General features: G+C 64.5%; 103 protein-coding genes, 4 tRNA genes and 1 pseudogene (2 of these 108 running past the window's edge). 49 read left to right on the top strand and 59 right to left on the bottom strand.

The genetic code is table 11. The features are described from left to right. From HQN78_RS11980 to HQN78_RS11965, 4 genes are all read left to right on the top strand, one after another. A protein-coding gene (locus HQN78_RS11980; protein ID WP_107799981.1) for a 3',5'-nucleoside bisphosphate phosphatase crosses the window boundary here: on the top strand, positions 1 to 699 show its 3' portion. It extends 171 nt beyond the left edge of the window; 699 of the gene's 870 nt are visible here — the last part of the coding sequence; its start codon lies beyond the left edge, outside the window; its stop codon occupies positions 697 to 699. A 5-nt stretch (positions 700 to 704) separates the two neighbouring features. Next, complete coding sequence (locus HQN78_RS11975) at positions 705 to 1,325, top strand: L-threonylcarbamoyladenylate synthase (protein ID WP_107799980.1); 621 nt, start codon at positions 705 to 707, stop codon at positions 1,323 to 1,325. 47 nt (positions 1,326 to 1,372) lie between these two features. Then, positions 1,373 to 2,011 (top strand): site-2 protease family protein, encoded by a 639-nt coding sequence (locus HQN78_RS11970; protein ID WP_107799979.1) that lies wholly within the window; start codon positions 1,373 to 1,375, stop codon positions 2,009 to 2,011. Between the two features lie 175 nt (positions 2,012 to 2,186). After that, positions 2,187 to 3,383, top strand: coding sequence for a tryptophan--tRNA ligase (locus HQN78_RS11965; RefSeq protein WP_043641077.1), 1,197 nt, complete (start codon positions 2,187 to 2,189; stop codon positions 3,381 to 3,383). Here HQN78_RS11965 and HQN78_RS11960 read toward each other — a convergent pair. The 7 genes from HQN78_RS11960 to HQN78_RS11930 all read right to left on the bottom strand — a co-directional run bounded on the left by HQN78_RS11960 (position 3,355) and on the right by HQN78_RS11930 (position 11,158). Next, positions 3,355 to 4,863, bottom strand: a complete 1,509-nt coding sequence (locus HQN78_RS11960; RefSeq protein WP_235089660.1) for a DUF6396 domain-containing protein — start codon at positions 4,861 to 4,863, stop codon at positions 3,355 to 3,357. The genes HQN78_RS11965 and HQN78_RS11960 overlap by 29 nt on opposite strands. A gap of 12 nt (positions 4,864 to 4,875) precedes the next feature. Then, on the bottom strand, positions 4,876 to 6,153 hold the full coding sequence (locus tag HQN78_RS11955; RefSeq protein ID WP_235089658.1) for a DUF6396 domain-containing protein: 1,278 nt from the start codon (positions 6,151 to 6,153) through the stop codon (positions 4,876 to 4,878). Between the two features lie 67 nt (positions 6,154 to 6,220). Beyond that, positions 6,221 to 6,649, bottom strand: coding sequence for a phospholipase D-like domain-containing protein (locus HQN78_RS11950; protein WP_235089654.1), 429 nt, complete (start codon positions 6,647 to 6,649; stop codon positions 6,221 to 6,223). After that, positions 6,591 to 8,381, bottom strand: coding sequence for a hypothetical protein (locus HQN78_RS11945; protein WP_235089653.1), 1,791 nt, complete (start codon positions 8,379 to 8,381; stop codon positions 6,591 to 6,593). The genes HQN78_RS11950 and HQN78_RS11945 overlap by 59 nt, the downstream gene beginning before the upstream one ends. Before the next feature lie 495 nt (positions 8,382 to 8,876). Beyond that, positions 8,877 to 9,344 (bottom strand): YbaK/EbsC family protein, encoded by a 468-nt coding sequence (locus HQN78_RS11940; protein ID WP_107799977.1) that lies wholly within the window; start codon positions 9,342 to 9,344, stop codon positions 8,877 to 8,879. Positions 9,345 to 9,416: 72 nt separating this feature from the next. Then, positions 9,417 to 10,544 (bottom strand): methyl-accepting chemotaxis protein, encoded by a 1,128-nt coding sequence (locus tag HQN78_RS11935; RefSeq protein WP_235089652.1) that lies wholly within the window; start codon positions 10,542 to 10,544, stop codon positions 9,417 to 9,419. A 125-nt stretch (positions 10,545 to 10,669) separates the two neighbouring features. After that, complete coding sequence (locus HQN78_RS11930; RefSeq protein WP_107799975.1) at positions 10,670 to 11,158, bottom strand: winged helix-turn-helix transcriptional regulator; 489 nt, start codon at positions 11,156 to 11,158, stop codon at positions 10,670 to 10,672. A 136-nt stretch (positions 11,159 to 11,294) separates the two neighbouring features. On the opposite strand from HQN78_RS11930, the gene HQN78_RS11925 reads away from it, so the two are divergent. From HQN78_RS11925 to HQN78_RS11910, 4 genes are all read left to right on the top strand, one after another. Further along, positions 11,295 to 12,602, top strand: coding sequence for a D-amino acid dehydrogenase (locus tag HQN78_RS11925; protein ID WP_107799974.1), 1,308 nt, complete (start codon positions 11,295 to 11,297; stop codon positions 12,600 to 12,602). Positions 12,603 to 12,604: 2 nt separating this feature from the next. Next, on the top strand, positions 12,605 to 13,672 hold the full coding sequence (gene alr / locus HQN78_RS11920; protein WP_235089650.1) for an alanine racemase: 1,068 nt from the start codon (positions 12,605 to 12,607) through the stop codon (positions 13,670 to 13,672). A 268-nt stretch (positions 13,673 to 13,940) separates the two neighbouring features. Next, on the top strand, positions 13,941 to 15,605 hold the full coding sequence (locus HQN78_RS11915; RefSeq protein ID WP_235089649.1) for a ShlB/FhaC/HecB family hemolysin secretion/activation protein: 1,665 nt from the start codon (positions 13,941 to 13,943) through the stop codon (positions 15,603 to 15,605). 246 nt (positions 15,606 to 15,851) lie between these two features. Next, complete coding sequence (locus HQN78_RS11910) at positions 15,852 to 20,786, top strand: hemagglutinin repeat-containing protein (protein ID WP_235089648.1); 4,935 nt, start codon at positions 15,852 to 15,854, stop codon at positions 20,784 to 20,786. A gap of 68 nt (positions 20,787 to 20,854) precedes the next feature. Here the strand turns inward: HQN78_RS11910 and HQN78_RS11905 are convergent, their stop codons facing one another. From HQN78_RS11905 to HQN78_RS11875, 7 genes are all read right to left on the bottom strand, one after another. Then, complete coding sequence (locus tag HQN78_RS11905) at positions 20,855 to 21,715, bottom strand: pirin family protein (protein WP_235089647.1); 861 nt, start codon at positions 21,713 to 21,715, stop codon at positions 20,855 to 20,857. 26 nt (positions 21,716 to 21,741) lie between these two features. After that, positions 21,742 to 22,590 carry a pirin family protein gene (locus tag HQN78_RS11900; protein ID WP_235089646.1) on the bottom strand — a complete coding sequence of 283 codons (849 nt, stop codon included), beginning with the start codon at positions 22,588 to 22,590 and terminating at the stop codon, positions 21,742 to 21,744. A 130-nt stretch (positions 22,591 to 22,720) separates the two neighbouring features. Then, positions 22,721 to 23,404 (bottom strand): GntR family transcriptional regulator, encoded by a 684-nt coding sequence (locus HQN78_RS11895; RefSeq protein ID WP_107799968.1) that lies wholly within the window; start codon positions 23,402 to 23,404, stop codon positions 22,721 to 22,723. A 145-nt stretch (positions 23,405 to 23,549) separates the two neighbouring features. After that, positions 23,550 to 23,625, bottom strand: a tRNA-His gene (locus HQN78_RS11890). Between the two features lie 48 nt (positions 23,626 to 23,673). Further along, positions 23,674 to 23,749 (bottom strand) — tRNA-His (locus HQN78_RS11885). Between the two features lie 37 nt (positions 23,750 to 23,786). Then, a tRNA-Arg gene (locus HQN78_RS11880) sits at positions 23,787 to 23,863 on the bottom strand. A gap of 23 nt (positions 23,864 to 23,886) precedes the next feature. Beyond that, a tRNA-Pro gene (locus HQN78_RS11875) sits at positions 23,887 to 23,963 on the bottom strand. Positions 23,964 to 24,192: 229 nt separating this feature from the next. Between HQN78_RS11875 and folD the strand changes: the two genes are divergently transcribed. From folD to HQN78_RS11860, 3 genes are all read left to right on the top strand, one after another. Next, positions 24,193 to 25,044, top strand: coding sequence for a bifunctional methylenetetrahydrofolate dehydrogenase/methenyltetrahydrofolate cyclohydrolase FolD (folD, locus tag HQN78_RS11870; RefSeq protein WP_235089645.1), 852 nt, complete (start codon positions 24,193 to 24,195; stop codon positions 25,042 to 25,044). A 162-nt stretch (positions 25,045 to 25,206) separates the two neighbouring features. Beyond that, the gene (gene purU / locus HQN78_RS11865) at positions 25,207 to 26,070 is read left to right on the top strand and encodes a formyltetrahydrofolate deformylase (RefSeq protein WP_048410466.1); all 864 of its coding nucleotides are present in this window, start codon (positions 25,207 to 25,209) and stop codon (positions 26,068 to 26,070) included. An 8-nt stretch (positions 26,071 to 26,078) separates the two neighbouring features. Further along, a complete protein-coding gene (locus HQN78_RS11860; protein ID WP_107799966.1) occupies positions 26,079 to 26,660 on the top strand; it encodes a hypothetical protein in 582 nt (193 codons plus the stop codon). A 79-nt stretch (positions 26,661 to 26,739) separates the two neighbouring features. Here the strand turns inward: HQN78_RS11860 and HQN78_RS11855 are convergent, their stop codons facing one another. The 3 genes from HQN78_RS11855 to HQN78_RS11845 form a co-directional block, all read right to left on the bottom strand. Further along, the gene (locus tag HQN78_RS11855) at positions 26,740 to 27,210 is read right to left on the bottom strand and encodes an NUDIX hydrolase (protein WP_048414591.1); all 471 of its coding nucleotides are present in this window, start codon (positions 27,208 to 27,210) and stop codon (positions 26,740 to 26,742) included. Between the two features lie 172 nt (positions 27,211 to 27,382). Continuing rightward, positions 27,383 to 28,204: an undecaprenyl-diphosphate phosphatase gene (locus tag HQN78_RS11850; protein ID WP_235089644.1), complete on the bottom strand. Its 822-nt coding sequence runs from the start codon at positions 28,202 to 28,204 to the stop codon at positions 27,383 to 27,385. 77 nt (positions 28,205 to 28,281) lie between these two features. After that, positions 28,282 to 28,899 (bottom strand): UPF0149 family protein, encoded by a 618-nt coding sequence (locus HQN78_RS11845; RefSeq protein WP_107799964.1) that lies wholly within the window; start codon positions 28,897 to 28,899, stop codon positions 28,282 to 28,284. 153 nt (positions 28,900 to 29,052) lie between these two features. Between HQN78_RS11845 and cysS the strand changes: the two genes are divergently transcribed. The 4 genes from cysS (at position 29,053) to HQN78_RS11825 (ending at position 33,589) form a co-directional block, all read left to right on the top strand. Beyond that, complete coding sequence (gene cysS / locus HQN78_RS11840; protein ID WP_235089642.1) at positions 29,053 to 30,426, top strand: cysteine--tRNA ligase; 1,374 nt, start codon at positions 29,053 to 29,055, stop codon at positions 30,424 to 30,426. A 122-nt stretch (positions 30,427 to 30,548) separates the two neighbouring features. Continuing rightward, on the top strand, positions 30,549 to 30,764 hold the full coding sequence (gene rpmE, locus HQN78_RS11835) for a 50S ribosomal protein L31 (RefSeq protein ID WP_043593861.1): 216 nt from the start codon (positions 30,549 to 30,551) through the stop codon (positions 30,762 to 30,764). A 133-nt stretch (positions 30,765 to 30,897) separates the two neighbouring features. Further along, the gene (locus tag HQN78_RS11830) at positions 30,898 to 31,824 is read left to right on the top strand and encodes a hypothetical protein (RefSeq protein WP_235089640.1); all 927 of its coding nucleotides are present in this window, start codon (positions 30,898 to 30,900) and stop codon (positions 31,822 to 31,824) included. Positions 31,825 to 31,933: 109 nt separating this feature from the next. After that, positions 31,934 to 33,589, top strand: coding sequence for a glycosyltransferase family 39 protein (locus HQN78_RS11825; RefSeq protein ID WP_107799961.1), 1,656 nt, complete (start codon positions 31,934 to 31,936; stop codon positions 33,587 to 33,589). Positions 33,590 to 33,721: 132 nt separating this feature from the next. Here the strand turns inward: HQN78_RS11825 and HQN78_RS11820 are convergent, their stop codons facing one another. The 7 genes from HQN78_RS11820 to HQN78_RS11790 form a co-directional block, all read right to left on the bottom strand. Further along, positions 33,722 to 35,680, bottom strand: coding sequence for an acetoacetate--CoA ligase (locus HQN78_RS11820; protein ID WP_235089638.1), 1,959 nt, complete (start codon positions 35,678 to 35,680; stop codon positions 33,722 to 33,724). A 53-nt stretch (positions 35,681 to 35,733) separates the two neighbouring features. Next, positions 35,734 to 36,645, bottom strand: coding sequence for a hydroxymethylglutaryl-CoA lyase (locus HQN78_RS11815; protein ID WP_235089635.1), 912 nt, complete (start codon positions 36,643 to 36,645; stop codon positions 35,734 to 35,736). Positions 36,646 to 36,657: 12 nt separating this feature from the next. Beyond that, a complete protein-coding gene (locus HQN78_RS11810) occupies positions 36,658 to 37,170 on the bottom strand; it encodes a GyrI-like domain-containing protein (RefSeq protein ID WP_235089633.1) in 513 nt (170 codons plus the stop codon). Between the two features lie 5 nt (positions 37,171 to 37,175). Continuing rightward, positions 37,176 to 39,143: an acetyl/propionyl/methylcrotonyl-CoA carboxylase subunit alpha gene (locus HQN78_RS11805; protein ID WP_235089632.1), complete on the bottom strand. Its 1,968-nt coding sequence runs from the start codon at positions 39,141 to 39,143 to the stop codon at positions 37,176 to 37,178. A gap of 103 nt (positions 39,144 to 39,246) precedes the next feature. Continuing rightward, entirely contained in the window at positions 39,247 to 40,032 is a 786-nt protein-coding gene (locus HQN78_RS11800; RefSeq protein ID WP_235089631.1) for an enoyl-CoA hydratase/isomerase family protein, read from the bottom strand. A gap of 18 nt (positions 40,033 to 40,050) precedes the next feature. Further along, entirely contained in the window at positions 40,051 to 41,649 is a 1,599-nt protein-coding gene (locus HQN78_RS11795) for a carboxyl transferase domain-containing protein (RefSeq protein ID WP_235089628.1), read from the bottom strand. A 109-nt stretch (positions 41,650 to 41,758) separates the two neighbouring features. After that, positions 41,759 to 42,928, bottom strand: coding sequence for an isovaleryl-CoA dehydrogenase (locus HQN78_RS11790; RefSeq protein WP_081547845.1), 1,170 nt, complete (start codon positions 42,926 to 42,928; stop codon positions 41,759 to 41,761). A gap of 140 nt (positions 42,929 to 43,068) precedes the next feature. Between HQN78_RS11790 and HQN78_RS11785 the strand changes: the two genes are divergently transcribed. Beyond that, positions 43,069 to 43,518, top strand: coding sequence for a YaiI/YqxD family protein (locus HQN78_RS11785; protein WP_043593836.1), 450 nt, complete (start codon positions 43,069 to 43,071; stop codon positions 43,516 to 43,518). 145 nt (positions 43,519 to 43,663) lie between these two features. Here HQN78_RS11785 and HQN78_RS11780 read toward each other — a convergent pair whose 3' ends face one another. The 5 genes from HQN78_RS11780 to HQN78_RS11760 all read right to left on the bottom strand — a co-directional run bounded on the left by HQN78_RS11780 (position 43,664) and on the right by HQN78_RS11760 (position 49,640). Next, entirely contained in the window at positions 43,664 to 44,185 is a 522-nt protein-coding gene (locus HQN78_RS11780) for a hypothetical protein (protein WP_235089627.1), read from the bottom strand. 834 nt (positions 44,186 to 45,019) lie between these two features. After that, positions 45,020 to 46,234: an MFS transporter gene (locus HQN78_RS11775; protein ID WP_235089626.1), complete on the bottom strand. Its 1,215-nt coding sequence runs from the start codon at positions 46,232 to 46,234 to the stop codon at positions 45,020 to 45,022. A 396-nt stretch (positions 46,235 to 46,630) separates the two neighbouring features. After that, complete coding sequence (locus tag HQN78_RS11770) at positions 46,631 to 47,359, bottom strand: LytTR family DNA-binding domain-containing protein (RefSeq protein WP_048410449.1); 729 nt, start codon at positions 47,357 to 47,359, stop codon at positions 46,631 to 46,633. Next, on the bottom strand, positions 47,353 to 49,023 hold the full coding sequence (locus HQN78_RS11765) for a sensor histidine kinase (protein ID WP_235089625.1): 1,671 nt from the start codon (positions 49,021 to 49,023) through the stop codon (positions 47,353 to 47,355). Before HQN78_RS11765 ends, HQN78_RS11770 begins: the two co-directional genes overlap by 7 nt. Before the next feature lie 104 nt (positions 49,024 to 49,127). Further along, complete coding sequence (locus HQN78_RS11760; RefSeq protein ID WP_227107354.1) at positions 49,128 to 49,640, bottom strand: MarR family winged helix-turn-helix transcriptional regulator; 513 nt, start codon at positions 49,638 to 49,640, stop codon at positions 49,128 to 49,130. 129 nt (positions 49,641 to 49,769) lie between these two features. Here HQN78_RS11760 and HQN78_RS11755 point away from each other — a divergent pair, with 129 nt between their 5' ends. Together HQN78_RS11755 and HQN78_RS11750 are read left to right on the top strand one after the other, a co-directional pair. Then, entirely contained in the window at positions 49,770 to 50,672 is a 903-nt protein-coding gene (locus tag HQN78_RS11755; RefSeq protein ID WP_235089792.1) for an EamA family transporter, read from the top strand. A 45-nt stretch (positions 50,673 to 50,717) separates the two neighbouring features. Further along, positions 50,718 to 51,335 carry a nitroreductase family protein gene (locus tag HQN78_RS11750; RefSeq protein WP_235089624.1) on the top strand — a complete coding sequence of 206 codons (618 nt, stop codon included), beginning with the start codon at positions 50,718 to 50,720 and terminating at the stop codon, positions 51,333 to 51,335. Positions 51,336 to 51,454: 119 nt separating this feature from the next. On the opposite strand, the gene HQN78_RS11745 is transcribed toward HQN78_RS11750, so the two are convergent. Further along, positions 51,455 to 51,853: a MerR family DNA-binding transcriptional regulator gene (locus tag HQN78_RS11745; RefSeq protein WP_107799948.1), complete on the bottom strand. Its 399-nt coding sequence runs from the start codon at positions 51,851 to 51,853 to the stop codon at positions 51,455 to 51,457. 147 nt (positions 51,854 to 52,000) lie between these two features. Here HQN78_RS11745 and HQN78_RS11740 point away from each other — a divergent pair, with 147 nt between their 5' ends. Beyond that, positions 52,001 to 53,689, top strand: coding sequence for an AMP-binding protein (locus HQN78_RS11740; protein WP_235089622.1), 1,689 nt, complete (start codon positions 52,001 to 52,003; stop codon positions 53,687 to 53,689). Positions 53,690 to 53,782: 93 nt separating this feature from the next. Then, complete coding sequence (locus HQN78_RS11735; RefSeq protein ID WP_146176675.1) at positions 53,783 to 54,454, top strand: UPF0149 family protein; 672 nt, start codon at positions 53,783 to 53,785, stop codon at positions 54,452 to 54,454. Positions 54,455 to 54,544: 90 nt separating this feature from the next. Here the strand turns inward: HQN78_RS11735 and HQN78_RS11730 are convergent, their stop codons facing one another. From HQN78_RS11730 to HQN78_RS11715, 4 genes are all read right to left on the bottom strand, one after another. After that, positions 54,545 to 54,967, bottom strand: coding sequence for a hypothetical protein (locus tag HQN78_RS11730; RefSeq protein ID WP_146176674.1), 423 nt, complete (start codon positions 54,965 to 54,967; stop codon positions 54,545 to 54,547). Positions 54,968 to 55,402: 435 nt separating this feature from the next. After that, complete coding sequence (nemA, locus tag HQN78_RS11725; protein ID WP_107799944.1) at positions 55,403 to 56,503, bottom strand: N-ethylmaleimide reductase; 1,101 nt, start codon at positions 56,501 to 56,503, stop codon at positions 55,403 to 55,405. A 48-nt stretch (positions 56,504 to 56,551) separates the two neighbouring features. Then, positions 56,552 to 57,292 carry an NADPH-dependent oxidoreductase gene (locus tag HQN78_RS11720; protein ID WP_227107361.1) on the bottom strand — a complete coding sequence of 247 codons (741 nt, stop codon included), beginning with the start codon at positions 57,290 to 57,292 and terminating at the stop codon, positions 56,552 to 56,554. Between the two features lie 91 nt (positions 57,293 to 57,383). Then, entirely contained in the window at positions 57,384 to 57,980 is a 597-nt protein-coding gene (locus HQN78_RS11715) for a TetR/AcrR family transcriptional regulator (RefSeq protein WP_107799942.1), read from the bottom strand. A gap of 345 nt (positions 57,981 to 58,325) precedes the next feature. Here HQN78_RS11715 and HQN78_RS11710 point away from each other — a divergent pair, with 345 nt between their 5' ends. The 9 genes from HQN78_RS11710 to HQN78_RS11675 all read left to right on the top strand — a co-directional run bounded on the left by HQN78_RS11710 (position 58,326) and on the right by HQN78_RS11675 (position 67,571). Beyond that, on the top strand, positions 58,326 to 59,168 hold the full coding sequence (locus HQN78_RS11710) for a ChaN family lipoprotein (RefSeq protein ID WP_235089620.1): 843 nt from the start codon (positions 58,326 to 58,328) through the stop codon (positions 59,166 to 59,168). Positions 59,169 to 59,259: 91 nt separating this feature from the next. Then, on the top strand, positions 59,260 to 59,913 hold the full coding sequence (locus tag HQN78_RS11705) for a MotA/TolQ/ExbB proton channel family protein (RefSeq protein ID WP_235089617.1): 654 nt from the start codon (positions 59,260 to 59,262) through the stop codon (positions 59,911 to 59,913). Continuing rightward, complete coding sequence (locus HQN78_RS25565; RefSeq protein ID WP_255701236.1) at positions 59,907 to 60,029, top strand: hypothetical protein; 123 nt, start codon at positions 59,907 to 59,909, stop codon at positions 60,027 to 60,029. The genes HQN78_RS11705 and HQN78_RS25565 overlap by 7 nt, the downstream gene beginning before the upstream one ends. Further along, positions 60,030 to 60,449, top strand: coding sequence for a TonB system transport protein ExbD (exbD, locus tag HQN78_RS11700; protein WP_235089616.1), 420 nt, complete (start codon positions 60,030 to 60,032; stop codon positions 60,447 to 60,449). Between the two features lies 1 nt (position 60,450). Continuing rightward, complete coding sequence (locus HQN78_RS11695; protein WP_235089615.1) at positions 60,451 to 61,215, top strand: energy transducer TonB; 765 nt, start codon at positions 60,451 to 60,453, stop codon at positions 61,213 to 61,215. Between the two features lie 86 nt (positions 61,216 to 61,301). Then, complete coding sequence (locus tag HQN78_RS11690) at positions 61,302 to 63,437, top strand: S9 family peptidase (protein WP_235089614.1); 2,136 nt, start codon at positions 61,302 to 61,304, stop codon at positions 63,435 to 63,437. A 159-nt stretch (positions 63,438 to 63,596) separates the two neighbouring features. Beyond that, positions 63,597 to 65,852, top strand: a complete 2,256-nt coding sequence (locus tag HQN78_RS11685; protein ID WP_235089613.1) for a TonB-dependent receptor domain-containing protein — start codon at positions 63,597 to 63,599, stop codon at positions 65,850 to 65,852. A 170-nt stretch (positions 65,853 to 66,022) separates the two neighbouring features. Next, positions 66,023 to 66,871 carry a 5'-nucleotidase, lipoprotein e(P4) family gene (locus tag HQN78_RS11680; protein WP_107799937.1) on the top strand — a complete coding sequence of 283 codons (849 nt, stop codon included), beginning with the start codon at positions 66,023 to 66,025 and terminating at the stop codon, positions 66,869 to 66,871. 136 nt (positions 66,872 to 67,007) lie between these two features. Beyond that, entirely contained in the window at positions 67,008 to 67,571 is a 564-nt protein-coding gene (locus tag HQN78_RS11675) for a MarR family winged helix-turn-helix transcriptional regulator (RefSeq protein WP_107799936.1), read from the top strand. 10 nt (positions 67,572 to 67,581) lie between these two features. On the opposite strand, the gene HQN78_RS11670 is transcribed toward HQN78_RS11675, so the two are convergent. Further along, on the bottom strand, positions 67,582 to 68,061 hold the full coding sequence (locus HQN78_RS11670) for a VOC family protein (RefSeq protein ID WP_227107373.1): 480 nt from the start codon (positions 68,059 to 68,061) through the stop codon (positions 67,582 to 67,584). Between the two features lie 297 nt (positions 68,062 to 68,358). Here HQN78_RS11670 and pgaA point away from each other — a divergent pair, with 297 nt between their 5' ends. The 5 genes from pgaA (at position 68,359) to pgaD (ending at position 74,524) form a co-directional block, all read left to right on the top strand. Continuing rightward, positions 68,359 to 70,782, top strand: coding sequence for a poly-beta-1,6 N-acetyl-D-glucosamine export porin PgaA (gene pgaA / locus HQN78_RS11665; RefSeq protein WP_235089611.1), 2,424 nt, complete (start codon positions 68,359 to 68,361; stop codon positions 70,780 to 70,782). Continuing rightward, positions 70,782 to 71,525, top strand: coding sequence for a polysaccharide deacetylase family protein (locus tag HQN78_RS11660; protein WP_235089610.1), 744 nt, complete (start codon positions 70,782 to 70,784; stop codon positions 71,523 to 71,525). Before pgaA ends, HQN78_RS11660 begins: the two co-directional genes overlap by 1 nt. Continuing rightward, positions 71,462 to 72,739, top strand: coding sequence for a poly-beta-1,6-N-acetyl-D-glucosamine N-deacetylase PgaB (gene pgaB / locus HQN78_RS11655; protein WP_235089609.1), 1,278 nt, complete (start codon positions 71,462 to 71,464; stop codon positions 72,737 to 72,739). Before HQN78_RS11660 ends, pgaB begins: the two co-directional genes overlap by 64 nt. 67 nt (positions 72,740 to 72,806) lie before the next feature. Then, positions 72,807 to 74,054, top strand: coding sequence for a poly-beta-1,6-N-acetyl-D-glucosamine synthase (pgaC, locus tag HQN78_RS11650; RefSeq protein WP_227107376.1), 1,248 nt, complete (start codon positions 72,807 to 72,809; stop codon positions 74,052 to 74,054). Continuing rightward, a complete protein-coding gene (gene pgaD, locus HQN78_RS11645; RefSeq protein WP_107799932.1) occupies positions 74,051 to 74,524 on the top strand; it encodes a poly-beta-1,6-N-acetyl-D-glucosamine biosynthesis protein PgaD in 474 nt (157 codons plus the stop codon). The genes pgaC and pgaD overlap by 4 nt, the downstream gene beginning before the upstream one ends. Before the next feature lies 1 nt (position 74,525). Here the strand turns inward: pgaD and HQN78_RS11640 are convergent, their stop codons facing one another. Continuing rightward, entirely contained in the window at positions 74,526 to 75,101 is a 576-nt protein-coding gene (locus HQN78_RS11640) for a YIP1 family protein (RefSeq protein ID WP_235089608.1), read from the bottom strand. Between the two features lie 82 nt (positions 75,102 to 75,183). Here HQN78_RS11640 and HQN78_RS11635 point away from each other — a divergent pair, with 82 nt between their 5' ends. Further along, the gene (locus HQN78_RS11635) at positions 75,184 to 75,606 is read left to right on the top strand and encodes a MarR family winged helix-turn-helix transcriptional regulator (RefSeq protein WP_107799930.1); all 423 of its coding nucleotides are present in this window, start codon (positions 75,184 to 75,186) and stop codon (positions 75,604 to 75,606) included. Positions 75,607 to 75,844: 238 nt separating this feature from the next. Here HQN78_RS11635 and HQN78_RS11630 read toward each other — a convergent pair whose 3' ends face one another. Then, positions 75,845 to 76,597 carry an ABC transporter substrate-binding protein gene (locus tag HQN78_RS11630; protein WP_235089607.1) on the bottom strand — a complete coding sequence of 251 codons (753 nt, stop codon included), beginning with the start codon at positions 76,595 to 76,597 and terminating at the stop codon, positions 75,845 to 75,847. Between the two features lie 80 nt (positions 76,598 to 76,677). Continuing rightward, positions 76,678 to 77,283: a LysE family transporter gene (locus HQN78_RS11625; protein ID WP_235089605.1), complete on the bottom strand. Its 606-nt coding sequence runs from the start codon at positions 77,281 to 77,283 to the stop codon at positions 76,678 to 76,680. Positions 77,284 to 77,383: 100 nt separating this feature from the next. Here HQN78_RS11625 and HQN78_RS11620 point away from each other — a divergent pair, with 100 nt between their 5' ends. Then, positions 77,384 to 78,256, top strand: a complete 873-nt coding sequence (locus tag HQN78_RS11620) for a LysR substrate-binding domain-containing protein (RefSeq protein ID WP_235089603.1) — start codon at positions 77,384 to 77,386, stop codon at positions 78,254 to 78,256. Between the two features lie 142 nt (positions 78,257 to 78,398). Here HQN78_RS11620 and HQN78_RS11615 read toward each other — a convergent pair whose 3' ends face one another. The 4 genes from HQN78_RS11615 to rtcR form a co-directional block, all read right to left on the bottom strand. Next, positions 78,399 to 78,803 (bottom strand): hemerythrin domain-containing protein, encoded by a 405-nt coding sequence (locus HQN78_RS11615; RefSeq protein WP_227107383.1) that lies wholly within the window; start codon positions 78,801 to 78,803, stop codon positions 78,399 to 78,401. Further along, the gene (locus HQN78_RS11610) at positions 78,800 to 79,891 is read right to left on the bottom strand and encodes a hypothetical protein (RefSeq protein WP_235089601.1); all 1,092 of its coding nucleotides are present in this window, start codon (positions 79,889 to 79,891) and stop codon (positions 78,800 to 78,802) included. Before HQN78_RS11610 ends, HQN78_RS11615 begins: the two co-directional genes overlap by 4 nt. Continuing rightward, complete coding sequence (locus HQN78_RS11605) at positions 79,888 to 80,220, bottom strand: metal-sulfur cluster assembly factor (protein WP_107799924.1); 333 nt, start codon at positions 80,218 to 80,220, stop codon at positions 79,888 to 79,890. The genes HQN78_RS11610 and HQN78_RS11605 overlap by 4 nt, the downstream gene beginning before the upstream one ends. A gap of 78 nt (positions 80,221 to 80,298) precedes the next feature. Next, a complete protein-coding gene (rtcR, locus tag HQN78_RS11600) occupies positions 80,299 to 81,903 on the bottom strand; it encodes an RNA repair transcriptional activator RtcR (RefSeq protein ID WP_235089598.1) in 1,605 nt (534 codons plus the stop codon). 548 nt (positions 81,904 to 82,451) lie between these two features. Between rtcR and HQN78_RS11595 the strand changes: the two genes are divergently transcribed. The 4 genes from HQN78_RS11595 (at position 82,452) to HQN78_RS25710 (ending at position 86,882) form a co-directional block, all read left to right on the top strand. Beyond that, complete coding sequence (locus HQN78_RS11595) at positions 82,452 to 83,678, top strand: RtcB family protein (protein ID WP_235089596.1); 1,227 nt, start codon at positions 82,452 to 82,454, stop codon at positions 83,676 to 83,678. A gap of 144 nt (positions 83,679 to 83,822) precedes the next feature. Then, positions 83,823 to 84,647, top strand: coding sequence for a nucleotidyltransferase domain-containing protein (locus HQN78_RS11590; RefSeq protein WP_235089592.1), 825 nt, complete (start codon positions 83,823 to 83,825; stop codon positions 84,645 to 84,647). Between the two features lie 104 nt (positions 84,648 to 84,751). After that, positions 84,752 to 85,384, top strand: a complete 633-nt coding sequence (locus HQN78_RS11585; protein ID WP_235089590.1) for a lytic polysaccharide monooxygenase auxiliary activity family 9 protein — start codon at positions 84,752 to 84,754, stop codon at positions 85,382 to 85,384. A 67-nt stretch (positions 85,385 to 85,451) separates the two neighbouring features. Next, positions 85,452 to 86,882 carry a glycosyl hydrolase family 18 protein gene (locus HQN78_RS25710; RefSeq protein WP_304502856.1) on the top strand — a complete coding sequence of 477 codons (1,431 nt, stop codon included), beginning with the start codon at positions 85,452 to 85,454 and terminating at the stop codon, positions 86,880 to 86,882. A gap of 66 nt (positions 86,883 to 86,948) precedes the next feature. On the opposite strand, the gene HQN78_RS11570 is transcribed toward HQN78_RS25710, so the two are convergent. Then, positions 86,949 to 87,983: an ABC transporter substrate-binding protein gene (locus tag HQN78_RS11570; RefSeq protein WP_235089588.1), complete on the bottom strand. Its 1,035-nt coding sequence runs from the start codon at positions 87,981 to 87,983 to the stop codon at positions 86,949 to 86,951. Positions 87,984 to 88,378: 395 nt separating this feature from the next. Then, entirely contained in the window at positions 88,379 to 88,963 is a 585-nt protein-coding gene (locus tag HQN78_RS11565) for a cupin domain-containing protein (protein ID WP_235089585.1), read from the bottom strand. Positions 88,964 to 89,101: 138 nt separating this feature from the next. On the opposite strand from HQN78_RS11565, the gene HQN78_RS11560 reads away from it, so the two are divergent. Further along, complete coding sequence (locus HQN78_RS11560; RefSeq protein WP_235089583.1) at positions 89,102 to 91,057, top strand: FAD-dependent oxidoreductase; 1,956 nt, start codon at positions 89,102 to 89,104, stop codon at positions 91,055 to 91,057. A gap of 26 nt (positions 91,058 to 91,083) precedes the next feature. Here the strand turns inward: HQN78_RS11560 and HQN78_RS11555 are convergent. Both HQN78_RS11555 and HQN78_RS25835 read right to left on the bottom strand, forming a co-directional pair. Beyond that, positions 91,084 to 91,608, bottom strand: a pseudogene (locus HQN78_RS11555) (NAD(P)H-dependent oxidoreductase); the annotation flags it as partial. A gap of 152 nt (positions 91,609 to 91,760) precedes the next feature. After that, positions 91,761 to 91,832 carry an NAD(P)H-dependent oxidoreductase gene (locus tag HQN78_RS25835; RefSeq protein ID WP_370646608.1) on the bottom strand — a complete coding sequence of 24 codons (72 nt, stop codon included), beginning with the start codon at positions 91,830 to 91,832 and terminating at the stop codon, positions 91,761 to 91,763. A gap of 209 nt (positions 91,833 to 92,041) precedes the next feature. Here HQN78_RS25835 and HQN78_RS11545 point away from each other — a divergent pair, with 209 nt between their 5' ends. Then, on the top strand, positions 92,042 to 92,977 hold the full coding sequence (locus tag HQN78_RS11545) for a LysR family transcriptional regulator (RefSeq protein WP_107799912.1): 936 nt from the start codon (positions 92,042 to 92,044) through the stop codon (positions 92,975 to 92,977). 725 nt (positions 92,978 to 93,702) lie between these two features. Next, on the top strand, positions 93,703 to 94,224 hold the full coding sequence (locus HQN78_RS11540) for a hypothetical protein (protein ID WP_235089582.1): 522 nt from the start codon (positions 93,703 to 93,705) through the stop codon (positions 94,222 to 94,224). Between the two features lie 118 nt (positions 94,225 to 94,342). Here the strand turns inward: HQN78_RS11540 and HQN78_RS11535 are convergent, their stop codons facing one another. Beyond that, entirely contained in the window at positions 94,343 to 95,086 is a 744-nt protein-coding gene (locus HQN78_RS11535; protein WP_235089581.1) for an HNH endonuclease signature motif containing protein, read from the bottom strand. A 446-nt stretch (positions 95,087 to 95,532) separates the two neighbouring features. Here HQN78_RS11535 and HQN78_RS11530 point away from each other — a divergent pair, with 446 nt between their 5' ends. The 4 genes from HQN78_RS11530 to HQN78_RS11515 all read left to right on the top strand — a co-directional run bounded on the left by HQN78_RS11530 (position 95,533) and on the right by HQN78_RS11515 (position 97,491). Further along, on the top strand, positions 95,533 to 96,009 hold the full coding sequence (locus HQN78_RS11530; RefSeq protein ID WP_235089579.1) for a peptidylprolyl isomerase: 477 nt from the start codon (positions 95,533 to 95,535) through the stop codon (positions 96,007 to 96,009). A 515-nt stretch (positions 96,010 to 96,524) separates the two neighbouring features. Further along, complete coding sequence (locus tag HQN78_RS11525; RefSeq protein WP_235089578.1) at positions 96,525 to 96,788, top strand: type II toxin-antitoxin system Phd/YefM family antitoxin; 264 nt, start codon at positions 96,525 to 96,527, stop codon at positions 96,786 to 96,788. Beyond that, positions 96,788 to 97,042 carry a Txe/YoeB family addiction module toxin gene (locus tag HQN78_RS11520; protein WP_081575981.1) on the top strand — a complete coding sequence of 85 codons (255 nt, stop codon included), beginning with the start codon at positions 96,788 to 96,790 and terminating at the stop codon, positions 97,040 to 97,042. The genes HQN78_RS11525 and HQN78_RS11520 overlap by 1 nt, the downstream gene beginning before the upstream one ends. 251 nt (positions 97,043 to 97,293) lie before the next feature. After that, the gene (locus HQN78_RS11515) at positions 97,294 to 97,491 is read left to right on the top strand and encodes a peptidylprolyl isomerase (RefSeq protein WP_235089577.1); all 198 of its coding nucleotides are present in this window, start codon (positions 97,294 to 97,296) and stop codon (positions 97,489 to 97,491) included. Between the two features lie 239 nt (positions 97,492 to 97,730). Here the strand turns inward: HQN78_RS11515 and HQN78_RS11510 are convergent, their stop codons facing one another. The 12 genes from HQN78_RS11510 to HQN78_RS11460 form a co-directional block, all read right to left on the bottom strand. Next, positions 97,731 to 99,242 (bottom strand): hypothetical protein, encoded by a 1,512-nt coding sequence (locus HQN78_RS11510; protein ID WP_235089576.1) that lies wholly within the window; start codon positions 99,240 to 99,242, stop codon positions 97,731 to 97,733. Positions 99,243 to 99,331: 89 nt separating this feature from the next. Next, positions 99,332 to 99,637, bottom strand: coding sequence for an AAA family ATPase (locus HQN78_RS25830; protein ID WP_370646595.1), 306 nt, complete (start codon positions 99,635 to 99,637; stop codon positions 99,332 to 99,334). After that, positions 99,597 to 100,124, bottom strand: coding sequence for an ABC-three component system middle component 5 (locus HQN78_RS11505; RefSeq protein ID WP_235089575.1), 528 nt, complete (start codon positions 100,122 to 100,124; stop codon positions 99,597 to 99,599). Before HQN78_RS11505 ends, HQN78_RS25830 begins: the two co-directional genes overlap by 41 nt. Then, on the bottom strand, positions 100,118 to 100,675 hold the full coding sequence (locus HQN78_RS11500; RefSeq protein ID WP_235089574.1) for an ABC-three component system protein: 558 nt from the start codon (positions 100,673 to 100,675) through the stop codon (positions 100,118 to 100,120). Before HQN78_RS11500 ends, HQN78_RS11505 begins: the two co-directional genes overlap by 7 nt. 634 nt (positions 100,676 to 101,309) lie before the next feature. Then, entirely contained in the window at positions 101,310 to 102,023 is a 714-nt protein-coding gene (locus tag HQN78_RS11495) for a hypothetical protein (RefSeq protein WP_235089573.1), read from the bottom strand. 41 nt (positions 102,024 to 102,064) lie between these two features. After that, entirely contained in the window at positions 102,065 to 102,739 is a 675-nt protein-coding gene (locus HQN78_RS11490) for a hypothetical protein (RefSeq protein ID WP_235089572.1), read from the bottom strand. A 133-nt stretch (positions 102,740 to 102,872) separates the two neighbouring features. Beyond that, a complete protein-coding gene (locus HQN78_RS11485; RefSeq protein WP_107799905.1) occupies positions 102,873 to 104,468 on the bottom strand; it encodes a 5-guanidino-2-oxopentanoate decarboxylase in 1,596 nt (531 codons plus the stop codon). After that, positions 104,465 to 105,667, bottom strand: coding sequence for a pyridoxal phosphate-dependent aminotransferase (locus HQN78_RS11480; RefSeq protein ID WP_235089571.1), 1,203 nt, complete (start codon positions 105,665 to 105,667; stop codon positions 104,465 to 104,467). Before HQN78_RS11480 ends, HQN78_RS11485 begins: the two co-directional genes overlap by 4 nt. Before the next feature lie 33 nt (positions 105,668 to 105,700). Next, positions 105,701 to 106,396: an ABC transporter permease gene (locus HQN78_RS11475; RefSeq protein WP_235089569.1), complete on the bottom strand. Its 696-nt coding sequence runs from the start codon at positions 106,394 to 106,396 to the stop codon at positions 105,701 to 105,703. A gap of 13 nt (positions 106,397 to 106,409) precedes the next feature. After that, positions 106,410 to 107,123: an ABC transporter permease gene (locus tag HQN78_RS11470; RefSeq protein WP_205465673.1), complete on the bottom strand. Its 714-nt coding sequence runs from the start codon at positions 107,121 to 107,123 to the stop codon at positions 106,410 to 106,412. A gap of 40 nt (positions 107,124 to 107,163) precedes the next feature. After that, complete coding sequence (locus tag HQN78_RS11465) at positions 107,164 to 107,934, bottom strand: transporter substrate-binding domain-containing protein (RefSeq protein WP_235089568.1); 771 nt, start codon at positions 107,932 to 107,934, stop codon at positions 107,164 to 107,166. An 18-nt stretch (positions 107,935 to 107,952) separates the two neighbouring features. Continuing rightward, positions 107,953 to 108,744: an ABC transporter ATP-binding protein gene (locus HQN78_RS11460; protein ID WP_235089566.1), complete on the bottom strand. Its 792-nt coding sequence runs from the start codon at positions 108,742 to 108,744 to the stop codon at positions 107,953 to 107,955. A gap of 454 nt (positions 108,745 to 109,198) precedes the next feature. On the opposite strand from HQN78_RS11460, the gene HQN78_RS11455 reads away from it, so the two are divergent. Both HQN78_RS11455 and HQN78_RS11450 read left to right on the top strand, forming a co-directional pair. Then, positions 109,199 to 110,617 (top strand): sigma-54-dependent Fis family transcriptional regulator, encoded by a 1,419-nt coding sequence (locus tag HQN78_RS11455; RefSeq protein WP_235089565.1) that lies wholly within the window; start codon positions 109,199 to 109,201, stop codon positions 110,615 to 110,617. Positions 110,618 to 110,900: 283 nt separating this feature from the next. Continuing rightward, on the top strand, positions 110,901 to 110,936 hold the 5' portion of the coding sequence (locus HQN78_RS11450; RefSeq protein ID WP_235089564.1) for a type II toxin-antitoxin system HicA family toxin. 147 nt of this gene lie beyond the right edge of the window; the window shows 36 of its 183 coding nt (coding positions 1-36); its start codon is at positions 110,901 to 110,903; its stop codon lies beyond the right edge, outside the window.

The raw sequence follows: 110,936 nt of genomic DNA, 5'->3' as shown, positions 1-110,936 counted from the left end.
GCCTTCCTCAACGGCGTCGAAGTCTCGGTCACCTGGGGCAAGCACACCGTGCACATCGTCGGCCTGGGCATAGACCCGGACCAGCCGACCTTGGCCGCCGGCCTGCAATCCATCCGCGACGGGCGCGTCAACCGCGCGCGGCAGATGTCGGACGAACTGGTCAAGGTGGGCATTCAGGGCGCGTTCGACGGAGCGATGGCCTTGTGCGACAACCCGGAAATGATAGGCCGCACCCACTTCGCCCGCTTCCTGGTCAATAGCGGCCAGGTCAAGGACGTGCGCACCGTGTTCCGCAAATTCCTGACGCCGGGCAAGCCCGGCTACGTGGCGCACGAATGGGCCGGCCTGGAAGACGCGGTGGGCTGGATTCTGGCCGGCGGCGGCGAGGCGGTGATCGCCCATCCCGGCCGCTACGATATGGGCCGCACCCTGATCGAGCGGCTGATCAACGATTTCAAGCAGGCCGGCGGCCGCGGCATCGAAGTGGCCAGCGGCAGCCACAGCCTGGACGATATGCACAAGTTCGCCTTGCTGGCGGACCGCCACGAACTGTACTCCAGCGCCGGCAGCGATTTTCACGCCCCAGGCGAGGGCGGCCGCGACGTCGGCCGCACCGACGACCTGCCGCCGATCTGCAAACCCATCTGGGACGCGCTGGCCGTGCGCATCATCCGGCCGGCGGACCCGGCACAAGGCTGACCCACATGGCACAGTTTTTCATGATCCATCCGGACAATCCGCAAGCGCGGCTGGTGCGCGAAGCGGTGAAAATCCTGCGCGAGGGCGGGGTGGTGGTCTATCCCACCGACTCCTGTTACGCCTTGGGCTGCATGCTGGGCGACAAGCCGGCGATGGAGCGCATCCTGGAGATCCGCCAGCTGGACCTGCGTCACCACCTGACCCTGGTCTGCCACAATCTGTCGGAGCTGGCCAATTACGCCAAGGTGGACAACAGCCAGTTCCGCATGTTGAAGGCCGCCACCCCCGGCAGCTACACCTTCATCCTGCAAGCCACCCGCGAAGTGCCGCGCCGCACCCTGCACCCCAAGCGCTCCACCATCGGGCTGCGGGTGCCGGACCACAAGGTGGCGCTGGCCCTGCTGGAAGAGCTGGGCGAACCCATTCTGTCCTGTACCCTGATGCTGCCCGGCGACGAGGAACCGCTGACCGACCCGTATGAAATCCGCGAGCGGCTGGAGCACGCGGTGGACGCGGTGATAGACGGCGGCTGGTGCGGCACCGAGCCCACCACCGTGATCGACATGACCGAGGGCGTGGAGCTGCTGCGTCGCGGCAAGGGCGACCCGTCGCCGTTTGGTCTATAAACTCCGCTTTTGCCTCCCGACACCGTTTTCAACCCACAAGAGACATCATGGGCGACATTAACCTGATCCAGAAAATCACCATTTACGCGCTGCCGGTGCTGTTCGCCATCACCCTGCACGAGGCCGCCCACGCTTACGCCGCGCGCCGTTTCGGCGACAGCACCGCCTATATGATGGGGCGGATGACGCTGAACCCGCTCAAGCACATCGACCCGATCGGCACCGTGCTGCTGCCCTTGCTGTCGGTGACGCTGGGCGGCTTCATCTTTGGCTGGGCCAAGCCAGTACCGGTCAACTTCGGCGCGCTGCGCAAGCCGCGCGAGCACGGCCGCCTGGTGGCCGCCGCCGGGCCCGCCTCCAATCTGCTGATGATGCTGATGTGGGTGCTGCTGTTCAAACTGGCCATCGGCATGGATACCAGCTACAGCGAGCCGCTGGCGCTGATGAGCCAGGCCGGCATCGGCATCAATATCTCGCTGATGCTGCTCAATCTGCTGCCCATCCTGCCGCTGGACGGCGGCCGCATCGTGGAGAGCTTTCTGCCGCCCGGCATGGCCTGGAAGTACGCCAAGCTGGAGCCTTACGGCATGTGGGTGCTGCTGGCCTTGATCTTCACCGGCCTGCTGACCACCATTTTGCGGCCGTTCTACGGCCTGATGTACGGCCTGGTGCGCGCCCTGATTTAAGAGTGTGTTTACGATCTTGCGAGCTAGAGCGAGACAAGGCGTACTCCCCGTGTAACGCTCCACGACGCGCAGCAGATCGTAAACCGACTCTCAAGCGCCCGGCTCACCCCAATCCTGACGCGCCGGACTTCGTTTCCGGCGCGGTCGCGCTTATTTTCTGAAACGGAATTCAAACATGTTCGCCAACCGCATTCTCTCCGGCATGCGCCCCACCGGCAGCCTGCACCTTGGCCACTACCACGGCGTGATCAAGAACTGGGTGCAGCTGCAAAGCACTCACGACTGCTACTTCATGGTGGCGGACTGGCATGCGCTGACCACCAATTACGACGACGTCTCCATCATCGGCAAGAGCGTGTGGGACATGGTGATAGACTGGCTGGCCGCCGGCGTGGACCCGGAACAGGCCACCGTCTTCATCCAGTCCAAAGTGCCGCAGCACGCGGAACTGCACCTGGCGCTGTCCATGGTGACCCCGCTGTCCTGGCTGGAGCGCGTGCCCACCTACAAGGACCAGATCGAAAAACTGTCCACCAAGGACCTGGGCACTTACGGCTTCCTCGGCTACCCGCTGCTGCAGGCCGCCGACATCCTGATCTACAAGGCCGGCCTGGTGCCGGTGGGCGAAGACCAGGTGCCGCACATCGAACTGACCCGCGAAGTGGCGCGCCGCTTCAACAACCTGTTTGGCCGCGAACCCAACTTCGAAGAACTGGCCCGCGCCGCGGTGAAGAAGATAGGCAAGGCCGGCAAGGAGTTCGACCGCCTGCGCACCGCCTATCTGCAAGACGGCAACGCCGAAGCCTTGGCCGGCGCGCGCGAAATCCTGGCCGCCAGCCAGAATCTGGGCGCGGCGGACCGCGAGCGGCTGTTTGGCTGGCTGGAGAACAAGGGCAAGAGCATTCTGGCCGAATGCGAGGCGATGCTGACCGAGGCGTCCAAGATGCCGGGCCTGGACGGTCAGAAGATGTCCAAGTCCTACGGCAACACCATCACCATGCGCGAAGACCCGGCCACCGTCACCAAAAAAGTGCGGGCGATGCCGACCGATCCGGCCCGCGTGCGCCGCACCGATCCGGGCAGCCCGGACAAATGCCCGGTATGGCAGCTGCACCAGGTGTACAGCGACGCCGATACCCGCGAATGGGTGAAGCAGGGCTGTACCAGCGCCGGCATCGGTTGCCTGGACTGCAAGCAACCGGTGATAGACGGCGTACTCCGCGAACAGCAGCCGATGTTTGAACGCGCCGAGCAGTATCTGAGCAATCCCAACTTGGTCAAGGAAGTGGTGGCCGCCGGCAACGCCAAGGCCGAGCAAGTGGCGCGCGCCACCATGCAGGACGTCAAGGAAGCGATGGGGTTGGGCTACTGAGCGCCTTTGTCTGGATGGATGTGAAACGCCCGGCTTGCCGGGCGTTTTTACGACCCGCTCTGAGCCTATCAAGCGTTGAGACCTGGCGGTTTTGATAACGCACCAGCTCCCACTCCACCTCGGTGGGCCGGTAGACCTTCCATTCCTTGCTCAGCCATTGCTGCCACCATGGCAGCGGGAAGGCGACGTCGAGCAAGGGCAGCGGCTGGCCGGCGGTGCAGTAGCGGGTTGGATGGGGGCTGCCCCAGGGCACGCAGCCCTTGGGCGGCCGAGGCCGCCAGTGGGCGTCGACATTGGGCACGTCGCCGCTGCGGCGCAGCGCGCCGATGGGCAGCGCGCCGGCGAAGGGCGGGGTCAGCTCGGCCCGTTTGCGGGCGGCTTTGGCCTCGGCTTCGGCGGCGGCCTTGCGCTTGGGGTCGAACAGGCCGGTGGCGGGGTCGAGCTGCTTGGCTTCGGCCAGTTGCTGGATCAGTTCTTCGCTGGGCTGAGCCGGCCCCGGCCCGCGCCAGGCTTTCAGCCAGCGGAAGCCGCCGTCCCAGGGCGGCAAGGGGGCCGGAGGCAGCGGCACGATCTGGTCGACTTCTTCTACTGTGGGTTGCAGGTAAGAGTAGTCGTAGAGGAATTTGCCGATTTGCTGGTAGCGGCGTTTACGTTCAGGGTCTTTAGCGAGTCCCAAGTAATTTAATCTGCTATTGGGAAGAGGGTCATTGAAGCCTTCTTTTAAAAAGCTGGCTGAGAGGTAGCTGCCTGCTTTGACGCCGAGTTGGAATGCTTCAACGGCCTCAGCGTAGCGCTTATTCATGGCCAGATCATTGCCCAGCCCGCTTGCCGCTTTGCCATGACCCTGTTCTGCCGCACAGCGATACATCTGCCGTGAAATCTCGGGGGCCTTGTCATAGGGGTTCAGCAACTCGGCGACATAGAACTGCGCCTCGGGATTACCCAGATCGGCGGCCTTGCGGAAATAGCGCAGCGCCAGCTCGCGGTCGCGCTTGATATTGCCGTAGCCGCGGCTGGTGTAGTAGCCGAGCTTGTAATAGCCGGGGGCGAGGTCGCGGTCGAGCAATTGCTGGTTCAGGTCCAGCACTTCGCGGAAGCCGCCGGCGAAGTCGCCGTCGGTCAGGCCATTCTGCAAATTGATATTGGCTTTGACATGGCCATGGGCGGCGGCGATGCGGTAGAGCCGCTGCACTTGCCGCGTGATGTCGGGCTGGCGCTTGAGCAGATTGTGCTTTTGCAGATGGCGGGCGTAGAGGAAGAGCTGATCCGCTTCCGGCGTCGGCGCCGGCAATTGCTGGTGGACGCAGCGGAAGGCCAGCGTCTCCTGTTGCTTGAGGCTGAGGGTGCTCATGCGGGGCTCCTGGGCCAGGGCCGGGGCGGTGATGCACACGGCTAAAGCCGTCAGCCACAAGGTCACGGCCGCCTGCTGGATCAGCGGGCGGTTTGCCGGGTTCTGGCGCGTGCTGGCGTGGCTGAACATCGGGGGCTCCTTTCAAGCCTCGGGCGGCAGTTGATAGCGCACCAGCTCCCATTCCACCTCGGTGGCGCGGTAGACCTTCCATTCCTTGCTCAGCCATTGCTGCCACCACGGCAGCGGGAAGGCGACATCGAGTAAGGGCAGCGGCTGGCCGGCGGTGCAGTAGCGGGTGGGATGGGTGCTGCCCCAGGGCACGCAGCCCTTGGGCGGCCGCGGCCGCCAGTGGGCGTTGACATTGGGCACGTCGCCGCTGCGGCGCAGCGCGCCGATGGGCAGCGCGCCGGCGAAGGGCGGGGTCAGCTCGGCCCGTTCGCGGGCGGCTTTGGCCTCGGCTTCGGCGGCGGCCTTGCGCTTGGGATCGAACAGGCCGGTGGCGGGGTCGAGCTGCTTGGCTTCGGCCAGCTGCTGGATCAGCTCTTCGCTGGGCTGAGCCGGCCCCGGCCCGCGCCAGGCTTTCAACCATTGGAAGCCGCCATCCCAGGGCGGCAAGGGGGCTGGCGGCAGCGGTACGATCTGGTCGACTTCTTCTACGGTGGGTCGCAGGTAGGAGTGTGAGGACAGGAATTGCCGGATTTGCTGGTAACGGCGACTGCGCTCGGGGTCTAGTTTCAGCGCCATGTAATACATGCCGTCGTCGGGAGGCGGGGTTTTGAAGCCATTTTCTAAAAAGCTGGCGGAAGAAGAGTCCCCTCCTTTTACTCCAAGTTGAAATGCTTCTACGGCTCCGGTGTAAAGTTTCTCGACTGCCAGATCGTTTCCTAATTCATTTGCTGCTTTGCCATGTCCTTGTTCTGCAGCGCAACGATACATCTGCCTCGCAATCCCAGGCGCTTTGCTACGCGGCGCTAGCTGCTCCGCCACATAGTATTGCGCCTCTGGGTTGCCCAGATCGGCGGCCTTGCGGAAATAGCGCAGCGCCAGCTCGCGGTCGCGCTTGATATTGCCGTAGCCACGGCTGGTGTAATAGGCGAGGTTGTAATAGCCGGGGGCGGGGCTCAAGTCCATCAGCTTGTCATTCAGCGCCAGCACTTCGCGGAAGCCGCCGGCGAAGTCGCCGTCGGTCAGGCCATTCTGCAAATTGATATTGGCCTTGACGTGGCCATGGGCGGCGGCGATGCGGTAGAGCCGCTGCACTTGCCGCGTGACGTCGGGCTGGCGCCGCAACAGATTGTTCTTTTGCAGATGGCGGGCGTAGAGGAAGAGCTGATCCGCGTCCGGCGTCGGCGCCGGCAATTGCTGGTGGACGCAGCGGAAGGCCAAGGCCTCTTGCTGTTTGGGGCTGAGGGTGCTCATGCGGGGCTCCTGGGCGGCGGTAGCCGCTGAGGTGAGGAGGGCGATCAAGAATAGGGCGCGCATCGGCTTAATCCAGATTCGACAGCTTGGCGCTGTCGCGACGGAATTCGATTAGGGAGGCGATTGGAGGCAGCTCCTTACGTTTTTGAGTTTTATTTCTCTGCAAAATATCTGTCCATTTATCAAAAGCATCCACCATCTGCTCATCAAACGGCAGATTGGTGTTCTCCAGCCCCATCGCTTTCCCGGTCCGCGTATTACGGGTGTGCAAGGACCACAGCTCGCGGCGCAGGCTGCCGCTGATGTCGCCGCGTTCGTGGCAGATGTTCAGCTCGCTGTCGACGCGCATGCTGCGGGTGTTGATATTGGCTGAGCCCTGGGTCATGAACACGTCGTTGATGATCATCAGCTTGCTGTGGATGTAGACAAAGGGCCAGTCATAGCCCTGGCCGGCGGCGGCGGGGCGGTCGGCCTCGCGCTGGTTGCGGCGCAGCATGGCTTCCCAGCCGGCGGCGTCCAGCGCGTCGGGCGCCACCAGCGTGCAGACGTGGATGCGCAGGCCGGGGATGTCGCGCGGGCGGATCGGGTTGCGCGATTCCGGATCGGCGGGGTCGGCCTGTTCGCGCCGCGCCTGGTTCAGGCGTTCGCGCAGTTCGTCGTAGCTTTGTCCCGGCGGCGGGGTCTGGCCGGCGCGCTCGGCGGCGGCGGCGCTCGCAGGCGCGCTCCAGCTGCTGGATTTCCTGGCTGTCGCTTACTTCGTCGATCTTGGCCTGGCGGGCTTCTTCCAGTTGCGCGGCCAGGTCGGCGGCGCTCTGGCCGGGCGGCAGGGTCTGTCCGGTGCGTTCGGCCTGGCGGGCGGCTTCCAGCCGTTGTTCCAGCTGCTCCAGCTGCTTGGTGCGGGCGACGGCGGGCAGGGTGTCGGCGCGGCCGAGCGCGTCCAGCATGCGGTAGGTGTTGACGCCGCCGCGGCCCATGCCGTCGTCGCTGGCGTTGGTGACCACGAACAGGTGCAGCTGGCCGTGCTGGGTGCAGTCGCGGCCGCACTCGGTCTGGGTCCGCACATTTTTGAGGATGCGCTCGGCCAGCACCGGCCAGCGGAAGTACTGGTTCTCGATATAGATGTATTGGGTGGCGTTGCCGACGGTGTGCAGATACAGCGTTTCGATGTCCTGGGTGTTTTCCTGGGGCTGGGTGCGCAGGATCTGGGCCATCACGCTGTTGGCGGTGGGCAGCTTTTGTTGGCGGAAGACGCGCTCCAGGCACTCGCCGACGGTTTGGGCGTCGCGCTCGCCGAGCAAATCCTCGCCGGTTTCCTTCTGCCAGGCCTGGGCGAAGTTGAGATGCAGGTATTCGAGGATGGGGCCGCTGAGCTGGCAGGAGAGGTCCTGCATCGGATAGGCCCCGTTGCGGCCGCGGTTATGGGGCTGGCGCTGCCGGCTGTGGGCGTCGTTGTCCCAGTAGCCGTCCAGCATATTGTGGCCCATGACGAAGCCGATGGCGGCGGTGTCGTCCTCATAGTCGACCAGCACCATTTTTTGGTGGTGGGACGGGACGCCGGCCATGACGAGGCGGCTGCTGAGGCCGAGGTCGCGGTCCAGGGTGTTGCTATCGTCGTCCAGCGCCTTGAGGTCGGCGCGGCTGACGTTCTTGAAGATCTTGATGCGGTCCTTGAGGCTGAAGCCGCGGCCGACGAAGCGCAGCGGCAGCGCGGGCTGCTTGCGGTCGTAGGCGCGGAACCAGGCGCGGTCGGTCTGGAGCTGGGCGTCGTACTCTTGCTGCGCCTGTCTTTGCTCATCGGGATCGAGTTCGGTGCTTTGGCGGCGGTCCATGATGGCGATGGGGTTCTTGCCGGGCATATTGGCTTCGCCGACGGCGCCGGTGACGCTGATGCCGAAGGGTTCGAGGGTCCATCCCAGCACGCGGACCTGAACGCCGGCGCGGGCTTTTTGTTCGAGCAGGGCGCCGATGGCGGGCGCGCTGCCGACGCGGACGAAGTGCATGGAGGGCTGGAAGCCCCAGCAAACGATGTCGACGGAGCGTTGCGCGTTGGCGATGGCCTGGTGTACGGCGGCGAAGGCGCGCTCGCCGTTGACGAGCGGGGTGTAGTTGGCGAAGTCAGGCGGGTATTCGGTGTCGCAGATGAACCAGCTGGCGTGGGCCTGCACGGTGCGGCCGTCCTTGAATCGCATCGGGATGGTGTCCACCGGGGGGGTATAGGTGGTGCTCATGTCGGGTCCCCCTTGCCTGGGGCGGCGGAGCCACCGCTCAGGGTGTGGTAATGGTCGCGGAAGTTTTGCGTGGCGCGGCTGATGGCGGAGTTAGAGCTGAGGCTGGCGACGACTCCTAAGGCGACGTCTGATTGAGGCTTTCTTGGGCGGGAGAGGATTTGCGGCGGCATGACGCGGCTCCATGCGTGCAACATAAAGTGCATACATTAAGCAGATGGGTGAAAAATACGCTATAGGAATATTCCTAAAATGCCTTTGCATGCCGGTGCGGCTTGTTCTTGTGGGGGCAAAAAGGGGCTTAAGCATGCTGGTCTGGCGCGGCAAGGCTAAGCCGGGCCGCCCCGGCGGTGGGAAAGTTTGAGCCGTTGTTTGGCGCCAAACAACGGCTTTTGGCATGGGCTCAAAGCCTGTAGGCGATCCTGCGAGCTGAGGCGAGGCAAAAAACGCTGAGAACCTGTTCAAAGTCTGCTGCGCTTCGTGACGCGCGGCGGCTTCCTAGGCAAAAGCCTGGCACACATCCACCCAGTCGGCCTGGGTGATGTGGTGCAGCTGCTGCGGCGACAAGCGCACCGCGCTGTGGACGGCGCCGGCGGCCGGCAGCACTTCGTCGTAGGCTTGCAGCGACACATCCAGATAGACGGGCAGCTCGGTGGCGAGGCCAAACGGGCAGACGCCGCCCACCGGGTGGCCGGTGATGGCCTCCACCTCGTCCGGCGGCAGCATCTTGCCCTTGCCGAAGGCGTCCTTGAACTTGCGGTTGTCGATGCGGGCGTCGCCGCGCGCCACCAGGATCACGTCGCGGCCGTCGTTCAGGCGGAAGGCCAGGGTCTTGGCGATGCGGCCGGGCTCCACGTCGTGGGCGGCGGCGGCTTCCGCCACGGTGGCGGTGCTGACTTCCAGTTCTATGATGGGGATGTCCAGCTGACGGGCGGCGAAAAACGCCTGGACGGACGCTAAGCTCATGTCTGGCCTCGAAGCGAAGGGTGGAGCGTTTCATTATTCCGCCCCATCCTTTGCTTGTGAAGCGTTTTTACTTCAGTCCTGCCGGGTGATGTCGCTGAGCTTATCGGCGATATCCTGCGAGGTGGCGGCCTGTTCTTCCGAGGCGTTGGCGATTTCCACCACGAAATTGCGCATGGTGTTGATCTCGCCGACGATGGTTTGCAGGGCGCCCTCGGCGCGCTGGAAATCGTTTTCCGTGGTTTGCACCTGTTCGCGGCCCTGTTCGATGGCGCGCACATTGTGCTGCACCTCGCCCTGGATCGCGCGGATCATGTCGCCGATTTCCTGCGTGGCCTTGGTGGTGCGTTCGGCCAGCTTGCGCACTTCGTCCGCCACCACGGCGAAGCCGCGGCCCATCTCGCCGGCGCGCGCCGCCTCGATCGCCGCGTTCAAGGCCAGGAGGTTGGTCTGATCGGCGATGTCCTTGATCACGTTGACGATGTGGCCGATGGCTTCCGAGCGCTGGCCCAGCGAGACCAGGCTGTCCGCGGTCTGGCGCACCATGGCGCCCACCTGCTGCATGCCCTGATTGGTGTCGCTGACGATGGCCATGCTTTTCTTGGCCTCGCCCAGCATCAGCTCTGAGGATTCGGAGGCGGCGGCGGTTTGCACCGCCACGTTCTGGATGGTGGCGCTCATCGCCTGCATGTTTTCGGACAACTCGTTGATGCGGACCTCCAGGAAGTCGCGGCGCTGATTGCCCTGGTCCTGCAATTGCTGGGCGAGCATTTCGGCGGAGACGTCCTGGAAGCTGGCCATGAAGCACAGCAGTTGATCGGGGTGGGCGGAGTCCCAGATCGGAAACACCTTGGTCTTGAACATGACTTCGCCCACCGGAATCATCGCGATATGCTGGTCTATCTTGCGGCTGGCCAGGTCGGCCAGGATGCGGCGGTTGTACTCCGGATCGCGGTGGAATTGGTGGATGCTGTGGCCGTGGGCGTGGTTGACGTCGACGCCGGCGCGGAATTTCTGGTTCATCATTTCTCGATGCCGGCTCAGGATGTCGCGCGCGGTCTTGTTCATATAGAAGATCGCGTTGTCGCGGCTGGTGTCGCACAGCATGATCAGATTGTCCGCGTGGTCCAGCACGCTTTCCAGTTGGCGCACCTGCCGCGCCGCGTCCGCGGTCTTGTCGACCGCCTTCATGAAGCCGAACATCCTCATCTCCCGCCTAGGTAGTTTTACGCTAGCAACAGCTGCTTGTGGTTTGGCTGAGGCGGGAGGGGAATGCAAGCCTTTTTTGATTTAAATCAAAGGCAAGAGTGTGATTTTAAACGGCTAATTTATTCTCCCAGCGGCAGAAGCAAGGTCTCCTTGACCTCTTCCATCACCACATAGCTTTTGGACTCCTTGGCCGAGGGCAGTTGCAGCAGGATGTCGCCCAGCAGCTTGCGGTACATCGACATGTCCGGGATGCGGGCCTTGATCAGGTAGTCGAATTCGCCGGAGACCAGGTGGCATTCCAGTATTTCCGGGATGCGCATGATTTCGCGGCGGAAGGCGTCGAAGATATTGCCGGATTTGGCTTCCAGCTTGATTTCCACGAACACCAGCAGCGCCGCGCCCATCGCGTGCGGATTGAGCCGGGCGTAATAGCCTTCGATGATGCCGTCGCGCTCCATCCGCCGCACCCGCTCGGTGCACGGCGTGGTGGAAAGTCCCACCTTTTCAGAGAGTTCCGTCATCGAGATGCGGCCGTTTTTCTGCAACAGGCGCAGGATTTTCAGATCGGTTTTATCCAGCGCTTTGTCGCCGCTTGAACTTTTCTTCATGTTTTCACTATGTCTATGAAAGTTTGCAGTTTAAAAATCTGTAGTCTGACGCTACTTTGGTGAAAAAACCCAGTGTTTCATTAATATACTACGCAAAATCACTATAGCCATGTAGTGCTGCAAACGGAGAGAGAAAATGAAGGTGATCGTGCTGGGCGGCGGTGTTCTGGGCGTGTCCACGGCTTGGTATCTGGCCAAGGCGGGCTGCGATGTGACGGTGCTGGAGCGCCAGGAAGGCGTGGCCTTGGAAACCAGTTTCGGCAACGCCGGCCAGATTTCCCCCGGATATTCCACGCCCTGGGCCGCGCCGGGCATTCCGCTGAAGGCGGCCAAATGGCTGTTCCAGCGCCACGCGCCGCTGGCGGTGAAGCCGGACGGCAGCCTGTACCAGCTGCAGTGGATCGCCAAGATGCTGGCCAACTGCAATGAAGACGCTTACGCGGTGAACAAGAGCCGGATGATGCGTCTGGCCGAATACAGCCGCGACAAGATGAAAGAGCTGCGCGCCGAAACCGGCATCGGCTACGAGGCGCGCCAGGGCGGCACGCTGCAGCTGTTCCGCAGCCAGGCCCAGGTGGACGGCGTCAGCAAGGATATCGCCGTGCTCAAGGAGTGCGGCGTGGATTTCAAAGTGCTGGACCGGGACGGCTGCGCCGAGGTGGAGCCGGCGCTGGCCAGCGTCAAGCACAAGCTGACCGGCGGCCTGCAACTGCCCAACGACGAAACCGGCGATTGCAATCTGTTCACCGCCCGCCTGGCCGAGATGGCGCGCGCCAAGGGCGTTGAGTTCCGCTTCGGCGTAAGCGTGGACGGCATCGAGAGCGACGGCAAGCGCATCACCGGCGTCCGCGTCGGCGACGATCTGCTGACCGCCGACCATTATGTGGTGGCGATGGGCAGCTTCTCCCGCGACATGGTCAAGACGCTGGGCATTGATATTCCGGTTTACCCGGTCAAGGGCTATTCGCTGACCGTGCCGATCACCAATCCGGCCGGCGCGCCGGTGTCCACGGTGCTGGACGAAACTTACAAGGTGGCGATCACCCGCTTCGACGACCGCATCCGCGTCGGCGGCATGGCCGAGTTGTCAGGCTACGATCTGTCGCTGAACCCGCGCCGCCGCGAAACGCTGGAAATGGTGGTGGGCGATCTGTACCCGAACGGCGGCGACATCCCGGCCGCCAGCTTCTGGACCGGTCTGCGGCCGATGACGCCGGACGGCACGCCCATCGTCGGCGGCACCCGCTTCGCCAATCTGTCGCTGAACACCGGCCACGGCACCTTGGGCTGGACCATGGGCGCCGGCTCCGGCAAGGTGCTGGCCGACATCATCACCGGCGCCAAGCCGGAGATCAGCCTGGACGGCCTGTCCATGCAGCGCTACGCCAAACAGGGCGAAACCCTGGTGGTGCCGGCCGCCCGGCCGGCCGTGGCGGGCGCCTGAGCATGCGGCCGCTGATCGCCACCATCCGCACCCAATACCTGCGCGACAACTATCTGCTGGCCAAGCGCCAGCACGGCGGGCGGGTATTGGCGGTGCTGAAGGCCAACGGCTACGGCCACGACGCGGCGCGTTGCGCTCAGGCGCTGGCTGATGTCGCCGACGGTTTCGCCGTCGCCTGTCTTGAGGAGGCGCTGCACCTGCGCGCCGCCGGCGTGAGCGCGCCCATCCTGCTGCTGGAAGGCGTGTTCGAGGCGGCCGAGCTGGCCGAAGTCGAGCGCCACCGGCTGTGGCTGGTGGTGCAGAGCGAAGAACAGCTGCGCATGCTGGAAGAGGCCCAGCCGGCCGCGCCGTTCCGCGTCTGGCTGATGCTGGACAGCGGCATGCACCGCGAGGGCTTTTTGCCGCGGCATTACCGCGCGGCCTGGGAGCGCTTGCAGGCCAGCGGCAAGGCGGAGAGCATCGTCAAGATGACCCACTTCGCCCGCGCCGACGAGCCGACGGTGCCGATGACCCTGGCGCAGATCGAAAGCTTCGACGCCGCCACCGCCGGCCTGCCGGGGGAGGAGAGCGTGGCCAATTCCGCCGGCATCCTGTGTCACCCGCGTTCGCGGCGCGACTGGGGCCGCGCCGGCATCCTGCTTTACGGCGCCAGCCCGCTGCCGGCGGGCTTCCCGCAGGGCGATGAGCTGAAACCGGTGATGCGGCTGAGCAGCCGCATCTTCGGCGTGCGCGAGCTGGCCGCCGGCGAGCCTATCGGCTACGGCAACAACTTCGTTACCGAACGGCCGACCCGGGTGGGCCTGATCGCCGGCGGCTACGCCGACGGCTATCCGCGGCTGGCGTCCAGCGGCAGCCCGGTGGCGGTGGACGGCCGCCGTTCGCGCATCATCGGCCGGGTGTCCATGGATATGATCACCGTGGACCTGAGCGACTTGCCCGCCGCCGGCATCGGCAGCGAGGTGGAGTTGTGGGGCGACGCGGTGTCGGTCAACGAGGTGGCCGCCGCCGCCGGCAGCATCGCCTATGAATTGCTGTGCAATATCAAGCGCGCCCGCTTTGTGTTCGAATAAGTTTTTTCTGATCTTCTGAAAGATATTTCAGAATCAAACGACTAAGCGGAAAGCCCGGCCATTGGCCGGGTTTTTTTATTCGTATTGAATTTTATGTTGCGCTAAGGCCGCAAGGCTGGCATCAAGTCTGGGTAATAGTGTCATTATTTGATAATTATTCTCATTAGTCTGGACGCGTCATGGAATTTCTGTTTTCCTTTATTTAAAAATAGTTACGAATCCGATGATGATTAAATATAAAAAACCATCTCCAGCTCGGCTCTGGCGGATGGCGGGGATCGTTTGTTGGGGCGTGGCGGCGCAGGCCGCGGAAGTGCCCGGCATGTCTGGCAGCATGCATCAGCAAATGGAAAACGATTCGCGGCGCCTGTTGCAGGACAACAGCCGCCGTTTCGACGCCATCATTCAGCAGCAGCGGCTGCGGCAGATGCAGCCGGACAGCAATATGATGCGGAGGCCGCAAGCGGCCGATATGAGCGAGCTGGACTGCCTGCGCGTCAAGGGCGTGCGTCTGGCCGGCATCAAGCTGTTGAGCCGCAAGGAAGTGGCCTCGCTGGGCGAACTGGCCAGCGACTGCCTGAACAATGAAGAGTTGAACCGCTTCAGCCGCGGCTTGACCCAGCTCTATCTGAAGAAGGGCTATATCGCCGCGCGCGTGGCGGCCGAAGGGCCGGACGAGCAGGGCGTGCTGACCTTGCGCGTGCACGAAGGGCGGGTGGAGAAGATCGTCAGCGACGACCGGCGCAGCAATCCGGCCACCTTGTTTCCCGGCGTGGTCGGCCGGCCGCTGAACATCCACGACGCCGATCAGGGCCTGGACCAGGCCAACCGCCTGCCGTCCAGCAAGGCGACGCTGGACATCCTGCCCGGCGAAACCGTGGGCGGCTCCATTCTGAGCCTGCGCAACAATAAGGACGCGCCCTGGCGCTTGAACTTCAACGCCGACAACACCGGCCGCGACAGCACCGGCCGGGTGCAGGCCGGCGTGGGCCTGTCCTGGGACAGCCCGCTGGGCTTGTCCGATTTCGTCAGCGTGTCGGCGCAACGCACCAGTAACGACAACGCGGTGAGGCACAGCCGCAGCGAATCGCTGTTTTACTCCCTGCCTTACGGCTATTGGACTTTCAGCGCCTTCGCCAGCCGCGCCGATTATCTGAACCCGCTGCAATTGCAGCACAACGCGGTGAATTTGTCCGGCCGCACCGCCCAGAGCGGCCTGCGCGTGGACCGGGTGGTGAGCCGCGGCCAGAACCAGACCACCTCGCTGACGGCGCAACTGACGCATAAACGGGTGCGCAATTACTTTCTCGACAGCGAGATCGAGATCACCAGCCCCACGCTGAGCGTGGCCGAGCTGGGCCTGTCCCGGCTGCAATTGCTCAGCGGCGGCGTGTTGATCGCGGACGCCGGCGTGCAGCGCGGCACGCGCTGGCTGGGTGCCAGCGCGCCGGACCCGCGCGCGCCGGACGGACCCAATCCGCAGTTCACCAAGTGGAAGGCTTCGCTGAACTGGTTTCAAAGCCTGGGCCTGCCCGGCGGACCGTATCAGCTCAATAGCGCGCTGACCGGCCAGACCAGCCGCGATTATCTGCCCGGCGTCGAGCAGATGGACGTGTCCGACGCCAGCGCGGTGCGCGGTTTCCGCCGCAACACCCTGGCTGGGGAAACCGCCTGGTCCTGGCGCAATACCTTGTCGCGCCGCTTTGAGCTGGCCGGCGTCGGCGTGACGCCGCGTATCGGTTTGGACGGTGGCCGGGTGCTGCCGCATCGCTCGGTCCAGCAATGGCAGAGCATTGTCGGCGCCAGCCTGGGCCTGGCTTTCAGCTACCGCAAGGCCAGCCTGGACCTGGAATACAGCCGGCCCTTGTACAAGCCCGCCGGCTGGCAGCAGGAAGGCCATCAGCTGTTCGCCAAGCTGGCGCTGTCCTGGTGATGCTTTTGGCATTTATTTTTTGTCGTGAATATTTTTTGAAAGAAATTAGCTGCGAAAGCGACTAAGCGATATTGGCAGTATTTCATTTGAATTGATTTAAAAAGAGACGTAGATTCGAAATCAAACGTATGTTTCATTGTGGGCGGATCCGGCTGGCAGGCTGGAGAGGCCCACGGAACATGGGGCGTTTGGATAGACGGTTTTGGACCGGATCTGCTTGTTCTCTGAATGAACGGGACTCAAATCATGAAGGAAAAAATAAATTTCGGCTTATCGGTAACGGGGAAAGTGGCCGCGGCGCTGACTCTGGCGTTTTGGGCGGTGGAAGCCGCGATGGCGGCCGGCATCGTCGCCGGCGGCAACGGCGCGCAGCCGCAGGTGAGCAACGCCGCCAACGGCGCGGCGGTGGTCAATATCGTGGCGCCCAGCGCCGCGGGCCTGTCGCATAACCAGTACCAGGATTTCAACGTCGGCAAGCCCGGCGCGGTGTTCAACAACTCCGCCGCCGGCGGCCAATCGCAGCTGGCCGGCCAGTTGGGCGCCAACGCCTTGTTGGGCGGGCGCGAAGCCAGCGTGATCTTGAACGAAGTGATCAGCCGCAACCCGTCCTTGCTGTTGGGCAAGCAGGAAGTGTTCGGCAAGGCCGCCGACTATGTGCTGGCCAACCCCAACGGCATCACCTGCAGCGGCTGCGGCTTCATCAACACGCCGCGCGCTTCGCTGCTGGTGGGCAACGCCAATATCGAAAACGGCGCCATCGCCTCCTTGCAGGCGGCGATGAACGGCAACGCGCTCAGCGTCAACGGCGCCGGTCTGAGCGGCGTCAACGTGCTGGACCTGATCGCGCCGCGCATCGATGTGCGCGGCAATGTCGCCGCGCGCGAGCAACTCAATGTCCGCGCCGGCTTCAACCTGGTGGATTACCAGGGTCAGGACGCCAAGGTGTTGCGCAGCGATAAGGCGCCGGAAGGCGTGGGCTCGCTGGACAGCGTGTTCCTGGGCGCGATGCAGGCCGGCCGCATCAATATCATCAGCACCGCCGACGGCGCCGGCGTCAATGTGGGCGGCAGCCTGAACGGCGCGCAGGAAGTGTCGGTGGACGCGCGCCAGGGCAAACTGGCGCTGGAAGGCGCGCAGATCCGCGCCAGCGAAGGCAAGGTGGCCCTGGCCGCGCGCCAGATCGACAGCCGCGGCCGGGCGGAAACCTCCACCACCCAAGACAGCGGCCACGATGAGAGCTGGTTCATCTGGAAAACCGGTGAAACCAATACCGCCAGCAATGGCAGCGATACCCGCATCAAGCGCAGCGTCATCAGCGCGCGCGACGATGTGAGCCTCAGCGCCGGCGACACGGCGACCTTGGCCGCCACCGACATCAGCGGCCGCAATGTGGCGCTCAGCGGCAAGGATTTGACGCTGGACAGCCAAGTGGCGGACAGCGCGTCCAGCAACAGCAATCACGCCTGGAAAAACTCCTGGGCCTATAACCGCGACCAAAGCGAAACCAGCCAGCGTCAGGAAGGCGTGCGCATCCGCGCCGAGCAGGACGCCACACTGACCGCGGCGGCGGCGGCGGCGGACAACCAGGCGGTGGACGGCGCGCAGCCGCGCGGCCAGATCGCCATCCGCGGCGGCAGCGTCAGCGCCGGCCAGGACATCCGCTTGCAGGCCGACGGCGGCGTGAAGCTGAGCGGCGTGACGGAAACCGATACCCGCAGCGATAGGGGCAATCGCAAGAACGACGGCGCCAGCCTGGAAACCGGCTCTTGGGACCATGCTTCCAGCGAGCAACGCCTGGCGCAAAGCCAGCTGCGCGCCGGCCGCGATCTGGATATCCGCGCCAGCGGCGACATCGACGCCAAGGCGGCCAAGCTGGCCGCCGGCCGCGACGCTTCCCTGGACGCGGGCGGCGCGCTCGGCCTGGGCGTGCAGCAGACGACAAACCAGAACAGCCAGCGCAACGACCAGGTGTACTGGGGCGGCATCGGCGGCGGCGGCAACCGCGACAACGGCAAGACCGACACCGTCAACACCGGCAGCGATCTGACCGCCGGCGGCAAGCTGACGCTGCGCGGCGACAGCGTGGCCATCGCCGGCAGCCGCGCCCGCGGCGAGCAGGACGCGGTGGCGATCAGCCGCAACGGCGACATCAGCATCGACAGCGTGGTCAACCAATCGCAAACCCGCACCGATCAGCGCAGCGGCACCGCCTTCAACATCACCAAGAGCAGCAGCAAGGGCAACGCCAGCCAGCAGCAGGCGGTCAACGCCGAGCTGAAGTCCGACACCAATCTGAGCATCCAGTCAGCCAAGGACGTGGCGATCAGCGGCAGCCAGGTGCGCGCCGGCGGCGAATTGAACGTGGCCGCCAACGGCGACATCAAGGTGGCGGCGTCGCAGACCCGCGACACGGTGAAGAGCAAGGACACCGAGCTGGCGCTGCGCGGCGTCGGCGACATCACCGGCGACAAGCAGTACCGCGGCGGCGTGCGCATCGAGCACCGCAGCAGCAGCGTGGACCGCGACGCGACCCAGAACCAGGCGGCGACGCTGTCCGGCGACAAGGTGGCGCTCAATGCTCAGGGCGATCTGACGGTGACCGGCTCCAAGCTGAACGCCGGCGCCGGCGGCGCGGCCCTCAGCGGCCAGAACGTCAGCCTGAACGCGGCGCAGGATACGGTGAAGGAAAGCAAGAGCAGCAGCGTCACCGGCGGCGGCCTCTATATCGACGCCGGCCTGGACAAGACCGGGGTGGCGCTGGGCGTGGACCAGAAGAACAGCCGCAGCCAGTCCGACAGCAGCACGGCTCAGGTCAGCGCGATCAATTCCAAGGGCGGGGTCAGCATCGTGGCCGGCAACGGCGACGGCGACATCCGCAACCAGGGCGCCCAGGTCAAGGCCGATGGCGACATCAAGCTGGCCGGCGGCCGCATCGACAACCAGGCGGCCAACAGCAGCCAGAAAACCACCTCCGACAGCAGTCATTGGGGCGTGGAAGTGGGCGTCAACGCCGATTACAGCGGCGTGACCCGTCCGCTGGTGGCGGCCGGCGAAAAAGTGGTCAAGGGCGATGTGATCGGCGCGGCCGGCGCCGCCGGCGATCTGGGCGCGGCCAATCTGGGCGTGGATGTCGGCGTCAAGGCCGGCGTCGGCTCGGAGACCCGCCAATCCCGCACCGCGCAGGCCAGCAGCCTGAACGGCGGCAATATCAAGGTGGACGCCAAGGCCGGGCTCAGCGATCAAGGCACCCAGTATCAGGCCGGCAACACGGTGGAGATCAAGGCGGACAGCCATCAGTTCAGCGCCGTGGCCAATACCCAGAGCCAGAGCGGCAGCAAGACCGAGGCGGATGTCGGCGTGCGCGTCTACACCACCACCGGCGAGGATGTGAACGTCAAGGCGGCCGGCAGCGGCAGCACGGTGACCAGCGCCTCGTCCAGCTCCACCGCGGTCACCGGCGGCATCCGCGCCGGCAACGGCGTCAAGGTGGACGTGGACAACAACGCCGCTTACCAGGGCGTGGCCATCGCCGGCGGCAAGGGCGCGGCCAGCGTCAACGCCGGCGGCGACCTGAGCTTCAGCCAGGCCAGCAGCAGCAGCAGCGAGCAGCGCACCGTGGGCGGCAAGGCCAATCTGGCCATTACCACCAGCCCGATCGAGGGCGGCGGCAAGAATGTCGGCGGCAGCGGCGGGGTGGCGGTGAACGTGGACAAGCAGCAAGCCAAGTCCAGCACCGCCGTGACCGGCGGCGTGGACGCCGACGCCGGCGTGAGCTTGACTGCCGGCGGCAAGCTGGGTCTGCAGGGCGATAAGATCGCCAGCCGCGGCGACGTGACGCTGCAGGGCGACAAGGTGGAGTTCAAGGCCGCCGAATCCAGCGCCGACAAGTCCGGCAGCCAGTGGGGCTTCGATCTCAAGGCCGGCGGCAGCCAGAGCAATGGCCAGGAGAAGGCGAGCAAGGGCTTCAATGTGGGCGCCGGCGGCAATTACGCCAGCACCGACGAGTCCAGCCGCAGCCAGACCGGCGGCAGCGTGGTCAGCGGCGGCAAGGCCAGCATAGCGGCCGGCAGCGGCGGCATCCGCCTGAGCGGCACCCAGGTGCAGGGCGACAGCGCCAAGCTGGACAGCCAGGGCGATATCCGCCTGGAGTCGGCGCAGTCCAGCAGCCAACGCAACAACTGGAGCGTGGCCGGCAATATCGGCGGCGGCAACAAGGCCAGCAGCGACAAGGAAAACGGCCAGATCAAGCCTGACAGCACCAAGAACGTGCATGACATCAAGGCCGGCCTGGAGGTGAAGGTGGATCAGCAGGACAAGCTGAGCAACGCCAACGCCGCCGTGACCGCCAAGCAGCAAGTGGAACTGAACGCCGAAGGCAACGCCACTCTGGCCGGCGCCAATGTCAGCGGCAAGACCGTCACTGGCCAGGTGGGCGGCAAGCTGGCGCTGGAAAGCCGTCAGGATCGCGATAACAGCGTGAAGGTGGACGTGGCGCTGGGCGTCAACAGCTCCAACGGCAAGGAGGCCAGCCTGGTTGATCAGGCCGCCGACAAGGCCGGCCCGCTGAAGGACAAGGTGAAGGAGAAGGGCACCGAGCTGGTCAACGCCGCGTCCGACAAGGTGAAGGAGAAGTACGACAGCCTGGCCTTCAACAAGGGCCTGAAGGAAGACACCACCAATGCGGTGAGCTTCAACGCCAACAGTGAAACCGTCACCCTGCCCGAGCAGCCGACTTCCGGCCCGGCCAAGTCCGGCACGCTGGACACGCTGGCGCGCAAAGGCGGCAACACGTTGAAGGACAAGCTGCTGAACGCCCAGGACAAGGGTACCGAGCTGAAGGCCGACGTGGACGTCAGCGTTAAGCGCGACAACTCGGTGGGCGTCGTTACCGGCATCGCCGGCGCCGACGGCGTGACCCTGCAAGTGGGCGGCAAGACCCAGCTGACCGGCGCGACCGTGTCGTCCGCCAACGGCAAGGTGGACCTGGGCGATTCCAAGGTGGAAACCGCCGACATCGCCACCGAGCGCTACAAGGGCGGCGGCGGGGTCAAGCTGAACAGCACCCCGTCCGGCATCCTGAAGCAGGCGGTCAGCGATGTGACTTCCGGCAAGGCGCCGCTGATCCGCGCCGAGCATGAGAATACGCCGACCGTGGTGAAAGGCAGTATCCAGGGCAAGTAAGACGCTTGGTCAAAAGCGAAAACCCCCGCCGGGCAACTGGCGGGGGTTTTGTTTTGGAGTGGCTGTTATTACAGGGGAATGAACTCGGTCTCGCCCGGCACCATCGGGAAACGCTGGGCGATCCAGTCCGCGCGCGCCTGGGCCAGCCGCTCGCGGCGGCTGGACACGAAGTTCCAGTCCAGATAGCGCGGGCTGGCCGGCGGCGTGCCGCCCAGCAGCATCACCCGGCTGTCGCGCCGCGCGATCAGTTCGCCGCCCTGGCCGGTTTGCAGCAGGCCCAATTCGTTGGCGTTCAGCACAGCGCCGTCCACGTCCAGTTCGCCGGCGGCGACATAGGCGGCCAGTTCGTCCACGCCTTCCGGCAGCGCCAGCCGCGCGCCGGCCGGCATGGCGGCGCTGGCGTAGAACACCGGCAGCGGATAGGCGACCGGCGAGCGACGGCTCCAGCCTTCGCCCATCAGCAGGTTCAGTTCCACCCCGTCTTGGTTCCAGCGCGGCAAGTCCTCGGCCGGGTAATGGGCGAAGGCCGGCTCGCATTCCTCCAGTTCATCCGGCAGCGCCAGCCACAGCTGCATGCCTTCCACCGCCACGCCTTGCTGGCGGATGTCGGCCGGCACCCGCTCGGAGTGGGTGATGCCGCTGCCGGCGGTCATCAGGTTGACCGCGCCGGGCGCGATGCGCTGCACCGTGCCCAGGCTGTCGCGATGCATCATCGCGCCGGAGAACAGATAGGTGACGGTGGCCAGGCCGATGTGAGGATGCGGCCGCACATCGCCGGCGCTGCCTTCGGCGGCGAAACGGGCCGGGCCCATGTGATCGAGAAACACGAAGGGGCCGACGCGGCGCGCCTGGCGAGTGGGTAGCAGCCGGCGCACCGGAAAGCCGATGTCGCGGTCCAGGCTGGCGATGGTTTGGGTAAGCAGCGGCATGGCGGCTCCAGCTTAGGGTTTGAGGGTCAGAAGCGGCCGTCGCGAAAATCGGCTATGGCTTCTTCCACTTGTTCGCGCGTATTCATCACAAACGGGCCCCATTGCGCGATGGGTTCGCCCAGGGGCTTGCCGGCAATCAGCAGCAAGCGGCTGTCGGCCGCGGCGCGGAGGCTGACGCCGTCGCTGTCAGCGCGGTTGTCCAGCACCGCCATCTGCCTTGCCTTGACGCCGCGCTGTTGCGCGCCAACGGCGATCTCGCCCTGATAAACATAGAGGAAGGCGTTGTGGCCGGCGGGGATTTCCAGCGTCTCTTCGCTGCCGGCGTCCAGACGCAGGTCCAGGTACAGCGGTTCGGTGGCTTCGCGTTCCACCGCGCCGGCCTGGCCGCGCCAGTGGCCGGCGATCAGGCGGGCCTCGCCTTGGGCCGGCGCAGACGGAATCTCGGCGGCGGGGATGTCGCGATACCACGGCGCGCACAGCTTGCGCTCCGCTGGCAGGTTCAGCCACAGCTGGAAGCCGTGCATCAGGCCATCCTCTTGTTCCGGCAGTTCGGAATGCACGATGCCGCTGCCGGCGGTCATCCATTGCACGCCGCCGGGGCCGAGCAGGCCTTCCTGGCCGGTATTGTCGCGGTGGCGCATGCGGCCGGCCAGCATATAGGTGATGGTTTCGAAGCCGCGGTGCGGATGGCTGGGAAAGCCGGCGATGTAGTCGTCGGGATTGTCGGAACGGAATTCGTCCAGCATCAGGAAAGGGTCCAGCCGCCTTTGCAGATCGGAGCCGAGCACGCGCAGCAGGCGCACGCCTGCGCCGTCCGACACCGCCTGGCCGTTGACCAGGCCTTCCGCTTCCCGGCTGATGAATGGGTGTTGCATGGCCATGTCTCCCTGTGGGGCCGGACTGGCGTCCGGCGGTTTACATGGCCGGATTATTGCGCGCCGCCGACGCGCTTGATAGCGCAAAGAATTGCGCGTCAGATTCAAAAAATCTGAACGCGCAGCGGCCTCAACTCAGGGCGGCTTGCTGGCTCTGTCCGCGCAGATAGTCTTCCAGCGCGTGGCCGGCGGACAGGATGTGGAAGCGGATGAATTCCGCCGCCTCGTCGGCCTTGCCCTGGCGGGACAGTTCCAGCAGCTTGCTGTGCTCCTCGTGCGCCCGCTCCATGGTGCGGGTGAACAGGATCTGCATCCGGGTGTAGCGGTCGGTCTTGTTGTGCAGCTGCTCGATCAGCGCCAGCGTGTTGGGCCGCTTGGCGGCGCGGTACAAGGCCAGGTGGAAGCGGGAGTTCAATTCCCCCCAGTGGCGCACGTCGTTGTTGCGCAGCGCTTGTTCGAATTCGCGCAGGGTTTGCTGGGCCAGATCGTGATCGGCCTTGGTGTGACAGGGGATGGCGGCTTTGAGCACCGAACCTTCCAGCATCGCGCGGATTTCCAGCAGCTCCAGCACGTCTTCCAGCGACAGCTTGGACACCAGCGCGCCCTTGTGGTCGATGATCTGGATCAGGCCTTCGGCTTCCAGCTGGCGCAGCGCCTCGCGCACCGGCACCCGGCTGACGCCGTATTCATTGGACAGCGCCTCTTGGCGCAGTTGTTGGCCATCGGCGAACTCCCCGGAGAGAATGCGCTGGCGCAGGGATTCGGTTACGGCACTGGTGAGCGTCTGGCGCTTGATCGGCTGCATGGTGGTCATGGTGGTGGGTGTCGTCGTCAGTCAAGCGGTGTCATGCAAATGTATTCGATTATACGGAGCTTGAACTGTCAGACAAGGCCCAAAACTGACCTTATGAGTCGCTAAAATGAAAAAACCCGGCGTTTGGCCGGGTTTTTTTAAGATTTGGGGTGGATGATGGGGCTCGAACCCACGACAACAGGAATCACAATCCTGGACTCTACCAACTGAGCTACATCCACCGCCGAAAGCGGTGAGCCGACGCCCTGAGGCGGCAACTTGAAATAGGGTGGGGTGGATGATGGGGCTCGAACCCACGACAACAGGAATCACAATCCTGGACTCTACCAACTGAGCTACATCCACCACTGAAAAACAAGCACTGCATTGTACCACAATTACTTGGCGCGCCCGACAGGACTCGAACCTGTAACCCCCGGCTTAGAAGGCCGGTGCTCTATCCGGTTGAGCTACGGGCGCTCGGTCGGGCTTCGCCTTACTGCTGGTCGGGGCGGCGGGATTCGAACTCGCGACCCCCTGATCCCAAATCAGGTGCGCTACCAGGCTGCGCTACGCCCCGACGACAGAGACCGCAACTATACGGATGGCGATTTGGGCTGTCAACACCTGTTTGTAATTAAATTGCGGCCGGCCAGGGGCGCGATATTGGCCGGGCGGCGGGCTGGGCGGCACTTCCCTTTATTTATCTTGATCTTAAGTAAGTTTTGTTGCGCAGCGGCATTTCGGAGGCCGCCGAAAAATGCGAGAATATGCGCCTTCTTTTTCAGCCTCTATTATGGAACCGGCCCATGGCAGCACAACTGATTGACGGCAAAGCGGTAGCGGAAAAACTGATCGCCAAGGTGGGCGAGGGCGTGCAGGCGCGCCTGGCCGCGGGCAAGCGCGCCCCGGCGTTGGCGGTGATCCTGGTGGGCGAGGACCCGGCGTCCGCGGTCTACGTGGGCAGCAAGAAGCGCTCCTGCGAGAAAGCCGGCATCCGTTCGCTGGCCTATGATCTGCCGGCCGATACCAGCCAACAGGCGCTGCTGGACATCATCGATCGCTTGAACGTGGACGCTGAGGTGGACGGCATCCTGGTGCAGCTGCCGCTGCCCAAGCAGATCGACCCGCAGGCGGTGATCGAGCGCATCGACCCGAAAAAGGATGTCGACGGCTTCCATCCCTATAATATGGGCCGGCTGGCGATCAAGATGCCGTTGCTGCGTCCCTGCACCCCGCGCGGCGTGATGACGCTGCTGGAAGAATACGGCATCGATCCCAAAGGCAAGAAAGCGGTGATCGTCGGCGCGTCCAATATCGTCGGCCGTCCGCAGGCGCTGGAAATGCTGCTGGCGCGCGCCACGGTGACGGTGTGCCACAGCGCCACCGCCGATCTGGCCGCCGAAGTGGCCGCCGCCGACATCGTGGTGGCCGCGGTGGGCATCCCCAACTTCGTCAAGGGCGAGTGGATCAAGCCGGGCGCGGTGGTGATCGACGTGGGCATCAACCGTCTGGACAGCGGCAAGCTGTGCGGCGACGTGGAGTTCGCCGCGGCGGCCGAGCGCGCCGGCTTCATCACCCCGGTGCCGGGCGGCGTCGGCCCGATGACGGTGGCCACCTTGCTGCAGAACACTCTGGACTCCGCCAATATGCACGCTTGAACGGCGCGCCGTTCAGCCCAAAACGCCATCGCCGCTTCCGCGGCGGCGGCGTTTTTGTTTTATCGGCGCGCGATAGGGCGGGCGCTTGCAAACAAAGCGAGACGCTGGCGGCCCGGCTATCGTAAAATCGACGGTTTTAGTTCGCAGTAAGCAAATCCGATCATGAGTCAAGACAAGCAATCGGCCACGCTGTTGATCAGCGCGCCGGACAAGAAGGGCCTGGTGGCGGCCATCGCCAACTTCCTGATGACCTACAACGCCAACATCATGCACGCGGACCAGCATCAGGACACCAGCGAAAACCTGTTCCTGATGCGGGTGCAGTGGGATGTGGACGGCTTCACCCTGCCGATGGAGAACTTCGCCGCCGCCTTCCAGCCGATTGCCGACGAACACGCGATGAACTGGAAGGTGTCGCTGTCCACCCGCAAGCCGCGGATGGCCATCTTCGTGTCCCAGTACGAGCACTGCCTGGTGGACCTGATGCACCGCTGGCGCATCGGCGAGCTGGACTGCGAGATCCCGCTGGTGATTTCCAATCACGAAACCTGCCGCCGGCTGGTGGAGTTCAACGGCATTCCCTTCCATGTGATCAAGGTCACCAAGGACAATAAGGAAGAGGCCGAGGCCGAGCAGTTCCGCCTGCTGGAAGAGGCCGGCGTGGACTTCATCGTGCTGGCCCGCTATATGCAGATCCTGTCCCAGGGTTTCGTCGAGCGCTATCCGGACCGGGTGATCAACATCCATCACAGCTTCCTGCCGGCATTCGACGGCGCCAAGCCTTATCACCGCGCGTTTGCGCGCGGGGTGAAGCTGATCGGCGCCACCAGCCACTACGTGACCGAGGATCTGGACGAGGGCCCGATCATCGAGCAGGAAGTCACCCGCATTTCTCACCGCGACGAAGTGGACGACCTGATCCAGAAAGGCCGCGACCTGGAAAAAGTGGTGTTGTCGCGCGCCGTGCGCTGGCATATGGACAACCGCGTGCTGTCCTATAACAACAAGACGGTAGTCTTTGACTGAGAGCGGACATGCGCCTGCTGATTGACGATGTGGTGGATTTGCTGCGCTTCCGGGTCAAGCCCCTGGGCGAGTATCAGTATCCGCGCTGGCAGACCCTGCTGTTTCTGATCGCGCTGGGTCTGGTGGCCAGCGCCGACACCGCAGAGCTGGGCAACAACCTGACCGGCCGCATGCTGTTCATGGTGCTGTTCACGCTGGCGGAAACCCTGTGTTTCGCCGGCTTCATCGGCCTATGGCTGCGTTTTGCCAAGTGGGACGGCCATGGTTCGCTGTTCGGCCTGGTGGCGGTGGCCAGCGGCCTGCAGTTCGTGGAACCGCTGACCAGCTGGCTGCCGGACGACGCGGCGCTGGCGGTCAACGGGGTGTTGTCCATCTTCGGCATTCTGGTGTTGGTCAACGCGCTGGCCGTGGTGTCGGGCATTCACCGGCTGCGGGTGGCGCTGGGAGTGTTGTTGTTCGCGCCGGTGGCCATGGTCTTGCTGGCCGGGGCCTTGTCGCTGGGTTCGGCGGCGGGCTGGGTGGATTTGCCCGCCGGCGTGGCCGACGCCGCGCGCGGAGCGGAGAGCTCGGCGCCCGCAAGCGGCATCTGAGCCGCGGGCTGAAAAAAGAACAGGACATGCCAAGGCATGTCCTGTTTTGCATGGAGGGCGCGTGAACGGGCCGGCGCGCTCAATCCACCTTGGCGATGTAGCGGGCCAGGCCCAGCAGCGCGCGCAGCGCGTCGCCCTTGGCGGTGACTTCGCCGCGCAGCCGCGCGTAGCGGCGCAGGATGGCGCGGCCCTCTATGAACAGGTCCATGTCGGTGTCCGGCGAGGACACCAAGGCGATGCGTTCGATTTCCCCCTGCGGGCGCGGCTGGCCCTGCGCGATGCACAGGTAGACCTTGTGCGCGTTGAAGGGGGTGATGTGATCGAACAGATACAGCATGGAGTTGATGCGCAAGCCGGTTTCTTCCCGCACTTCGCGGATCAGCGCCTGGGAGCGCAGTTCGCCGCGGGCGGCCTTGCCGCCGGGAAGATTGTAGCGGCCGCCTTTGGCCGCGGTGACCAGCACGCCGTCGGGCAGTTCGATAATAGCGGTTGCGCGCCTGGCCAGGTCCGCCGGCAGGCGCTCGTTTCTTTTTTCTTCCAAAACACTCATTCTTCAAAAATTAGTTAGGGCCACCGGCGAGAGTGGCCCTGGATATTATTTTTCCATTCTAAAGCACTAGACCGATCAGTCCAATAAGCTGTGCTCAAAATTTACTCATATATCTGATTTGAATGAGATAAATCGCGCCGCCATTCAAATTGAAACCATGCAGTTTCCGCGCTCAAAGTAGTTTGGCCAATAAACCGCCCAGACCCACCAGCAGGCAGTAGTAGCCAAACGGGCGCAGCGACTCGATTTCGCTTTTCTTGAAGTAGCGCATCAGGAAGGCGGTGCTGGCGTAAGCGCAGGCGCCGGACAGCAGGCCGCAGGCCAGCAGCAGTCCTGCGGAAACCTGGCTGTGCGCCAGCTTGGGCACTTCCAGCACGCCGGCGGCGGCGATGATGGGAGTGGCCAGCAGGAAGGAGAAGCGCGCGGACGAGGCGTAGTCCAGGCCATGGGCGAGGCCGGTCACCAGGGTGGCGCCGGAGCGGGAGAAGCCGGGCAGCAGGGCCAGGGCCTGGCCCGCGCCTATTTTGATCGCGCCGGAGAAGCTGAGCCGCTCCAGGTCCAGATGGGCTTGCTTCCGTTTCAGGCGGTCGCCCCACAGCAGGAGCAAGCCGTTCAGGCTGAGGAAGATCAGCACCGCGGTGGTGCTGGTGAACAGCGCGCGCAGCTGTTTTTCCAGCAGCAGGCCCAGCAAGCCGGCGGGGATGGTGCCGGCGATCAGCAGCCACATCAGCCGGGCGTCCGGATTGGAGGCCTTGCCGCCGGCCTTGAGGAAGCCGCCTATCAGTTGTAGCCAGTCGCGGCGGAAGTACAGCAGCAGCGCGGCGGCGGTGCCCAGGTGCAGCACCACCATGAAGGGCAGGAAATCCGGGCTCATGCGGTTGATGGACCAATGCAGCCAGTCCGGTATCAGCACGCCGTGGCCCAGGCTGCTGACGGGAAAGAGTTCGCTGACGCCCTGGATGACGGCGAACAGCAGGGCTTCGATAGGGTTCATGGCGGGTCCTGTGGCGGTGGGAGGCGGCTTGCGCCGGCCTGCTTATCAACGCCGCCGCCGCGGACCGGTTGACCGGCTCAGTTGCGCTGCCGGCGTTCCAGCGCTTGTTCCTCCTCTTCCAGCCGCCGGCGAATGGCGGAGAAGAAGCGGTGGATGCCGTGCACGGATTCGGACAGCTCGGCCAGGCATTGTTGGCGCCGCTCGGGCGTCAGCGCGGGCATTTGCACTTCCGGGTCCGGATTGCGCTCGAAAGCCAGGGTCAGGATGGGCTCCAGCAGCGGCGCCTGCTCCGGATCGTCGAACAGCAGGCCCCAGTCCTCGTTCAGCAATTGCATGCCTTCGGAAAAGCCTTCGGCCCAGTCGTTGCCTCGGATCTCGCCGGCGGCGTCCGCTTCCAGCCAGGGTTGGAAGGCGTCGTCCTCGCGCAGCGCGGCGGAGACGTCCAGCCAATGCCCCATCAACAGTTTGGCGAACTGTTCCAGCGCCTTGTCGCTGGGAAAGGCGGCATCGTCGTCGAAGGCGTCGCCGATGATGGCGGGCAGGCATTCTGTCGGCTTGATCGGTTCCGGGCCGCAGAGCAGGGCGGCGAAGAAGCCGTCCAGATGTTCCAGATTCATGCCTTGCTGCGGCAGGAAGCGGTTCAGGGTGGCGGCCAGGCGTTGGTAGTCGGCGTCGGAAAGCGGGGTATGGCTCATGGCGGACCAGGGCTAGGGAGAAAAGCCCATTATCCGCCATCTGGCGGCCCAGCGCACCGCCGGCCGCGCGGCGCGTCGCAATCACGATGCGGAGGGCTTGACGGCTCTGTTACAATCGTTCTTTTTTGACCCAACCTCCAATAGGTTTCCATCATGTTGACCGTGTATAACACCCTGACCCGCCAGAAAGAAGAGTTCAAACCCATCGAGCCCGGCAAGGTGTGTATGTACGTGTGCGGCATAACGGTCTACGACCTCTGTCATATCGGACACGCGCGCATGCTGACGGCCTTCGACGTGATCTATCGCTGGCTGGACGCGTCCGGCTACGACGTCACCTATGTGCGCAACATCACCGATATCGAGGACAAGATCATCAAGCGCGCCGCCGAGCGCGGCATTCCGCCGCAGCAGCTGGTGGAAGAGACCACCGCCGACATGCGCCAGGACGCCGCCGCGCTGAGCCTGTTGCCGCCGACGTTCGAGCCGCGCGCCACCCAGCATGTGCCGGGCATGGTGGCCTTGATCGAAAAGCTGATCGCCAACGGCAAGGCCTACGCCGCGGACAATGGCGATGTGTATTACGCGGTGCGCGAGTTCGAGGGCTACGGCAAATTGTCCGGCCGAACCCTGGACAAGCTGCGCGCCGGCGAACGGGTGGAAGTGGACCCGCACAAGCGCGATCCGCTGGACTTCGTGCTGTGGAAAGCGGCCAAGCCGGGCGAGCCGTCCTGGGACAGCCCGTGGGGCGCGGGGCGTCCGGGCTGGCATATCGAGTGCTCGGTGATGAGCTGTCATCATCTGGGCGAGCATTTCGACATCCACGGCGGCGGCGAAGATCTGCAATTCCCGCACCATGAGAACGAAATCGCCCAGTCCGAGGGCGCCCATGGCCACCAGTACGTCAATTACTGGCTGCACAACGGCTTCATCAATGTAGACGGCGAGAAAATGTCCAAATCGCTGGGCAATTTCTTCACCATCCGCGACGTGCTGGGCCATTTCGACGGCGAGGTGATCCGCTTCTTCATCGTGCGCAGTCATTACCGCAGCCCGGTGAACTACACCGACAGTATCCTGGTCGACGCCAAGCACGGCCTGACCCGGCTCTATACCGCCTTGCGCGGCCTGGAGCTGCCGGCCTCCGCCGGCATAGACTGGAAGGACCCGTTCGCCGCGCGCTTCCAGACCGCGATGAACGACGACTTCAATTCTTCGGAAGCGGTGGCGGTGTTGTTCGAGCTGGCCGGCGAAGTCAATAAGAGTCGCGATCCGCGTCAGGCGCGCCTGCTGAAGGACCTGGGCGGCGTGCTGGGCCTGCTGCAGCGCGACCCGGAAGACTTCCTCAAGGGCGGCGCCGGCGACGAGGAGTTGTCGGCCGAGGCGGTGGAAGCCTTGATTCAGGCGCGCAAGGATGCGCGCGCCGGCAAGAACTGGGCGGAGTCCGACCGCATTCGCGATGAGTTGACCGCCAAGGGCATCGTGCTGGAAGACAGCGCCCAGGGCACGGTCTGGCGCCGCGCCTGAGCCGCAGGGGCCGCCGTTGACAGTGGATTTGGCACTTGTCAAGCGGCGGCAAAGCGCGGATAATCGATAGTTTCGCAAGCAGTACAGGCAAATCCCCTGTACCCGATTTGAAAGGAAGACACATGAAAACCGATATTCACCCGACTTACAAAGACCTGACCGTTACCTGCTCCTGCGGTAGCCAGTTCGTGACCAAGTCCACCATGTCCAAGGACGCGTTCGGCATTGAAGTTTGCTCCAACTGCCACCCGTTCTACACCGGCAAGCAAAAGATCGTCGACACCGCCGGTCGCGTTGACAAGTTCAACCAAAAGTTCGGCGGCTTCTTCAAGCGCTAAGCGCCGAGGATACGTTGGACACCCAGAAAAAGGCAGCTCAGGCTGCCTTTTTTCTATGATTCCGGCGCGGCGGCGGCAGGGTTTGGCAGATTCCGGCCGGCGGCGCGCGTACCTATTCTGCAAGGTTGAGGCCATGGCGATCCACATCGTTTACCTGTCCCACGGCGGCAAGAAATACTACGACCAGACCCGCTTTTCCGTGTTGAGCCTGTTGCATTTGCTGCTGAAGCAGCAGCGGCAGGACGTGAAGATCATGGTGTACACCGACGCGCCGGACAGCGTGCCCGCGCATCCCCTGGTCCGCACCGAGACCCTGAGCCGGGCGCAGTTGCAGGCGTATCGCGGCCAGTTCGACTATGTGCACCGCATCAAGCTGGAAGTGATGCTGAAGGCGGCGCGCGAACTGGGCACCGCCGTCTTGTACGTGGACTGCGACACCCGTTGGCTGCGGGTGCCGGACGAGCTGTTCGCCCGGCTGGAAGCAGGCAACGCCAGCTGCATGCACGTCAACGAAGGCGTGTTCGGCCCCGGCTTCTTCCCGGACTATCTGGCCGCGGTGGACAAGCACGGCGCCGAGCTGCGCAAGATGGGCGTGGCCGACGTCCAGGGCCTGGCGATGTGGAACGCCGGCGTGGTCGGCGCTTCCGCCGGCATGGTGCCCTTCTTTGAAACCGCCTTGCGCATCAACGACTTCCTGCTGCCGCGCGTGGAAGCGCGCAACTGGACCGAGCAGCTGGCCTGGTCGCTGGTGGCCTGCGACGGCCGTCAGCCGCTGGCGCTGGGGGATGCGCTGCATCATTACTGGAACTACAGTTACGAGGCGCCGCTCTACCTGGCTGAAGTGTTCGCCGGCATGGCGCCGGACTGGGACGTGGCGCGCCAGGCCCAGTACTGCGGCGAATTCGCCTGGGACGAGGCGAGGCTGAAGACGATACAGGCCGATCCCGATCACAAGCGCCAGCGCCGCCGCAACAAGTTGCGCAACTCCATCGCCAAGCGCAAGGTGGATTGGCGCATTCTGATCGCTCGCTTGCGCGGCGCTTTGCCGTCGGCTGATTGAAAGGGGCCTCGAACAATCGTCGCGAGCGGTTCGAGAGCAAGGCGCGCCGCAGCGCTCGGGCCGCGCGGTAGATCTTTCGAGCTCCCCTGAAACTGTTTGAACGAGACTCATGCTCACTTATTCGGAACAATCCCAAACCCTGGCCAAGCCCACGGAAAAACCGTGGATTCTGCTGCTGCTGTGCTTTGTCTGGCTGTGGCCGGGCATCTTGGGCCACGATCCGTGGAAGCCGGACGAGCCCTTCGTGCTGGCGGCGGTGCAGGGCATGCTGGACACCGGCAACTGGCTGCTGCCCACGGTGCAAGGCGCGCCCTATCTGGATAGTCCGCCGCTGTATTACTGGGTGGCGGCCTTCATGGTCAAGCTGCTGTCTCCCTGGCTGCTGGCGGCGCACGACGCCGCGCGGCTGGCCACGCCCTTGTTCATGGCGCTGGCCTTGCTGCTGGCCGGCATGGCCGGCCGCGATCTGATCGGCCGTCGTCACGGCCGCAGCGTGGTGATGGTGCTGATAGGCTGCGTCGGCCTGGTGGAAACCGGCCATCAGCTGACCTCGGTGGTGGCCGGTTTCGCCGGCTTCGCCGCCGCTTTCTACGCCTTGTCGCTGACCCTGCGTTCGCCCGGTCTGGCCGGCGCCTTGCTGGGCGCGGCCAGCGCGGCCATCTTCCTCAGCGCCAGCCTGATGGAGCTCTTGCTGCTGTGGATGGTGGTCTTGCTGCTGCCGGCCTTCTCCGCCTGGCGCAGCAAGCAATACGCGATCACCGTGCTGCTGGCCTTGCTGATCGCCGCGCCCACCTCCCTGGTGTGGCCGCTGGCGCTGGCCAAGAGCCATCCGGACGCGTTCAATCTGTGGTGGAACGAGTACTCGCTGGGCCAGCTCAACGGTTTTGGCCGGGTGCAGCTGTTCCACGACTTCGGCTACTACAGCCTGAACGCCCTGTGGTTTGCCTTCCCGGCCTGGCCGTTGGCCGGCTGGACCTTGTACCGCAACCGGGAACGGCTGGACCAGGCGCGCTTGCAACTGCCGCTGATGTTCTTCGCCGTGGTGTTGATCCTGCTGACCTTGTCCAGCCGTCCCAATATGACTTACGCGATGCCGCTGCTGCTGCCGCTGTCCTTGCTGGCGGCGGTGGAGCTGGACAATCTCAAGCGCGGCGCGGCGGCCTTCCTCAACTGGTTCGGCCTGATGACCTTCGGCTTCTTCGCTATCCTGGTGTGGGCCGGCTGGGCGGCGATGAACTTCGGCTGGCCGCGGGGCCTGGCCGGGCGCGCCCAGTATTTCAGCCCGTATTATCAGGAGCACGTGTCCAGCCTGGCCGCGGTGTGCGCGGTGATCGCCACCCTGGTGTGGCTGTGGGCGCTGACGCGCAAGCATTTGCGCGGCCGCCAGGCCATCAGCAACTGGGCGGCGGGCCTGACCCTGCTGTGGGGTTTGGGCATGACCTTGTGGCTGCCGTGGTTCGACGCCGCCAAGAGCTACCGTCCGGTGGTGGAGCGGATGATGAAGGCGCTGCCGGCCAACGCCGCCTGCGTGGCGACCGAGAGCCGCAATCAGCTGGCGCTGATCAGCTGGCGCTATTACGCAGGCCTGGACCTGGTGTCCTATCCGGCGGGCAACGCCTCGCCCTGCGACTACCAGCTGGTGGTGCGCTCGGAGGATGAGGGCATCGCCGAGCCGGGCTGGGAAGTGCTGTGGTACGGCTCCCGGCCGCGCGAGCAGAACATGATGTTCGCGCTATTGCGGCGCATTCATCCGCATGAGCAATAAGAGCGGCGAGCAAACCCCCTGACGCTGCGTGGCGCGCCTTGCCCCAGCGGTAAAACCGGGTTTTGTTAAGCAGGCTAAAAACCCCCGCATTCATCAATCAATGCGGGGGTTTTTCATGGGCAGCGCGTGGGTTCAGCTTTGCAGTTCGTCCAGGTTCTCGAACAGCTTCAGCGCTTCCGGATTGGCCAGCGCGGTGAGGTTGCTGACCGGCTGGCCGTGGATCACGTTCTTCACCGCCAGCTCGACGATCTTGCCGCTGATGGTCTTGGGGATGTCGGCGACGGCGATGATCTTGGCCGGCACGTGGCGGGGGCTGGCGCCGGTCTTGATCTGCGCCTTGATCCGCTGCTGCAGGTCTTCGTCCAGCCGCGCGCCGGCGCGCAGGCGCACGAACAGCAGCACGCGCTCGTCGTCCTGCCACTGCTGGCCGACGGCGATGCTTTCCAGCACCTCGTCGAAAGCCTCCACCTGGCGATAGATCTCCGCGGTGCCGATGCGCACGCCGCCGGGATTGAGCACCGCGTCGGAACGGCCGTAGATGATCATGCCGTCGTGGGCGGTGAGTTCGGCGTAGTCGCCGTGGCACCAGATATTGTCGAAACGGCCGAAATAGGCCTGGCGGTACTTGCCGCCGTCGGGATCGTTCCAGAAGCCCACCGGCATCGACGGGAAGGGGCGGGTGCACACCAGCTCGCCTTTTTCGCCGCGCACCGGCCGGCCGTACTCGTTGTAGATGTCCACCGCCATGCCCAGGCCGCGGCATTGCAGCTCGCCGCGGTAGACCGGCAGGCTGGCGCAACCCAGGGCGAAGCAGGACACGATGTCGGTGCCGCCGGACACCGAGGCCAGATTGATGTCGGCCTTGATGTTGGCGTAGACCCAGTCAAAGCTTTCCGCCACCAGCGGCGAACCGGTGGAGAACACCGCGCGCAGCGAATCCAGCTTCCATTCCCGGACCGGCGCGATGCCGCTCTTGCGCAGGCCGTCTATGTATTTGGCCGAGGTGCCGAAATGAGTGAAGCGCTGCCGCTCGGCGTAGTCCCACAGCGTGCGGCCTTCGCCGACAAAGGGCGAGCCGTCGAACAGCATCAGCGCCGCGCCGGACGCCAGGCCGGACACCAGCCAGTTCCACATCATCCAGCCGCAGGTGGTGAAGTAGAACAGGCGGTCGCCGTGATGGACGTCGCCGTGCAGCTGCTGTTCCTTCAGATGCTGCAGCAAGGTGCCGCCGGCGCCGTGGACGATGCACTTGGGCTTGCCGGTGGTGCCGCTGGAATACAGGATGAACAGCGGGTGCCGGAAGGGCAGCCGTTCAAAGCTCAGCGCTTGCGCTTGATACGCGGCGGTGAAGTCCGTCAGGGTGATGGCCTTGGGCACGTTTTCCGCGAACACGCCGGTTTCACCCAGATAGGGCACCACGATGATTTGCCGCACCGAGGGCAGCGCCTCGGCCAGCGCCGCCATCTTGGCGCGGATGTCCACCGCCTTGCCGGCGTACCAATAGCCGTCCGGGCAGAACAGCAGCTTGGGCTCGGTCTGGCCGAAGCGCTCCACCGCGCCGTCCGCGCCGAAGTCCGGCGAACAGCTGGTCCATACCGCGCCCAGGCTGTTGGCGGCCAGCATCGCGGCGATGGTTTCCGGCATATTGGGCATGAAGCCCGCCACGCGGTCGCCGGCCTGAATGCCGGCGCCGCGCATCGCTTGTTGCAGCAGCGACACCTGGGCGCGCAGCTCGCGCCAGCTCCAGCGCCGCTGCAGCTTGTCCTCGCCCCAGAACACCAGCGCGTCGCTGTCGTCGTCGCGGCGCAGCAGGTTTTCGGCATAGCTCAGCCGCGCCTCCGGGAAGAAGCGGGCGGCCAGCATATTGTCGCCGTCGCTCAGCGCGGTGGCGCCCTTGTCGCCGATCACGCCGCAGTAATCCCAGACCAAGGACCAGAAGCGGGCCGGGTCGGCCACGCTGGCGCGCCACAGTTCGGCGTAGCCGTTTAGTTTGCGGTCGTAGGACAGTTCGGCCAGCTTGGCGAAGGCGGTCAGGTGGGCGCCGGCCAGGCGGCCGGCGGAGGGGGTCCAGATGGGCGTGTCGGGGGTCATGCTTTCTCCTGATATTTTCTCCGCGCGCCGGCCCATGGACGGGCGGCGGCTTGTTATTGCTCCGGCCTGGCGCGGCGCTTGTCGCCGACGGCGTGCGCCAGCTTGGAGGCCGGCCGCTTGCCCAGCGCGCCGGCGATGAACCAGGCCGTGTCCACCAGCGCGGCCAGGTCGACGCCGGTGTCGAAGCCTTCGCCCTGCAGCAGATAGACCACGTCCTCGGTGGCGACGTTGCCGGAAGCTCCCTGAGCATAAGGGCAGCCGCCCAGACCGGCAACCGAAGAATCGAATGTCATCATTCCTGCGCGCAAACACGCATGAATATTGCTGATGGCCATGCCGTAAGTGTCGTGAAAGTGGCCGGCCAGCTGCGACATTGGCACAGTCTTGCTCACTGCTTCCAGCATCGCCAGCACGCTGGACGGCGTGCCCACGCCTATGGTGTCGCCCAGAGAAATCTCGTAGCAGCCCATGTCCAGCAGCCGCGCGGCCACCTCCGCCACCTTGGCCGGCGCGATGCGGCCCTCGTAGGGACAGCCCGCCACGCAGGACACATAGCCGCGCACCGGCACGCCGGCCGCCTGCGCGCGCGCCATCACCGGCGCGAAGCGCTGCAGGCTTTCGGCGATGCTGGCGTTGATATTGCGTTGGCTGAAGCTTTCGCTGGCGGCGCTGAACACGGCGATTTCGCGCGCGCCGGCCGCCAGCGCCGCGTCCAGTCCCTGCTCATTGGGCACCAGTACCGGGTGGGACACCGGCCCGGCCAGGTCCAGGCCGGCCAGCACCTCGGCGCTGCCGGCCATCTGCGGCACCCATTTGGGCGAGACGAAAGCGCCGGCTTCTATGGTGCGCAGGCCGCTGGCGGCCAGGCGGCGGATCAGCTCCAGCTTGACGGCGGTGCTCACCGGCTGTTTTTCGTTTTGCAGCCCGTCGCGCGGACCCACTTCCACTATCTTCACTTGCGGCACTTCGGCTCTCCGTTAGCGGCGGCGCGGCTGCACCGGGATGTAAATGTCCATCTGGCGTTGCGGCAGCCCCGGCGCGCAGCGGCCGTCGTAACGCTCGAAGGAGCCCAGCGGCGCTTGCTCCCATTGCTTGGAGGCCGGCAGCCAGTCCTGCATGATGTAGCGCCAGGCCGCCTGGATCGCCTGGCCGAACTCGGCGTCGCTGCCGGCCGGCTGGGTGGTGAACACCGCGCACTTGGCCGGCGACGTGCTGAGCCGCGCGCAGCCGGGCGGCAGCGGCAAGGGCTGCGCGCACTCCATCCCTATCATATAGCCGAAGCGGCCGCTGCCCGGGTCGAAGTCGTGGATCAGCCCGTATTCCGCGGCGTCGGCGCGGCCCAGCGCCGCCAGCAGCGGCTGGCGCAGCGTGGCCGCGTATTCGCCCCAGAATTCGGGAATCTGGCGCAGATTGTCGCCGTTCTCCATCTGGGTGGCGATGCTGTAGCCGGCCAGATTCAGGCCGGGATGATTGATGATGATGGGGTCCATAGGTGTCACTCCGCTTCGAAGTCGACCAACTCGTCGCCGTCGTTGACCTGCTCGCCGGTGCCGAAATAGAAAGCCTTGACCACGCCGTCCGCCGGCGCGGGGATGGTGTGCTCCATCTTCATCGCCTCCAGGATCAGCAGCGGGTCGCCCTTGTTGAGTTTGACGCCGGTGGCGGCCAGCAGGGCGACGATGCGGCCCGGCATCGGCGCTTTCAAATGGGTTTCGCCGTGAACCTCCTCGGCGGCCACCGCCAGCGGGTCCAGCCACTGCGCTTCCAGCCGGCGGCCGGCGGCGAACAGCACCCGTTGCGGGCCGCTGCGGGCGACGACGGCTTCCCGTTGTTGATCGCCCAGCCGCGCGCGCAGCGTTCCGCCGTCCAGGCGGCCGCTGGCGGAGAACAGCCTGCCGGCGGCGGCGATCTCGCAGCCGTCGCCCAGATGGCGCAGCGTCACCGGATAGTCCTGGCCGGCGATGTGGAACACGAGCTTGCGGCTAAGCGCGCCGTTGAGCCGCCAGCCGGCGGCCACCGGGAAGCCGCCGGGCGCTGCCAGCGCCTCGGCCAGCGCCAGCAGCGCCAATTGCTCCGCGTCCGGCGCGGCGGGCGGCGGCAGCAGCGCGTCGTGGTGACGGGCGATCAGGCCGGTATCCACCTGGCCGCCGGCGAAGCTGGCGTGCTGCACGATGCGGCGCAGGAAGGGGATGTTGGTGGTGACGCCGGCCACCTGGTAATCAGCCAGCGCCGCGTCCAGCCGTTGCAGCGCCTGGCGGCGGTCCTCGCCCCAGACAATCAGCTTGGCGATCATCGGGTCGTAGAAGGGCGAGATGCTGTCGCCGGCGACGACGCCGGTATCGATGCGCACGACGGCGGATTCCGCCGGCGCGCGCAGGTGGTAGAGGGTGCCGGTGGCGGGCAGGAAGCCCTTGTCCGGGTCTTCGGCGTAAATGCGCGCCTCGATGGCGTGGCCGCTGATGCTGAGCTGTTCCTGGGCCAGCGGCAGCGGCTGGCCGCTGGCGACGGCCAACTGCCAGGCCACCAGGTCCTGGTCGGTGATCATCTCGGTGACCGGGTGCTCCACCTGCAGCCGGGTGTTCATTTCCATGAAGAAGAAGCGGCCGGGGCTGCCGTCGGCCTGCACTTCCATGATGAATTCCACGGTGCCGGCGCCGACATAGCCCACCGCACGGGCGGCGGCGCAGGCGGCCGCGCCCATCGCCTCGCGGGTGGCCGGCGGCAAGTCCGGCGCCGGCGCTTCCTCCAGCACTTTCTGGTGGCGGCGCTGCACCGAGCAATCGCGCTCGAACAGATACACGCATTGGCCGTGACTGTCGGCGAACACCTGGATTTCCACATGGCGCGAGCGCGGCAGGTATTTCTCCACCAGCACCTTGTCGTCGCCGAAGCTGGCGCGCGCCTCGCGCTGGCAGGAGGCCAGCGCCGCTTCGAAGTCCGCAGAAGCTTCCACGATGCGCATGCCCTTGCCGCCGCCGCCGGCGCTGGCCTTGATCAGCACCGGGTAGCCGATGGCGTCCGCCTGGCCGCGCAGGAAGTCCGGTTCCTGGCGCTCGCCGTGATAGCCGGGCACCAGCGGCACCCGGGCTTGCTCCATCAGCGCCTTGGCCGCGGATTTGCTGCCCATCGCGGCGATGGCGGAGGCGGGCGGGCCGATGAAGGCGATGCCGGCGGCCTCGCAGGCGGCGGCGAAGTCCTCGTTCTCGGACAGAAAGCCGTAGCCGGGGTGGATGGCTTGCGCGCCGCTGCGGCGGGCGATGTCCAGGATCAGGTCCCCGCGCAGATAGGAATCCGCCGCCGGGGCCGGCCCCAGCCGGTAGGCCTCGTCGGCCAGCTTGACGAAGCGGGCGTCGGCGTCGGCGTCGGAATGGACGGCGACGGTGGCGATGCCGAGCGCGCGCGCGGTCTTGATCACCCTGCAGGCGATTTCACCGCGGTTGGCGATGAGTATTTTATTGAACATGGCGTTAAACCTGTTTTTTGCCACGGAAACACACGGAAGGGCACGGAATCCAAACGGTGAATTTGTCCGTGTATTTCGGTGTGCTTCCGTGGCTAATTGATCTTTAAATCCAGTTCGGCGCGCGTTTTTCGAAGAAGGCGGCCAGGCCCTCGCGCGCCTCGGCGCCGGCGCGCACGCTGGCGATCTGGCCGGCGGTGTCCTCCAGCAATTGATCGTCCCAGGGCGAGCCCTCGCGCAGCATGGCCAGCAAGTCCTTGGCCGAGGACAGCGCCTGCGGCGCGCCCTGGGCCATTGCCTCGGCGATGTCGGCCACGCGCGCGTCCAGCGCCTCGGCCGGCACCAGCTCGTGCACCAGGCCAATGCGCAGCGCGGTGGCGGCGTCGATGCGCTCGGCGGACAGGAAATAACGCCGCGCCTGACGCCAGCCTATCGCGTCGGCCACATAGGGACCGATGGTGGCCGGCACCAGGCCCAGCCTCACCTCGGTCAGGCCGAACTTGGCGGCCTCGGTGGCGATGGCCACATCGCAGACCGCCGCCAGGCCGGTGCCGCCGGCCAGCGCCGCGCCGTGGATGCGGGCGATCACCGGCTTCTTGCTGCGGTAGATGCTCTTGAGCATGGCCGCCAGCCGCTGCGCGTCGGCCAGGTTCTGCTCCTCGCCGTAGCCGGCGGCGCGGCGCATCCAGTCCAGGTCCGCGCCGGCGGAAAAGCTTTTGCCGCGGCCGGCCAGCACGATGGCGCGGCAGTCCGACTGCAATTGCAAATGGGTGAAGGCGGCGGTCAGCTCGGCGATCAGCGTTTCGTTCATTGCATTGTGAACGTCCGGCCGGTTCATCCAGATCGTCGCGGTCTTGCCGCTGTGTTCGATTTCAAGCGTGGAGTAACTCATCTGCGTCACCTTTGGCCGTCACATCCGGAACACGCCGAAGCGCGTGTTTTCAATCGGCGCGGACAGCGCCGCTTCCAGCGCCAGGCTCAGCACCTCGCGGGTTTGCGCCGGGTCTATCACCCCATCGTCCCACAAGCGCGCGCTGGCGTAATAGGGGTGGCCCTGACGTTCGTACTGCTCGCGCACCGGCGCTTTCAGCGCCTCTTCCTGCTCGGCGCCGAAGGCGTCGCCCAGCTGTTCCTTCTTCACCTGGGCCAGCACGCCGGCCGCCTGTTCGCCGCCCATCACCGAGATGCGGCTATTCGGCCACATCCACAGGAAGCGCGGCGAATAAGCGCGGCCGCACATGCCGTAATTGCCGGCGCCGAAGCTGCCGCCTATCAGCACGGTGAACTTGGGCACGCGGGCGCAGGCCACGGCGGTGACCAGCTTGGCGCCGTCCTTGGCGATGCCGCCGTTCTCGTACTTCTTGCCTACCATGAAGCCGGTGATGTTCTGCAGGAACAGCAGCGGAATGCCGCGCTGGCAGCACAGCTCGACGAAGTGCGCGCCCTTGAGCGCGGACTCGGAGAACAGGATGCCATTGTTGGCGATGACGCCGACGCGGTAGCCGTTCAGCCGGGCGAAGCCGGTGACCAGGGTGGCGCCGTAGTTCTGCTTGAACTCGTCGAACTCGGAGTCGTCCACCAGCCGGGCGATGATCTCGCGCACATCGAAGGGCTTTTTCGGGTCCGCCGGGATCACGCCGTAGATTTCCTCTGCCGCGTAGCGCGGCGGGCGCGGCTCGGCGCGGTCCAGCTCGCCCTGCTTGCGCCAGTTGAGGCCGGACACGATGCGGCGGGCGATGGACAGCGCGTGGGCGTCGTTCTGCGCCAGGTGGTCGGCCACGCCGGACACGCGGGCGTGCACATCGCCGCCGCCCAGCTCCTCCGCCGTCACCACCTCGCCGGTGGCCGCCTTCACCAGCGGCGGGCCGCCCAGGAAGATGGTGCCTTGCTCCTTGACGATGACGGTTTCGTCCGACATCGCCGGCACATACGCGCCGCCGGCGGTGCAGCTGCCCATCACCACCGCGATCTGCGGAATGCCGGCGGCGGACAGATTGGCCTGGTTGTAGAAGATGCGGCCGAAATGCTCGCGGTCCGGGAACACCTCGTCCTGTAAGGGCAGGAAGGCGCCGCCGGAATCCACCAGATAGACGCAGGGCAGGCGGTTGTCGCGCGCAACCTCCTGAGCCCGCAGATGCTTCTTCACCGTCATCGGGTAATAAGTGCCGCCCTTGACCGTGGCGTCGTTGGCGATGATCAGGCAATCCACGCCGGCGACGCGGCCGATGCCGCTGATCAGACCGGCGCCGGGCGCGTCGTCGTCGTACATGCCGAAGGCGGCCAGCTGGGACAGCTCCAGAAAGGGCGCGCCGGGGTCCAGCAGCAGATCGATGCGCTCGCGCGGCAGCAGCTTGCCGCGGGCGGCGTGCTTGGCGCGCGCCTTGTCGCCGCCGCCCAGCGCGGCCTTGGCCACCTTGTCGCGTAGGTCGGCCACCAGCGCGCGCATCTTGTCGGCGTTGGCCTGGAAGTCCGCCGCGCGCGGCGAGAGTTTGGATTCGAGGATGGGCATATCGTTTTACCTTGTCATTCGCCGTCGACGAAGCGTGCGGTCAGTGAGCATTGGGCTTGCCGGGTGGGGCTGAAGCGCAACGCGGCATCAGACACTGTATCCGCCGCGATTACCGGGTTTCCGCCATCAGCTCGCGGCCTATCAGCCAGCGGCGAATCTCGCTGGTGCCGGCGCCGATCTCGTACAGCTTGGCGTCGCGCAGCAGGCGGCCGGTGGCGTATTCATTGATATAGCCGTTGCCGCCCAGGCACTGGATGGCGTCCAGCGCCATCTGAGTGGCGCCCTCCGCCGCGTACAGGATGGCGCCGGCGGCGTCCTTGCGGGTCTGGCGGCCGGTTTCGCCGCGGTCCAGCGCCTGGCCCACCGCGTAGACATAGGCGCGGCTGGCGGACAGCTTGACGTACATGTCCGCCAGCTTGCCCTGCATCAGCTGGAAATCGCCGATGGCCTGGCCAAACTGCTTGCGGTCGTTCAGATAAGGCACCGTGATGTCCATGCAGGCCTGCATGATGCCCAGCGGGCCGGCGGCCAGCACCGCGCGCTCATAGTCCAGGCCGCTCATCAGCACCTTGACGCCGTTGCCTTCGCCGCCCAGCACATTGGCGTCCGGCACGAAACAGTTGTCGAAGAACATGGGGTAGGTGTTGGAGCCGCGCATGCCCAGCTTGTCCAGCTTGCTGCCGTGGCTGAAGCCGGCGAAGCCGCGCTCCACGATGAAGGCGGTGATGCCCTTGGCGCCGGCGCTGACGTCGGTCTTGGCGTAGACCACCATCACGTCCGCGTCGCCGCCGTTGGTGATCCACATCTTGCTGCCGTTGAGCAGGTAGCCGCCGTCGGCCTTGTCCGCCTTCAGCTTCATGCTGACCACGTCGGAGCCGGCGTTGGGCTCGGACATCGCCAGCGCGCCGACATGCTCGCCGGACACCAGCTTGGGCAGCAGCCGGCGTTTTTGTTCGTCGTTGCCGTTCTTGTGGATCTGGTTGACGCAGAGATTGGAGTGCGCGCCGTAGGACAGGCCCACCGAGGCGGAGGCGCGGCTGATTTCCTCCATCGCGATCATATGCGCCAGATAGCCCATCTGGGTGCCGCCGTACTGCTCGTCCACCGTCATGCCCAGCAGGCCCAGATCGCCGAACTTGCGCCACAGATCGGCCGGGAACAGATTGTCGCGGTCGATGTCGGCGGCGCGCGGGGCGATTTCGCTTTGGGCGAAGTCGCGCGCGGTTTCGCGCAACATATCGTAGGTGTCGCCAAAGGCGAAGCGCAGGCTGCTGTACATGGTTTCTCTCCTCTGATGGGCGCGCGTGATTCGCGTGATATGCTCTATCATTACTTACGTTTACGTAAGCGTCAACATGGCAACGACGGAAACCGGCGCGAAACCGTTATCATGGCCGGGTTTGCATGCAGAGAACAGACATGACGATATGGGTGGACGCGGACGCCTGTCCCAAGGTGATCCGCGAAACATTGTGCCGGGCGGCACAGCGCACCGGCGTGGAGCTGGTGTTCGTCGCCAATCAGCTTTTGACGGTGCCTAAGGCGCCCAACATCCGCGCCTTGCAGGTTCCCAAGGGTTTTGACGTGGCGGACAACGAGATTGTCCGCCGCATCGCGGCGAACGATCTCTTGATTACCGGCGACATCCCCTTGGCGTCCGAGGCCTTGGGCAAGGGCGCGCAGGCGCTGAACTGGCGCGGCGATGTGTATTCGCCGGACACCATCGCCGCGCAGCTGACGATGCGGGATTTCATGGACACGCTGCGCGCCAGCGGTGTGCAGACCGAAGGCCCGCCGCCCTTGAGCCAGGCGGACCGCCAGGCTTTCGCCCGGCAGTTGGATATCTGGTTGGCGAAGCGGCGGGGCTGAGGCGACAGCAGTTATGGAGGAGAGGGGAGCCGCGTGGGTATCGCTGCGCTCCACCCACCCTACCCATGACGAGCCACTGCGCGTAGGGTGGGAGGAGCCGTAGGCGATACCCACCAGCCGCTCCCGTTTCCAGCGCCAATAGGTTTTAGCCTTTCTTCTTTCTACGCGGCTTCCGCTGCAAGGTGTTCAATTCGTCCAGGCTGAGATGGAAGCGTTGCATCGCCTCCACATGCTTCGGCAGGTCGACCTGTTGCACTCCCAAGTTCAGCAGTATCTCCAGATAGTTGAAGAAGCTTTTGCACATGCTGCGGCGGTGGCCGCGCTCGCTGAAATCCATGTCGTTAGTGATGCGGAACAGCAGTCCGCGCCCGGAATGCTGGCGGTTGAGCTTCAGCAACTGCGCCAGATGGGCGGCGTACTGGCGACCCAAGGCGCAGGCTTCGAACTCATCCTTGGCTTCGGCCGGCTGCCAGTAATGCGGATAGGTGCGGCCTTCGATACGGCGTATGAAGGGCAGGCTGAGGTCTTTGGCGTGGGGGCCGGCAAACCGGTAACGGGAACGCGGGCCTAGCGACGGGAGTGGAGAGGCGTCCTGATGGACGTCTTGGGTTTCAGCAGAGGACGGAGAGAGTTCGATGCCTAGCACCGGACGGACAGGCTTTACCATTTGCAACCTCCTGAGCAGAAGGGCCATGCCGCAAGGCGGCAGGGCGGGCACATGACAAGAGTTAGTCTACCGGTGAATCACTGCGAAAGCCGGCGCGCCCGCGAGGGCGCCACTTGCCACGGCCCGCCGAATAGGCAAAGCAATGGCAACGGATACGCTGTGGAAACAGCGCATCCGCGGCAGTGATTCGTATTCGGGAGACTAAACCCGAGCGCCGCGATTGCTGCGGCGCGGGGGCTATTGTTGGGGAGGAGCGGGAGGGCGTCAAGCCGGCGAAGTCTAGTAAAGAAAAGGACCGCCGAAATCAAGCTCTGCGCAGCCTAATGCCGAATGGGCAAGCTCTACCCTTTGTAAGCTCTTGAGCAGAAGGGCCTTGCCGCAAGGCGGCAGGGCGGGCACATGACAAGAGTTAGCCTACCGGTGATATGTCGTACAAAGCCGGCGCGCCCTCGAGGGGCGCCACTTGCCACGGCCCGCCCGAATAGGCAAAGCAATGGCAACAGATGCGCTGTGGAAATAGCGCATCTGTTGCAGTGATTCGTATTGGGGAGACTAAACCCGAGCGCCGCGATTACTGCGGCGCGAGGGCTATTGTTTGGGGAGGCGCGGGAGGGCGTCAAGCCGGCAGGGTCCGGTAAGGTGGATCGCCACCATCATCTTGCGTGGTGCAGCGGGGTTCCGCGTGGGTATCGCTACGCTCCACCCACCCTACGCGCGGCCGCTCGTCATGGGTAGGGTGGGTGGAGCCGCAGGCGATACCCACCAGCGACAGCCATCAAGCTCCCCAAACAGCAACGCCCCAAAGCGGGGGCGTTGCGGCGAGCGGCGCGGGAATCAGGCTTTGCCCAGATGCGGCTCGGCTTCGAACTCCGCTTCCTTGCTGCTGCCCGGCTGACGGATGGTCAGCGAGAACAGCAGCGCGACGATCAACAGCGCCAGGATCAGATGGAAGGTGGCCAGGAAGCCGCCGAACAGCGAAGCGACGATGGAGCCGACGATGCTGCCGATGCCGAAGCCCAGATAGATCACGCCGTAGTTCTTGGTCAGATTGTTGAGGCCGAAGAAATCGCTGACCAGCGACGGGTAGACGGTGATGGTGCCGCCGAAGCTGAAGGCGACGCAGGCGATGGCCAGGAAGAACAGGGTGGCGTTCAGCGGCACAAACAGCAGGGTCAGCATGCCGGCCAGCGCGGCAATCTGGGCGATGGTGATCACCCGGATGCGCGGCATCTTGTCGGAGAGAATGCCCAGCACCAGCCGGCCGGACAGATTGGCCACCGCGATCACCGCCACGGCGTTGGCGGCGGTCAGCGCCGGCAGGTGCACATAGCTTTCGCCAATGTCCTTGGCCACGCCGATCACGTACAGGCCGCTCATGCACACGGTCAGGAACATCAGCGCCAGCATCCAGTACTGCGGTTGGCGCATCGCCTTGGCCAGGGTGTAGTCATGGCTGGCGTTCTGCTGCGCGGCGGCTTGTTGCTGCGGCGCGTCGCGCATCAGCAGGCTGCCGGCCACCACCATGGCCATGGCGATCAGGCCCCACAGCTCAAAGGTGGTTTCCAGGCTGAAGCGGGCCAGCAGCGCCAGATTGATGTATTTGAAGCCCAGGCTGCCCAGGCCGTAAGCGCCGATGGCGCAGGCGGACACCAGGCCCTTGCGCTCCGGAAACCATTTGACGCAGTTGGACAGCGTCAGCAGGTAGCCGGCGCCGTCGGCCAGGCCCACCAGCACGCCGGCGCACAGATAGAGCATGACCAGATTATTGGCTTGGGCGGTGAGGAAGAAGCCCAGGCCCAGCATCAGGCCGGCGCCCAGGGTGACGCGCTGCACGCCGAAGCGTTCTTGCAGTTTGCCGGCCAGCGAGGAGGCCACCGCCAGCGCCAGGCTGAGCAGGCCGAAGGCGAAAGCCACCTGGCTGACCGGCTCGGACAGCTTGGCGGAGAGTTGGGCGTTGAACAGGCTCCAGGTGTAGACGGAGCCCAAAGCGAATTGGGTGAGGACGGTGCCGGCCAGGGTACGGTAGCGGATGGTATTTGAGGCGTTCATGGCGCTGCTCGCTTAAAGTCATTACTGTTGGTGTGACTATAAGCCTGTGCTTATGTAGGGGGCGCGGCGGCGGCATGAGATGCAGGCGGCGCGGAATGAAGTGCAGACGGCGGCGAACCAGTTGCAGGCCCTGAAAATGGCGCGCATGAGTGGATGGCATTTCCATTGCCAAGCCGGCTTGCCAATGGAATGTCTGGCCTTAGAGCCTGTTCAAAATCTCGCGAGCCAGAGCGAGACAAGGCGAAAACGGCTGAGAAAGCGGAGTGTATATAGGGTACATGAGCATTTCGAAGCCGGTTTCAACGCCGTATCGCCGCAGCGCAGCAGATTATGAGCAGGTTCTTATTCAGGAGCCGGCTGGCAGCCGGTTTGATGCGCCGCGCGGGCGACCAACGCTCAAAGATGCATCAACTGCCGGAAGGCCTTGATATTGCTGCGGCTGACCGGAATCTCGGCTTTCAGGTCGTACAGCTTGATGATGTAGGTGCTGTTGAGCCAGGGCGCGATTTCGCGGATTTTGTGGATGTTGACGCAGTAGGAGCGGTGGCAGCGGAAGAAGCTGTCGGCCGGCAGGCGGGCGACGAATTCGCTGATGCTCATCGACATCACGTAGCGGTCGTGCGCGGTGTAGACCAGGGTGACTTTCTCGTCGGCCTCGGCGTAGTAGATCTGCTCGCAGGGGGTGACGATGATGCTGTCGCCCTTGACCAGGTTGACGGTGCGGCTGGCGGCCGGGGCTTCGGCCGGCGCGGCGGCGGCCGGCGGCGTCTGCGCTTCCAGCTTGGCCAGCAGATTGATGATGCGGGCCTCGTTGTAGGGTTTCAGGATGTAGTCGAAGGCCTCCACCTCAAACGCTTCCACCGCGAACTCCTTGTAGGCGGTGACGAAGACGATGCGCGGCGGCCGCGACGATTTGTGCAGGTTCTTGGCCAGCAGCAGGCCGTCAATGGATGGGATGTTGATGTCCAGGAACACCACGTCCACCTCGTGTTCCTGCAGGAATTTGAACGCTTCCAGCCCGTCTTCCACGCTGGCGACGATGTCGATGCGGCTGTGCTCGCGGATCAAATAGGCCAGCTCTTCGCGCGCCAGGTATTCGTCTTCCACGATCAGGGCTTTCAGCATGTCGGCTCCTCGGCGGCGGGCAGGTCGAAACAAACGGCGGTGCCGGGCTCCAGCCGGGTCAGCCGCAAGCCCTCGCCGTATAGCAGCTTGAGCCGCTGGTTGACGTTGCTCAGGCCGATGCTGCGGCTGGACAGCGTGCCGGCGGCCACGCCGTCCAGCACTTCCTGGCTGACGCCGTAGCCGGTGTCGCGCACGCAGACATGCACTTTGTCGCCGTCGCGCTTGACCGCGATGCTGACCCGGCCCGGCTCCTTGCGCGGCTGGATGCCGTGCAGGATGGCGTTTTCCACCAGCGGCTGCAACAGCAGGCTGGGGATGCGCACGTGTACGTCGTCGATGTCGAAGTCCACCGTCAGCTTGGCGCCGAAGCGCGCCTGTTCTATCGCCACGTAGTCGCGCACTTGCTGCAGTTCTTCCTGGATGTCGATCAGCCGGTCGCCCAGCGACAGGTTGTAGCGCAAGTAGTCCGCCAGGTTGGCGATCAGTTGGCGCGCCTGCTGCGGCTGGATGCGGATCAGCGAGGAGATGGCGTTCAGGGCGTTGAACAGGAAGTGCGGGTTGATCTTGCTTTGCAGCGCGCTGAATTCCGCCTTGCGCGCCATTTCTTCCAGCTGTTTGACCCGCGACACTTCCATCTGGGTGGAGATCAGTTGGGACAGGCCCACCGCCACTTCGCGCAGCGGCGTACTGATGCCGTGGCTCTTGCGGTAGAAGATTTTCAGGGTGCCGCTGACGCCGGCTTTTTCGCGCAGCGGGATGATGATGACGGAGTGGAAGTCCGCCAGGTGGTATTGCTGCAGATTGTTCTCGATGATGATCTGGTCGCCGGCGATGGCCTGGCGGGTGATGGCGCCGATGGCGGAGTGCTCGTCCATCTCGTAGTAGTCCTTGCCCAGGCCGACATAGGCCAGCACGTCCGAGGTGTTGGTGATGGCCACCGCGTCGGCGTCCAGCTGGTCCCGGATCACGGTGCAGACCTGGACCATGGCGTCGCGGTCCAGGTTCTGGAAATAGGGCAGGGTGCGGTTGGCGATGGTCAGCGCCAGCTTGGCCTGGCGCGCGGCCAGCAGTTCTTTTTCGTCGTTCAGGTCTTGCACCAGCTTGATGATCAGGCCGACGCAGACGGTGCCGACAATCATCGGGAAGGCGATGTGGCTGACGATGGGCACGCCCACCGCCGGCTCGGTCAAGAGCAGGATCAGGCCCATGGTCAGCCCCTCGCACAGCATGCCGGCCAGGATGCCGTACAGCCACAGCCGCCCCCGGTCGGCGCGGCAGTGTATCCAGGTGGCCAACAGGCCGGCGCAGACGCTGGAGATCAGGCAGGGCAGCGAGGTGTAGCCGTTGATGTCGATCAGGTAGCGGTGCAGGCCGGAGACGATGCCGGCCGGTATCCCCACCCAGGGGCCGAACAGGATGCCGCCGGACAGGATGGCGATGATGCGCACATTGACCAGGGAGCCGTCCACCGGAATGCCGGTATAGGTGCTGAACACGGCGAACAGGCAGAACAGCAGCGACACCGCCGCCAGTTCGGCCGGGCTGTGGTCCTGTTTGCGCAGCAGGTGTTGAAACGGGCGGGTGCGGGTGAGGAAGAACAGCGCCATCAACATCAGCGCCGCCCGTTCGAACACCGCCAGCAGCATGGCTTGGTTTTCTATCATGGCGTCGGGAGTGGAGCGGCCGCGCCCGCTGGGGCCGGCCTCAAGCCCTGATTTTAAGCCATGCGGCGGGCTTTGGCCGCAGGCGGGCGCAGATTAGGCGGGCGTCATGCCGCAGGAGGCTCCAAGGCCGCCAGCAACTCCGCCAGCTTGCGGTCCAGCGCGTCCTGGCTGCGCTGGTTGAGGCCGGACAGGATGGCGTGCTCATTGGCCACGTGGGCGGTGACGGCGCGGTCTATCAGTTCCAGCCCGCTCTCGGTCAAGCGCACCAGGGTGCTGCGCGCGTCCTCGGCGCAGGCGGCGCGTTCGATCCAGCCCTTGCTTTCCAGCACTTTCAGCCGGTGGGTCATGGTGCCGGAGCTGATCATCAGCGAGGAGAACAGCGCGGTGGGCGCCAGGCTGTGCGGCGCGCCGGCGCGTCTGAGCGTGGCCAGCACGTCGAACTCCCAGCCGCTGAGGCCGAATTGCTCGAAAGTGGCGTCCAGCCTGTGCTGCAGCAGCACGGAGCAGCGGCGCAGCCGGCCGATCAGGCCCATCGGCGCCACGTCCAGGTCCGGCCGTTCCCGGTGCCATTGCGCCAGGATGGCGTCCACGGCGTCGCCGGCGTTCTGTTGCGTCATGCGCATTCCTTTATCTTGAATTCAAGATTTTATTTGTCTTGAATTCAAGGCAATGTTATCTTGAATTCAAGTCAGTTTTCGATGCGATTATAAGCGATTGCGAAAGGAATGCCCATGTCTGCGCGCCTGATGGCCTCCCGTTGGAGCGATGTGTTGTTGACCGCGCTGGCTCCGGCGATCTGGGGCTCCACCTATATCGTCACCACCCAGCTGCTGCCGCCGGACCGGCCGTTCACCGCCGCCTTGCTGCGGGTGTTGCCGGCCGGCTTGTTGTTGATCCTGGCCAGCCGCCACCTGCCGCGGCGCGGCGAGTGGGGCCGTCTGCTGGTCTTGTCCGCCTTGAACATCGGCGTGTTCCAGGCGCTGTTGTTCGTGGCCGCCTATCGCTTGCCGGGCGGCCTGGCCGCGGTGCTGGGCGCCACCCAGCCGCTGCTGGTGATGGGCCTGGCCTGGGGGCTGGACGGCCGCCGCCCGGCGCGGACGGCCGCCTGGGCCGGCATCGCCGGGGTGGCGGGCATGGCGGCCTTGCTGTTGTCGCCGGGCGCGGTCTGGGACGGCGTCGGCATGTTGGCGGCGCTGGGCGGCGCGGCGGCGATGGCCAGCGGCACTTATCTGACCCGGCGCTGGCGGCCGAGCGCGCCGCTCGCCGCCTTGACCGGCTGGCAACTGGGCCTGGGCGGGCTGATGCTGGCGCCGCTGGCCTGGGTGCTGGACCCGGCCTTGCCGGCGCTGGGCGCGACGCAGTGGCTGGGTTACGGCTATCTCTGCCTGTTCGGCGCCTTGCTGGCCTATTTATTGTGGTTTCGCGGGCTGGCGCGGCTGTCGCCGGTGGCGGTGTCCTCGCTGGGCCTGCTCAGCCCGCTGACGGCGGTGCTGTTGGGCTGGCTGTTGCTGGGGCAGGCTTTGGGGCCCTTGCAGCTGGCGGGCCTGGCCACGGTGCTGGCCAGCGTGCTGGCGGTGCAGCGCAGCATGGCCGCGCCGCCGCCGGCGGACAAGCAGATCATGGCCGGCGCGGCGCGCGCGCGGTCTTGAGCGGTAATGGAATCAATCAGCAGCAATCAGATAAGGAGTCTGTTCATGAAGAGCGCTTTGCAAACCCTGTTGGACCAGCGCGTGTCGGCCAATCACTTCGATCCCTCCCATGTGTTGGCGGACGCGGAGATCGAGCAGTTGCTGAAGGCCGCCACCCGCGCGCCGTCGGCCTACCATTTGCAGAACTGGAAGTTCGTCGCGGTGCGCAGCGCCGAGGCCAAGCGCCGTTTGCAGGCGGCCAGCTACGGCCAGCAAAAAGTGGCGGACGCGGCGGTGACCTTCATCTGCTGCGGCACGCTGAACGCGCATCGCGGGCTGGAGGCGTCGCTGCGGCCGGCGGTGGACGCGGGCATTCTGCCACCGGAGGTCGGCGACAGCTGGCTGCGCGCGGCGGAGAACGCCCACCGGGACGACGCGCGCGCGCAGCGCGACGAGGCGATCCGTTCCGCCTCATTGGCGACGATGGTGCTGCTGCTGGCGGCGGAGGAACGCGGCCTGGCCAGTTGCGCGATGGGCGGTTTCGACGCGGCCGCGGTGGCGCGGGAATTTGGCCTGGGCGCGGACGAGTTGCCGGTGATGCTGGTGACGGTGGGGCGGGCGGCGGCCGGCAATTGGCCGCAGAAGCCGCGTCGGCCGGTGGCCGAGGTGATGGTGTGGGCTTGATGGCCTGCTTGATCGTGAACTGATTTTGAGAGCCAGCTCAATGTCCGCGTGGTACATGAGCATGTTGAGCTCGGTTCCAACGCCGTATCGCCGACGCGCAGCAGATCGTAAACAGGTTCTCAGGCGCTGCGAGCGGCCGGCGGCTGCGCCAGCACCGTGCGGCAGTGGCTTTCCAGGCGGGTGATTTCTTCCAGCACCGCGTCGATGTCGCGGCGCTGTTCTTCCAGCAGGCGGCGGCGTTCCAGCACCAGGTCCAGCAGTTTTTGCGACTGGCTGGCCTCGTCGTGGGCTTGCTCGTACAGGTCCAGGATTTCGCGGATGTCGGACAAGGACAGGCCGATGCGCTTGCCGCGCAGGATCAGCTTGAGCCGGGCGCGGTCGCGGCGGTTGAACACCCGCTGGCGGCCGTCGCGCTGCGGTTCTATCAGGCCCTGTTCCTCGTAGAAGCGGATGGTGCGCAGGGTGACGTCGAAGTCGCGCGCCAGGTCGGAGATGCTGAAGAATTCGGGTTCGGTCATGGTGTGTTCCAAGGCAAGCGGCGATTGTAGCTTTTTTTTAACGCGTTCTCAGCCCTAGCATGATTTACGTTTACGTAATCGTCAACTTGTGGGATGAATGAAAAAAACAAAAGCGATGCGTACCGTCCACCAGGAGAGAGAGATTCGATGACCTTGCCCAGCTATGTCCACGGCGCCTGTCCGCAAGCCTTGATCGGCCAGACCATAGGCCAGTTGTTCGACCAGACCTGCCGCGAGCACGGCCGCCGCGAAGCGCTGGTGGTGCGCCATCAGCAGATACGCTGGAGTTACGAGGAATTGCGCGAGCAGGTGGACCGGCTGGCCTGCGGCCTGATCCGGCTGGGACTCAAGCCCGGCGACCGCATCGGCATCTGGTCGCAGAACAACGCGGAATGGGTGTTGACTCAGTTCGCCACCGCCAAGGCCGGCCTGATCATGGTCAACATCAATCCGGCCTATCGCCGCTCCGAGCTGGAATACGCGCTGAGCAAGGTGGGCTGCCGCGCATTGATCCTGTCGCCCAGCTTCAAGAGCAGCGACTACCTGGCGATGGCGGCGGATCTGCTGCCGGAGCTGACCGCCAGCGAGCCGGGCCGGCTCAAGTCCGCCGCCATGCCGCAGCTGGAAATCGTCATCCGTCTGGGGCGGCAGCGCACGCCGGGCATGTTTAATTTCGCCGATCTGATGGCCGCGCCGTCGGCCGAGGAGAAAGCCGGGTTGCAGCGCTTGGGCGAGACGCTGCAGTTCGACGACGTGATCAATATCCAGTTCACCTCCGGCACCACCGGCAGCCCCAAGGGCGCCACCCTGACCCATCACAACATCCTGAACAACGCTTACTTCGCCGGCGCGGCGATGGCTTTCGGCCCGGACGACCGGCTGTGCATCCCGGTGCCGCTTTATCATTGCTTCGGCATGGTGCTGGGCACTTTGCTGTGCCTGAGCCACGGCGCGGCCATGGTGTTTCCGGCGGAGAGCTTCGACGCGCAGGAGGTGTTGCGCACGGTGCAGGAGGAGGGCTGCACCGGCCTGCACGGGGTGCCGACGATGTTCATCTCGGTGCTGGATCGGCCGGATTTTTCCGATTACGACGTGTCCACGCTGCGCACCGGCATCATGGCCGGCAGCCCGTGTCCGATCGAGGTGATGAAGCGGGTGACCAGCCAGCTCAATATGAGCCAGGTGACCATAGGCTACGGCATGACCGAGACCAGTCCGCTGAGCTTCCAGAGCGCCACCGACACGCCGCTGGACAAGCGCGTGGCCACGGTGGGGCGCATCCATCCGCACGTGGAGGTGAAGATCGTGGACGTGGAAGGCCGCATCACGCCGCGCGGTCAGAGCGGCGAGTTGTGCACGCGCGGTTATTCGGTGATGCCCGGCTATTGGGGCGACCCGGCCAAGACCGCGGAGGCGATAGACGCCGCCGGCTGGATGCGCACCGGCGATTTGGCGGAGATGGACGCGGACGGTTACGTCAACATCGTCGGCCGGGTCAAGGACATGGTGATCCGCGGCGGCGAGAACATCTATCCGCGCGAGGTGGAGGAATTTCTCTACCGCCATCCCAAGATTCAGGACGTGCAGGTGATCGGGGTGCCGGACGAGCGCTTCGGCGAGGAGTTGTGCGCGTGGATCCGGCTGCGCGACGGCGAAAGCGCCGACGCCGACGATATCCGTGCTTTTTGCCAGGGGCAGATCGCGCATTACAAGATTCCGCGTTACATCGAATTCGTCGATAGTTTCCCGATGACCATCACCGGCAAGATTCAGAAATTCGTCATGCGGGAGAAGATGAAGGAGAAGTTGGGTCTGGCGGACGGCAAAACCGCCTGACCCGTCTCAAACAATGGGAGCAAAAGCCCCGGCTTGCCGGGGCTTTTTGGCTTACAATGCCGCCAGACTGATCTTTAAGCTGAGGAATCCATCATGACTACCGTATTCAACGACGCCGATCTGCTGCGTCTGGAAAACCTGCTGACCCCCTTGTCCGCCAGCGGCAGCACCATGCGCCCGGACGAAGTGCAGGGCTTTTTCGCCGCGCTGGCGTGCGGTCCGGACGCGGTGGACGCCGATTTCTGGCTGGAAGAAGTGCTGGGCGACGCGCCGGCCTTTGAAAACGCGGACGACGCGGCGGAACTGAAAACCCTGCTGCAGAAGCTGTACGACGCCACCGCCGCCGCGCTGGCGGCCGGCGACGAGCTGGACCTGATCCTGTACGCGGAAGACGACAGCGACAGCGACGAGCCGGACTACTGGCCGTGGGCCAACGCCTTCCTCTACGCGCTGGACGTGGTGGACACCGATTGGTTCGAAGTGGCCGACGAGGACGAGGGCTTTGAAAGCCTGATGATGCCGATGCTGGTGTTGGGCGGCGCTTTCGAGCAGGAAGACGGCGAAGACCTGCTGACCTTCAGCGACGAAGAAGTGGAAGGCTACAAGGAAGAAATGCTGGAAGCGCTGGCCGCGGTCCACACCTACTGGCGCGCCAAGGAACAGGCGCCCAGCACCGTGCGCCGCGAAGGCGACAAAGTGGGCCGCAACGACGTCTGCCCGTGCGGCAGCGGCAAGAAGTACAAGGCCTGCTGCGGCCGCAACTGATTGTCCCGCGCGTTGCGCCGGGCGTTAAAAAAAGGAAGCCGGGAGGCTTCCTTTTTTCATGCCGGCGCGCCTTGGCGCTTGCTGAAATTGTTAAGTACCGGCCGCGGCGGCGGGCTTTAGCGCGCGTTCCGCGGCCTCCCGGGCGTTGAGCCGGTCGATGTAATCGAATACGTCCAGCAGCGAGGTGGTCAGCGCCAGCACTTGCTCAAGCAGGCTGAAGAAGCCTTCCCAATAGCCTTTGGCGGCGCTGTCGTCGCTAAAGTCTATGTCCGCGGCGATTTGGGCGAGCAGGTTTCGCAGCCCGTCGTCGGGATTGTCCTGCAGATACTTGATGAAATGTCCTGCGAATTCGCGGCCCAGCAAATGCGCGGCGTGTTGGTCGTCTATGGGCGGAACTTGCCAGCAATGAACGCCGCGCCGGTTGGACGCGTTGGCTGCAAACGGCAATTCCGCGCGGGACGTCGGGTCCGGGTCTGGACGGTAATGGCGGCGGGATGGGGTTTTGATCGACATGATCACCTCCGTGTAGCGGTTTTTCATTGCCACCCCCACGGCCAAGCGGAGGTGGCAGACCGAACAGGGTTGGCCGACCGGACTACACGACTCCGGCACACCCGCTAAGGTGTCCCCACCCGGCCCGCCATTGTGAGCGCGCACGAGTGCAGCGATCCAAACGCAAAGCTCAAGCGCTTGTTCGCAGTGTAGTTCGCCGGACGGCCAAGTCCGGTGCCGCGAGGAACGGCACGGCAGCGATTGTGCACAGTTGCCCGCTGCCCGGTCAAGGCGCAGGCCGGGCGTTAAAAGCCCGTCAATGCTCGCTTACGCGGCCGGTATCGGCCGCGGGCGGAAAATAGCCGGCCGGCAAGCCCGGATGGGTGCGGCCATGAAAAAGCGGCGCGCTCCCTTGGATGGGAAGACGCGCCGCGTGCCTGGCGGTGAGCGGTGGGCTTAGCCGTTCAGCGCCGGGTAGTCGGTGTAACCGCGCGCGTCGCCGCCGTAGAAGGTGGCCAGGTCCGGCGGGTTCAGCGGCGCGCCGCTTTGCAGGCGTTCGGCCAGGTCCGGGTTGGCGATATAGCTGCGGCCGAAGGCGGCGGCGTCGATATAGCCTTGGCGGATCAGGGTTTCCGCCTTTTCCGCGGTGTAGGCGCCGGCGCCTATGATCACGCCCGGATAACGCTGGCGCAGCGCCTGGCGGAAGCCCTCGTCCAGCACCGGGCCGCCGGCCCAGTCCGGTTCGGAAATGTGCAGGAAGGCCAGTTTGCGCTTGGCCAGTTCCTCGGCCAGATAGAGCGCCATCTCCAGTTGATCGGTATTGCTGATGCCGTTGAAAACGCCCAGCGGCGAGATGCGGATGCCCACGTGCTCGGCGTCCCATTCCGACACCACCGCGTCCACCACCTCCAGCAGGAAGCGCGCGCGATTGGCCACGCTGCCGCCGTATTCGTCGGTGCGGACATTGGCCTGCGGCGACAGGAACTGGTCCAGCAGATAGCCGTGGGCGCCGTGGATTTCCACCAGGTCGAAGCCGGCGCGGCGCGCGTTGTCGGTGGCGCGGCGATAGTCTTCCAGGATGTCGGCCAGTTCGGACACTTCCAGCGCGCGCGGGGTGTCGCACTGCTCGCGCACCAGGCTGCCGTCCGCGGCGCGGATATTGGTGCGGCTGTCGGCCTGGATCGCCGACGGCGCCACCGGCGCTTCGCCGTCCGGCTGCAAGGAGCGGTGGGAAATGCGGCCGGTGTGCCACAGTTGCAGCGCGGTCAGGCCGCCCTTGGCGTGCACCGCGGCGTTGACCTTGGTCCAGGCCGCCACTTGCGCCTCGCTGTAGATGCCCGGCGCGCCGGCGTAGCCCTTGGCGGTGGGGGAGATGTGGGTGCCTTCCGCCACGATCAGGCCGGCGCCGGCGCGCTGGGCGTAATAGGTTTCCGCCAGCGCGGTGGGCACGTCGCCCGGCTCGGTGTTGCGCAGCCGGGTCAGCGGCGCCATCGCCACGCGGTTTTTCAGGGTCACGGCGCCTACGCGCAGCGGGGTGAACAGTTTGTCGGCTTGCATTGCGATGTCCTTGGCTCTATTTAAGCGGGGAAAAGTGGGCGGGCGCGATCACAGATCGAAACCGAAACCCTGTTTGCGCGCCACCGGCGCGACCTGCGGGAAATACACGTTGCGGTAATACTGCGCGGTGTTGGCGGACCAGGGCTGGCCGTCGGCGCGCTGAATGCTCTTCCAGTAATCCATGATGGACGCGTCGTACTGCGCGATCATAGCCGGCAGTTCCGCCGCCTGGTAGCGTTCGCGGTGCACAAAGCTGGCGCGCGGCAGCCGCGGCTTGACCGCGCTGTCCTGATCGGCGTAGCCCAGCACCACGCCCACCAGCGGGAAGGTCAGTTCCGGCAGCTCCAGCAGTTCCACCATGGCTTGCGGGTCGCGGCGGATGCCGCCGATGGGCACCACGCTCAGGCCGGCGGAACGGGCCGCGGTCATGATGTTGCCCAGGGCGATGCCGGCGTCCACCGCGCCGACGGCGAAGGCTTCCACGCTGTTGTGGATCACTTGCTCGGCGCCGGCTTTTTCCACGCCGATCCGGGTTTTGTAGAAGTCGGGAACAATGGCGACGAAGACCGGCGCCTGGGCGATCCACGGCTGGCCGCCGGCGATTTCGGCGATTTTTTGGCGACGCTCCGCGTCCTGCACCACCACCAGCGACACCTGCTGGCCGTTGATGGAGGTGGGGCCTTTCCAGGCGGCGTCCAGCACCGCGTCCAGCACCTCGGCGGGAATGGGTTTGTCCTGGTAGCTGCGCACGCTGCGGTGCTCTTGCATTAGTTCCAGTGTCGAGTTCATGCTTGGGACTCCTTCAAGTAGACCAGTCGTCTAGTTTTAATGTCAAAATAACCCGCTCCGGGGAGCGGGGGAGGGCGCGGCCTCGCCTTGGTTAGGGCGCGCGCAGAATTTGTTGCGTGTGCGCCATCGCCGCCAACAGCGGCGCGCGCGAATGTTGAGTCTTGAACAGCAGCGCGCTGCCCACCCACAGGCTGTACAGCGCGCTGGCGGTCTCGTCCGGCAGCAGGTCCGCGTCAAGCGAGCCTTCCTGCTGGCCGCGGCGGATGCAGGCGGCCAGATTGCGCACCACGAAACCCATGCCTTCCGCCAGCGCCTCGCGCATCGGCTCGGACAGGTCGGAGACCTCGGCGGCCAGCTTCACCGCCAGGCAACAGCGCTGCGGCTGATCGCAACGGTGGGTTTCCAGCCAGCCGTCGAAATAATGCAGCAGGCAATCGCGGGCGCTGCCGGCGTCCTTGGACAGAAAGCTCACCAGTCTGCCGTCGTATTTCTCAAAATAACGACGCAGCAGTTCCACGCCATAGCCTTCCTTGCTGCGGAAGTAATGGTAGAACGAACCCTTGGGCACCCCGGCCGCGCCGAGGATTTCCGCCAGGCCCACGGCGGAGAAGCTCTTGCCGAGGATGATGGCTTCGCCGGTGGCCAGCAGGTGTTCGCGAGTGTCTGAAAACTGGTTGGGACGTGACATGGGCTGAAGTCTACTAGACCGGTCGTCTAGTTTCAAGAAATTTTTCAATCCTTGGGAGAGGCGCGCGCTGGCGACAAGGGCGGGCCGGCGAATCAGGCGGGCTTGGCATGCTTTTAGCATGGTAAATATTGATAATAAGAATCAATTGCAACTACAATGCCGGGTTTTACGCTAAGCGCCTGTTCATGATCCCGCGAGTAAGAGCGAGACAAGGCGAAAACGAGCGAAAAGCGGAAGGTATGCGTGGCATATGAGTATTTTGAGCGGGTGCTCACCGTGCAACGCTGCACGAAGCGCAGCAGATTTTTGAACAGGTTCTAAGCCGACGATGCGAGAGGAAACCCTATGAAGTCAATCTGGAAGCTGCTGGCCATCGTCCTGCTGAGCGGCTGCGCGGCCCTGTCTCAGGAGGCCGAACCGGCCGGGGACCCGCCCGGCCGCATTGTGGACCTGCGCAGCGGCGAAGTTTTGCAGCCGGCACAATTGTTGCAGCGGCTGGCCCCGGCGCCGCGGCTGCTGGTGGGGGAAAAGCACGACAACCGCGAGCACCACCGCATCGAACGCTGGCTGGCGACGGAACTGGCGGCGCAGCGGCCGCAGGGCAGCGTGCTGCTGGAAATGCTGACCCCGTCGCAGCAGGCCAAGGTGGAACAGGCGCAGGCCCGGCTGCGCGCCGGCCAGCCGCTGTCCGGCGCCGCGCTCGCCCAGGCGGTGGATTGGCTGCCGGGCTGGCCGTGGCCCTTGTACGGCAAACTGGCCGAGCATGTGATGCGCGCGCCTTATCCGGTGCTGGCGGCCAATCTGGACAGGAACGAGATGCAGGCGGTGTACCGCAGCCAGGTGCAATTGCCGGGCCAGGCGTCCACGCGGCCTGAGGTGCGCGCCAAGCTGAGCGAACTGATCCGCGAGGAGCACGGCGGGGAGGTCAAGGCCGAACATCTGGCTTCGATGCTGGCGGTGCAGCAGGCGCGGGACCGGCGCATGGCCGAGCGGCTGCTGGCGGCGCCGGCGCCGGCGCTGTTGATCGCCGGCGCTTATCACGCCGCCGCCGACATCGGCGTGCCGCTGCATGTGCGCGATTTGCAGCCGCAAACGCCGCTGCGGGTGCTGATCCTGGCGGAAGAGGGCATGAAGCTGGACGCGCGCCAGGGCGATTACGCCTGGTTCGCGGCGCCGGCCCGGCCTTGAGCGCGGTTGCGCTGCGCTTATATATTGATAATGATTCTCATTACGTATAACATTCTCAACTCGAACAAATAAAACTTCGCTTGGATTTCCGATGATGAACACCATGAAACGAGCGGCGACAGGCTGCGCGCTGGCAGGCGCGTGCTGGCCGCTGACGGCGCTGGCGGAAGCCGGCGCGGCCATGCCGGCCGACCTGAGCGCGCTGGGCATGTACCGCGCGGCCGACCCGGTCGTGAAGACCGTGATCCTGGGCCTGCTGCTGGCGGCGCTGGCCTGCTGGGTGGTGCTGCTGGTCAAGGGCGCGGCGCTGTGGCGCGCCGACCGCGCCACCGGCCGCGCGCTCAGCCTGCTGGGCGAGGCCGCCACGCTGAGCGAGGCCCGCGCCGGCTGCGCCGCGCAGCCGGCGCACGAGCCGGCCCGCGGCTTGCTGGCCGAAGCCGACGCCGAGCTGCGCTTGTCCTCGCCCGGCGCGCCGCGCGACAGCGTGCAGGCGCGGGCGGGCTTCCGGCTGGAGCAATGGCAGGCGGAGCAGGGGCGGCGCTTGGCCGCCGGCATCGGCCTGCTGGCCACCATAGGCGCGGTGGCGCCCTTCGTCGGCCTGTTCGGCACGGTGTGGGGCATCATGAACAGCTTCGTCGGCATCGCCCGCAGCGGCAGCAGCTCCTTGGCCACCGTGGCCCCGGGCATCGCCGAGGCCTTGCTCGCCACCGCCGTCGGCCTGGTGGCCGCCATCCCGCCGTGGTGATCTACAACCTGTTCAGCCGCGCGCTGGCCCGGCACAAAGGCCGCAGCCAGCAGGCGGCCGGCCTGGCGCTCTTGCTGCTTAGCCGCGAGCTGGACGTCCGCGCGGAGAGCGCTTGAATGGCCGGCGGTTTTCCCAGCAGCCAGGACGAGGGCCTGGCGGAGCTGTCCGATATCAACGTCACCCCCTTCATCGACGTGATGCTGGTGCTGCTGATCATCTTCATGGTGGTGGCGCCGCTGTCCACCGTGGACACCCGGATCGAACTGCCGGCCTCCAGCGCGCGCCAGCAGCCGCGGCCGGACAAGCCGCTCTACCTGTCGATGAATCAGGACCGCTCGCTGCAACTGGGCAAGCAGCCGGTGACGCTGGCGGAGCTGGCCGCGCGGCTGGACCGCGACAGCGGCGGCCGTCGCGACACCCCGCTGTTTTTCCAGGCAGACCGCCAGGCGCGCTACGAAGACGTGATGGCGGTGATGGACGCTTTGCGCGAGGCCGGCTATCTGAGCGTCGGCCTGGTCGCCCGCGAGGGCGGCTGAGATGGCCGTCGCCGCATGGGATCGTCCGCCGCTGCCGCTGGCCAGCTGGGGCAACGCCTGTTTGCTGACGCTGGGGGCGCCGCTGTTGGCGCTGCGCCTATACCTGTCCGTGGCCGAGCCGGTTCCGGCCCCGGCCGCGCCGGCCGCCGTGATGCGGGTGTGGGCCGCGGAGGTCAGCGCCGAGCCGTCCAGCCGTCCGCTGCCCACCGGCGCGCAGCAAAGCCTGGCCGCCGCCGCCAGCCGGCCCAAGGCCGAGCGCCGTCCGGAGCGGCTGCCCAAGCTGGCCGAGGCGGAAGCGCCGCGGCTGTTGGCGGCGCGGCAAAGCCGGGAACAGCCCGCGGACAAGGCGGAGGCGCGGGACAGCGAGCAGGCCTCGCAATCCGCGCCGGCCGCCAGCAGCGCCGCGCCGCGGGCCGACGCCGGGGAGGTCGCCGCCGCGCCGTTCAATAGCGAGGGCGCGGCGCGTGCGCTGAAGCAGAGCTGGGAGGGACGGGTGCAAAGCCATCTGGCGCGTTTCCGCCGCTATCCGGAAGACGCCAGCCGCCGCCGCCGCGACGGGGTGGTCAAGATGAGCTTCGTCGTCGACGCCGATGGCCGGGTCTTGTCCAGCCAGCAATTGGCCGGCTCCGGCACCGCCTCGCTGGACCGCGAGGCCGCCGCCATGCTGCAGCGCGCCCAGCCCTTGCCGGCGCCGCCGGCGGATCTGCTCAAGGGCGGCCGGGTCAGCGTCAGCCTGCCGATGCGCTTCGAGCTGAGCGAATCTTAAGCCCGGTTCCGCTCCCGTCCTGTAGCGCCTATCCATCCGGTTTTTCGCGTCGCCGCCGGCGGCGCGCATCCTGAATCGAGGTTCGCATGAAGTTGAATTCCCATCTGTCCGCGGCGGCGCTGGCCGGCGTCTTGCTGGCGTTCGCGCCGGCCGCGTCCGCGGACGCGCCGCCGCAGGCCGAACGCCGGCCGCAAAAGTTGGAAGCGCACGGCGATGTGCGCGTCGACGACTACGCCTGGCTGCGCGACGACAGCCGCAGCCGGCCGGACGTGCTGGCTCATCTGGAAGCGGAAAACCGCTACGCCGAAGCCCAGCTGGCGGCCGCCGAGCCGCTGCGCCGCACGCTGTTGGCCGAGATGCGGGCGCGCATCGGCGAGCGCGACAGCTCGCTGCCCTTTGTCGACGGCGGCTGGCGCTATCGCGAAAGCTATGCACCGGGTGGCCAGCAGCCGCGGCTGGAGCGTCAGCCCGCCGCCGGCGGCCGCTGGCAGTTGCTGCTGGACGGGACCGAACGCGCCGCCGGCCAGCGTTACTACCGCTTGGGCGCCTGGAGCGTGGCCGCCGGCCGGCCGATGCTGGCGGCGGCGGAAGATCTGGGCGCGCGCGGCGCCTCGCGGCTGTCGCTGCGCGATCTGTCCAGCGGCCGCTGGCTGCCGGAAACGCTGGAGCAGGCGTCCGGCAGCCTGCAGTGGAGCGCAGACGGCGGCAGCCTGTTTTACGTCAAGCTGCACCCGCAAACCTTGCGCCCCTACCAGCTCTACCGCCATCGCCCCGGCCAGCCGCAGAGCCGGGACGCGCTGGTTTACCAGGAGGACGACGAGGCCTTCTCGCTGAACCTGTCCAATACCGCCTCGCGCCGCTATCTGCAATTGATCGCCAGCAGCGCCGACAGCTCGGAAACCTGGCTGCTGGACGCGCATGCGCCGGACGCGCCGCCGCGGCGTTTCGCCGCGCGCCGGCCGGGCCGCGAATACTATCTGGATCACTACCGCGACCGCTTCTACCTGCGTTCCAACCACGAGGGCGGGCGCTTCGGCCTGTACCGCGCGGCGGCGCCGGGCGCGGATTGGGAGGCGGTGCTGCCGCCCGACCCCAAGCGCGAGCTGGACAGCTTCCAGCTGTTCCGCCGCTACCTGGTGGTTAAGGAGCGCGCGGACGGGCTGACCCGCATCCGCCGCATCGCCTGGCGGGGCGGCGAGGAGCGCAGCCTGGCTTTCCCGGACCCGAGCTACCGCGCCTGGCTGGCCTACAACCCGGACCCGGACAGCGGCCGCCTGCGTTATGGCTATTCCTCGATGAGCACGCCGACCTCCACCTATGAATGGGACATGGCCAGCGGCGGCAGCCGTCTGTTGCAGCGCAAGGCGATCGCCGGCTATCGGGCCGGGGACTATCGCAGCGAGCGGGTCTGGCTGACGATGCGCGATGGCGCGCGCGCGCCGGTGTCCTTGGTCTACCGCAAATCCTTGTTCCGCAAAGGCGGCAATCCCTTGCTGGCCTATGGCTACGGCGCTTACGGCACCAGCATGGACGCCGCCTTCGGCAGCCAGCAGCTCAGCCTGCTGGACCGCGGCTTCGTCTTCGCCATCGTCCACGTGCGCGGCGGCGGGGAACTGGGCGAGGACTGGCACCGCCAGGGCAGGCTGGAACGCAAGATCAACAGCTTCAACGATTTCGTGGACGCCGGCCGCGGCCTGCTGCGCCAGGGCTACGCCGCGCCCGGCCGCTTGTACGCGATGGGCGGCAGCGCCGGCGGCCTGCTGGTGGCCGCGGCGATGAACCAGGCGCCGGAACTGTTCCGCGCGGTGGTGGCGCAAGTGCCCTTCGTCGACGTGCTCTCCACCATGCAGGACCCGACGCTGCCGCTGACCACGGGCGAGTACGGCGAGTGGGGCAATCCGGAACGGGCCGAGGCCTACCGCTGGATCAAGGCCTACAGCCCCTATGACAATGTGGCCGCGCGACGCTACCCGCATCTGCTGGTCAGCGCCGGCCTGCACGACGGCCAGGTGCCGTACTGGGAGCCGGCCAAATGGGTGGCCAAGCTGCGCGAGCGGCAATGGCCGGGCCAGCGCCTGTTGCTGTTCACCGACATGACGGCCGGCCATCGCGGCCAGTCCGGCCGCTTGAACCGGCTGGAGGCGGCGGCGCGCGATTACGCCTTCCTGCTGACGGTGGACGCCGAGCCGCCGTCCCCGTCCGCGGCGCAAGCCGGAAGCTAATCTTGATCTCCGCCGCCGGCCGCGCCGGCGGCGGGCTGGAGCCCGTCACCATGTCCATTTCGTCCCCCGCCTGGCCGCCTGGCCCGCGGCTCTCCTGTTCCAAGCCGTCCGTTTTCGCGCCTGACGCGGCGGACGGCGATCACTGTGGAGAGTTTGCTTGTGAAAAAGAAAATGATGGCCCGGCTGGTCGGCGCCGCGCTGGCGGTGGCAGCCGCTCCGGCCAGCGCGGCGGAGAGCGCCGCCGGGCAGGGGAATGTTGAATTCAAACCTTTGGTGGTGTCCGGAGACGCGCTGAGCGATGAGCAGCGCGCGCTGGAGAAACCCGGCGCGGTCAGCAGCCGCGGTGAAAACACCAAGCTGCAATCGCTGGACAGCATCCTGCGCGGGATTCCCGGCACCTATACCCAGATCGACCCCGGCCAGGGCGCGGTCAGCGTCAATATCCGCGGCCTGAGCGGCCTGGGCCGGGTCAACACTATGATAGACGGCGTCAGCCAGAACTATTACGGTTCGGCGCCGTCTTCCTTGAGCCACGGCGCAGCGCCGTCAAGTTCCTTCGGCGCGCTGATCGATCCCAACTTCATCGTCGGCGTCGACGTCACGCGCGGCACCGGCGGCGGCGCCAGCGGCGTCAACGCGCTGGCGGGCAGCGCCAACTTCCGCACCCTGGGCGTGGAAGACGTGATCTTCGACGGCCAACAGCAGGGCGCGCGCCTGAAGTACAGCGTGGGCAGCAACGGCCTGGGCCGCAGCGGCATGGCGGCCGGCGCGGCGCGGACGGAACTGGCGCCCGGCGTGCGCTTAGGCCTGCTGGGGGCGATCAGCAGCAGCTCGATAGGCGGCAATTATCGCAACGCTCAGGGCGTGGACAGCGAGGCCTTCGGTTTCGGCTACGACGAGCACTTCACCCAGAACCCGCAGTCGCAGATGCTTAAAGCCAATCTGCGCGTGGGCGATGTCCACGAGGCGGAACTGTCCGCGCGGCGCTATCGCAACAACTTCGTGCGCCGCGACATCCAGAGCGACGACTTCTACCTGAAGTACAACTACACCCCGCATTCGGAATGGCTGGACTTTTCCGTGCTGGCCAGCCACGGCCGCGGCCGCCAGGCCTATCAGCGCGGTTCCCTGTTCAGCTTCTACAACAGCAGCACGGACAACATCGGCGACGCGCTGGAAGCGCGCAACAGCAGCCGCTTCAGCCTGGCCGGCGGCGATGCCACGCTGAGCGTCGGCGGCAAGTGGATGCGCAACCGCTTCACCCGCAATGTGAACAGCATGGTGCAAAGCACCGACGACAATCCGGACGCCAACCAGCAGGCGATAGAAAACAATATATTCGCGCCGGCCGGCCGCCAGGAAATCCGCAGCCTGTTCACCGGCCTGGAGTTCCGCCGCGGCATTTACACGCTGCAGGCGGATCTCAACTACAGCCGCTTCGCGCTCAGCGGCCATAAACCGGCTTGCGATCCGCGCGTGGAATGCTTCCCGCAAGGCGCGGCCGACATCAAGCTGGAAGAAAGCGCGTTCAACCCCTCGCTCTTGCTGTCCGCCGAGATCAAACCCTGGTTCCAGCCCTTCGCCAGCTATGCGCGCACCATGCGCGGGCCGAATCCGCAAGAGGTCTTCTTCGCCAATTCCGGCGGCCAGTCGATGAACCCCTTCCTGAAAAGCGAACGCGCCGAAACCTACCAATTGGGCGTGACGTCGATGTTCCACGGCCTGCTGAGCGAGCGCGACACCCTGCGCACCAAGGCGCTGTTCTACCGCAGCCGCATCGCCGACTACATCTCCAGCCAGGCCTTCAATGTGTGCAAGGGCGGACGCAAGTGCACGCTGGACGAGTTTTGGTCCAATAGCTCCGACGACTACAACGACGGCATGACCATCTACACCAATTCGCTGACCCCGGTGCGCACCCGCGGTTTCGAACTGGAGGCGGACTACGACGCCGGTTTCGTCTACGCGCGGCTGTCTTACAGCCGCGAGCACACCAGTCAGCCGACCTCCTTCGCCAGCGGCATGTTCTCCGTCGGCAATGTCAGCGAGCTGCCGGACGAGTACTACACGCTGGATCTGGGCAGCCGCTGGCTGGAGCGCAAGCTGGAAGTGGGCGCGCTGTTCAAGCGCGACGGCGCCAACCGCCGGCTGTCGCCGGACCAGTTGCAGGACGACAGTACCAGCGCCTATCTCAAGGAGGAGCAGAAGGCCAATCCGGTGATCATCGACCTCTACGCCAGCTATCGCGTCAACAAGCAATGGCTGATCCGCGCCGGCGTGCGCAACCTGGCCAACCGCAGCTACTCCGAGCCGCTGAACACCTTGAATTCGCTTCCGTCGCAGTCGCCCGACATCTCGCCCAACAGCACGGCGCGCGGCCGCAGTTATATGCTGGCCACCGAACTGCGCTTTTAAGAAGCTGTGTACGATCTGCTGCGCGTCGGCGATACGGCGTTGAAAACGCCTTGTCTCGCCTGAGCTCGCGAGATCATAAACAGGTTCAAAGCCAGGTAGTCTCAGGGTAGATTGTCCAGGTTCCGGCATGACCGGAACCTGGACAAGACCAAACGACAAAGGAGATCTCCATGAACAAGCTCAGCCGCGCGGCCATCGCCGCCTTGTGCGCGCTCAGCGTAGGACACGGCGCGCAGGCCGCCGAGGCCGACAATCGCAACGGCCCGTCCGGCAACGGCGGCAATAATCTGCTGATCGCCGCCGCGGCCTGGAAGCAGACCGCGGCGGAATACCGCGCGCTCTACCATCAGGCTTTCAATCTGGCGCGGATGCGGCTGGATCAGGCGCTGGCGGCGCGCAAGCCCGGCGACAAACCGCTGGCGGTGATCACCGACATCGACGACACCGTGCTCAACGCCGTCAATTACTGGGGCTATCTGATCCAGCAGGACCGGGATTTCTTCGACGACGCGATCTGGGACAAATGGATTCCGGAAAACAAGCTGACCGCCACGCCCGGCGCGCTGGACTTCTTCAACTACGCCCAATCCCAGGGCGTGGAAGTGTTCTACGTCAGCAGCCGCGATCAGGGCGACAAGACCTATGAATACGCGCTGGGCAATCTGCGGGCCGCCGGTTTTCCCTTCGTCGACGAAAAGCACGTGACCATTCTGCGCGACAGCTCCAATAAGGAGCCGCGGCAGAAGGAGATCGCCGCCCAATACCATGTGGTGGCGATGTTGGGCGACAATCTCAATGATTTTCAGCGCAAATACTATGTGAAGGATGTGGACGAGCGCGCGCGCTTGATGGAGGAGGACCGCGAGCTGTTCGGCCGCAAATTCATCCTGATGCCCAATCCCACCGACGGCCACTGGATGCGGGCGATTTTTGGCGACTCCGAGCCGCCGGCCACGGACCGCAACCGCGAGATCTTCAAGAAGGCGGCCAGCAAGTCCGCCTGGAAGCCGGCGCCCTGAGCGGCCGGGCCCGGCGGGCGTTTGCGTCGCGCCGGGTCGGCCACTATGATAGCCGCGGGAGCGCCGCGCGCTGCCCTCGCTTCCGCGGCCGGCAAGGCCCGCCGCGGGTTTGATTCCTTCTCAATGTCTTGAAGCCATGTCCGCCGACGCCACCGCCCCTCTTTCCCCGTCCGATTCTTCCGCCGCGCGCGAACTGGAGCCGGCCATCGCCCCTCATTTGCAATTGCTGGCGCACAGCGCCGGCGAGGAGGTGAGCCGGACCCGCGCCGGGCTCGGCCTGCTGCTGCTGTGGCTGAGCGACGATGTGCTGGGCGCGGTGAACGCGGATTTGCAGGCCTTGGACGTGACCGAGAGCAAGCTGAACGTGTTGATGCTGTTTTCGCTGCAAGAGCAGGGCTGGTGGCGGAACGGGCCGCTGACCCCGTCGGCGATCGCCGATTATCTGGGCGTGACCCGCTCCACCGTCACCGGCCAGCTGGACTGGCTGGAACGGCGCGGTCTGCTGCAACGGCAACTGCGCGACGAAGACCGCCGCAGCCTGGGGCTGAGCCTGACCGAGGCCGGCCGGGAACTGCTGAGACAGGCGCTGCCGGGCTTCTGGCGCGCCTGCCAGCGCCTGACCGAGGCGCTGGACGAGAGCGAATGCGCGGCGCTTTGGCCTTTGCTCGCCAAAGTGTGGTGCCGGCTGAAAGCGGACTGAGGCCGCTTTCTCAGCGCGGCGCGCTGGGCTGAGCGCCGGCCGCCGCCAAGGCGTCCGCGCGGGCGCGGTCGCTGGCCTTGCAGCGGCAATGGCCGATCTGGTGCAGCTCTATCAGGTGGCCGGCCGGATCGCGCAGGAACAACTGCGTCAATTCCGGCGCGGCGACGTTGGCCTGCCGCCAGTGGGCGATGCCTTGCCGCAGCAATTCCGCCTCCGCCTGGGCGATGTCCCGCACCGCCAGCGCCACATGATTGTCCACCGGATCCTGATCCGCGCCCTGAGCGTACGGCGACACGCCGTCGTTGCCCAGCAGATGGATCTGGCAGTCGTTGCCCAGGTCCAGGAAAAACCCGGGCACCCCGGGGATGTGCCAGCGGCCGGCGTCGGCGTCCAGGCCCAGGACGTCGCGGTAAAACGCGCCCATGGCCTCAACCAGGCTCAGAGGCATGCGCAAGCCATGATGGTGCAATTCCAATACTTCGATAGCCATTAGTGTGCTTTCTTAAGTGGAGGGTGACGATAGAGGCGGCCGCCTGTCGCTATATAGTACGTTATACGTACTATACGTCAAGCGTATTTTAAGCGAGACAGATGGAAACCTCAGCCAAGCCAGCAAGCCGCGCGCCAACGGCTATATTGCCTTCATGCAATGCGGGTAGTTTTTCATGCGGATTATTTTAAATAACAAATTTAAATAGAAAAAAAATTTGCTATCTAATTGGATGGAATCTAATATCTGTTTAATGACTTGTAACTTGATGTTGAGATAGACCTTGACGGGCCAAGCATGACGCGAAATCTATTCACCAGCCTGGCGGCTGGTTTGTTGTTGGCCGGCGGCGCGGCGGGCGCGGAAACGCCGGTCTGGAAACAGCCGGAGTACGCGGCGGCCATCGTCCAGGCCCGGGCGGGGCAGACCGCGCCGGCGCTGGCGCTATTGGAGCGGGAGCGCGCGCGCGGACCGCTGCCCGCGCCCTTGCTGGACGATTATCTGACCCTGCTGTGCTGGAGCGGACGCGGCGCGGAGGCCCTGCGGCTGCTGCCCGGACATGAGGCCGAGATGTCGGCGGACACCCTGGCGCGCTTGGCGCGAGCGGCGCGCGATCAGCGCGACGCGGCGGAAGCGACGCGGCTGTACCGCGTGTTGCTGGCGCGTCAGCCCGCGGCCGGCTATCGCGCCGGCCTGGCCATGGCCCAGGCCGAAGCCGGACAGGCCGCCGCCGCGCTGGCCACGCTGGACGCCGCGCCGCCCGGCGCGCCGGCCGACGAACTGGAGCTGAGCCGCGCGCGCGCTTACGTCCTGCTGCAAAGCGGGGACCTGACCCAGGCGCTGGATTATCTGATCCGCGCGCGGACGCGCTTTCCCGGAGACCCGGAACTGGAACGCAGCTATCTGGGCTGCCTGTTGCGCCTGGGCGCGCCATGGCAGGCGGACCAGGCGTCCGTCGCGGATCCCCGGCTGGCTTTGCAGATCGATTTCGACCGCGCGGCGACCTTGAGCCGTTGGGGACGCATTCAGGAAAGCCAGGACAGCGGGCCGGGCCGGCACGCGCAAACCGACGCGGCGCTGAAGCTCAATCAGGACATCGCGGCGCGGCCGGAAGCTGCGCGGCCGCCGTTCGCCGCGCTGGCGGCGGACGACCGCGTGCAAATGCTGCAGCAGCGCGGCCTGTCGGCGCAGGCCGTCGCCCTGGACCGGCAGAGCGCCGGCCAGGCGTGGTCGCCGTACGCCCGCGCGGCCTTGGCCGACGCCTATCTCAACCAGCGCCAGCCGCTGCGCGCCGAGGAACTGTACCGCTCGGCGCTGCGCGACGCGCCGCAGGCGGACGAGGCCTTGGATTGGCGCATCGGCCTGGTCTACGCCCTGCTGGAGTCCGGCCAGCATGCGGCCTGCCGCCGGGAACTGGCCGCCTTGCAAGCCGCCACGCCCCGGCAGAAGATCGAGCGCGCCAGCGGCCGACGCGTGTTCAATCCGGCGTTTCAGCGCGTGGCCTTGTTGGACGCGATGGTCACCGCCTATCAAGAGGACACCCGCGGCGGCTGGGAGCGGATGGAAGCCCTGCTGGACGAGGCGTCGTTCAATCCGGAGCTGCGGCAGAACCAGGGCAGCCTGGCCCTGATGCGCAGCTGGCCGCGGCGGGCGCGCGGCGTGTTCACCCGGCTGGGCGTGGACGAACCGGACCAGCCGGAAGCGGCGGCGACCGGCTTGGCCGGCGCGGCGCTGGACTTGCAGGAGCTGGACGAGGCGGACCGTCAGTTGCAACGGCTGAACGAACTGGACGTGGACAACGCCGGCGTGCGCCAGTTGCGGGAGCGCGCTCGGCTGGAACGGCGGCCGGAGCTGGTGCTGGAAGGGAAGAAGGATTTGAGCGGCGGCCAGGGCGCGGGCGAGCAGAACGCCTGGGAGAGCTCGGCGCGCTTGTATTCGTCGCCGTTCGGCCACTGGCGCTTGTTCGGCCTGCATCAGCTGCAACGCGCCAGTTATGTGAACGAGACGGCGTCGGCCCGTTACGAGGCGCTGGGCATGGGCGCGGAATGGCGGGGCGAGCAGGGGCGAGGCGAATTCGGCCTGACCGGCCAGATCGACGGCGGACGGCGCGGCGGCGCTTTCGCCGGCTACGACTGGACGCCGGACGACTATTGGACGCTGGGCGCGCGCTTTGAATTGAACAGCGCCGAAGCGCCGTTGAAAGGCCGCCTGGACGATGTGCGCGGCAACCGGACCCAACTGAGCCTGCAGTACCGCGCCGACGACTACCGCAGCTACGCCTTGCAAGCCGAGGCCCTGTCCTTGTCCGACGGCAATCTGCGCCGCGCGGTGTCCGCCAACTGGGACCAGCGCTGGGTCAGTGGACCGCGCTACAAACTCAACACCATTTTGACGCTGGCGGCCAGCGCCAACGACGCGGTGACGTCCGCCCGCTATTTCAATCCGCGCGCCGACGGCGAGGCCTCGGTGACGGCGATGCAGGAATGGAAGCTGTGGGGCGAATACGAAACCACCTGGCATCAGCGCCTGGGGCTGACGCTGGGCACTTACACCCAGCGCGACTTCGGCGCCGGCGGCGTGTGGGGGCTGCTGTTGGAACAGGAGTGGCGCTGGGGCAGCCGCGGCAGCCTGCGTTACGGCTTCACCCGGGTGCGCCACCCCTATGACGGCAAGGCGGAAACCGGCAACAAGGTTTATCTCAATCTGGATTGGCGCTTCTGATGAAAATGAAACAATGGCTGGCGGCCCTGACGACGGCCTGCCTGTTGTGGACCGGCTGGGCGCAAGCGGCGGCCGGACGCTTGGTGATTCTGTGCTACCACGAGGTGGACAAGACCGACAGCGGCGCCTCGGACCCGTTCGCGGTGGACGCCCGCGCGCTGGTGAAGCAAATGGAGTGGATGCGCGGCCAGGGCTACAGCTTCGTCAGCCTGCAACAGGTGCTGGACGACCGCGCCGGCGGCAAGCCTTTGCCGGACAAGGCGGTGCTGCTGACTTTCGACGACGGCTACCGCAGCGTGTACACCAATGTCTATCCGGTGCTGAAGCTGTTCCGGGCGCCGGCCGTGATCGCGCTGGTGGGCAGCTGGCTGGAAGCGCCCGAGGGCAGCCAGGTCAGCTACGGCGACGGCGTGGCGGGGCGGAGCAAATTCCTGAGCTGGGCGCAGATCCGCGAAATGCGGGCCAGCGGCCTGGTGGAAGTGGCCAGCCACAGCTACGCCTCGCATCTGGGCGTATTGGCCAATCCCCAGGGCAATCTGGAACCGGCGCTGACCGCCCGCGCTTTCCGCGCCGGCGGCTATGAAAGCGAATCGGCCTATCTGGCGCGCATCCGCGACGATTTGCGCCGCAACAGCGCGCTGCTCAAGGCGCGGCTGGGCGTGGCGCCCAGGGCGATGGTGTGGCCCTACGGCAGCTACTCGCCGCAAGCGGCGGGGTGGCGGCGCAGGAGGGCATGCCGGTGACCATGGGGCTGGGCGCGGGCATCAACGTCCGCGACACCCCGCTGTCCTCGCTGCGCCGGGTGTTGCTGGACGCCAATATGGATCTGGGCGATCTGGCTTATCAATTCAAGCAGCTCAACGGCTGGCCGGACGGCGTCCGGCCGGAACCCAGCCGCATCATGCACGTGGACCTGGACTACATCTACGATCCCGATCCCAAACGCCAGGACGAAAACCTGGGCCGGCTGCTGGACCGGGTCAAGGCCATGGGCGCGAGCACCGTTTACCTGCAGGCCTTCGCCGATCCCGACGGCGACGGCGTGGCGCAGGCGCTGTATTTCCCCAACCGCCATCTGCCGATGCGCGCGGACCTGTTCAACCGCGCCGCCTGGCAATTGCAGACCCGGGCCAATGTCAGGGTCTACGCCTGGATGCCCTTATTGGGCTTCGCGCTGCCGGCCGGCCATCCGCTGGCCGGCGAGCGGGTGCTGGCGGAGCAGGGCGGCGGCGCTCAGGCCAAGGTGCAGGGCTATGCGCGGCTGACCCCGTATTCGCCGCCGGTGCGCCAACTGATCCGCGAGATTTACGAAGACCTGGCGCGCAGCTCGCGTTTCAGCGGCCTGCTGTTCCACGACGACGCCACCCTGTCCGATTTCGAAGACGCCGGCCCGGCGGCGCGGCAGGCGCGGCAAGGGCGGGGCCTGGCCGCCAGCGTGGCCGACGTGCGCGCGGACCCGGAGCAGATGGCGCGCTGGACGCGCGACAAAACCGCCTTGCTGGACGATTTCAGCATGGAGCTGGCGGCCGTGGTGCGCCAATACCAGCCGGATTTGCGCACCGCGCGCAATCTCTACGCCGAGGTGGTGCTCAATCCGGAGTCGGAAACCTGGTTCGCCCAGTCCTTCGACAGCGCGCTGAGCCGCTACGACCGGGTGGCGGTGATGGCGATGCCCTATATGGAAAACGCGGCCCAGCCCAAGGCCTGGCTGCGGCGGCTGTTCGACAAAGTGGCGGCCAAACCCGGCGCGCTGGAAAAAACCGTGTTCGAACTGCAGGCCGTCGATTGGCGCAGCCGCAAGCCGATTCCCACTGCGGAACTGGCGGCCACGGTGCGCGAACTCAACACCCTGGGCGCGCGGCACATCGCCTACTACCCGGACGACCTGTTCCAGGACCAGCCCAGGCTGAAGACGTTCAAGCGAGTGTTTTCGCTGACGGCGAGGCCGGAAGAATGAAGGCCGGCGGCGGGAGACCGCATGGACGATTGATGACCCGTCGCATCAAGGGGCGAGGAGAAGTGTTGTGAACCTGGCATTGATACTGCTGCTGGCATATGCCTTTTTTTATCCGTTGTTCATGGCTTATCTGTGGATGGTGGGGGCGGTGCATTACTACCTCCACTACGAAAGAAAAGATCCGCCGCTCAATCAGCCGCCGGCGCTGGACTATCCGCCGCTGAGCGTGGTGGTGCCCTGCTACAACGAGGAAGACAATGTGCGCGAGACGTTGGCCTACGCGCTGGCGCTGGACTATCCGGACTTCGAAGTGATCGCGGTCAACGACGGCAGCCGGGACGCCACCGGCGCCATCCTGGACGAACTGGCCGCCGCCCATCCGCGGCTGCGGGTGGTGCACCAGGCCACCAACCAGGGCAAGGCGGTGGGGCTCAACACCGCGCTGGCGCTGGCGCGCCACGAATACCTGCTGTGCATAGACGGCGACGCGCTGCTGGACCCGTACGCGGGCAAATGGCTGATGCGCCATTTCCTGACTTCGCCGCGCGTGGGCGCGGTCACCGGCAACCCGCGCATCCGCAACCGCACCACCCTGCTGGGACGGCTGCAGGTGGGCGAATTCACCGCCATCATCGGCCTGATCAAGCGCGCGCAGCGCACTTACGGCCGATTGTTCACCGTCTCCGGCGTGATCACCGCCTTCCGCAAGACCGCGGTTTACCAGGCGGGCTACTGGAGCGAGGACATGCTGACCGAGGACATCGACATCAGCTGGAAACTTCAGCTCAAGCACTGGAACGTGCGCTTTGAACCGCGCGCGCTGGTGTGGATTCTGATGCCGGAAACCCTGCGCGGGCTGTGGAAACAGCGGCTGCGCTGGGCCAAGGGCGGCACCCAGGCGCTGATGCGCAACGCCTGGGTGCTGCGCACCTGGCGCCACCGCCACATGTGGCCGGTGTATTCCGAGTACTTCCTCAGCGTGGTGTGGTCCTACACCATGGCCGGCATCATCGTCTATTGGCTGCTGAGCCTGGTGTTGGGCGACTGGCTGCCCCAGATGGGCACGCCGTTGATTCCGCGCTGGCACGGCATGGTGCTGGGCGGCACCTGCATGCTGCAATTCATGATCAGCAAGATGATGGACAGCCAGTACGACGCCAAGCTGGGCAAGAACTACTACTGGATGGTGTGGTATCCGCTGGTTTACTGGCTGCTCAACGTCTGCACCACCATCGTGGCCTTCCCGCAGGCGGTGTTCCGCAAAAAGGGCAAGCGCGCGCGCTGGGTCAGCCCGGACCGGGGGGTGAGGGCATGAGCCGGCTGGGAGACGGCCTGATCATCCAGGCCGCGCACAATATGAGCGCCTTGCAGCGGCTGCTGTCCTGGCTGATGACCCTGGCGTGCTGGCTGGCGTGGATCTATCTGTGGCTGCCGGCCCTGGCCTATGTCGGCTACCTGATCTGGGGCCGGGACGTGTTGCCGGCGGCGCTGCGCGCGCAGGACGCGCCGGAGCACCTGGGCAGGCTGCGCGATTACGGCTTCGAAATCGCGCTGATCGGGCTATGCCTGCTGCTGTGGTCGCGCATCAACTACTGGCGCTTCGCCGGCAAGCAGAAACGCAGCCCGATCCCCAACGTCACCCTGGAAAAACTGGCGGAAGACCTGGGCGTGTCTCCGGACGAGCTGCGCGAGGGCCAGGCCGCCAAGGTGGCGGTGGTCCATCATTGCGGCGAGGGCGGCATCGCCCGCATCGAAACCGTGACGCGGCTGCCGCCGCCCGGCTGAGTCACCAGCCGCCGAACAAGGGCAGCAGCACCAAGGCCAGCAACAGCGCCCAGGCGGCCGCGCCGGCGCACAGCGCGCTGTACGCGAAGTGCTGCGACTCCACCTCCTCCTCCAGCCCCAGCATGGCCGGCGCGCCGTGGTAGAGCAGGGCGAAGGCCGCGGCCAGGCCCAGCAGCGCGCCCAGCAGATTGAAGGCGAGATCCGGCGCCAGCAAGGCCAGGCTGGACAGCCACAGCGGCACCGCCGCGCCGGCCGCCAGCAAGAAGCAATCCTTGAAGCTCGCGGCCAGCTTGTGGCAGGCGGCCAGCGTTTGCAGCGTCCAGGCCATCAGCGGCACGGTGGCCAGTTCGGCGACGAAGAACAGCGCGGCGGCGGCCAGCCAGCGCTCCATGCCGGCGTCGGGCGCGTAAAGCCTGCCGTGGGCCAGGCCGGCGTAGCAAATCATCAGGGCGGGCAGCAGCGAGAACGGCAGCACCAGCTTCCACATCAGGCGGCGCGGCGACGGCGCGCGCCCACGCAACTCGTCCCAGCCGCCGTGGCTGGAAAACAGCATCTTCGGATAATGGCTCAGTTTCATGGCGAAGCTCCTTGAGGACGGGTCTGGCATGGCGGGCGGAACATACTCTCAATATGTATCATGATGTGATATAAATTCAAGCATGAATCCCTTTCCAGACTCCCCCATCCTGAGCAAGGCGGATTTTGAACGCCTGTCCGAGTTCCGCCATCAACTGCGCGTGTTCCTGCGGTTCAGCGAAGACGCCTGCCGCGGCCACGGCCTGACGCCGCTGCAATACCAACTGCTCTTGCATGTGCAAGGCTATCCGGGCCGCGACTGGGCCACCGTGGGCGAACTGGCCGAGCGGCTGCAATCCCACCACCACGGCGTGGTGGCGCTGGTCAGCCGCTGCGAGGAGCTGGGCCTGGTGCAGCGCCGGCCCGGCCGCGAGGATCGGCGGCAGGTGGAAATCCATCTGACCGAGGCCGGACGCAATCAGGCGCAGGCGCTGGCCGCGCTGCACCGCGACGAAATCCGCCTGCTGCGCGACAAGCTTGCGCCGCCGGGCTTCGACCCGGCTTAGAACCTGTTTACGATCTGCTGCGCGTCGGCGATACCGCGTTAAAAACAAACTCAAAATGCTCATGTACCGCATGTACACTCCGCTTTTTCGCTTGTTTTCGCCTTAGCTCGCAAGATCGTAAACAGGTTCTTAGACCCGCTAACAAAAGCCCCTGATCCTGCGTTGTACGGGTACTGTAGCTTCGCAGAAACTTCGTTTTCTGCGTCGGCGCGTCTCTGCGAGGTTTTGTTCGCGGCTCTCAATCGCCCAGATAGCGCCGGCGCAGCAGCCGCAGCCGGCCGTCGGCGGCGAGGCGGTTCAAGGCCTGCTGCAAACGCCGGGCGCGCTGGGGCGGCGCGGCCGGGTTGAGAGCGAACCAGTACTGGCCGCCGCCGTCCAGCAAATAGGCCGGCGCCGCCGTGCGCGGCGGCAGCTTCAGCTTGTCCAGATGCCAGCGCATCGCCCAGTCCAGCATCGCCACCAGATCGACGCGATCCAGCAGCAGCTTGTTCAGATTGGCCGCGTCGTCCTGGCCGGCGTCCAGCCCTTCGCGCCGCGGGTCCAGCGCCGCCAGCCGGTTGAAGGCGGCGGAGCCGGCCAGCGCTCCCACGCGATAGCGCCGCGCGTCCGCCGCGCCGCTCAGACGGATGTCGCGGCGGGCGGACAGCCGGTACAGGAAGACGCGGCGCGGGCCTATCGGCCCCACCCACTGGAATTGGGCTTCCCGCTCCGGCGTGCGCACCATGGCGAACAACAGCGCGTCCGGCGTTTTTCGCACCGTGGCGTAAGCGCGCAGCCAGGGCTGCACCTCGATTGCCAGGCTAAGCCCGGCTTCCTCCGCGACCAGGCGCAAAACCTCGGCGGCATAGCCCTTGACCTTGCCGTTTTCCACATAGCTGAGCGGCGGCAGGTCCTCGGTATAGGCCTTGATGTCGGCCGCCGCCGCCGTCAGCGCCCAGCATGCGCCGAGCGCCGCCAGCAGCGGGCGGATGAGAGTCCCCGGTATGACCATTTCTTGTCCGTTATGCGTGATGGTTCACAGCATGGCAGTTTGCCAGACAAAAGGGCCGGTTTGATGACAAATGGGCGGTTTCAGCGCAGCGCCAGCGCGGCGCCCAGGCCGATCAAGGCGCAACCTATGACGCGGTTCAAGCCGCGCTGACGGCGCAACATGCCGGCGTGCAGCCGCGGCTGGGTGAACAGCAAGGCCACCAGCGCGAACCAGGCCAGATGGGCGGCGGAGATGAACAGGCCGTAGCCCGCGCGCAGCGACAGCGGCGTGTCCGCGTTGACCGCCTGGCTGAACAGGCTGAGCACGAACAGCGAAGTCTTGGGGTTGAGCGCATTGCACAGCAGGCCGGCGCGCAGCGCGGCCCAGGCGCTCTGCCGGCCGCCGCGGGCGGCGGGGCCGGCGCTCAGTGGCGGCTGGACGAAGGTGCGGTAGCCGATGTAGAGCAGATAGGCGGCGCCCAGCAGCTTGAAGCCGGCCAGCAGCCAGGGTGTGCGGCTGAGCAGCAGACTGACGCCCAGCAGCGCGCACAGCACGTGGAATTGCACGCCCAAAGCGATGCCGAAAGCGCCCAGCAGCCCGTGGCCGCGTCCGTATTGCAGGCTGTTGCGGGTGATGACGGCGAAGTCGGCGCCGGGGCTGATCACGGCGAGCAGGGTCAGCAGGGCTACGGTCAGGAGTTCGTTCATCGCGACAAGGCTTTCAAAGGGAGACGCGGCGATTGTCGCGGGCTTGGCGCGCGGGGAAAATCGATTTATTGTCCTTGCATTGCGTGAGGAAAAATCACAGATGAGCTATCGCATTCCGGCCTTGACCGCCGTTCGCGCCTTTGAAGCCGCCGCCCGCCACGGCAGCTTCGTCAAAGCCGCCGCCGAACTGTGCGTGACCCACGGCGCGGTCAGCCGCCAAGTCAAGCAATTGGAGGAAGGGCTGGGCGTGGCCCTGTTCGAGCGGCGCAACCGGGCGGTGTTTCTGACCGCGGCCGGCGAGAGCTTCCGCCAAAGCTGCGCCGAGGCGCTGCGCGTGCTGGAGCAGGGCGCGGCCCGCGCGCAAAGGCAGGCGGACGCGCCCTTGCGGCTGTCTTGCGAACCCACCATCGCGATGCGCTGGCTGATTCCGCGCTTGCCGGCCTTCCAGGCCGAACATCCCGACATCGAGCTGCTGCTGTCCGCCGCCGGCGGGAAAGTCGATTTTTCCTCACAGAGAATCGACCTGGCGCTGCGCCGCGACGACAGCGGCTGGAACCTGGGCGACCACGTGGCCGAAGTGGCGCGGGAACGGATGGGACCGGTGTGCGCGCCAGCGCGGCTGCAGGCCGCGGGCGGAGACTGGCGCGCCTTGCCCCTGCTGCACGCGGACAGCCGGCCGGAAGCGTGGAGCCGCTGGCTGGCGGCGCAGGGAGAGGCGGCGGCGGGGGAGGCCGGACGCTTCGAGCATTTTTACCTCAGCCTGCAGGCGGCCGAGGCCGGTTTGGGGCTGGCCATCGCCTCGCTCTATATGGCGGCGGACGCGCTGGCGTTGGGCCAATTGACGGCGCCGGCCGGTTTTCGCGAGGACGGCTCCAACTATGTGCTGCTGTCGTCGCGGCCCTTCGACGGCGACCCGCGCCGGCGGGCGGTGCTGGATTGGTTGCGCCGGCAGATGGCGCGGAATCTGACTTAAGAACGTGTTTACGCTCTCGTGAGCTCAGGCGAGACAAGGCGTTGCGGCTGAGAAAGCGGAATGTACGCGTGGCACATGAGCATTTCGAAAGGGGGCTCACCGTGTCACGCATCCACGATGCGCAGCCGATCGTAAACCGGTTCTAAGAGCTGAGCGGATCGCCGGCCGGGAGACCCGCCTGAAAGCGTTCGAACAGCTCGCGCTCCTCGAAGCGCACATGGTCTTGCAGCAGCTCGGCGAAGCGCGCCAGCGTCGTCGCTTGCGGCGCGGCCAATTCCGCGATCAGCGCGCGCAGCCGGCGGTGTTCGTCCAAGGCCCGGGCGGCCAGCGCCGCGTGTTCCGTCTGCGCCAGCCGCGGCAGCAGCGTCGCTTCTTCTTCCGCGAAATGCGGCTCCAGCGCCTCCGCGCTCCAGGCGCGCAGCGCGGCGGCCAGCTGGGTTTGCCGCTCCGGATCGCCGGATTCGACGGCCAGCCGGGCCTGGCGCGCCATTTTCAAGGCGTGGTGGTGTTCGCGGGACAATTCCAGCAGCGCGGGGTGTCGCTTCATGAGGTGGCTTCTTTCTGGCCTGGCTTCGCCGGCGCGCGGCCGCGCCGCAGGCTGCTCAGCAGCAGGATGATGAAAAACAGCAGGGTCAGCGCATTGAGCAGGCCGGCCGCGCGCCGCCAGGCGAAAGCGCCGTCCAGCATGCCGTACAGCCGCAGCAGCAAGGACAGATGCAGGGCCGCCAAGGGCGCGTAGAACAGCGGGCGGTAAGGCAGTTTCAGCCGCGTCAGCGCCGGAATGATGATGGGCGCGTGGCCGAACACCATGGAAAACACAAAGCCCAGGCCCACCGCGTGCAAGGCCGCGTCGCGCCAGGGATGGCCGGGCAGCAGCGCGCCGGCCAGGCCCAATGCGCCGGCGACGGCCAGCCAGCCGTAGCCGCAGAGCAGGGCGACGGCGATATAGCGGGTCAGCCCGCGCTGGCGCGCATTGCGCCGGGCGATGTCGTGGCGCAGCAGCCAGACGGCCAGCGCCAGCAAGGCCGCCGCGTACAGCCGCAGACCGGCGTCCGGCCGCCACAGGGACAGGACCGCGCCGCCGCCCAGCGTCAGCGCCGCCAGAGCGAAGCCGCGCCGGGCCGCGGAAGACAGCGGCAGCAAGCGGGTCAGTTCCAGCCGTTCGCCGGCAATGGTCAGGATCAGGAAGGCCAGCCACCAGGGCACGGCCATCTGCAGATCGCCGCCCAGCTGCCAGGCCAGCGCGCCGATCAGCCAGCACAGCGCGGCGGCGGCCAGGGTCAGGGTGAAGGCGGCGGCCTGACGCCGCAGCACCTGGACGCTGCCGGCCAGCAAGACGGCGGCGGCCAGCGTTTGCAGCCACTGCGCCGCCGGCGGCGGCAGGCCGGCGATCAGGCACAGACCGGACAAGCCCGCGGCCGCCGGCGCCAGCAAGGCCCAGCCGCGGTTCAAGGCCACCGCCCGCTCCAGGCTGATCACGCCGCCGAAGAAGGCGCCTATCATCAGCGCGCCGTGCCAGCCGGCCAGCGCCGCGGCGGCGGCCGGCACGGCCCAGCCCAGGCGCGCCAGACCGGCCAGCGCGCCGCAGAGCAGGGCCAGCGCGGCCAGGCCCAGCCAGGGCAGCCGGGCCTTCATGCCTGCCAGCCGAAATGGCGGCGGCTGTCCTCGCTCATTCTTTCCGGCGACCAGGCCGGCTCCCACACCAGATTGACGTGGATGCGGCGCTGCGGCGGCAGGCCGTGGGTGAGCGCGAACTCCACCTCGTCCAGAATCATTTCGCCCATCGGACAGGCGGGCGAGGTCATGGTCATCTCGATCAACAGCTGTTCCGCTTGCGGATCGATGCGATAGACCAGGCCGAGGTCGATGATGTTGACGCCGATTTCCGGGTCTATGACCTGGCGCAGCAAGCTGCGCGCCAAGTCCACTTCCTGTTGCTGTTCGGCTGAGAGCGGGTCCGGCATGGTGGTCGCCTTTAAAGGTATATGTTTATTACACCTTATGGATGCTACGCCGGCGCCGGGGAGCGGGCAATAGCCCGTTCAGCCTAAATCGCGGCGGCGCACTCGCTCCCAATCCAGGCCGAAGCGCGCCAGATACTTGCGCAGCCGGTCCGCGTCGTTGGGCTGGGCCTTGAGCTGGCGCGAGGCGGCGAACAGCCGGCGGCCGGCTTCGGACAGCGTGGCGGCGTCGCGACAGACGCGCAACACGCCTTCCAGCTGCATGCGGTCGAACAGGTCCAGCTGCGCCAGCCGCTCCGGGTCCAGCGCCGCCAGCGGCTCGTCCCTTGCCTCGTCCTGCGTCTCGTCTTGCCAACCGTGACGCAGCCGCGCGATCTCCTCGCTGACGCCGTCCTCGTCGATGCGGCCGGCGTCGGCCAGCGTGGCCATGCGCGTCACCGAGGCGGACAGCTCGCGGAAATTGCCTTGCCAGCGCGCCTGCGGCGAGGCGGCGAAGGCGAGGTAGGCGCGGCGCGCCTCGGCGTTGAAGCGGGCGCGCAGGCCGTGCTGCTCGGCGTGGCGCGCCAGCTCGAACTCCAGATTGGGTTCGATGTCCTCGCGGCGCTCGGCCAGGCCGGGCAGATCGAAGCTCCACAGATTGATGCGCGCGTACAGATCCTCGCGGAAGCGGCCGGCGCGCACCCATTGGCGCAAGTCCCGCACCGTGCCGCAGATCAGCTGGAAATTGCTGTGCACCTCGCAATCGCCGCCAAAAGGGAAGAAGCGCTTCTCCTCTATGGCCTTGAGCAGCATCGCCTGCTCGTCCAGGCCCAGCTCGCCTATCTCGTCCAGAAACAACATGCCGCCGTCCGCGCTGCGCAACAGGCCGGCGCGCTCGCCGTGCGCGCCGGTGAACGCGCCCTTCACATGGCCAAACAGCGCGGACATCGCGCTGTCGCCGCGCAGGGTGGCGCAATTGACCTCGACAAAGCGGCCGTCCAGCCGGTGACGCGTCTTTTTCAGCTGGTAGAGCCGGCGCGCCAGCTGGCTCTTGCCGGCGCCGGTGGGGCCGCTGAGCAGGATGGGCGCGTCGGAGCGCACCGCCACCCGTTCGATCTGCTCGATCATGCGGTTGAAGCGCGTGTTGCGGGTGGCGATGCCGGACTTGAGAAAGGACACGGTGTCGTCGCTCTCCTGACGGAAACGTTGCGCGATCTGGTCGTAGCGCGACAGATCCAGGTCGATGAGGCTGACCTCGCCGGCCAGGCGCTGGCCCTGGCGCGCCGGCGAACTTTGCAGCAGCCGCGCCGGCAGGTGGCGGGATTCGGTGAGCAGAAACCAGCAAATCTGCGCCACATGCGTGCCGGTGGTGATATGAACCAGGTAATCCTCGCGCTCGGTGTCGAAGGCGTAGCGCGCGGCGAAGTCGTGCAAGGCCGCGTACATCTCCTCGAAATCCCACGGGTCTTGCAGATTGACCGCATGCAGCCGCACCTCGGTGCCCGGCGACACCGCGGCGATATCCTGCGCCGTCAGTTGCGCCAGCCGCGCATGATGGTTGTCGTGCAGCAACTCCAGCCGCCGCAGCGGCATGTCGGGCTGCGCGCAAATGCCCACCGAGGGCCGCCATTTCTTCCAGCGCTCGGCGCCGTGGCCGCGCCGGTCCAGCACCGTGCCCAGGAAACCAATCGCCACTCTATCGTGCATATATTATCTATTTGGATAATTGAATAGACTATTTTATCAAAAAAGACTTGATGACGGTTTTGCCGAAACCGACGGCGCGGACCTGGGTGGAAGGATTGTTATTGTTAAATCAATGGCTTGAATGTTTAATTTCAAGTTGTCATGAAGCTGGCACGATTCTGGCAATACGCGGAACGGGCGCGGCGGCGCAAGCCTGCCCGCGCCTTGGGGCGAAGCGCGCCGGCGGCGCGCTAAGAACCTGTTCACGATTTGCTGCGCTTCGTGAAGCGATGCACGGTGAGCACAAGCTCAAAAATGCTCATGTACCACGAGTACATTCCGCTTTTTCGCTTGTTTTCGCCTTGCCTCGCTCTTGTTCGCGAGATCGTGAACAGGTTCTAAGACCCGCTAACAGAACCCCTGATCCTGCGTTGCGCCTCCTTGTCGCACGACTGGTGCTGTCGCTTCGCAGACACTTCGTTTTCTGCGTCGGCGCGCCTTGGCTCAGGTAGGCAGCGCGGTTTTGTTAGCGGCTCTAAAAACAGATATGCACAAAGAAAGACAAGAATATGACCGTGAATCCCTATCAAACCCTGCTGGCGCCCAACGGCGCGCCCATCAAGATGTGGACGCAAGGCGTGCCTGTGGAAGACGCCGCGCGCCAGCAACTGTTGCAAACCGCGCAACTGCCCTTCATCTTCCGGCACCTGGCGGTGATGCCGGACGTGCATCTGGGCAAGGGCTCCACCATAGGCAGCGTGATCCCCACGGTGGGGGCCGTCATTCCGGCGGCGGTGGGCGTGGACATCGGCTGCGGCATGATGGCGGCGTGCACCACCTTGAGTGCTGCGGACCTGCCGGACCAGCTGGGCGGCTTGCGGAGCGCCATTGAAGCCGCGGTGCCGCACGGCCGCAGCGCCTCCCGCTCCGGCCGCGACAAAGGCGCTTGGCAGCGGCCGCCGGCCGGCGTGGACGCCGCCTGGGCGCGGCTGCTGCCGGGTTTCGACGCCATCGCGGCCAAATACCCCAAGCTGGCGAAAACCAATAACCACCTTCACCTGGGCACGCTGGGCACCGGCAATCACTTTGTCGAAGTGTGCCTGGACGAGGCGGACCGGGTCTGGTTCATGTTGCACTCCGGTTCTCGCGGCGTGGGCAACGCCATCGGCAATCTGTTCATCGAACTGGCCCAGGCGGACATGCGCGGGCATATCGCCAATCTGCCGCACCGCGAGCTGGCCTATTTCGAAGAAGGCAGCCGTCATTTCGACGACTACGTGGAAGCGGTGGGCTGGGCCCAGGACTACGCGCGCCAAAACCGCCTGTTGATGATGCGCCAGGCGGTGGACGCCGCCCGCGGCGTGATAAGCAAGCCCTTCGACGCCGAAGTGGAAGCGGTGAACTGCCACCACAACTATGTGCAGCGCGAGACCCACTTTGGCCGCGAGGTGCTGGTGACGCGCAAGGGCGCGGTGGCCGCCCACAAGGGCCAGCTGGGCATCATTCCCGGCTCCATGGGTGCCAAGAGCTTCATTGTGCGCGGCCTGGGCAATGAGGAAGCCTTCTGTTCCTGCAGCCACGGCGCCGGGCGCGCGATGAGCCGCACCGAAGCCAAGCGCCGCTTCGACCTGGAAGACCAGCGCCGCGCCACCGCCCATGTGGAATGCCGCAAGGACGCCGAGGTGATCGATGAAATCCCGATGGCTTACAAGGACATCGACGCGGTGATGGCGGCGCAGTCCAGCCTGGTGGAGGTGGTGCACACCTTGCGCCAGGTGGTGTGCGTGAAAGGATGAGCGGCGGTTCATGATCGGGCGCGCGGCGGGGCGGGCCAGCGCGGGAGCGGTTTTTAAGCTTCTTTGCTAGCCGTCCGGCCTGCGCGCGGCGGACATTGAACAGCAGCTAAAGCAAGCCCCTAGGCAGGGCTGGAGACAAAGATAATGCGAGAATTTTTATTTCAACACCCGCTGGAAGACGCGATGCGCGAGCGGGTGCGGCGCGAACTGGACGCGCTGGAAGGACGGCACCGGGTGCGAGTGCTTTACGCCTGTGAATCCGGCAGCCGCGCCTGGGGTTTTCCGTCGCCGGACAGCGATTACGACGTGCGCTTCATCTACGTGCACGAGCCGGAATGGTATTTGCGCGTGATGCCGCAGCGCGACGTGATCGAACTGCCGATCAACGATGAGCTGGACATCAGCGGCTGGGAACTGCGCAAGGCGCTGCGCCTGCTGCAAGGCTCCAACCCCACGCTGTGCGAATGGCTGCAATCGCCGCTGGTGTACCGGGCGGACCCGCAGGCGCTGCGGTTGCTGCGCGGCCTGGCGCCGGACTTCCGCTCGGACCTCAAATGCCGTTGGCACTACCTGGCGATGGCGCGCAAAAACTTCGACGCCCACCTGCAGGGCGACAGCGTGTGCCTGAAAAAATACCTGTACGTGCTGAGAGCCCTGTTGGCGGTGCGTTGGCTGGACGCCGGCCGCGGCATGCCGCCGACGCGTTTCGCCCAACTGGCCGCCGGCACCGTAGACGACGCCGAACTGGCCGCCGAGATCAACCGCCTGCTGGCGGTGAAGATCGCCTGCGGCGAGACCATGCGCGGACCGCGCCGCCCGCGGATCCACGCTTTCATCGAGCGGCAGCTGGCGGCGGCGGAACCGGCGCCGGCCCTGGCGCGGCCCAGCGGCGACAACGCGCGGCTGGACCAAGCCTTGTGGCGGCTGGCCAGGCCGCTAGACCATGAGCTGAAATTGGTGTCCAGCTGAAAGGACAGCATTGCGTATTCCATCGGGATAATAAGATGTGGGCGGCGGGCGGTCCGGACTTGCGCCGGACGCCGCCGTCCTGACATCAACCCGGGGGTATCCTGATGAGCTACACCAATGTCGAATCCAGGCCTGGCCAACAGCCGCGCCATGGCCAAGTGTTCAAGCCGGAATCGCGCGGCCAGTTCTGCGTGGACGGCGTCAACGCCCAATGCCCGCTGCAAAGCTGGCAGGTCAACGGCCTGGAAGGCGGCAAATTCTTCCCCGCCGGCGCGGGCGGCCTGCGCGACCCGCTGGCGCCGGACGACGTGGCCAATGTGGCCCCGCCGGCGGACGGCAAGATCGCCAGCGCCGGCCAGGCCTTCGCCGCGGTGCTGGACGAGCAGAGCGCCGAGCGTTGGCACAAGCACCCGGTCAAATCCGGTCAGGCGCAGGAATTCCATTGGAGCTATCACGCTGTCCACCTGACCCGGCGCTGGAACTACTTCATCACCAAGCCCGGCTGGAATCCCAGCCAGCCGCTGAGCCGCGCCCAGTTCGAGTCCGAGCCTTTCTATAAAGTGGAACTGACCGCCCAGCCTTACTGGTCCCACGGCGCCGAACTGATGCCGCCGGACCCCACCATCCATAACGTCAGGCTGCCGGAGCGCCAGGGCTATCACGTGGTGCTGGCGGTCTGGGAAGTGGCCGACACCGGCAACGCCTTTTATCAGGTGATCGATTTCGACTTCAGCTGATCGACGCGCATCGCGCAAGGCGCGGCGGCCTGGGCCGCCGCTGTCGTCTCCATGAAAGGAAGGGCAGATGAATCAATTCGCCAAGCCGGAACGGCGCGCGCTGAGCGACGACGCCTCATTGATGCCGGAGATCGCGGGCAACTTCTTGATGGGCTTCTGGCACAACTGGCCGTCGGAGCCGGGCAACGGCTACCAGCGCGGCCAGTCCGCGGACCTGCCGCTGGCGGAAACCCCGGCCGACTACAATATCGTGGCGGTGGCCTTCATGAAGGGCGCCGGCATTCCCACTTTCAAACCCTACAATCTGAGCGATCAGGCCTTCCGCGAACAAGTGGGCGAACTCAATCGCCAGGGGCGGGCGGTGCTGATCTCGCTGGGCGGCGCGGACGCCCACATCGAACTGCATGCCGGGCAAGAGCAAGCGCTGGCCGACGAAATCGTCCGCCTGGTGGAAACCTACGGCTTCGACGGCCTGGACATCGATCTGGAGCAAAGCGCCATCGCCGCCGCCGACAACAGCGCGGTGATCCCGGCCGCGCTCAAGCGGGTCAAAGACCGTTACGCCGCCGAGGGCCGCGGCTTCATCATCAGCATGGCGCCGGAATTCCCCTACCTGAAGACCGGGGACAAATACGCGCCTTACCTCGCCGCGCTGGACGGCTATTACGACTTCATCGCCCCGCAGTACTACAACCAGGGCGGCGACGGCGTCTGGGTGGACGAGCTGAACGCCTGGCTGTCTCAGGACAACCAGGAGCAAAAAGAAGACTTTCTTTATTACCTGACCGATAGCCTGATCAACGGCAGCCGCGGCTTCCTGCGCATTCCGGCGGACAAGTTCGCCATCGGCCTGCCGGCCAACAACGACGCCGCCGCCACCGGCTATGTGGCGGACCCCGGCGCGGTGTACCGCGCCTTCAGCCGCCTGGCTGCCGACGGCAATCCCATCCGCGGCTTGATGACCTGGTCCGTCAACTGGGACGCCGGACGCGACGCCGGCGGCCGGCCGTACGACTGGGGCTTTGTCCGCGACTACGCCGAACTGATCCACGGCGAAAGCGGCGGCAACCGGCCGGGCGCGCCGCAAAACCTCAAGGTGGACAGCCGCAGCGACACCGCCATCAGCCTGAGCTGGGACGCCTCCCAGGGCGGCGAACAGCCGGTGGCGCATTACCAGCTGCACCGCGACGGCCAGCCGGCGGGGGAGACCAGCGCGCTCAACTACCTGGACAGCGGCCTGCGGCCCGGCACCGCCTACCGTTATTTCGTCACCGCGCTGGACGCCGCCGGCCACGCCTCCGGCCCCAGCAACAGCGTGAGCGCCAGCACCAGCGGCGGCGGGCCGGAGCCGGAGTTTCCGGAGTGGTTGAACGAGCACGACTACCAGGTGGACGACGGCGTCAGCTACCAGGGCCAGCTTTACCGCTGCCTGCAAGCGCACCGTTCCAACCCCGGGTGGACGCCGGACGTGGCCTTCACCCTGTGGCGGCTGGCCTGAGCCTAGCCTGGCGGCCCGCCGCGGCGGCGGCGGGCTGATTAAAGCTTGCGGGATGAGCGGCGCCGCTTACGGCCGCTTGGCCGCCCAACTGGCGAAGCGCTGCTCCAGCGCCTCGCCGTGATCGGTCCAGAAGGCGGCGTCCATCGCCAGCGAGCCGGCCATATTGGCCGGGTGGCTGGGCAGCTCGGACTGAACCGCCGCCGGCAACAGGCTGAGCGCCTTGCGGTTGCTGGGGCCGTAGGGCATCTGCTCCGAATACAGCTTTTGCTGCTCCGGCCGGCTGGCGAAGGCGATGAACTTCAGCGCCTCGTCCTTGTTGGGCGAGCCCTTGGGAATGGCCCAGTAGCTGAACTCGCTGATATTGTTGCGCCACACCATGCGCAGCTTGCGGCCCTCGCGCCGCGCCAGGCTGATGCGGCCGTTGTAGGAAGAACTCATCACCACGTCGCCGGACAGCAGGTATTGCGGCGGCTGGGCGCCGCTTTCCCACCACTGGATATAGGGCTTGAGCTGATCCAGCTTGCGAAAGGCGCGGTCCACCCCGGCCGGCGTGGCCAAGGTTTTGTAAACCTCGGCCGGCGGCACGCCGTCCGCCAATAGCGCGATCTCCAGCGTGTAGGGCGCGCCGCGGCGCAATGCCCGCTTGCCGGGGAAACGCTTCACGTCCCAGAAATCGCGCCAGCTTTGCGGCGCGGTTTTCAGCTTGTCCTCGTTGTAAGCCAGCACCATGGAGGCCAGGAACATGCCGATGGCGCAAGGCTGGGCCGCGCCGGGCACAAAGTCCGCCTTGTCGCCTATCCGCCTGTAATCCAGCCTCTCCAGCAAGCCCTCCTCACAGCCGCGCCCCTGCGCCGCGGCGTCCACCTCCACCGCGTCCCAGCGCGAGCGGCCGGTGGCCGCCATCGCCTTGATCTTGGCGAACTCTCCGTTCCAGGCGTCCGCGACGATGCGCACGCCGCTTTGACGTTGATAGGGCGCGTAATAGGCGCGCGATTGCGCCGCCTGGTTCTCGCCGCCGTAGGACACCACCACCAGCTGGTTGGCGGAGGCGACGCCGCCGGCCAGCAGGCTGGCGGCGATGCTCAGATGCGTCAATTTCATGATCGGTCTCCTCTGATGCTGCGTGGCCGGCTTATCCGCGCCGGCCGGGACAGTCTAGGAAGCGATCAAAAAACTGTAAAATTTATTTTGATTTTATTAAAAAACTGTTGCGGCATCGGCAGGCTTTGAGCGGGCCGGGCGCTGCGCAAGCCCGCGGGGGAAAAAACGAAAACCGCTGAGGGAGCGGCTTTGCTGGGGGGCATTTCGACGCGGTACTCGCCGTGCAACGCTTCACGACGCGCAGCAGATCGCAAACAGGCTCTTCAAAGTCTCGCGGGCTAAGGCGAGACAAGGCGAAAACGAGCGAAAAAGCGGAATGTACACGTGCTACATGCGCATTCTGAAGATGGTTTCAACGCCGTATCGCTGAAGCGCAGCAGACTTTGGCCTGGTTCTCAGAAGCTGGGCGGAGTAATCACCCATATCACGATGGTCTCGCTGCTGCCCGGGTTGCGGTAGCGGTGCGGCTCGCTGCTGGAATAGGCGAAGCTGTCGCCCTGTTCCAGATGGAACTGGCGCTCGCCGACAAACAACTCCAGCGAGCCCTTGAGCACAAAGCCGGCTTCCTCGCCGTTATGGCTGTAGCCCTCGTCGCAGCTGGCGCCGGGCGGGATCAGGCAATGGATCATCTCCAATTGGCGCTGGTTCTTGGGCGTCAGCAAATGGTCGACGAAACCGCTCTGGTAATCCAGCCGCGGCCGTTGATCGCGGCGCACGATGTAGTCCTTCTCGTCCTCGGCCTGTTCGGCGGCGCCGTTGAAAAACCACTGCACCGTCACGCCCAGGCTGCGGGCGATATTCACCAGCGCGTTGATGGACGGTTGGGCCAGCTCGCGTTCGATCAGGCTGATGTGGCCGACGGACAGGCCGCTGGTTTCGGCCAGCCGGCTCAGCGTCAGGCCCTGGCGTTTGCGCAGTTGGCGGATGCGGGCGCCCAGCTGCAGCGGGGCGTCGGCGGCGGATGTTGCGTTTTTGCTCACGATGAAATCCTGTGCCGCGGCGTGTGTTCGCGGTTCTGACTTGTATTTTATTAAAAAAATTTGCAATAAATTTTAATTTAAGCAAAATCAAACTGCCATAGAGCTGGCGTCCGCCAAACCCGATCAAAGGTCCACGCGATGAGCACCTTGTTCCCCTTGCTGTTCTCCCCGCTGCGCATCGGCCCGGCGCTGCTGAAGAATCGTATCATGTCCACCGGCCACGACACCGTGCTGCCGGTGGACGGCCGGGTCAGCCCGGCGCTGGTGGCCTACCACCGGGCGCGGGCGCGCGGCGGCGTCGGCCTGATCGTGCTGCAAGTCTCCGGCGTCCACGAAACCGCGCACTACACCTCGCACGCCCTGATGGCCACCGACGACAGCTGCGTGCCCGGCTACCGGCAACTGGCCGAGGCCGTGCACGCCGAAGGCTGCAAGCTGTTCGCCCAGCTGTTCCACCCCGGCCGCGAAATCATGGAAAGCGCCGACGGCCTGCTGAGCGTGGCCTACGCGCCTTCGGCGACCCCCAGCGAGCGCTTCCACGTGCAGCCGCGCGCGCTGAGCCGCGAAATGATAGATGAAATCATCGCCGGCTACGGCGCGGCCGCAAGGCGGCTGCGCGCCGCCGGCGTGGACGGCGCCGAGATCGTCGCCAGCCACGGCTATCTGCCGGCGCAATTCCTCAACCCCCAAGTCAACCGCCGTGAAGACGGCTACGGCGGAGGCGACGCCGGCCGGCTGCGCTTCCTGCGCGAAGCGGTGGCCGCCGCCCGCGCCGGCGGCGGGCCGGGCTTTGTGGTGGGCCTGCGCATCTCCGCCGGCGAGGAAGAAGGCGAGGGCATGGACGCCGAGCGGGCGCTGGCGGCCACGCGGGCGCTGGAGAGCGAACTGGACTACGTCAGCCTGGTGGCCGGCAGCTCCGCCACCCTGGGCGCGGCCATCCACATCGCGCCGCCGATGGCGCTGCCGGCCGCCTACCTGGCGGCGCAAGCGGCGCGCTTCAAGCGCGCGCTGAGCATCCCGGTGCTGCTGGCCGGGCGCATCAACCAGCCGCAGGAAGCAGAACAATTATTGGCCGGCGGACAGGCCGATGCTTGCGGCATGACCCGCGCGCTGATCTGCGACCCGGAGCTGCCGGCCAAGGCCGAGCAGGGCCGGCATGAGGACATCCGCGCCTGCATAGGCTGCAACCAGGCCTGTATCGGCCGCTTCCACCGCGGCCTGCCCATCTCCTGCATCCAATACCCGCAAAGCGGCCGCGAACTGGAATACGGCGAACTGCGGCCGGCCGCCGCGCCGCGGCGAGTGCTGGTGGCCGGCGGCGGCCCGGCCGGCATGAAGGCGGCGGTGATCGCGGCGCAGCGCGGCCACCAGGTCAGTCTGTACGAAGCCGGCCCGCAACTGGGCGGCCAGGCGCTGCTGGCGCAACTGCTGCCCGGCCGCGCGGAATTCGGCGGGCTGATCACCAATCTGGAACGGGAACTGCAACTGGCCGGCGTGGAAGTGAGGCGCAACGTCAGGGTGGACCGCGAACTGGTGCGGCGGCTGGCCCCGGACGCGGTGGTGGTGGCCACCGGCGCGCGGCCGCGCTGGCCGGCGCTGGAAGGCGGCGGCGCCATGCAAGTGCTGGACGCCTGGCAAGTGCTGCGCGGCGAGGCGGTGCGGGGCGGCAAGGTGCTGGTGGCGGACTGGCGCTGCGACTGGATCGGGCCCGGCATCGCGTTGCGGCTGGCCGCCGCCGGCCACCAGGTGAGGCTGGCGGTCAACGGCACCCATGCCGGCGAAGCGCTGCAAATGTATGTGCGCGACCACCTGGCCGGCCAACTGCAACGCGCCGGCGTGACGGTGACGCCGTACGCGCGCCTGTACGGCCACGACGACGACAGCGTGTATCTGCTGCACACCGCCAGCGAGGAAGCCATGGTGGAGAGCGAAGTGGACTGCCTGGTGCTGTGTCAGGGGCACCAGGCCGAGGACGGTTTATGGGAGGAGCTGAGCGGCTGCGGCGCCGAACTGCACGCGATAGGCGATTGCCTGGCGCCGCGCACCGCGGAAGAAGCCGTTTATGAAGGCATGCGGCTGGGCTGGCGTTTGTAGCCGCCGTCAGCCGGCGATATGCGCCGTCAGAACCTGTTCAAAGTCTCGCGAGCAAGGGCGAGACAAGGCGAAAACAAGCGAAAAAGCGGAATGTACTCGTGGTACATGAGCATTTTGAGCTTGTTTTTAACGCCGTATCGCAGAAGCGCAGCAGACTTTGAACAGGTTCTCAGGCCGCTGGCGTCGGCGGCTACCTGTTCGCCCAAAGTTTGGCCGTCCGGGTAATCGCCGCCGTTCTGGCGGCGGAAGGGAATGGGCGCTTCGTCGAACACCCCAAGCAGCCTTTGCCGCCAGGCGTCCTTGGCCGCGTCCATACCGGCGGCGGAAAGACGGTTGGCGTCGTATACCGCATGGGTGGGCAGCACCTCCATGCCGGGGTAGAACAGGCCGCCGTGTGTCACAGGAAACAACAGTTGCTCCAGCGGCCCGTTGATGCCGCGCGGGCCGTAGTCCCGCTCCTGCCCGCCCACCATCGCGGCCAGCATCGCGCGTTTGCCGCTCAGCGCGCCGTCGCCGTAGCGCCAGCGGTTGCCCTCGTTGCGGTAGCCATAGGCGAAGCCGTAAAAACCTGTTTACGATCTTGCGAGCTAAGGCGAGACAAGGCGAAAACGGCTGAAGAAGCGGAATGTACATGTTGTACATGAGCATTCTGAAGACGTTTTCAACGCTGTATCGCCAACGCGCAGCTGATCGTAAACAGGTTTTAAGCGTAGACTCGGTCAATCCAACCTTTATGCAAGGCGGGCAGGGCGTACCACCATAGCGGAAACAGCATGATCAACAATCCGTCGCCAGCCGCTTGCGCTGCTTTGCCGCGCCAGCGCGGCGAATTGGGCGGTCAGCGACGCCGGGTCCGGGTGGGCGTGGATGATGAGAGCTTGTCGGTTCATGCGGCCTCCAAGAGTTTCACGGTGGAAAGCCGCCAGTCTGACGCGCGGTCAACTATTCGTGAAATCACGGTTTTTATTGCTTACTATTCATCAGATGGATACCAAACGACTCGACCTCAATCTGCTGGTAACGCTGGAAGCCTTGCTGGTGGAACAGAACGTGACGCGCGCGGCCGCGCGGCTGAGCTTGAGCCAGCCGGCGGTGAGCGCGCAATTGAACCGCCTGCGCGAGTTGTTTGACGACCCGCTGCTGGTGGCCGTCCACCGCGGCATGTATCCCACGGCCAAGGCGCTGGAAATGTTCGAGCCCTTGCGCAAGGCGCTCAACGAAGTGCGCGCCACCGTGGCCGGACATCAGGATTTTGAGCCGGCCAGCGCGGACCTGACCGTGGCCATCGCCTGCACCGATTACCTGCAAGCCGCGTTGCTGATCCCGCTGGCGCGGGAACTGCGCAAAAGCGCGCCCGGCGTGAGGGTGGCGGTGCGCGCGCTGGACCTGCACCGGCTGGAAGCGCAACTGGAGCAGGGCGATCTGGACCTGGCGCTGCTGACCCCGCCGGCCGCCCCGTCCAAGCTGCAAAGCTGCCGTCTGTTTGACGAACACTATGTGCTGATAGGCCGCCGCGACCACCCCACCCTGAAAGAAGGGCTGAGCGTGGAAGAATACGCGGCCTTGGACCACGTCATTGTGTCCTTGGACGGCAACGGCTTCTTCACCCCGGTGGACCGCACGCTGGCGGCGCTGGGCCTGCGCCGCAACGTGGCCTTGTCCGCCGCGTCCTTCCTGTTTGTGCCGGAAATGGTGGCCCAGTCCGACTTTGTCGCGCTGGTGCCGCAGCGCCTGGTGCAAGACCGCGGCGACGCGCTGAAGCAAGTGGAGTTTCCGCTGCCCACCGAAAGCTTTGAAGTGGGCATGGCCTGGCACGACCGCACCCAGCAGCACCCCGGCCATCGCTGGATGCGGGACTTCATCATCACCCTGGTCAATGCGCAGGCGGGGTTGGCGGCGGATGCGGTGCCTCTCTCTTAGACCCGCTAACAAAACCCCTGATTCTGCGTTGCGCCTCCTTGCCGTACGACTTGTACGGCCTGCGTCGGCGCGCCTTGGCTCAGGTTCTCTGCGAGGTGTTGTTAGCGGCTCTTAGAACCGGTTTACGATCTGCTGCGCGTCGTGAGACGTGGCACGGTGAGTACCGCTTCGCAATGCTCATGTACCGCGCGTACATTCCATTTTCTCAGCCGCAACGCCTTGTCTCGCCTTAGCTCGTGAGATCGTAAACACGTTCTTAGAACCGGTTACGTTCCGCTGCGCTAATGGCTTGTTCCTGCCGGGGCTGGCGGCTGGTGGGTATCGCCTGCGGCTCCACCCACCCTACCCATGACGAGCGGCCGCGCGTAGGGTGGGTGGAGCGTAGCGATACCCACGCGGAACCCCGCTGCGCCGCACAAGATGATGGCGGCGATCCACCTTACCGGACCCCGCCGGCTTGACGCCCTCCCACTCCTCCTCAACAATAGCCCCGCGCCGCAGCAATCGCGGCGCTCGGGATTAGCCTCCCGCTTATGAGTTCTTACTGCGGATGCGCTGTTTCCACAGCGTATCCGCTGCCATTGCTTTGCCTATTCGGGCGGGCCATGGCAAGTGGCGCCCTCGCGGGCGCGCCGGCTTTCGTAAGAACTCACCGGTAGGCTAACTCTTGTCATGTGCCCGCCCTGCCGCCTTGCGGCCGGGCCCTTCTGCTCAGGAGGTTGCAAATGGTAAAGCTAGTCCGTCCGGTGCTAGGCATCGAAATCTCTCCGTCCGCTACTGAAACCCAAGACGTCCATCAGGATGCCTCTCAACTCCCGCCGCTAGGGCCGCGCTCCCGCTACCGGTTTGCCGGTCCCCACGCCAAAGACCTCAGCCTGCCCTTCATCCGCCGCATCAAAGGCCGCACCTATCCGCATTACTGGCAGCCGGCCGAGGCCAAGGATGAATGTGAAGCCCGCGCCTTGGGCCATCAGTACGCCGCCCATCTGGCGCAGATGCTGAAACTCAACCGCCAGCACTCCGCGCGCGGCCTGTTGTTCCGCATCGCCAGCGATATGGATTTCAGCCAACGCGGCCACCGCCGCCGCATGTGCAAGAGCTTCTTCAACTATCTGGAGTTGTTGTTGAACCTGGGGGTGGAGCAGGTGGACCTGCCGAGGCATGTGGAGGCGGTGAACCGCCTCCATCTCAGCCTGGACGAGTTGGAGGCCTTACCGCGTAAGTTGGGGCGGAAGAAGAGGGGGTAAGCTGGGAAGGGCAGCCGGCCCCGGGCGCGGGGCTGGCTATTGGGGACGGGGCTATCCCTCAGTGGCGGATACTAAGACTGGTTGCCTTCGGTCTAAATGGTCATTCAAAGCGAATTTCCTACTCGGTGGAAGCAACCGGACCTAGCTCCTCGGCTTTAGCCAAGGCCTGGGCAATCCGGTTTAGTATGTTTGGTTGTAGTTTCTTGTCATATAGCAGTTTTTTATAATCATCAGAAAGTTGGCCGGTAATGACAACATGGCCATCTTGCTGGATTTTAATTTTGTTCGTGTCCATTAGGCGGTGTAAGTCAGCTCGTAACAAAATACCATTTTCAATCACCTCTGCACCGCCATGCTTAGACGCAATGATGTGTGCAGCTTCTAATGTCGCTTCAGTGGTTTCACCACTGATAGCACAACAGCTATCTATGCTCAGCAGTGCGGCACGGAACTGAGTCTGTTCGCGCTCCATCTTGGTTGTTGTTGTACGTTTCTTTGCCTTGAAAAGACCATCAAGCCGTGTCCATTTTACCGTTCCATCATAGTCGTGATTATCTGCCCCATCCCAAGTAGCAGTACCACTCTGTGCTCCTGGCTCAATGACAATGGTAGATGTACCCCAGTAAGTATTTTCATTGGGTAAGTGAGGATTATTTTCTGGAGTATATCTAATTGTAAGTGTAAATACGCCATCAACATGCTGTGTAATGTCGCTGCTGGTGGTGTAGTGTAGAAATTTTTTCTTTTCTGGCCACCATTCGTTTGTTGTCTTGATTTTTACATCGGTAGAAAGTGAATCTAAATCGATGTTGATGTACTCTGTGGGATGCCACCATGAAATTTTGATACCTTTTTCAAACATTTTTCACCTCCAAAAATTATGCGATCTGATAATCTATACGACAAGCTTGTTGCGACTGAGTGCAGTCGTGGTTAATGGGTGCTGCCATATTGTTTTCAGGTTTGTATAGCATACAAATTGAAGTGGTGCCTTAAGCTTCCACTATCGATTATCGTCACCCTTTGCACATGATGCAATTAGACAGAAAATGGAATTTATAAAGAACAACTCGGAGTTTATGTGTAAACATGTGGTTACCCATTTTCTTATCTGAAGACAACTTGAATTGATCCGTTTATGAAGAAATAGAAGCTTCGGTGTCAGATTCGCCACAGTGCTCCTTCGTCGTCCTGATGAAAGAGGCTACTGCTGTCACCTCAGTGGCCGGCAAACGAGAGACGATTCAGTTGACACTCCCCCGCTGAACTGAGAACCTTCCCGCTTCCATTTTTTTGTTATTGCCCGCCATGAAAATCACCGCCAACACCGCCGTCACCCTGCGCATGAAAGTCACCGACAGCCAGGGCCTGGTTTACGACGATGGCAAGAAGCCCGTCTCCTACCTGCACGGCGATTACGATAACCTGTTCGCCAAGCTGGAAGCCGCGCTGGAAGGCCAGGAATCGGGTTTTCAAACCACGCTGGAACTGGCTACCGAAGACACCTTCGGCGCGCGCGACGAAGCCCTGGTGACCACCATGCCCAAGTCGGACTTCCCGCCCGGCGTGAAGGTAGGCGGCCAAATCCAGCGCATCGGCCCGGATGGCGAGCCGCGTTACTACTTCGTCACCAAGATCAAAGGCCCCACGGTATTGTTGGACGGCAACCACCCGCTGTGCGGCAAAGCCCTGCGCTTTGCCGTCAAAGTGGTGGACGTGCGCGCGGCCACGGCCGAGGAAATCGCTCACCAGCATGTGCATGGAGAGCACGGGCATCAACACTGATTCCCCCGCTTCATACAGACAAAGCCCTCCCCGTTTGGGAGGGCTTTGTTTTGTCTGGACCCCACCTAATTATTTGGCGTTGCTTATCGGCAGGGCGGCATTTTCGGACTGCGGCCCGCAGGCTCTGACCTATTCGGAGATGGAGGCGTGGGCACATGTCACCCGGCGGCGGCGCACTGGGAGGTAGGCCTTGCTTCGGCGTCTGGATAATGCGTACCTATTCATCCAAGCGATGGATGAAGGCGAGTTTATGCAAGATGTTCTTGAAGACGGCGAGGCCGCGGCCCTTGATGAGAATGCTTAGAACGTGTTTACGATCTCGCGAGCTAAGGCTAGACAAGGCGTTGCGGCTGAGAAAGCGGAATGTACATACGGTACATGAGCATTTCGAAGATGGTTTCAACGCCGGATCGCCGATGCGCAGCAGATCGTAAACACGTTCTTAGTGCGTGAACCATGCCGCCTGAGTTGTGCTATGATTTGTACAATAATTGTCGATTTGAGCGAGGAACACCGTGAAAGCGCTTACCTACAGCCACACCCGCCAGCACCTGGCCGAAGTCATGCGTCAAGTGAACGAAGACCGGGCGCCGGTGATCGTCACCACCCAGCGCGGTGAACCGGTGGTGATCATGTCGCTGGCCGACTACAACGCGCTGGAAGAAACCGCCTACCTGACGCGCTCCCCTGAAAATGCCAAGCGTCTGGCCGATGCGGCGGCAAGGTTTCACAGCGGAGCGGTCAAAGAGAGAACGCTTCTCGAAGACGAGGGCGAGTAATGCAGATCAAGTTTGATGACAACGCATGGGAGGATTACCTCTACTGGCAGCAGAGCAGCAAGCCTACTCTCAAGCGCATCAACGCTCTGATCAAGGACATCCAGCGCAACCCGTTTGAGGGGATCGGCAAGCCTGAGCCGCTTAAGCACCAGTTTGCTGGCTTCTGGTCGCGCCGCATCGATGATGAGCATCGGCTGGTCTACGCTGTCCAGAGCAACGTTCTGACCATCTTGCAGTGCCGCTACCACTACTAAGGCCCGCTAACAAAACCTCGCAGAGAAGCTGAGCCAAGGCGCGCCGATTAGCTAGCGAGATCGTAAACACGTTCTAAGCACAATTGCCAAGGCATTGAGTCCGCTGCGCGGATGATGATTTAGTAGGGGCCGCGGCCTACCGTGCACGGCACACAGTGCGCGGCTACTTTCGTCTCGCAGGATGCCGCCGGCTTGACGCCCTCCCGCTCCTCGACACCTTCGGCGCGCGCGACGAAGCCCTGGTCACCACCATGCCCAAGTCGGACTTCCCGCCCGGCGTAAAGGTAGGCGGCCAAATCCAGCGCATCGGCCCGGATGGCGAGCCGCGTTACTACTTCGTCACCAAGATCAAAGGCCCCACCGTCTTGCTGGACGGCAACCACCCGCTGTGCGGCAAAGCCCTGCGCTTTGCCGTCAAAGTGGTGGACGTGCGCGCGGCCACGGCTTAGGACGTTGTTCACCAGCATGTGCGCCGTGAACACGGGCTCAGCACTGATTGCACCGGCCTCATACAAACAAAGCCCTCCTCAAGCGGAGGGCTTTTTTTGTCTGGGGCTTGGTGGCTTGGGTGGTGGCGATTTGCTGCTAACCTCCCATCCTGTCGTACTCGCGCTATCGTTTTGCAAGCATGGCAAATACCTCAGCCTATCTCTTAACAGGTGTTTATCAATAAATGACAGTTGATTTTTTAATAAATAGAAAGTGATTTTTCTTGCTCGGAATAACTTCGATCGACAACAAACTCTTCGTTGTCGAGCTGTGGTGATATTTGAGAAGTGGCAAATATTAACTGATAGTCACATTCATATTTTCGGGTTTCATTAACTATTATTTCTTGTAGTCTATGGCTTCGTGCTAATTCCATGCCCCCATCTTCTATGCCATCTAGAATTAATAATCTAGGTAATCTCATGTAGCTTAGTTGGGTTGAGGCAGTTAACATGGCTATATGAAATAAATGTCTTAAAACAACTGTTGAGCTTTCAGAAAATTTTCTTGAGCCATTAACAGTGATCTGATTGTCTTCAAAGCTAATGCTTATTTCTTTTGCGTTCTCAAACTCACTCTGCCTTGGCAAGTCGCTTTTTAATAAATGAGTAAGATTTTCTGTAATAATAGAGTATGTTTCTTTTTTTCGGATGTCTTGGACAAATGACAATTTGTCAATGCTTGATTTTAAGTTGATAATTTGAATTTCGAGCTCTTCTAAGCGCTCTCTCAGGCCATTAATAGTAGATGCTAATTTTTGCTGCTCAAATAAATTTTTAATTTCTTGATCAAGTTCCCCAAGTTTTCTAGCGCTTGCTTCAATTAATTCTTCTGTGGCAGACGACCAGTTATTGGCTTGTAGGTAATATTGGCTCTCGAGTTGATTTAATTTTTTTGAGAGGGATGGAATTTCTATTTTAAGCTTTGATATTTGATCAATTTTCTCATTTAAAATTATTGTTGACTCTTTTAGCTGAATTGCGAGTTCATTACGCATTCTTATGATTTGGGTGTTTGCTGAATCTGCATCCAAATGTTGGCAACATAAGCCGCAGCTATTTTCATCGGAGGGGCGCTTTAGTTCTGATAAGCATGCTGGACATACATGGAAATTTAGTTTTCCAAAACTAGATCTAACAACTGTTGAATCTCTAAGATTTTCAAGTCTGAGCTGAATTTCACTAATAAATCTTTCTGTGTCTGCGGCTTCAAATTCATGTTTTTGTAATTTGTTCCTGCTGTGAAGGAATTCTAGCTTTGCTTTACTCAAGTTTTCGCGGAGTTGAGCCTCAATAGAGTTGTCTTTGTTTTTATGCTCTGAGGTATTTCGGCCTGCTTTCAATTCGGAAAGTTTTTTGAACTCTGTATTTCTATTCTCTTCAGCGTCAATAATTAGGCTTGATAGAAAATTAATGTCGGAAATTTGTCCAGACTTGGCCAGAACAGTATATATTCCTTTTAGCTCTGAGTTTAATTTGTCGCGTTCCTTCTCTAGGTCTCGTAGAGTAATTTGATTTGTGTACAGTTCATCGTTGTAAATTCCACACAAATAATTTCCTACGGTACTTCTAGTTAGGCTTGTATCAAATGAATCATCTCGAAAAATTGGACTGTGCAAAGATGGTTGATCTGCATATATAACCCTCAGCATTTGATGGGTCGTAATATTCGATGCGCCATCACCTTTTGCCTCAGGTAAATGTAAAACCATTTGTAATGCTTGAGTAAAACTAATTTTTTCTGCGCTTCTTTTAAATGGGTATGTTTCCCAGTCTGTTGCTGGAGCTAAGAGAGCTTTTTCTAGGGGCCCCAGTAGACCTTAAAAGGTTGCATAGGTTTATCAACAACATCACGAATGACTGTAACTATTTTATCGTTGAGATGAATCTCTGCAATGGCTTGACTGCATAGTAATGCCTCTTTATTCCATGGTATATTTTCTGCGCCTAGAGTAAAGGCAATAAAATTCAATATGGTAGTTTTTCCAGAGCTATTCTTGCCACTGAGGATATTAACTCCAGAGTGAAACTCTGCATAATAAACTGAGTGACCATCTTTTAGAATTTTAAGCTTGGATAATTTGATTGTGGGATTGTATTGTATCATATCTGTATTCAGCCAGTCCTGTTCTGTTTTTTAAACCTTGAACGCCATAAAGAGGTATTGAAGAAAGACAGTCAACTATGCTGCAATATAGTCCATCTAGTCTTTTAGAAAAATCAGATATCCTTTCAATTACATCATCAGATAGTCTTGCTCCCTTAATGCTAAGCATGCCTAGTTTATATTGATCAATATCTATAAGGTTCGCTGCTATTAAGAAGCCTATAGCAGAATCTTGTATTCCAGATATTTCTTGATAAGTTCGCTTGGTATTCATGGGGCCATGGTATTGATTCTCTGTTTTTAATGCTGCATTTTTTAGTTTGCCGCTGCCTCTTGGTAAACTAATTTCACTTAGTGAGGAAGGGAATGCCAAATAAAAATCTATTATCTTTAGTTTTTCTATTTCAACAGCGCTAAAGCGGCTTAAAATAAAAAAAATTCTGAAAATGCAATGATAAACATCATAGGCAGGATGGTAGATTAACATTTGTCCCACCGAACATGACAATTTCCACCGAGAAAATAAATGAAGCCTAGTAGTTCACTCGGGGTAATGTTTAAATCATTGTCGCCGAGAATCTCTTCGACTGGATTAATTACTTTGTCTGAAATTATAGCGTCAACTTCTATTCTGGATTTTTCAGCCATTACTGCGGGTTGAGCGTGCAGTACAAATTGTGTATATAGTTTTGTCAACAAATAAGTTAGTATGGTTTGCGCTGTTGGTGAAGTTTGAGTTCTCATGATTAGCATAGTTGCTTCTTGCTTAAGGTGGTTGGCAATAATCAGAAGATCTTCTCTATTTGCAGACTTTAACTTGTCTTCTAACCCTCTAACATCACCGCTTGTTAACTTGTTGCAATAGTGTTGCAGCTTGTCATGAATTTCGGTTGCAATCTCATCGTCTTTAGTTTCATTTTTAAGTTTTTCATAAAGTTTATCTAGTGGTCCTCTGGGTCGATAATTATAATTGTTGTTTTCATTATAATTGCCGCCAACAAGATTGCCGGCAACTTGATTTCCTTTTTGAGTAAGCATTGTGTTGTCTCACTTGTTTATGGTTGTTTTGTCACCGCCAGTTAGATCACCATTTACAATATTGTTTTTTTGATTTGTGTAACTGTTATTGCTATTTTTGATAGATGTAATAACAGTTTTTATGGTGTATCCAGAAATTAATCCTGTAAGAAAGGTAATTATGTGAGACCAATTCATTTTTATACTCCTTTTTGAGTTAAAAACACTCTAATGGTTGAGAGGGTAATAAAGCTTATTTGTTTTTAGAAAATATTTGCTGCGTTATTCCTGATTAGGCATAAGTGTGAAATTTTTGAGAGATTTACTGTAAACATTGTTTCACATAAACAGGAATTTATTCTTGATCTGTCTCTATGCCAAGAAAATATTTTCAATAAAACTTATGCAAAAAAGTGGGCATAATTTTTTGATATCAGCTAATGATAAATGTCATTATCGATAATGTATTCTTCTCTGGGTTCTTGCTAGTTTTTAAGAATATTAAATTTCATATGCTTACAGGGTTTTACCTTGCAAACTATGCTAGGTCAGCTGTTTTGATGTTGTTAAATATGGTTTCTCTTCCAAAAATTGGTCAGCTGTTGGCTTCTGTTTTACAAGTGTGGTGAAAGTCCCGAATAGATAGTTATAAGAATTAACTCACTTTCAGAAGGGTGGTCGGCTTTCTCACCCCCCCCGCCGCCACCTTCTCCAAACTCGGCAAGGTATGGATATACAACTTGGCCAAATCCTTGGGGTTGGCGATGGTTTCAAAGTGCTCCATCTTGATGGCCAGGAATTGGCCATTACTGCCATCGCGCACTTCGCCCACTTCCATTGCCTTCAGCGCGCTGATCCAGTACCAGTTCTGGCCCATGTTTTCCTTATCGCAATAGGCGTACCACAGTGGCAGGCGGAACAGCCGCTCGAAGGTGAGCGCTTTTTTGAGTTCTTCCTCCAGGCTGAGGGAGAGTTCGCCGCACCATGGGGTGTAGTTCTTGGCGTCGATGGCGATCATGCCCAGCGAGGGCAACAGGAGCAGGAAGTCCGGTCGCTTGGCTGCGCCTTGGAATAGCGAGGCGAAGCTGTCCTTGTTCTGGCAGATGCCCACATAGGCTAGTTTGTGCTGGTTGAACCAGGCGTTGAGTGCTTTCTCGCCTTCATGGCCTTTTTCCTCCGCCGTGTTGGGGGCGGCCTGGGCTGTGGCGGGCGGCGGATTAGGCGCGGGCGCTTGCGTTGGAACTGGGGTAGCGGCTTGGATAGGCGCTGTTGTTTGTGGTGGCGCGGGTGCGGCGTTGGGTGTTGGGGCCGTCATTGCGGATGGTTTCTGTAAAAGGGTTTTTCTGATGCTTGCGAGCGAAAAGGCCATGGCGTTTGCTCAGATTGGCTTGGTTGGGTGAGGGGAGCGCTTCATCCCGCTTGCCTCGCTTGATCCGCCTGATACGCCGCCTCACGGTCGCTGAACAGGCCCAGGCGCACCAGGCGGGCGAGGATGGCGCCGCGGCTGCGGCCCAGTTGCTTGGCGATGGCCTGGCTGTCCGGCTGGGCCGGGCTGTGCCACAGGGTTTTCAGTTGCTGGTCGTCGGCCACGGTCCAGACCGCGCCTTGCTTGCCGGCTGTGGGCGGCGCGGCGGGTTTGGTGGGCGGCTTTTCCGCGGCGGCGGGTACGTCCCAGAGTGGCGGCAGGTCCAGCGTTTGCATGCGGGCGTTGTCGGCCTGCATCGCCGCTTGCTGGTGCTCGTACAGCCCCAGGTGGACCAACCGGGAGACGATGGCCAGCGGGCTGCGGCCCAGTTTTTCCGATAGTTGGCGTACCGGTGCGGGGGAGGCTTCCCACAGCAGGGCGAGGCGGTTGTCTTCGGCTATGGTCCAGCGCTGGCCCTGGCGCGCGCCGCCGGGGGCCGCTTGCGGCTCGGGCGCGGTGGTCGGGTCCGCGGCGTGTTGTTTGGCGACGCGCTTGAGTTGCTCGTAATACTGCGCGCGCGCCTTGTCCAGCGCCGGGTCCTTGGGGGTGCCCAGCGGGTCGCGCCGGCCGGCCGGGTCTAGGCCCAGGACCAGTTGTTCGACGATTTCGAGTTCTCTCATAGGGATGCCCGGAGCCGGTCTCGCATTGCTTGCGGGGCGGGTGCCGCCGTGGATAAGCCATGTTATCGCCACGGCCGGGTTCTATGCAAATTGAGTTGGTGGCGCGCGGCCCGGGGCCGGGCCGGCGCGCGCTTTAAGCTTCGATTTCTATCAGGGTGGGGTTGGCGGCGGCGGCGGCCTGTTCCAGCGCCTGGCGCAGCAGCGGTTCGGGGGTGCCCAGCGCCAGGGTTTCGGCGCGCCAGCCGTAGGCGCGGGCCAGCGCCGGGAAGTCCGGGGTGTAGAGGTCCACGCCCAGCGGTTCCATATCGGCGGCGCGCATTGCGCTTTTGATTTCGCCGTAGCCGCGGTTGTTGAGCAGCAGCACGATCAGGCGGGCGCGGGTTTCCATCGCGGTGCCCATTTCCGCCAGGGTGAACTGGAAGCCGCCGTCGCCGGCCAGGCAGAGCACCGGCCGGTCCGGTTCGGCCAGCGCGGCGCCGATGGCGGCGGGCAGGCCGTAGCCCAGCGCGCCGAAGCCCACGGAGGCGTTGAACCAGCTGTTGCCGCGCGGCGCGCAAAAGCCCAGGTTGCCGGCGTAGACCAGGCGGGTGGAGTCTCCCACCCAGCGCGCTTGCGGCAGGATGTCGCGCACGCGGTGCAGCCAGGCCAGGTCGGCGGCGTGTTCCGGCTCCATCTCGGCGGCGGCCAGGCGGCGGGCGGCGTCGGCGCGTTCCTCGCCCTGGCGGGCGGCGTCGGTCAGTTGCAGCGTCAGCAGTTGCAGGGTTTCTTTGGCGTCGCCCAATAGCGGCAGGTCGGCGCCGCGGCCGCGGCAGAGTTGTTCCGGGTCGATGTCGACGCGGATCAGCGCGCCGGGCAGGCGGAAGCCGCCGTCCACGTACATGTCGAAGTCGGTGGGCCCCAGTTCGCAGCCCACGGCCAGCACCACGTCGCTGGCGGCGATCAGGCGACGCGCGGCCGGCAGCGAGGGGCTGCAGGACAGGGCCAGCGGGTGGCCGTCCGGCAGCGCGCCGCGCGCGTTGATGGTCATCAGCGCCGGCGCGTCCAGCATTTCCGCCAGCCGGCTCAGTTGCGGCGCGGCCTGGCGCGCGCCGCCGCCTATCAGCAGCAGCGGCCGTTCCGCGCTGGACAGCAGGCGGGCGGCGCGGTCGATGGCGGCGGGGGCGGCCGGCCCGCGCAGCAGCCGCATCGCCGGCGCTTGCGGCGGCGGCAGGCCGTCGGCGGGCGCGGCCATCAGGTCCAGCGGGATTTCGATGTGCACCGGGCGCGGGCGGCCGCCGTCGAACACGGCGAAGGCGCGCGCCAGCACTTGCGGCAGTTCCGCCGCCGCGGTCAGGGTATGGCTGAAGGCGGCGATCTGGCTGGCCAGCGCGTGCTGGTCCGGCAGTTCGTGCAGGTGGCCGTCGCCGGAGCCCAGCTTGCCGCGCGCGTTGACGCCGGAGATGACCAGCAGCGGGATGGAGTCGGCGTAGGCCTGACCCATGGCGGTGGCGATATTGGTGAGGCCGGGGCCGGTGATGACGAAGCAGACGCCGGGTTTGCCGCTGACGCGGGCGTAGCCGTCGGCCATGAAGCCCAGGCTTTGTTCGTGGCGGGCGGCGATGTGGCGGATGCCGCTGCCGGCGAGGCCGCGGTAGAGCTCGATGGTGTGGACGCCGGGGATGCCGAACACGGTGTCGACGCCGTAAGCCGCCAGCCAGGCGGTGAGGTAGCTGCCCAGGGTGGCGCTCATGCGGATTCCTTTTGTCTTGGCGCGGCGGCGCGCAGTTGACCGGCGAAGCGGACGATGCGGCGGCAGGCTTCGGCCAGGCGTTCGTCGTCCACCACCAGGCCCAGGCGGATGAAGCCGGCGGCGGTGGGGCCGAAGGCGGCGGCGTCCAGCACGGAGACGCCGGTGGCTTCAAACAGTTTCCAGGCGAAATCCCCGGCTTCCAGGCCGCAGCCGCGCACGTCCAGCAGCAGGAACATGCCGGCTTCCGGCAGCGGGCAGTGCAGGCCGTCCACGCCGCTGAGCAGGCTATGGGCCAGGTCGCGCCGCCGCCGGTACAGCGCGCGGACGGGGTCGACGAAGGCGTCGTAGTCTTGCAGCGCCAGCAGCGCGGCTTGCTGGATGAAGCCGGGGATGCCGTAGAGCATGCACAGGGCCAGCGTGCCCATGTGCTGGATCAGCGGGCGCGGGCCGGCGGCCCAGCCTAGCCGCCAGCCGGCCATGGCGTGGGATTTGGACAGGCTGCCCAGGGTCAGCGTGCGTTCGGCCATGCCGGGCAGGGCGGCGATGCTGTGGTGCGGGGCTTCGAAACTGAGGCCGGCGTAGACTTCGTCGGCCACCACCCACAGGTCGTGGCGGCGGGCCAGCGCGGCCACCGCGGCCAGTTCGTCCGGGCGCAGCGCCGCGCCGGTGGGGTTGCAGGGGGTGGCGAGGAAGATCGCGCGGCTGCGCGGGGTGACGGCGGCTTCCAGCGCGGCCAGGTCCAGGTGGAAGCCGTCCGAGGGCTTGACTGGCACCGGCACCAGCGCGGCGCCGCTGGCGCGGATGCTGGCTTCGTAGGTCAGGTACATCGGTTCCGGCACCAGCACTTCGTCGCCGGCCTGGCACAGGCAGAGCGCGGCGGAGAACAGGCCGTTTTGCGCGCCGGCCACCACGATGACGTTGTCGGCGTCCATCTCCAGGCCGGTGGCGGCGGCGTGGCGGCGGGCGATGGCGGCGCGCAGGTCGGCGCGGCCGTCCACCGGACTGTAGTGGGTGTCGCCGTCGCGCAGCGCGGCCACGGCGCGCTCAATAATGGGGGCCGGGGTGGCGAACTCCGGATCGCCCACGCTGAGGATGATCACGTCCTCGCCGCGGGCGGCGGCTTGCTGCGCCGCAAAGTGGATGTTCCAGGCATCGACGCGTTCGCCGGCGATGCGTTCGACCAGGGGGGAAAAGCGCATGGGGGTCTCCGTAATAATGAGCTAGGGGCGGTGTCAGAAGGCGGTGCGGACCGGCAGCCTCTTTTCCAGCCGCAGGAAGACGCGTTCTATCAGCCAGGCCAGCGCGAAATAGATCAGCGCCACGGTCAGCAGCGGTTCGTAAGTGCGCAGGGTTTGCGCGCGCACCAGGTTGGCCGCGCCCAGCACGTCCATCACCGCCACGGTGGAGGCCAGCGCGGTGGATTTGAGCAGCAGCACGGTTTCGCCGGCCAAGGACGGCAGCAGGATCAGCAGCGCGCGCGGCAGCCAGATGCGCCGCGCCGTGGTCAGCCGCGACATGCCCAGCGCGCGGGCGGCCTCCAGTTCGCCCTTGGGCACGGCGGCCAGGCCGCCGCGCACCACTTCGCCCACATAGCCGGCCACGCTCAACGCCAGCGCCAGCGCCACGTACCAGAAGCCTTCGCGCAGATAAGGCCACAGCAGGCTGTCGCGCAGCGCCGGAAAACCGGCGAACAAGCTGCCCAGGCCATAATAGAGCACGTAGATCTGCACCAGCAGCGGGGTGCCGCGGATCAGGTTGGTGAAGGACAGGCTGAGCCAGGCGAGGAAGGGCTGGCGGGACAGCCGGGCAAAGCCCACCGCCACTGCCAGCGCGAAGCCCAGGCTGCCGGAAAGCAGCAGTAGTTGCACGGTGACGGCGACGCCGCGCCAGAGCATGGGGCCGTAGTCTTGCAGCCATTGGAAGTTCATGCGGGTCTCCCGTTCACAGCGCCGGTTGCCAGCGGCGGAAGCGGCGTTCAATCAGGCTGAAGCCGGCGTTGGACAGCAGGGTCATCAATAGGTAGATGGCGGCCACGGTCAGGTAGAACAGCAGGTATTGGCGGGTGGAGCCGGCGGCCTGCTTGGTGGTGAACAGCAGTTCGCTGTAGCCCACCACGCTGATCAGCGCGCTGTCCTTGATCAGCACCAGCCACAGATTGGCCAGGCCGGCCAGCGCGTAGGGCATCATTTCCGGCAGGATCACGCGGCGGGCGGTCAGCCAGCGGCCGCAGCCGAAGGCGCGCGCGGCCTCGATGTGGCCGTGCGGGATCGCCTGCACCGCGCCGCGCATGATTTCCGCCGCGTAAGCGCCTTGCACGATGCCCAGCACCACGATGGCGGCGGCAAAGCCGTTCACCTCCACCTGCGGCTGGCCCAGCAGCGCCGCCAACGCGTTGATGGCGTCGCCGCCGGCGTAGTAGAGCAGCAGGATGAGCAGCAGCTCCGGCAGCGAGCGGCACACGCTGGTGTAGGCGTTGGCCAGTCGTTTGAGCAGCGGGTGGCCGCCCAGTTTGACCAGAGCGGTGGCCAGGCCGATGAGCAGGCCCAGCGCGAAAGCGCCCAGCGAGATTTCCAGCGTGACCACGGCGCCTTGCAGCAGGGCGGGGCCCCAGTCGCGGACTACGGCGTCGTAGGCTTGTTGCAGTGCATCCAGCATATAGGCTCTCCCTGGGGCGGCTCAGGCGGGCGGGTCGCTGTCACTTGGCGTCCGGCGAGATGTTGACCTTGAAGTATTTCTTCTGGATGGCGTCGAAGCTGCCGTCGGCGCGCAGTTGCAGGATGGCCTGGTCGAACTGCTGCTTGAGCGCGACGTCGGCCTTGCGCAGGCCGGCGCCGATGCCGGGGCCGAACAGCGGGTCCTTGGGCGCCAGGCCCTTGGATTCCAGCCCGGAACCGTCCTTGCCGCCAAGGAAATCGCTGGCGGCCAGCGCGTCCAGCAGCATCAGGTCCACGCGGCCGGCGACGAGGTCGGCGTTCAGTTCGTCCTGGGTGTTGTAGTAACGGATGAGGGAGCCGGCGCCGTAGTATTTCTTCAGGAAGTTGGCGTTGGTGGTGGCGGATTGCACGCCCAGGGTCTTGCCCTTGAGGCCGGCCGGGCTGAGGACGGCTTTCTGGCCCTTGGGGCCGACGAACTCGGAGGCGGTGTAGTAATAAGGCAGGCTGAAGGCGATGACTTTTTCCCGCTCCGGGGTGATGGACATGGAGTTGAAGATCACGTCTATCTTCTTGCTGTTGAGCGCGGGGATGATGCCGTCCCAGGACACTTCGGCGATCTGACAGCTTTGCTTGAGGCGCTGGCACAGCTTGCGCACCAGCTCCACTTCAAAGCCGCTCCATTGGCCGTTGCTCTGCTTGATGGTGAACGGCGGGTAGGGTTCGGCGGCGATGCCGATGCGCAGCGGGTTGGCGGCCGCGGCGGTACAGAACAGCACGGCGAAGGCGGCGATGAGGGCGCGGAATCGGTTCATGGGGTTTCTCCCTGGGTGTCAGGCGTTGACAAACTGGCGGCAGCGTTCGCTGCGCGGCGCGGCGAAAACCTGTTCCGGCGGGCCGGCTTCCTCGATGCGGCCCTGATGCAGGAACAGCACTTTGCTGGACACTTCGCGGGCGAAGGCCATTTCATGGGTGACCAGCAGCATGGTGCAGCCTTCATCGGCCAGCTGGCGTATCACCCGCAGCACTTCGCCCACCCGTTCCGGGTCCAGCGCCGATGTGGGTTCGTCGAACAGCATCACCGCCGGCCGGGTGGCCAGCGCGCGGGCAATGGCCACACGCTGTTGCTGGCCGCCGGACAAAAAGGCCGGATAGGCCTGGCGCTTGTCCGCCATGCCCACTTTTTCCAGCAGCGCCTCGGCCAGCGCCACCGCTTCGGCGCGCGGCTGGCGCAGGACGCGCACCGGCACCTCGATCAGGTTTTCCAGCACCGTCATGTGCGGCCACAGATTGAAGTTCTGGAACACCATGCCCAGCCGCGAGCGCAGCCGGTCCACCTGGCGCGGGTCGGCCGGCGCGCGCCGGCCGCGTTTGTCGGTGCGCAGGGCGATCTCCTCGCCGGCGATCAGCACTCGGCCGTCGTCCGGGACTTCCAGCAGGTTGAGACAGCGCAGCAAGGTGCTCTTGCCGGAGCCGCTGGCGCCGATCAGCGACACCACCTCGCCGGCGGAGGCGGCGAAGGAGACGCCGTCCAGCACGACTTGGCCGTCGAAGCGTTTGCGCAGGTTTTCCACCGCGACGATGGGCGCGGGAGGAGGGTGGATGGCGGGGGTGGGGTGATGCATGGGGCTCTCCTCCTTGCGGCTGTGGCAGCCTGCTGTAGTTGTGTGCCGCGCCTGAGAGTGGCTAACAAATTCCTGATGCTGCGTTGCGCCGACTTGCCTCAGACGTGAAACTGATTTTGTTAGCCGCTCTTAGCGCGACAGTGTAGGCGTGGCAACATCCATGCCAGCGGGTCTGTTTTTTAATTGCATGAATTTAAAAGGTTTTTGCGCTTGCTCGCGGCGACAAAAACCGTCAATACTGCAACTATTCATAAAAGCGCCGAATTTTCGGCGCCCATGCTTGAAGCAGCTAAGAACCTGTTTACGATCTCGCGAGCTAAGGGGAGACAAGGCGTTGCGGCTGAGAAAGCGGAATGCACAGGTGGTACATGAGCATTCTGAAGCCGTACTCACCGTGTAACGCTCCACAACGCGCAGCAGATCGAAAACAGGTTCTTAAGGGGAAGGGGGAGACATGGATGCAGACCTGAACCAGGGCATTGCGCTGTTTGGCGATTTTTTCGACGCGATTGGCCTGTCGGTGGCCATCATCGATCAGGACGGGCGCTACGCCTATTACAACCAGGAGTGCTCGCAGCTGGACGAGTACACCGCGGAGCAGGCGCTGGGGGCCTATCTGCTGGAGCTGTACCCGGAACTGGACGAGAACAGCAGCACGCTGTTGCAGGCGCTGCGGCAGGGCCGCAGCTACCGCAATCATTACCAGCGCTACCGCAATCCCAGGGGCAAGGCGGTGCATCAGGTGCACACCACGCTGCCGCTGAAGCGCGCCGACGGCCGCATCGTCGGCGCGGTGGAGCTGTCCCGCGATCTGACCGTGGTCAGCCCGCTGCATCAGGCGCTGGTGGATTTGCAGCAGAACGTGGAGGAGGAGGCCGACGGCGGGCTGATGGGCATCATCACCGACGACGCGGCGATGAAGCAGCTGATCCACCAGGCCCGGCGGCTGGCGCGCGCCGACGTGCAGGTGTTGATCCACGGCGAAACCGGCACCGGCAAGGAGTTGTTCGCCCGCTTGCTGCATCAGGAAGGGCCGCGCGCCGAGCGCCCCTTCGTGGTGCTCAATTGCGCGGCATTGCCGGAGCCGCTGTTTGAAAGCACCTTGTTCGGCACCGTGCGCGGCGCCTTCACCGGGGCCGAGGACCGGCGCGGGGTGCTGGAGTCCGCCCATGGCGGCACCTTGTTCCTGGACGAGATCAATTCGCTGCCGCTGTCCATCCAGGGCAAGCTGCTGCGCGCCTTGCAGGAGGGCACGTTCAGCCGGGTGGGTTCCGGCGCGGAGGTGCGCGTGGACGTGCGGGTGGTGGCGGCCAGCAACGAGTCGCCGCAGCGGATGCTGGACGAACGCAAGATCCGGCCGGACCTGCTGTACCGGCTGAACGTGGGCTGTCTGGCGGTGCCGCCGCTGCGCGAGCGGCTGCGGGATATTCCACTGCTGGCGCAGGCTTTCTTGCGCAAGCACGGCAAGGTCACCGGCCACCGCGTGCAGCGCATCAGCCATGCGGTGATGGAGCGCATGCTGCGCTATCACTGGCCGGGCAATGTGCGCATGCTGGAGAACGTGTTGCTGCGCAGCCTGATCCTGTGCGAGGGCGGGGACGAACTGGACTTCCTGTTGTTGGAGGAAGAGGGCGAGACGGCGCAGCGGCGCGCGGAGGAACGCCGGCCGTCGGCCCCGGCCGCGCCGCCGCCGGACGGCGAGGGCACGCTGGAGCAGCGGATGGCGCGCTATGAGCGCCGGCTGTTGGTGGATTGCCTGGAGGGCTGCGCCAATCTGACCGAGGCGGCGCGCCGGCTGGGCCTGCCGCGCGCCACCTTGCAGTACAAGTTGAAGAAGCACGGGATACAGCTGGCGCGCACGGTGTTGGGATGAGCGGGGCGGGGCATGGCGTCCCTCGTAGCTGAGTCGCTGATTGGGAGCCAGAGCGCTGGGCTGTCTGCTCAATAACCCCAGGGTTATTGACTGGCCTGTTGTAGAAGCTACAATAAGCTCTGTCCGATAGTCTGCTCAAATGTCGTGCGCGCAAGGGCGCGACAAGGTGAAAACAAAAGCAGAATGTAGAAATGCCATATGAGCATTCTGAACCTGTTCTCACCGTACCGTGTTCACGAAGCGCAGCAGATCGTAAACAGACTCTAAGCGCAGGGGCGACACCGTGACCAGCAAAGAAGTCATCAGCATGATAGAGGCC

It is taken from the genome of Chromobacterium sp. Beijing, assembly GCF_021496765.1.
Classification (GTDB): domain Bacteria; phylum Pseudomonadota; class Gammaproteobacteria; order Burkholderiales; family Chromobacteriaceae; genus Chromobacterium.
The sequence above is the reverse complement of the archived record's forward strand: the minus strand, read 5'-3'. Positions and strand labels throughout refer to the sequence as shown.

Excerpts from the sequence above, each read along its gene's own strand:
- purU (WP_048410466.1), top strand. The coding sequence starts at position 25,207 with ATGAGTCAAGACAAGCAATCGGCCACGCTGTTGATCAGCGCGCCGGAC.
- HQN78_RS11585 (WP_235089590.1), top strand. The coding sequence starts at position 84,752 with ATGAGCTACACCAATGTCGAATCCAGGCCTGGCCAACAGCCGCGCCAT.
- HQN78_RS11955 (WP_235089658.1), bottom strand. The coding sequence starts at position 6,153 with ATGAGCACCCTCAGCCCCAAACAGCAAGAGGCCTTGGCCTTCCGCTGC.
- HQN78_RS11470 (WP_205465673.1), bottom strand. The coding sequence starts at position 107,123 with ATGCTGGATGCACTGCAACAAGCCTACGACGCCGTAGTCCGCGACTGG.
- HQN78_RS11770 (WP_048410449.1), bottom strand. The coding sequence starts at position 47,359 with ATGCTGAAAGCCCTGATCGTGGAAGACGAATACCTGGCGCGCGAAGAG.
- HQN78_RS11975 (WP_107799980.1), top strand. The coding sequence starts at position 705 with ATGGCACAGTTTTTCATGATCCATCCGGACAATCCGCAAGCGCGGCTG.
- HQN78_RS11675 (WP_107799936.1), top strand. The coding sequence starts at position 67,008 with ATGTCCGCCGACGCCACCGCCCCTCTTTCCCCGTCCGATTCTTCCGCC.
- HQN78_RS11805 (WP_235089632.1), bottom strand. The coding sequence starts at position 39,143 with ATGTTCAATAAAATACTCATCGCCAACCGCGGTGAAATCGCCTGCAGG.
- HQN78_RS11710 (WP_235089620.1), top strand. The coding sequence starts at position 58,326 with ATGAAGTCAATCTGGAAGCTGCTGGCCATCGTCCTGCTGAGCGGCTGC.
- HQN78_RS11610 (WP_235089601.1), bottom strand. The coding sequence starts at position 79,891 with ATGAAGGCCCGGCTGCCCTGGCTGGGCCTGGCCGCGCTGGCCCTGCTC.
- HQN78_RS11795 (WP_235089628.1), bottom strand. The coding sequence starts at position 41,649 with ATGCCCATCCTCGAATCCAAACTCTCGCCGCGCGCGGCGGACTTCCAG.
- pgaD (WP_107799932.1), top strand. The coding sequence starts at position 74,051 with ATGAGCCGGCTGGGAGACGGCCTGATCATCCAGGCCGCGCACAATATG.
- HQN78_RS11510 (WP_235089576.1), bottom strand. The coding sequence starts at position 99,242 with ATGGTTTTACATTTACCTGAGGCAAAAGGTGATGGCGCATCGAATATT.
- HQN78_RS11970 (WP_107799979.1), top strand. The coding sequence starts at position 1,373 with ATGGGCGACATTAACCTGATCCAGAAAATCACCATTTACGCGCTGCCG.
- HQN78_RS11485 (WP_107799905.1), bottom strand. The coding sequence starts at position 104,468 with ATGAGCGCCACCCTGGGCAGCTACCTCACCGCCTGGCTGGCGGCTTAC.
- cysS (WP_235089642.1), top strand. The coding sequence starts at position 29,053 with ATGTTGACCGTGTATAACACCCTGACCCGCCAGAAAGAAGAGTTCAAA.
- HQN78_RS11740 (WP_235089622.1), top strand. The coding sequence starts at position 52,001 with ATGACCTTGCCCAGCTATGTCCACGGCGCCTGTCCGCAAGCCTTGATC.
- HQN78_RS25710 (WP_304502856.1), top strand. The coding sequence starts at position 85,452 with ATGAATCAATTCGCCAAGCCGGAACGGCGCGCGCTGAGCGACGACGCC.
- HQN78_RS11780 (WP_235089627.1), bottom strand. The coding sequence starts at position 44,185 with ATGGTAAAGCCTGTCCGTCCGGTGCTAGGCATCGAACTCTCTCCGTCC.
- pgaA (WP_235089611.1), top strand. The coding sequence starts at position 68,359 with ATGACGCGAAATCTATTCACCAGCCTGGCGGCTGGTTTGTTGTTGGCC.
- HQN78_RS11935 (WP_235089652.1), bottom strand. The coding sequence starts at position 10,544 with ATGTTCGGCTTCATGAAGGCGGTCGACAAGACCGCGGACGCGGCGCGG.
- HQN78_RS11760 (WP_227107354.1), bottom strand. The coding sequence starts at position 49,640 with ATGACGCAACAGAACGCCGGCGACGCCGTGGACGCCATCCTGGCGCAA.
- HQN78_RS11825 (WP_107799961.1), top strand. The coding sequence starts at position 31,934 with ATGCTCACTTATTCGGAACAATCCCAAACCCTGGCCAAGCCCACGGAA.
- HQN78_RS11765 (WP_235089625.1), bottom strand. The coding sequence starts at position 49,023 with ATGATAGAAAACCAAGCCATGCTGCTGGCGGTGTTCGAACGGGCGGCG.
- HQN78_RS11455 (WP_235089565.1), top strand. The coding sequence starts at position 109,199 with ATGGATGCAGACCTGAACCAGGGCATTGCGCTGTTTGGCGATTTTTTC.
- HQN78_RS11925 (WP_107799974.1), top strand. The coding sequence starts at position 11,295 with ATGAAGGTGATCGTGCTGGGCGGCGGTGTTCTGGGCGTGTCCACGGCT.
- HQN78_RS11810 (WP_235089633.1), bottom strand. The coding sequence starts at position 37,170 with ATGGACCCCATCATCATCAATCATCCCGGCCTGAATCTGGCCGGCTAC.
- HQN78_RS11945 (WP_235089653.1), bottom strand. The coding sequence starts at position 8,381 with ATGAGCACCACCTATACCCCCCCGGTGGACACCATCCCGATGCGATTC.
- HQN78_RS11670 (WP_227107373.1), bottom strand. The coding sequence starts at position 68,061 with ATGGCTATCGAAGTATTGGAATTGCACCATCATGGCTTGCGCATGCCT.
- HQN78_RS11540 (WP_235089582.1), top strand. The coding sequence starts at position 93,703 with ATGGTAAAGCTAGTCCGTCCGGTGCTAGGCATCGAAATCTCTCCGTCC.
- HQN78_RS11640 (WP_235089608.1), bottom strand. The coding sequence starts at position 75,101 with ATGAAACTGAGCCATTATCCGAAGATGCTGTTTTCCAGCCACGGCGGC.
- HQN78_RS11905 (WP_235089647.1), bottom strand. The coding sequence starts at position 21,715 with ATGCCGCTGCTTACCCAAACCATCGCCAGCCTGGACCGCGACATCGGC.
- nemA (WP_107799944.1), bottom strand. The coding sequence starts at position 56,503 with ATGCAAGCCGACAAACTGTTCACCCCGCTGCGCGTAGGCGCCGTGACC.
- HQN78_RS11950 (WP_235089654.1), bottom strand. The coding sequence starts at position 6,649 with ATGCTGCGCCGCAACCAGCGCGAGGCCGACCGCCCCGCCGCCGCCGGC.
- HQN78_RS11660 (WP_235089610.1), top strand. The coding sequence starts at position 70,782 with ATGAAAATGAAACAATGGCTGGCGGCCCTGACGACGGCCTGCCTGTTG.
- HQN78_RS11465 (WP_235089568.1), bottom strand. The coding sequence starts at position 107,934 with ATGAACCGATTCCGCGCCCTCATCGCCGCCTTCGCCGTGCTGTTCTGT.
- HQN78_RS11790 (WP_081547845.1), bottom strand. The coding sequence starts at position 42,928 with ATGTACAGCAGCCTGCGCTTCGCCTTTGGCGACACCTACGATATGTTG.
- exbD (WP_235089616.1), top strand. The coding sequence starts at position 60,030 with ATGGCCGGCGGTTTTCCCAGCAGCCAGGACGAGGGCCTGGCGGAGCTG.
- HQN78_RS11895 (WP_107799968.1), bottom strand. The coding sequence starts at position 23,404 with ATGACCACCATGCAGCCGATCAAGCGCCAGACGCTCACCAGTGCCGTA.
- folD (WP_235089645.1), top strand. The coding sequence starts at position 24,193 with ATGGCAGCACAACTGATTGACGGCAAAGCGGTAGCGGAAAAACTGATC.
- HQN78_RS11730 (WP_146176674.1), bottom strand. The coding sequence starts at position 54,967 with ATGTCGATCAAAACCCCATCCCGCCGCCATTACCGTCCAGACCCGGAC.
- HQN78_RS11850 (WP_235089644.1), bottom strand. The coding sequence starts at position 28,204 with ATGAACCCTATCGAAGCCCTGCTGTTCGCCGTCATCCAGGGCGTCAGC.
- HQN78_RS11460 (WP_235089566.1), bottom strand. The coding sequence starts at position 108,744 with ATGCATCACCCCACCCCCGCCATCCACCCTCCTCCCGCGCCCATCGTC.
- rtcR (WP_235089598.1), bottom strand. The coding sequence starts at position 81,903 with ATGCACGATAGAGTGGCGATTGGTTTCCTGGGCACGGTGCTGGACCGG.
- HQN78_RS11515 (WP_235089577.1), top strand. The coding sequence starts at position 97,294 with ATGCCCAAGTCGGACTTCCCGCCCGGCGTAAAGGTAGGCGGCCAAATC.
- HQN78_RS11495 (WP_235089573.1), bottom strand. The coding sequence starts at position 102,023 with ATGGCCTTTTCGCTCGCAAGCATCAGAAAAACCCTTTTACAGAAACCA.
- HQN78_RS11695 (WP_235089615.1), top strand. The coding sequence starts at position 60,451 with ATGGCCGTCGCCGCATGGGATCGTCCGCCGCTGCCGCTGGCCAGCTGG.
- HQN78_RS11505 (WP_235089575.1), bottom strand. The coding sequence starts at position 100,124 with ATGTTAATCTACCATCCTGCCTATGATGTTTATCATTGCATTTTCAGA.
- HQN78_RS11915 (WP_235089649.1), top strand. The coding sequence starts at position 13,941 with ATGGCGGGGATCGTTTGTTGGGGCGTGGCGGCGCAGGCCGCGGAAGTG.
- HQN78_RS11940 (WP_107799977.1), bottom strand. The coding sequence starts at position 9,344 with ATGAGCTTAGCGTCCGTCCAGGCGTTTTTCGCCGCCCGTCAGCTGGAC.
- HQN78_RS11745 (WP_107799948.1), bottom strand. The coding sequence starts at position 51,853 with ATGACCGAACCCGAATTCTTCAGCATCTCCGACCTGGCGCGCGACTTC.
- HQN78_RS11715 (WP_107799942.1), bottom strand. The coding sequence starts at position 57,980 with ATGTCACGTCCCAACCAGTTTTCAGACACTCGCGAACACCTGCTGGCC.
- HQN78_RS11490 (WP_235089572.1), bottom strand. The coding sequence starts at position 102,739 with ATGAGAGAACTCGAAATCGTCGAACAACTGGTCCTGGGCCTAGACCCG.
- HQN78_RS11855 (WP_048414591.1), bottom strand. The coding sequence starts at position 27,210 with ATGAGTGTTTTGGAAGAAAAAAGAAACGAGCGCCTGCCGGCGGACCTG.
- HQN78_RS11860 (WP_107799966.1), top strand. The coding sequence starts at position 26,079 with ATGCGCCTGCTGATTGACGATGTGGTGGATTTGCTGCGCTTCCGGGTC.
- HQN78_RS11615 (WP_227107383.1), bottom strand. The coding sequence starts at position 78,803 with ATGAAGCGACACCCCGCGCTGCTGGAATTGTCCCGCGAACACCACCAC.
- HQN78_RS11530 (WP_235089579.1), top strand. The coding sequence starts at position 95,533 with ATGAAAATCACCGCCAACACCGCCGTCACCCTGCGCATGAAAGTCACC.
- HQN78_RS11845 (WP_107799964.1), bottom strand. The coding sequence starts at position 28,899 with ATGAGCCATACCCCGCTTTCCGACGCCGACTACCAACGCCTGGCCGCC.
- HQN78_RS11820 (WP_235089638.1), bottom strand. The coding sequence starts at position 35,680 with ATGACCCCCGACACGCCCATCTGGACCCCCTCCGCCGGCCGCCTGGCC.
- HQN78_RS11590 (WP_235089592.1), top strand. The coding sequence starts at position 83,823 with ATGCGAGAATTTTTATTTCAACACCCGCTGGAAGACGCGATGCGCGAG.
- HQN78_RS11635 (WP_107799930.1), top strand. The coding sequence starts at position 75,184 with ATGAATCCCTTTCCAGACTCCCCCATCCTGAGCAAGGCGGATTTTGAA.
- HQN78_RS11560 (WP_235089583.1), top strand. The coding sequence starts at position 89,102 with ATGAGCACCTTGTTCCCCTTGCTGTTCTCCCCGCTGCGCATCGGCCCG.
- HQN78_RS11500 (WP_235089574.1), bottom strand. The coding sequence starts at position 100,675 with ATGCTTACTCAAAAAGGAAATCAAGTTGCCGGCAATCTTGTTGGCGGC.
- HQN78_RS11595 (WP_235089596.1), top strand. The coding sequence starts at position 82,452 with ATGACCGTGAATCCCTATCAAACCCTGCTGGCGCCCAACGGCGCGCCC.
- HQN78_RS11830 (WP_235089640.1), top strand. The coding sequence starts at position 30,898 with ATGGCGATCCACATCGTTTACCTGTCCCACGGCGGCAAGAAATACTAC.
- alr (WP_235089650.1), top strand. The coding sequence starts at position 12,605 with ATGCGGCCGCTGATCGCCACCATCCGCACCCAATACCTGCGCGACAAC.
- HQN78_RS11755 (WP_235089792.1), top strand. The coding sequence starts at position 49,770 with ATGGCCTCCCGTTGGAGCGATGTGTTGTTGACCGCGCTGGCTCCGGCG.
- HQN78_RS11480 (WP_235089571.1), bottom strand. The coding sequence starts at position 105,667 with ATGCGCTTTTCCCCCCTGGTCGAACGCATCGCCGGCGAACGCGTCGAT.
- HQN78_RS11735 (WP_146176675.1), top strand. The coding sequence starts at position 53,783 with ATGACTACCGTATTCAACGACGCCGATCTGCTGCGTCTGGAAAACCTG.
- HQN78_RS11570 (WP_235089588.1), bottom strand. The coding sequence starts at position 87,983 with ATGAAATTGACGCATCTGAGCATCGCCGCCAGCCTGCTGGCCGGCGGC.
- HQN78_RS11910 (WP_235089648.1), top strand. The coding sequence starts at position 15,852 with ATGAAGGAAAAAATAAATTTCGGCTTATCGGTAACGGGGAAAGTGGCC.
- HQN78_RS11785 (WP_043593836.1), top strand. The coding sequence starts at position 43,069 with ATGACGATATGGGTGGACGCGGACGCCTGTCCCAAGGTGATCCGCGAA.
- HQN78_RS11965 (WP_043641077.1), top strand. The coding sequence starts at position 2,187 with ATGTTCGCCAACCGCATTCTCTCCGGCATGCGCCCCACCGGCAGCCTG.
- HQN78_RS11705 (WP_235089617.1), top strand. The coding sequence starts at position 59,260 with ATGATGAACACCATGAAACGAGCGGCGACAGGCTGCGCGCTGGCAGGC.
- HQN78_RS11520 (WP_081575981.1), top strand. The coding sequence starts at position 96,788 with ATGCAGATCAAGTTTGATGACAACGCATGGGAGGATTACCTCTACTGG.
- HQN78_RS11690 (WP_235089614.1), top strand. The coding sequence starts at position 61,302 with ATGAAGTTGAATTCCCATCTGTCCGCGGCGGCGCTGGCCGGCGTCTTG.
- HQN78_RS11545 (WP_107799912.1), top strand. The coding sequence starts at position 92,042 with ATGGATACCAAACGACTCGACCTCAATCTGCTGGTAACGCTGGAAGCC.
- HQN78_RS11620 (WP_235089603.1), top strand. The coding sequence starts at position 77,384 with ATGAGCTATCGCATTCCGGCCTTGACCGCCGTTCGCGCCTTTGAAGCC.
- HQN78_RS11475 (WP_235089569.1), bottom strand. The coding sequence starts at position 106,396 with ATGAACTTCCAATGGCTGCAAGACTACGGCCCCATGCTCTGGCGCGGC.
- HQN78_RS11775 (WP_235089626.1), bottom strand. The coding sequence starts at position 46,234 with ATGAACGCCTCAAATACCATCCGCTACCGTACCCTGGCCGGCACCGTC.
- HQN78_RS11720 (WP_227107361.1), bottom strand. The coding sequence starts at position 57,292 with ATGAACTCGACACTGGAACTAATGCAAGAGCACCGCAGCGTGCGCAGC.
- HQN78_RS11625 (WP_235089605.1), bottom strand. The coding sequence starts at position 77,283 with ATGAACGAACTCCTGACCGTAGCCCTGCTGACCCTGCTCGCCGTGATC.
- HQN78_RS11680 (WP_107799937.1), top strand. The coding sequence starts at position 66,023 with ATGAACAAGCTCAGCCGCGCGGCCATCGCCGCCTTGTGCGCGCTCAGC.
- HQN78_RS11900 (WP_235089646.1), bottom strand. The coding sequence starts at position 22,590 with ATGCAACACCCATTCATCAGCCGGGAAGCGGAAGGCCTGGTCAACGGC.
- HQN78_RS11750 (WP_235089624.1), top strand. The coding sequence starts at position 50,718 with ATGAAGAGCGCTTTGCAAACCCTGTTGGACCAGCGCGTGTCGGCCAAT.
- HQN78_RS11605 (WP_107799924.1), bottom strand. The coding sequence starts at position 80,220 with ATGCCGGACCCGCTCTCAGCCGAACAGCAACAGGAAGTGGACTTGGCG.
- HQN78_RS25830 (WP_370646595.1), bottom strand. The coding sequence starts at position 99,637 with ATGATACAATACAATCCCACAATCAAATTATCCAAGCTTAAAATTCTA.
- HQN78_RS11930 (WP_107799975.1), bottom strand. The coding sequence starts at position 11,158 with ATGAAGAAAAGTTCAAGCGGCGACAAAGCGCTGGATAAAACCGATCTG.
- rpmE (WP_043593861.1), top strand. The coding sequence starts at position 30,549 with ATGAAAACCGATATTCACCCGACTTACAAAGACCTGACCGTTACCTGC.
- HQN78_RS11630 (WP_235089607.1), bottom strand. The coding sequence starts at position 76,597 with ATGGTCATACCGGGGACTCTCATCCGCCCGCTGCTGGCGGCGCTCGGC.
- HQN78_RS11800 (WP_235089631.1), bottom strand. The coding sequence starts at position 40,032 with ATGAGTTACTCCACGCTTGAAATCGAACACAGCGGCAAGACCGCGACG.
- HQN78_RS11960 (WP_235089660.1), bottom strand. The coding sequence starts at position 4,863 with ATGTTCAGCCACGCCAGCACGCGCCAGAACCCGGCAAACCGCCCGCTG.
- HQN78_RS11535 (WP_235089581.1), bottom strand. The coding sequence starts at position 95,086 with ATGTTTGAAAAAGGTATCAAAATTTCATGGTGGCATCCCACAGAGTAC.